Origin of the sequence: uncultured Draconibacterium sp., from assembly GCF_913063105.1 — a bacterium.
Taxonomy (GTDB): domain Bacteria; phylum Bacteroidota; class Bacteroidia; order Bacteroidales; family Prolixibacteraceae; genus Draconibacterium.
In genome coordinates, this window is record NZ_CAJXYQ010000004.1 from 173,015 (window position 1) to 288,357 (window position 115,343).

90 protein-coding genes (2 of these 90 running past the window's edge) are annotated in these 115,343 nt (G+C 40.8%); 31 read left to right on the top strand and 59 right to left on the bottom strand.

Going from position 1 to position 115,343, the window contains the following annotated elements:
* The 27 genes from QZ574_RS05470 to QZ574_RS05600 all read right to left on the bottom strand — a co-directional run.
* Positions 1–344: the 5' portion of an ACT domain-containing protein gene (locus QZ574_RS05470; RefSeq protein WP_297087606.1), read on the bottom strand. 85 nt of this gene lie to the left of the window's left edge; the window shows 344 of its 429 coding nt (coding positions 1–344); it begins with the start codon at positions 342–344; its stop codon lies beyond the left edge, outside the window.
* 5 nt (positions 345–349) lie between these two features.
* Positions 350–1,648, bottom strand: coding sequence for a phenylacetate--CoA ligase (locus QZ574_RS05475; protein ID WP_297087608.1), 1,299 nt, complete (start codon positions 1,646–1,648; stop codon positions 350–352).
* 64 nt (positions 1,649–1,712) lie between these two features.
* On the bottom strand, positions 1,713–2,144 hold the full coding sequence (locus QZ574_RS05480; protein WP_297087611.1) for a hypothetical protein: 432 nt from the start codon (positions 2,142–2,144) through the stop codon (positions 1,713–1,715).
* A gap of 53 nt (positions 2,145–2,197) precedes the next feature.
* Positions 2,198–3,751 carry a sodium:solute symporter family protein gene (locus QZ574_RS05485; RefSeq protein WP_297087613.1) on the bottom strand — a complete coding sequence of 518 codons (1,554 nt, stop codon included), beginning with the start codon at positions 3,749–3,751 and terminating at the stop codon, positions 2,198–2,200.
* Positions 3,752–3,830: 79 nt separating this feature from the next.
* Positions 3,831–5,417, bottom strand: coding sequence for a sodium:solute symporter family protein (locus QZ574_RS05490; RefSeq protein WP_297087615.1), 1,587 nt, complete (start codon positions 5,415–5,417; stop codon positions 3,831–3,833).
* Positions 5,418–5,428: 11 nt separating this feature from the next.
* Complete coding sequence (locus QZ574_RS05495) at positions 5,429–5,608, bottom strand: symporter small accessory protein (protein WP_297087617.1); 180 nt, start codon at positions 5,606–5,608, stop codon at positions 5,429–5,431.
* A 28-nt stretch (positions 5,609–5,636) separates the two neighbouring features.
* Entirely contained in the window at positions 5,637–6,071 is a 435-nt protein-coding gene (locus QZ574_RS05500) for a hypothetical protein (RefSeq protein WP_297087619.1), read from the bottom strand.
* A 39-nt stretch (positions 6,072–6,110) separates the two neighbouring features.
* Positions 6,111–7,427, bottom strand: a complete 1,317-nt coding sequence (locus QZ574_RS05505; protein ID WP_297087621.1) for a phenylacetate--CoA ligase — start codon at positions 7,425–7,427, stop codon at positions 6,111–6,113.
* Between the two features lie 3 nt (positions 7,428–7,430).
* Positions 7,431–8,720: a hypothetical protein gene (locus tag QZ574_RS05510; RefSeq protein WP_297087623.1), complete on the bottom strand. Its 1,290-nt coding sequence runs from the start codon at positions 8,718–8,720 to the stop codon at positions 7,431–7,433.
* A 368-nt stretch (positions 8,721–9,088) separates the two neighbouring features.
* Complete coding sequence (locus QZ574_RS05515; RefSeq protein WP_297087625.1) at positions 9,089–9,241, bottom strand: hypothetical protein; 153 nt, start codon at positions 9,239–9,241, stop codon at positions 9,089–9,091.
* Between the two features lie 10 nt (positions 9,242–9,251).
* Positions 9,252–9,746 (bottom strand): hypothetical protein, encoded by a 495-nt coding sequence (locus QZ574_RS05520; RefSeq protein ID WP_297087627.1) that lies wholly within the window; start codon positions 9,744–9,746, stop codon positions 9,252–9,254.
* A gap of 302 nt (positions 9,747–10,048) precedes the next feature.
* Entirely contained in the window at positions 10,049–13,084 is a 3,036-nt protein-coding gene (locus tag QZ574_RS05525; protein ID WP_297087629.1) for a DUF5060 domain-containing protein, read from the bottom strand.
* A 15-nt stretch (positions 13,085–13,099) separates the two neighbouring features.
* A complete protein-coding gene (locus tag QZ574_RS05530; protein WP_297087631.1) occupies positions 13,100–14,920 on the bottom strand; it encodes a DUF5060 domain-containing protein in 1,821 nt (606 codons plus the stop codon).
* Between the two features lie 37 nt (positions 14,921–14,957).
* Positions 14,958–15,926 (bottom strand): sugar phosphate isomerase/epimerase family protein, encoded by a 969-nt coding sequence (locus tag QZ574_RS05535; protein WP_297087633.1) that lies wholly within the window; start codon positions 15,924–15,926, stop codon positions 14,958–14,960.
* 69 nt (positions 15,927–15,995) lie between these two features.
* Positions 15,996–16,637 (bottom strand): dihydroxyacetone kinase subunit DhaL, encoded by a 642-nt coding sequence (gene dhaL, locus QZ574_RS05540; RefSeq protein WP_297087635.1) that lies wholly within the window; start codon positions 16,635–16,637, stop codon positions 15,996–15,998.
* 12 nt (positions 16,638–16,649) lie between these two features.
* Positions 16,650–17,654, bottom strand: coding sequence for a dihydroxyacetone kinase subunit DhaK (locus QZ574_RS05545; protein ID WP_297087637.1), 1,005 nt, complete (start codon positions 17,652–17,654; stop codon positions 16,650–16,652).
* 12 nt (positions 17,655–17,666) lie between these two features.
* Positions 17,667–18,131, bottom strand: a complete 465-nt coding sequence (locus QZ574_RS05550; RefSeq protein WP_297087639.1) for an RpiB/LacA/LacB family sugar-phosphate isomerase — start codon at positions 18,129–18,131, stop codon at positions 17,667–17,669.
* A 170-nt stretch (positions 18,132–18,301) separates the two neighbouring features.
* On the bottom strand, positions 18,302–19,165 hold the full coding sequence (locus QZ574_RS05555) for a sugar phosphate isomerase/epimerase (RefSeq protein ID WP_297087641.1): 864 nt from the start codon (positions 19,163–19,165) through the stop codon (positions 18,302–18,304).
* Between the two features lie 44 nt (positions 19,166–19,209).
* Positions 19,210–20,505 (bottom strand): MFS transporter, encoded by a 1,296-nt coding sequence (locus QZ574_RS05560; RefSeq protein WP_297087642.1) that lies wholly within the window; start codon positions 20,503–20,505, stop codon positions 19,210–19,212.
* 19 nt (positions 20,506–20,524) lie between these two features.
* Positions 20,525–21,163 carry a GntR family transcriptional regulator gene (locus tag QZ574_RS05565; RefSeq protein ID WP_297087644.1) on the bottom strand — a complete coding sequence of 213 codons (639 nt, stop codon included), beginning with the start codon at positions 21,161–21,163 and terminating at the stop codon, positions 20,525–20,527.
* Positions 21,164–21,477: 314 nt separating this feature from the next.
* Entirely contained in the window at positions 21,478–22,770 is a 1,293-nt protein-coding gene (locus QZ574_RS05570; protein WP_297087647.1) for a mandelate racemase/muconate lactonizing enzyme family protein, read from the bottom strand.
* Between the two features lie 8 nt (positions 22,771–22,778).
* Positions 22,779–24,281, bottom strand: a complete 1,503-nt coding sequence (locus QZ574_RS05575) for a nucleoside hydrolase-like domain-containing protein (RefSeq protein ID WP_297087649.1) — start codon at positions 24,279–24,281, stop codon at positions 22,779–22,781.
* Between the two features lie 88 nt (positions 24,282–24,369).
* Positions 24,370–25,839, bottom strand: a complete 1,470-nt coding sequence (locus QZ574_RS05580) for an FAD-dependent oxidoreductase (protein ID WP_297087651.1) — start codon at positions 25,837–25,839, stop codon at positions 24,370–24,372.
* A 98-nt stretch (positions 25,840–25,937) separates the two neighbouring features.
* Complete coding sequence (locus tag QZ574_RS05585; RefSeq protein ID WP_297087653.1) at positions 25,938–26,087, bottom strand: hypothetical protein; 150 nt, start codon at positions 26,085–26,087, stop codon at positions 25,938–25,940.
* Positions 26,088–27,085: 998 nt separating this feature from the next.
* The gene (locus QZ574_RS05590) at positions 27,086–28,642 is read right to left on the bottom strand and encodes an arylsulfatase (protein WP_297087655.1); all 1,557 of its coding nucleotides are present in this window, start codon (positions 28,640–28,642) and stop codon (positions 27,086–27,088) included.
* A 531-nt stretch (positions 28,643–29,173) separates the two neighbouring features.
* Positions 29,174–30,058 carry an NAD(P)-dependent oxidoreductase gene (locus tag QZ574_RS05595; protein WP_297087657.1) on the bottom strand — a complete coding sequence of 295 codons (885 nt, stop codon included), beginning with the start codon at positions 30,056–30,058 and terminating at the stop codon, positions 29,174–29,176.
* Between the two features lie 525 nt (positions 30,059–30,583).
* Positions 30,584–32,188 carry a fumarate hydratase gene (locus QZ574_RS05600; protein ID WP_297087659.1) on the bottom strand — a complete coding sequence of 535 codons (1,605 nt, stop codon included), beginning with the start codon at positions 32,186–32,188 and terminating at the stop codon, positions 30,584–30,586.
* Positions 32,189–32,527: 339 nt separating this feature from the next.
* Here QZ574_RS05600 and QZ574_RS05605 point away from each other — a divergent pair, with 339 nt between their 5' ends.
* The 11 genes from QZ574_RS05605 (at position 32,528) to QZ574_RS05655 (ending at position 45,336) form a co-directional block, all read left to right on the top strand.
* Positions 32,528–33,637, top strand: a complete 1,110-nt coding sequence (locus tag QZ574_RS05605) for a T9SS type A sorting domain-containing protein (RefSeq protein WP_297087661.1) — start codon at positions 32,528–32,530, stop codon at positions 33,635–33,637.
* 92 nt (positions 33,638–33,729) lie between these two features.
* A complete protein-coding gene (locus QZ574_RS05610) occupies positions 33,730–34,350 on the top strand; it encodes a hypothetical protein (RefSeq protein ID WP_297087663.1) in 621 nt (206 codons plus the stop codon).
* The gene (locus QZ574_RS05615; RefSeq protein WP_297087665.1) at positions 34,343–34,639 is read left to right on the top strand and encodes a transcriptional regulator; all 297 of its coding nucleotides are present in this window, start codon (positions 34,343–34,345) and stop codon (positions 34,637–34,639) included. Before QZ574_RS05610 ends, QZ574_RS05615 begins: the two co-directional genes overlap by 8 nt.
* A gap of 161 nt (positions 34,640–34,800) precedes the next feature.
* Positions 34,801–36,810, top strand: a complete 2,010-nt coding sequence (locus QZ574_RS05620) for a sialate O-acetylesterase (protein ID WP_297087667.1) — start codon at positions 34,801–34,803, stop codon at positions 36,808–36,810.
* 87 nt (positions 36,811–36,897) lie between these two features.
* Complete coding sequence (locus QZ574_RS05625; RefSeq protein ID WP_297087669.1) at positions 36,898–39,306, top strand: TonB-dependent receptor; 2,409 nt, start codon at positions 36,898–36,900, stop codon at positions 39,304–39,306.
* Between the two features lie 125 nt (positions 39,307–39,431).
* Positions 39,432–40,217 (top strand): PhzF family phenazine biosynthesis protein, encoded by a 786-nt coding sequence (locus QZ574_RS05630; protein ID WP_297087672.1) that lies wholly within the window; start codon positions 39,432–39,434, stop codon positions 40,215–40,217.
* A gap of 162 nt (positions 40,218–40,379) precedes the next feature.
* Positions 40,380–41,084, top strand: a complete 705-nt coding sequence (locus QZ574_RS05635; protein WP_297087673.1) for a class I SAM-dependent methyltransferase — start codon at positions 40,380–40,382, stop codon at positions 41,082–41,084.
* Positions 41,085–41,296: 212 nt separating this feature from the next.
* Positions 41,297–41,515, top strand: a complete 219-nt coding sequence (locus QZ574_RS05640) for a hypothetical protein (RefSeq protein WP_297087675.1) — start codon at positions 41,297–41,299, stop codon at positions 41,513–41,515.
* A 126-nt stretch (positions 41,516–41,641) separates the two neighbouring features.
* On the top strand, positions 41,642–42,448 hold the full coding sequence (locus tag QZ574_RS05645; RefSeq protein ID WP_297087678.1) for an FRG domain-containing protein: 807 nt from the start codon (positions 41,642–41,644) through the stop codon (positions 42,446–42,448).
* A 119-nt stretch (positions 42,449–42,567) separates the two neighbouring features.
* Positions 42,568–43,482, top strand: a complete 915-nt coding sequence (locus QZ574_RS05650; RefSeq protein ID WP_297087680.1) for an aldo/keto reductase — start codon at positions 42,568–42,570, stop codon at positions 43,480–43,482.
* A gap of 213 nt (positions 43,483–43,695) precedes the next feature.
* The gene (locus QZ574_RS05655; protein ID WP_297087681.1) at positions 43,696–45,336 is read left to right on the top strand and encodes a SulP family inorganic anion transporter; all 1,641 of its coding nucleotides are present in this window, start codon (positions 43,696–43,698) and stop codon (positions 45,334–45,336) included.
* Here QZ574_RS05655 and QZ574_RS05660 read toward each other — a convergent pair.
* Complete coding sequence (locus QZ574_RS05660; protein WP_297087683.1) at positions 45,333–46,379, bottom strand: Gfo/Idh/MocA family oxidoreductase; 1,047 nt, start codon at positions 46,377–46,379, stop codon at positions 45,333–45,335. The two genes, QZ574_RS05655 and QZ574_RS05660, sit on opposite strands and share 4 nt — an antisense overlap.
* A 364-nt stretch (positions 46,380–46,743) precedes the next feature.
* Between QZ574_RS05660 and QZ574_RS05665 the strand changes: the two genes are divergently transcribed.
* Both QZ574_RS05665 and QZ574_RS05670 read left to right on the top strand, forming a co-directional pair.
* On the top strand, positions 46,744–47,466 hold the full coding sequence (locus QZ574_RS05665) for a cytidylate kinase-like family protein (RefSeq protein WP_297087685.1): 723 nt from the start codon (positions 46,744–46,746) through the stop codon (positions 47,464–47,466).
* Positions 47,467–47,796: 330 nt separating this feature from the next.
* Positions 47,797–48,228, top strand: a complete 432-nt coding sequence (locus tag QZ574_RS05670; protein ID WP_297087688.1) for a hypothetical protein — start codon at positions 47,797–47,799, stop codon at positions 48,226–48,228.
* 53 nt (positions 48,229–48,281) lie between these two features.
* Here QZ574_RS05670 and QZ574_RS05675 read toward each other — a convergent pair whose 3' ends face one another.
* From QZ574_RS05675 to QZ574_RS05685, 3 genes are all read right to left on the bottom strand, one after another.
* The gene (locus tag QZ574_RS05675; protein WP_297087690.1) at positions 48,282–49,277 is read right to left on the bottom strand and encodes a N(4)-(beta-N-acetylglucosaminyl)-L-asparaginase; all 996 of its coding nucleotides are present in this window, start codon (positions 49,275–49,277) and stop codon (positions 48,282–48,284) included.
* Positions 49,278–49,370: 93 nt separating this feature from the next.
* Complete coding sequence (locus QZ574_RS05680) at positions 49,371–51,158, bottom strand: chloride channel protein (RefSeq protein WP_297087692.1); 1,788 nt, start codon at positions 51,156–51,158, stop codon at positions 49,371–49,373.
* Positions 51,151–52,932 carry a chloride channel protein gene (locus tag QZ574_RS05685; protein ID WP_297087694.1) on the bottom strand — a complete coding sequence of 594 codons (1,782 nt, stop codon included), beginning with the start codon at positions 52,930–52,932 and terminating at the stop codon, positions 51,151–51,153. The genes QZ574_RS05680 and QZ574_RS05685 overlap by 8 nt, the downstream gene beginning before the upstream one ends.
* A 94-nt stretch (positions 52,933–53,026) precedes the next feature.
* Here QZ574_RS05685 and QZ574_RS05690 point away from each other — a divergent pair, with 94 nt between their 5' ends.
* Together QZ574_RS05690 and QZ574_RS05695 are read left to right on the top strand one after the other, a co-directional pair.
* The gene (locus QZ574_RS05690) at positions 53,027–53,893 is read left to right on the top strand and encodes a TIGR01777 family oxidoreductase (RefSeq protein ID WP_297087696.1); all 867 of its coding nucleotides are present in this window, start codon (positions 53,027–53,029) and stop codon (positions 53,891–53,893) included.
* Between the two features lie 63 nt (positions 53,894–53,956).
* Positions 53,957–56,092: an FUSC family membrane protein gene (locus tag QZ574_RS05695; RefSeq protein ID WP_297087698.1), complete on the top strand. Its 2,136-nt coding sequence runs from the start codon at positions 53,957–53,959 to the stop codon at positions 56,090–56,092.
* 38 nt (positions 56,093–56,130) lie between these two features.
* Here the strand turns inward: QZ574_RS05695 and pckA are convergent, their stop codons facing one another.
* On the bottom strand, positions 56,131–57,750 hold the full coding sequence (pckA, locus tag QZ574_RS05700; protein WP_297087700.1) for a phosphoenolpyruvate carboxykinase (ATP): 1,620 nt from the start codon (positions 57,748–57,750) through the stop codon (positions 56,131–56,133).
* A 238-nt stretch (positions 57,751–57,988) separates the two neighbouring features.
* The gene (xerD, locus tag QZ574_RS05705) at positions 57,989–58,888 is read right to left on the bottom strand and encodes a site-specific tyrosine recombinase XerD (protein WP_297087702.1); all 900 of its coding nucleotides are present in this window, start codon (positions 58,886–58,888) and stop codon (positions 57,989–57,991) included.
* Between the two features lie 140 nt (positions 58,889–59,028).
* On the opposite strand from xerD, the gene aroQ reads away from it, so the two are divergent.
* Both aroQ and pyk read left to right on the top strand, forming a co-directional pair.
* The gene (gene aroQ / locus QZ574_RS05710) at positions 59,029–59,448 is read left to right on the top strand and encodes a type II 3-dehydroquinate dehydratase (protein WP_297087703.1); all 420 of its coding nucleotides are present in this window, start codon (positions 59,029–59,031) and stop codon (positions 59,446–59,448) included.
* A gap of 97 nt (positions 59,449–59,545) precedes the next feature.
* Positions 59,546–60,964, top strand: a complete 1,419-nt coding sequence (pyk, locus tag QZ574_RS05715) for a pyruvate kinase (RefSeq protein WP_297087705.1) — start codon at positions 59,546–59,548, stop codon at positions 60,962–60,964.
* Positions 60,965–61,030: 66 nt separating this feature from the next.
* Here pyk and QZ574_RS05720 read toward each other — a convergent pair whose 3' ends face one another.
* Both QZ574_RS05720 and QZ574_RS05725 read right to left on the bottom strand, forming a co-directional pair.
* Positions 61,031–61,684, bottom strand: coding sequence for an outer membrane lipoprotein carrier protein LolA (locus QZ574_RS05720; protein WP_297087707.1), 654 nt, complete (start codon positions 61,682–61,684; stop codon positions 61,031–61,033).
* 16 nt (positions 61,685–61,700) lie between these two features.
* Positions 61,701–64,148 carry a DNA translocase FtsK gene (locus QZ574_RS05725; protein WP_297087709.1) on the bottom strand — a complete coding sequence of 816 codons (2,448 nt, stop codon included), beginning with the start codon at positions 64,146–64,148 and terminating at the stop codon, positions 61,701–61,703.
* 474 nt (positions 64,149–64,622) lie between these two features.
* Between QZ574_RS05725 and QZ574_RS05730 the strand changes: the two genes are divergently transcribed.
* A complete protein-coding gene (locus tag QZ574_RS05730) occupies positions 64,623–65,579 on the top strand; it encodes a carbamate kinase (RefSeq protein WP_297087711.1) in 957 nt (318 codons plus the stop codon).
* A 16-nt stretch (positions 65,580–65,595) separates the two neighbouring features.
* Positions 65,596–66,594, top strand: a complete 999-nt coding sequence (gene argF / locus QZ574_RS05735) for an ornithine carbamoyltransferase (RefSeq protein WP_297087712.1) — start codon at positions 65,596–65,598, stop codon at positions 66,592–66,594.
* 170 nt (positions 66,595–66,764) lie between these two features.
* Here argF and QZ574_RS05740 read toward each other — a convergent pair whose 3' ends face one another.
* From QZ574_RS05740 to proS, 7 genes are all read right to left on the bottom strand, one after another.
* Positions 66,765–67,220, bottom strand: coding sequence for an ion channel (locus QZ574_RS05740; protein WP_297087713.1), 456 nt, complete (start codon positions 67,218–67,220; stop codon positions 66,765–66,767).
* A gap of 527 nt (positions 67,221–67,747) precedes the next feature.
* Complete coding sequence (locus QZ574_RS05745) at positions 67,748–69,052, bottom strand: Gfo/Idh/MocA family oxidoreductase (protein ID WP_297087715.1); 1,305 nt, start codon at positions 69,050–69,052, stop codon at positions 67,748–67,750.
* 129 nt (positions 69,053–69,181) lie between these two features.
* A complete protein-coding gene (locus QZ574_RS05750) occupies positions 69,182–69,841 on the bottom strand; it encodes a hypothetical protein (protein ID WP_297087717.1) in 660 nt (219 codons plus the stop codon).
* A gap of 33 nt (positions 69,842–69,874) precedes the next feature.
* Entirely contained in the window at positions 69,875–71,197 is a 1,323-nt protein-coding gene (tilS, locus tag QZ574_RS05755) for a tRNA lysidine(34) synthetase TilS (protein WP_297087719.1), read from the bottom strand.
* Between the two features lie 74 nt (positions 71,198–71,271).
* Positions 71,272–72,510 carry a peptidase T gene (gene pepT / locus QZ574_RS05760; protein WP_297087721.1) on the bottom strand — a complete coding sequence of 413 codons (1,239 nt, stop codon included), beginning with the start codon at positions 72,508–72,510 and terminating at the stop codon, positions 71,272–71,274.
* A gap of 142 nt (positions 72,511–72,652) precedes the next feature.
* Entirely contained in the window at positions 72,653–73,339 is a 687-nt protein-coding gene (locus QZ574_RS05765; protein WP_297087723.1) for a hypothetical protein, read from the bottom strand.
* Positions 73,340–73,514: 175 nt separating this feature from the next.
* On the bottom strand, positions 73,515–74,990 hold the full coding sequence (proS, locus tag QZ574_RS05770) for a proline--tRNA ligase (protein WP_297087725.1): 1,476 nt from the start codon (positions 74,988–74,990) through the stop codon (positions 73,515–73,517).
* A 98-nt stretch (positions 74,991–75,088) separates the two neighbouring features.
* Between proS and QZ574_RS05775 the strand changes: the two genes are divergently transcribed.
* Positions 75,089–76,507 (top strand): hypothetical protein, encoded by a 1,419-nt coding sequence (locus QZ574_RS05775; protein ID WP_297087727.1) that lies wholly within the window; start codon positions 75,089–75,091, stop codon positions 76,505–76,507.
* 46 nt (positions 76,508–76,553) lie between these two features.
* Entirely contained in the window at positions 76,554–78,086 is a 1,533-nt protein-coding gene (locus QZ574_RS05780) for an outer membrane protein transport protein (protein ID WP_297087729.1), read from the top strand.
* Between the two features lie 55 nt (positions 78,087–78,141).
* On the opposite strand, the gene QZ574_RS05785 is transcribed toward QZ574_RS05780, so the two are convergent.
* The 4 genes from QZ574_RS05785 to QZ574_RS05800 all read right to left on the bottom strand — a co-directional run bounded on the left by QZ574_RS05785 (position 78,142) and on the right by QZ574_RS05800 (position 81,990).
* Positions 78,142–78,825, bottom strand: coding sequence for a LytTR family DNA-binding domain-containing protein (locus tag QZ574_RS05785; protein WP_297087730.1), 684 nt, complete (start codon positions 78,823–78,825; stop codon positions 78,142–78,144).
* Positions 78,826–78,851: 26 nt separating this feature from the next.
* Positions 78,852–79,886 carry a histidine kinase gene (locus QZ574_RS05790; RefSeq protein ID WP_297087732.1) on the bottom strand — a complete coding sequence of 345 codons (1,035 nt, stop codon included), beginning with the start codon at positions 79,884–79,886 and terminating at the stop codon, positions 78,852–78,854.
* Positions 79,883–80,518 carry a hypothetical protein gene (locus QZ574_RS05795; RefSeq protein WP_297087734.1) on the bottom strand — a complete coding sequence of 212 codons (636 nt, stop codon included), beginning with the start codon at positions 80,516–80,518 and terminating at the stop codon, positions 79,883–79,885. Before QZ574_RS05795 ends, QZ574_RS05790 begins: the two co-directional genes overlap by 4 nt.
* 128 nt (positions 80,519–80,646) lie before the next feature.
* On the bottom strand, positions 80,647–81,990 hold the full coding sequence (locus QZ574_RS05800) for a BamA/TamA family outer membrane protein (RefSeq protein WP_297087736.1): 1,344 nt from the start codon (positions 81,988–81,990) through the stop codon (positions 80,647–80,649).
* A gap of 214 nt (positions 81,991–82,204) precedes the next feature.
* On the opposite strand from QZ574_RS05800, the gene QZ574_RS05805 reads away from it, so the two are divergent.
* A complete protein-coding gene (locus QZ574_RS05805; RefSeq protein WP_297087737.1) occupies positions 82,205–83,692 on the top strand; it encodes a Gfo/Idh/MocA family oxidoreductase in 1,488 nt (495 codons plus the stop codon).
* Between the two features lie 315 nt (positions 83,693–84,007).
* Here QZ574_RS05805 and QZ574_RS19425 read toward each other — a convergent pair whose 3' ends face one another.
* The 4 genes from QZ574_RS19425 to QZ574_RS05820 all read right to left on the bottom strand — a co-directional run bounded on the left by QZ574_RS19425 (position 84,008) and on the right by QZ574_RS05820 (position 91,000).
* Entirely contained in the window at positions 84,008–84,433 is a 426-nt protein-coding gene (locus QZ574_RS19425) for a SusD/RagB family nutrient-binding outer membrane lipoprotein (RefSeq protein WP_363313616.1), read from the bottom strand.
* Between the two features lie 231 nt (positions 84,434–84,664).
* Complete coding sequence (locus QZ574_RS05810) at positions 84,665–86,398, bottom strand: SusD/RagB family nutrient-binding outer membrane lipoprotein (RefSeq protein WP_297087739.1); 1,734 nt, start codon at positions 86,396–86,398, stop codon at positions 84,665–84,667.
* Positions 86,399–86,410: 12 nt separating this feature from the next.
* Complete coding sequence (locus tag QZ574_RS05815) at positions 86,411–89,734, bottom strand: SusC/RagA family TonB-linked outer membrane protein (protein WP_297087741.1); 3,324 nt, start codon at positions 89,732–89,734, stop codon at positions 86,411–86,413.
* A gap of 39 nt (positions 89,735–89,773) precedes the next feature.
* A complete protein-coding gene (locus QZ574_RS05820) occupies positions 89,774–91,000 on the bottom strand; it encodes an ROK family transcriptional regulator (protein ID WP_297087743.1) in 1,227 nt (408 codons plus the stop codon).
* Between the two features lie 303 nt (positions 91,001–91,303).
* Between QZ574_RS05820 and QZ574_RS05825 the strand changes: the two genes are divergently transcribed.
* Together QZ574_RS05825 and QZ574_RS05830 are read left to right on the top strand one after the other, a co-directional pair.
* Positions 91,304–92,914: a sulfatase gene (locus QZ574_RS05825; protein WP_297087746.1), complete on the top strand. Its 1,611-nt coding sequence runs from the start codon at positions 91,304–91,306 to the stop codon at positions 92,912–92,914.
* Positions 92,915–93,103: 189 nt separating this feature from the next.
* Positions 93,104–94,951, top strand: a complete 1,848-nt coding sequence (locus QZ574_RS05830; RefSeq protein WP_297087748.1) for a hypothetical protein — start codon at positions 93,104–93,106, stop codon at positions 94,949–94,951.
* Positions 94,952–94,979: 28 nt separating this feature from the next.
* On the opposite strand, the gene QZ574_RS05835 is transcribed toward QZ574_RS05830, so the two are convergent.
* From QZ574_RS05835 to QZ574_RS05860, 6 genes are all read right to left on the bottom strand, one after another.
* Entirely contained in the window at positions 94,980–96,668 is a 1,689-nt protein-coding gene (locus tag QZ574_RS05835; RefSeq protein WP_297087750.1) for an MBOAT family O-acyltransferase, read from the bottom strand.
* Positions 96,669–96,685: 17 nt separating this feature from the next.
* Positions 96,686–98,074 carry a GDSL-type esterase/lipase family protein gene (locus QZ574_RS05840; RefSeq protein WP_297087752.1) on the bottom strand — a complete coding sequence of 463 codons (1,389 nt, stop codon included), beginning with the start codon at positions 98,072–98,074 and terminating at the stop codon, positions 96,686–96,688.
* Entirely contained in the window at positions 98,074–99,540 is a 1,467-nt protein-coding gene (locus QZ574_RS05845; RefSeq protein WP_297087754.1) for a GDSL-type esterase/lipase family protein, read from the bottom strand. The genes QZ574_RS05840 and QZ574_RS05845 overlap by 1 nt, the downstream gene beginning before the upstream one ends.
* On the bottom strand, positions 99,537–101,045 hold the full coding sequence (locus QZ574_RS05850; protein ID WP_297087756.1) for a LysM peptidoglycan-binding domain-containing protein: 1,509 nt from the start codon (positions 101,043–101,045) through the stop codon (positions 99,537–99,539). The genes QZ574_RS05845 and QZ574_RS05850 overlap by 4 nt, the downstream gene beginning before the upstream one ends.
* Before the next feature lie 174 nt (positions 101,046–101,219).
* Positions 101,220–103,340: a S9 family peptidase gene (locus QZ574_RS05855; RefSeq protein ID WP_297087757.1), complete on the bottom strand. Its 2,121-nt coding sequence runs from the start codon at positions 103,338–103,340 to the stop codon at positions 101,220–101,222.
* Positions 103,341–103,457: 117 nt separating this feature from the next.
* The gene (locus tag QZ574_RS05860; protein WP_297087759.1) at positions 103,458–105,311 is read right to left on the bottom strand and encodes a von Willebrand factor type A domain-containing protein; all 1,854 of its coding nucleotides are present in this window, start codon (positions 105,309–105,311) and stop codon (positions 103,458–103,460) included.
* Between the two features lie 114 nt (positions 105,312–105,425).
* On the opposite strand from QZ574_RS05860, the gene QZ574_RS05865 reads away from it, so the two are divergent.
* From QZ574_RS05865 to QZ574_RS05890, 6 genes are all read left to right on the top strand, one after another.
* A complete protein-coding gene (locus QZ574_RS05865) occupies positions 105,426–106,016 on the top strand; it encodes a sigma-70 family RNA polymerase sigma factor (protein ID WP_297087760.1) in 591 nt (196 codons plus the stop codon).
* Entirely contained in the window at positions 106,013–107,323 is a 1,311-nt protein-coding gene (locus tag QZ574_RS05870; RefSeq protein ID WP_297087762.1) for a carboxypeptidase-like regulatory domain-containing protein, read from the top strand. Before QZ574_RS05865 ends, QZ574_RS05870 begins: the two co-directional genes overlap by 4 nt.
* Before the next feature lie 5 nt (positions 107,324–107,328).
* Positions 107,329–109,053, top strand: a complete 1,725-nt coding sequence (locus QZ574_RS05875; protein WP_297087764.1) for a cellulase family glycosylhydrolase — start codon at positions 107,329–107,331, stop codon at positions 109,051–109,053.
* Positions 109,054–109,057: 4 nt separating this feature from the next.
* Positions 109,058–109,789, top strand: a complete 732-nt coding sequence (locus QZ574_RS05880) for an SIMPL domain-containing protein (RefSeq protein WP_297087766.1) — start codon at positions 109,058–109,060, stop codon at positions 109,787–109,789.
* 107 nt (positions 109,790–109,896) lie between these two features.
* Positions 109,897–110,499: a beta-phosphoglucomutase family hydrolase gene (locus QZ574_RS05885; RefSeq protein ID WP_297087768.1), complete on the top strand. Its 603-nt coding sequence runs from the start codon at positions 109,897–109,899 to the stop codon at positions 110,497–110,499.
* Positions 110,487–111,419 carry an AEC family transporter gene (locus tag QZ574_RS05890; RefSeq protein WP_297087770.1) on the top strand — a complete coding sequence of 311 codons (933 nt, stop codon included), beginning with the start codon at positions 110,487–110,489 and terminating at the stop codon, positions 111,417–111,419. Before QZ574_RS05885 ends, QZ574_RS05890 begins: the two co-directional genes overlap by 13 nt.
* Here the strand turns inward: QZ574_RS05890 and QZ574_RS05895 are convergent.
* Together QZ574_RS05895 and QZ574_RS05900 are read right to left on the bottom strand one after the other, a co-directional pair.
* Complete coding sequence (locus QZ574_RS05895) at positions 111,416–112,336, bottom strand: GTP-binding protein (RefSeq protein WP_297087772.1); 921 nt, start codon at positions 112,334–112,336, stop codon at positions 111,416–111,418. The two genes, QZ574_RS05890 and QZ574_RS05895, sit on opposite strands and share 4 nt — an antisense overlap.
* 120 nt (positions 112,337–112,456) lie before the next feature.
* Positions 112,457–113,218, bottom strand: a complete 762-nt coding sequence (locus QZ574_RS05900) for a sulfite exporter TauE/SafE family protein (protein WP_297087774.1) — start codon at positions 113,216–113,218, stop codon at positions 112,457–112,459.
* Between the two features lie 135 nt (positions 113,219–113,353).
* On the opposite strand from QZ574_RS05900, the gene QZ574_RS05905 reads away from it, so the two are divergent.
* Positions 113,354–114,520 (top strand): serine hydrolase, encoded by a 1,167-nt coding sequence (locus tag QZ574_RS05905; RefSeq protein WP_297087776.1) that lies wholly within the window; start codon positions 113,354–113,356, stop codon positions 114,518–114,520.
* A gap of 130 nt (positions 114,521–114,650) precedes the next feature.
* On the opposite strand, the gene glyA is transcribed toward QZ574_RS05905, so the two are convergent.
* On the bottom strand, positions 114,651–115,343 hold the 3' portion of the coding sequence (glyA, locus tag QZ574_RS05910) for a serine hydroxymethyltransferase (RefSeq protein WP_297087778.1). The gene runs 588 nt beyond the window's last position; the window shows 693 of its 1,281 coding nt (coding positions 589–1,281); the start codon falls outside the window, past its right edge; it ends in the stop codon at positions 114,651–114,653.

Consider the following 115,343-nt stretch of genomic DNA (forward strand, 5'->3'; position numbering starts at 1 on the left):
CGAATAACTGTTACGGCTCCTTCATCTTGCATTGAGAAAGCATACATGTATTCAATAAATACTTCTTCCTGCTGCAAAATATCGAGCAACTTGCTTAAGCTTCCCGGCTTGTTGGGTGTTTTAGCCAAAACAACTTCGGTTGTTTGCACTGAAAAGTCGTTGTCTTTTAAAACCAGGCAAGCCTTATCCGGATCGGAAACAATCATGCGTAGAATTCCAAAATCAGAGGTATCAGCAATGGTAAATGCTGATATATTTATACCGGCCTCGCCCATAATTTTTGTTACATCGTTCAATCTTCCCGATTTATTTTCTAAAAAAACAGAAACTTGTTTTATGATCATGGTTCTCAGATTTTTCGGTTATCAATTACTCGTTTTGCTTTACCTGCTGTGCGCTCAATAGTTTTTGGTTCAACCAATTTAACATCAACAGAAATACCCAGCGTACTTTGAATATTATGCATAATTTTCTTTTTCAGTTTTTCGAGTTCGCGTATCTCATCCGAGAAGAATTGCTCCTGCACCTCCACCATCAGTTTTAGTACATCAAGCGTGCCTTCGCGCTCAACAATTAGCAGGTAGTGCGGTTCTGTTTCGCTCATTTCAAGCAGCACACTCTCAATTTGCGATGGGAAAACATTTACGCCCCTAATAATTAGCATGTCGTCGGATCTGCCGGTGCATTTTTCCATTCGCACCAGCGTACGGCCGCATTCGCACTTGTCGTATATTAAGCGGGTTAAATCGCGAGTACGGTAGCGGATAATAGGGATACCCTCTTTTGTTACTGTTGTAAATACCAACTCCCCTATTTCACCGGGCTCAACAGGCTGCAGTGTTTCCGGATGAATAATCTCCGGAATAAAATGATCTTCATTTACATGCATCCCAACCTGGTGTTCGCACTCGCACGATACGCCGGGTCCAATTACCTCGCTCAAACCGTAAATATCTATTGCCTTAAGTTTTAGTTTGGTCTCAATTTCTTTGCGCATGCTTTCGCTCCAGGGTTCGGCGCCAAAAATACCCACGCGCAGTTTCAATTCTTCAGGTGCGATGCCCATATCGGCCATCACTTCGGCTAAAAACAAGGCGTACGATGGCGTACAGGCAATTACCGATGAGCCGAAGTCTTGCATTAACTGAATTTGTTTTTGCGTGTTTCCTCCGGAAATTGGAATTACTGTTGCCCCCAGGTTTTCGGTACCGTAATGCATGCCCAAACCTCCGGTAAACAAGCCGTAACCGTAGGCTACCTGCACGATATCGTTTCGCGTAACTCCGGCCATACATAGCGTGCGGGTTACCACTTCGGCCCACATATTTAAATCGTTGCGGGTATAGCCCACCACGGTTGGTTTTCCGGTTGTTCCCGAACTGGCGTGTACTCTAACAATTTCGCTCATGGGTACAGTAAACATCCCGAAGGGGTAGTTATCGCGCAAATCGGTTTTATTGGTAAAAGGTAGGTTTTTCAGGTCTTCAATCGAACGTACATCACCGGGCAGCATTCCTATTTCCTGCATTTTGGCCCGGTAACTGGGTATGTTATGGTAAATACGCTGAACTGTTTGTTTTAAGCGCTCTCCCTGCAGGGCTGCCATTTCGTCTCGGGAGGCACATTCTATCTTTTCATTCCAAATCATAAATTTGTTGATCTTTGGTTTTTGTTTGTATTATCCGGGTTTTTCAATAAACTATTTTATGAGCTTATTTCCCGTAAACAATTTTATCATCTAATATTTTAACATGATTGATTTCCAATCTGCGCACTGCTTCAAGAATATCGGGAACTTCAAGCAGCAGAATTGCCTGGTTGCTTTGTGCAATCAAGCGGGTGTAAGCACTTTCAATATGTATTCCGGCCCGGGCAATTTTTATCAGCAACTCGTCCAGTCCCCCGGCTTCGTCTTTCATCTCCAGGGCAATTACTTCTTTCATTGCAACAGCATTGCCTTTATCCGACAATACTTTGTATGCCTTATCCGGCTGATCAACAAGAAGGCTTAATACTCCCCACCCATGCGACATATTATTTAATGTTAGCGAGCGGATATCAATTGCTTCTTTTTTCAGCAGTGCAGTTATTGCTTCAAAATGTGTGATTTTATTTTCAAGAAATACCGAAATCTCAAATGCCATAATTTTCGTTTTTTGGTTTATTTAAGCTATCGTGTAAATTTATAAGTATTCTTTTAAACATTCTCATTTTTTGTCAGCAATGTAACGGCCACCAAAACAATTATCGACACGGGCAATGCAAATACCAGAGGGTCTACAATCATCCATGGAAATTTGGCTATTAAAAAATCCTTTCCGAAGATGGCATTGCATATTCCCAGTGGCTCTGCCTCTTTTTGGTGCAAAAATGCCAGGGCAAAAGCGCTGCTTAAAAAACCTGCAAGCATGCTCCATTTCGCAGCGGTGCGTGTAACACTTTTCCAGTAAAGGGCGGCAATGTAAACCGGCAAAAAGGTGGCCGCACAAATTCCAAAGAAAATGGCCGTGCCACGCGCTACAATGCTACCGGGCAGCTGGTAACCAATAATTATGCTGATTAAGATGGCCACCACAATGCCGAGGCGGGTAATCAGCATTGTATTCCATTTTTTTGATGGACTGAGCTGTTCGACAAAATCGCGGCCAATGGAAGTTCCCATGGCATGAAATTGCGAACTCAGGGTTGACATTCCGGCCGATAACAAGGCCAGCATAAACAAGTAAACAAACCACTCGGGCATTGCAGAGTTAATAAATTCGGGAATAATTAAATCTATATTTCCTTTGGCAACTTCAATGGATAGCTGTCCTTTTTCGTTAAAAAAATACAGGTTCGAAAGTGCCCCTACCGTGTAGATAAAACCGGTAACCACAAAAATAAAAAGTCCTCCGGGAAGAATGGCCCGGTTTAACTCGCGATTGCTTTTAACGGTCATAAAACGCACAATTAGCTGTGGCTGCGCCAATACACCAATTCCTACACCCAAAATAATATTGGTAACCAACACCCACCACCAGGCCGAGTTCATTTTGGGGAAAGCCGTCCAACCCTCGTGTCCTTTGGCCTGTAAACTTTCCGGAACCAGGTTGGCCATATTGGTTAGCGCTTCGTGTGCCGACCCTACACCTCCCAGTTTCGAATAAGTTACTATCAGCAAGAAGAACATACTCATAAACATGATGGTTCCCTGAAGGGCATCAGTATACATAACTCCCTTTAGGCCACCGGCAATTACATAGGCTGCAATTATTACTGAGAAAAAGGTAAGGGCCACCGAAAAATCAATTTCAAAAATATTTTCGATAAAACGGGCGCCACCTATTAAAACCACAGCGGCATAAAGTGGCATGGCTACAAAAATCATTAATCCGCTAACCATTTGAATGGTTTTCGAATTAAATCGTTTACCCAGAAACTCTGGAAAAGTATGCGCATCGAGTTGGCGTCCCATCGACCGGGTTTTTCGGCCAAAGAAGATAAAGGCAATAAATACCCCTATCAGAATATTCAGAAAGGTAAGCCAAATAAGTCCCATACCATAAACAGCCGAAATCCCGCCAAAACCAATTATTGCCGAAGTTGAGATAAAAGTTGCTCCATACGACATGGCCATAACAAAGGGATGAATTTCGCGCCCTCCGAGCAAATAATCTTTTGCAGTTTTTGTTCCTTTGTAGCCCCGATAACCCAGGTATGCAATTACCAAAAGATAGGCTACCAGCACTATTCCGAGCGTAAAAGTATTCATAATAATAGCTTTATTGATAAAAAATGAAGACCTGAAAAATAACCATCGTCCAACGCTTCATTTTTACTTATGAGTTGATTTAATTGATTCCCTTGAAACACTTTGCCAGGTGCTCGTCGGATGTTTTTGGCGTGGCCAGCGATACTGCCACAAGCACAATTATAGAAATCGGCATGGCAATAATAATGGGGTCCATAATCATCCACGGAAATTTTGTGGCCAAGGTTGGCTGACCAAAAATAGCCTGACAAATACCAAGTGGTTCCGATTCTTTTACGTGCATAAAAGCCAGGGCAAAAACACTGGCCAGCAAACCCGACAGAATACTCCACATGGCAGCAGTTTTGCTTACTCGTTTCCAATACAACGATGCAAAATATACCGGTAAGAACGCCGCCGCACAAACACCAAAAAAGATGGCTGTTCCGCGTGCTACAATACTTCCGGGAAGCTGATATCCGATAAGAATACTTATTGCAATTCCTACAATTATACCGATACGCGTTACAAACATGGTATCGAATTTTTTATTCGGAAAGACATTTTCAAAGAAATCGCGTCCGAGCGAGGTACCCATGGCATGAAACTGCGAACTAAGCGTTGACATACCAGCCGAAAGTAGCGCCAGCATAAACAAATATACAAACCACTCGGGCATAGCAGCATTTATGTATTCCGGAATAATTAAATCCACATTTCCTTTAGCCACCTGAATAGCCAGCTGCCCCGATTCGTTGTAAAAAAACAGGTTGGTTAGTCCGCCTACGGTAAAAATAAATCCGGTAGCTACAAAAATAAATACGCCGCCAATCAGCACTGCGCGGTTTAACTCACGATTACTTTTTACGGTCATAAACCGAACCACCAGTTGGGGCTGTGCCAAAACACCAATTCCAACGCCCAGAATTATATTGGTTACCAGCACCCACCACCAGGCTGAATTCATTTTCGGAAAAGCCGTCCAGCCCTCGTGCCCCTTGGCTTGCAAACTCTCGGGAACCAGGTTGGCCATATTGGTTAAGGCCTCGTGGGCGGCCGATACTCCTCCAAGTTTTATATAGCTCACAATCAGCAAAAAGAAGAGGCTTAAAAACATAATTGTTCCCTGCAAGGCATCGGTATACATTACCCCCTTTAACCCGCCGGCAATTACATATGCTGCAATTATTAACGAGAAAAAGGTAAGCGCAATAGAGAAGTCGATTTCAAAAATACTTTCGATAAAGCGGGCGCCGCCAATTAAAACAACGGCAGCATAAAGTGGCATGGCTATAAAAATTACCGCACCACTGATAATTTGTATTTTTTTAGATTGAAAACGATTGCCCAAAAACTCGGGAAAGGTATGTGCATCGAGGTTGTGCCCCATTTTTCGGGTTATTCGGCCAAAAAAGATAAAGGCAATAAATACTCCCACAAAAATATTTAATACGGTAAGCCAAATAAGCCCCATACCATACACGCCTGCCACCCCGCCAAAACCAATAATTGCCGAGGTAGAAATAAAGGTTGCGCCGTACGACATGGCCATCACAAAAGGATGTATTTCGCGTCCGGCCAAAAGATAATCTTTTGCTGATTTGGTGGTTTTATACCCTTTGTAGCCGAGGTAACCAATAACCAACAAATAAATAACAACTACAAATCCAAGAGTAAAAGTATTCATATCGTAGGTTTTTAAATCTCACTTTGCATTTGTTCGTCTTTCTCCTCCCAATCCAAATCTTTTTGAATTTCTTCGGTATTGGTTTCCATTCCTTTGTTCCAGTTTTTTATGCCATAAACTATACAGGCAACTAAACTTAAAACAGCCAGCAAATAGCCGATATAAATTACAGGGTCATTAATTCCAAGCATAAGTTTTATTTTTATTGGTTTTTATTTTTTAGCTCTTTCCGTATACCGTTTGGTCGTCCAGTATTTTCACTCCTTGCTTGCTGAGTTTATCTATCGATTCCTGGTAGTCTTCTATATTCAGAATTAAAATTGCGGTTTGGGTTTCCTGAATAATCCGGCCAACGGCATTGTTAAAATTTACGCCTGCCTGCGCTACCTGCATGAGAAGGTCATCAAGTCCTCCGGCTTCATCGCGCATTTCGAGTGCAATTACCGGGCGCAAGGCAACTGAAATGCCTTTTGCTGATAATTTCTCGAATGCTTTTTGCGGTTCGTTAACAATCAGGTTTAAAATACCCCAGCCATTAGCGGTATCATTTATCGCCATCGATCGGATGTTAATTTGGGCTTCTTTCAGCACATGCGTAATCCGTTCGAAATGACCGATTTTATTCTCCAGAAATATTGATACTTCGTAAGCCATAGTTTTTAGTTTAAGTTTTAATTTCCTGCAGTAGCACAATTAGTTAAGCCCGTTTTTTCGGTTGTCTGTAACCCGAATGGCTTTCCCTTCTGATTTTGGAATAGAGCCCGCCTCAACAAGCTTAACAATAGGCTTCGCCAACACTTCGTCGCGTATCTGGTGCGTTATGGTTTTGCTCAGCTTATCAAGCCGCCTGATGTCTCCCTGAAACCAATCATTTCGCACCTCCACTTCAACAACCATTTCATCAACACCATTCATGGTTTCCAGTGTAATCATGTAATCCGAACCCACTTCCGGGATTTTCATCAACACCCCTTCAATTTGCATAGGAAATACATTACATCCTTTAATAATAAACATGTCATCGGTACGGCCAGTAATCCGGTCTATTCGGCGGTGAGTTCTGCCACATTCGCATTGGCCCGGCAGAATTCGGGTAATGTCGCGGGTACGGTAGCGGATAAGCGGCATGGCCTGACGGTCGAGCGTTGTCATTACCAACTCTCCGTATTCGCCATCGGGCACTGCCTGCAGTGTATCGGGATTTACAATTTCAACTACATAGGCATCTTCCCAGATGTGCAGACCATTCTGGTAGGTACACTCAAAGGCTACACCCGGGCCATTCATTTCCGACAAACCAAATGAGTTATAGGCTTTTACCCCAAACATCTCTTCAATTCGTTTGCGTTGTCCATCGGTATGTGGTTCGGCGCCAATTACCAGGGTTTTAAGCTGGGTATCTTTTTTCGGATCCAGTCCTTCAGCCTCAAAAACTTCGTACAAACGCCCCAGGTAACTGGGTATGGCATGAGCCGCCGTAGTACCATAATCGCGCATAAGTTTTATCTGGCGCAAACTGTTACCAGCACCTGCCGGAATACTTAAAGCCCCCAGGGTTTCAATTCCGTACTGAAATCCCAGGCCTCCGGTAAACAGGCCATAGCCACAAATATTCTGAAAAACATCGGTATCGCGCACTCCGGCGCAAAACAGCGAGCGAGCCATTAGGTTTGCCCACGAATTTAGATCGTGCCGGTTATGAAAAATTACAGTTGGATTTCCGGTGGTACCGCTTGAACTGTGCAGGCGGATAATATCCTTTTTCGGTAGGGTTAAAAAACCATACGGAAAATGATTGCGTAAATCCTGTTTGGTTGTAAATGGCAATTCTGCAATCTGGGCAATATCTGTGATTGCCCCGGGCTGAATATTTTTTTTACCAAAAAGCTTGCTGTAAAAGGATGAACGGCTTGCATTTGTAATTGTGGCATTTAACCGTTCAACCTGTAGTTTTTGCAGGTCTTTCTTCCCCAGCGTCTCAAACTCCTCCTGCCAGAAATGTTTCGTCATTGCCTAAAAGTTATAGGTCAGCATTAACAAAATACGATGATTGGTTGCTGTTACCGTATCATCATAAAGACCATCGGAGAAATCAAAAGTGCCTGTACCGTAATCCGCCGAATCGATTTCATATTCGGCTACAAAACGCAGGTTTTTATAGTTGTAGGCAAAGTACGGAGCCACACGATATACTTGTTTCATGGTAGGCATAAGTCCTTTTGTTTGGGCAGCTCCATCAAAATTATGAAGTGCATCTTTTGTTCCGAAATTGTTGGTCATTCCGGCAAAAAAGCCAAGCTGGTGTTTAGTTCCGTACACTACATTTACCAGGGTTGATGAAGTGGTATAATTGGTGTAGGTCATGGCTCCGGTGGCTGCATCGTATGATTTTACGCCATAGCCACCAATCATAAGCATATTGGTAAGGTTCTGCCCCACTAACTCTTTCAATAAAAAGAACCATTTGTCTTTTCGGTAACCAATGTACGACATCACCGCATAACTTGTATTCAGCTCATCGCTTTTATATTTACCGGCTGTTCCTTCGGTAACATCAATAGGCTTAATGGCATTAAACTGCCCGGCAAGTCCAAGGCTCATTCCATCGTTATTGTAGTATAATCCGGCAACCAGTTCAGGTATTCCGGCATTACGTTTTGCCAGGTTTTTATCGTTGGTGTCATCCACTTTATAAAATCCGGGCGATGTATATTGCTGCTCGTAAAGGGCCGTAAGCGAAAGTGTGGTTTTCGCTCCTAATTTGTAATCAAAATCAATTTGTGGCGAACGGTTAAAAGGATTGTACGGGCTACCGGTATTTAAACCACCCACCTGTGGAAAAAATGCGCCACTGCCATTCCACAGCGGGTGCCAGGTTTGCCCCACAAGCAGCGATGATTTTTCCCAATCGAATTTTACATAGGCTTTTCTTAAACGAAGTACTTCTGGGTATTCAGCAACAATACCGGCAAAGTCGGTTTCGAAATTGGCAGAGGTTTTTGCCCCCAGAATTTCAGGACCCGAAATATTAAAACCAAAACGCGTGGCCATGGCCGTGTAACCATGAATACCCTGTTTGTTAAGGTGTTCACCATCGGCATCAAGGCCTTTGTACAAGGGGAACAGGTAAAAATTATCCTGGGCGGCATTTAGTCCTTTGTACGTATCGTAGTAATACTCGCTGCGGATAAAACCGTAGAGCTGAATTGACGATTTTTTAGCTGATACTTTGTTGTTTTCCTGCGCTTTTCCGAAGATGGAAAGCAAACACAGTACAAAAATTAATGATAAATATTTTTTCATTGCGGAAATGATTAGTTGTTTTTTGTTGATTGAATATAATGATTAACCCGAAGCTCCGTATCAGGCCTTCGGGTACAAACAGAAGTAATCTAATAAGAAATAATATGTTGCTGTCTTAAACACGAGCATCAAAAATAACAATTTTGCAGGTGCACCCAAGAATGCAGTTACAATTTGCCCGAAAAACAAGCTTATTTATTTTGATTTCAAACTATACATAAATCCGGTTTCGCGATTCATCAAATTATTGAATAAACAATTCACCGAATTTTATGCAGTTGAGTAGGAGTGCTATGGCAGTAAAATACAACAAGTACATTGTTTGTGCGCCTGTCAATCTATTGCTTTTCAATTACTAACTTTCGAGGTTAAGGCAGGTACTCCGGATTTAATTGTTCAGGCACAGCAGCCCCGGTGAGTTTGCGCCACTTATCGAGCATGATTGTTAACTCCTGCACTTTGTCCGAATTATGGCTGGCAAGGTTATTTTTTTCGCCAACATCGTTTTTCAGGTTATACAATTCAATATCATTATTCTCGAAATATTGAATGAGTTTCCATTCGCCCAAACGAATTGCCGAGCCCGGCCGGGTTCTGAAAAGAGAATCTTGTGTGGTGGTGTCGTTTTTTACAAAAGCTTCCAGGCAGATAGGAAACGGACAGAAACAGGTCGTCGCACCAGGTTCCCAATCGGTGCTGTTCATCGCTGGCAACCAAGCAGTATTTACCATCGAGTTTTATAATGTGCGCACCGGAAGTGCCCACTTTATCCAGAACCGGGTACTCGCCCCATCCCTTTGGGGAGTAAATTTCAGGAATAACCTGGCGCGGACTTTCAGCCAATTCTTTTAAATCTTCTGATAACCGGGCAATTATGCCTCCGTTCCAACTCAGGAATACTTTGCCCAGCTCCTGCCAATCTTTTAAATCTTTCGATTTCCACAGGTAAATACCATCGTTTTCGAAATGGTTATTTTGTTCGCAATGGTTCCTGCTAAAAAGTACCAACCATTTGGAGCCACACAAACATGTGGATGCGTTAATCCTTCAACTAAAGGTGAAATTGTTTTTCATCGTAATCGGGATGTATTAAAAACTGGGCAGTAGACGTACAAATTAACCCCAAACCAAGAATGAAGATAATGAGCAGTTTTTGCTTCATCGTTATTAGTTCGAATAGTTATTTGTTTAGAAGCAAAACTATGGTATTTGCTGATTTTGTACTTTTCCTGGGGGACGCAAGTTTAACACATCTGTACAGGACGGCAAAAAAAAGAGGAGCAGTTATTAAACTACCCCTCAACTATTTACTAATTAAAAATATACCATTAATGCCTACGCAGAAGTATTACCCAGTCTTTATTTTCATCCGAAGGAGCACCCGCTAATTCGTGTTTGCTTCCGGCCGTAATTTTTTTGATTTTACCATATTGAAGTTTCCCTCCGTTCCGGGGATCAAACCATTGCAGCGTAAACTCTCCACTTATGTTTTCAAGGTTTAATGTTCCCTTTCCATTCCGAAGAAAAACAATGTACAATTCGCCTTCGCTGGCCAGGCAGTAATCACCCTCCGCAACCAGTTCGTCGTGGTTTTTGGTTGTTTCAACCGGTATGTTATTTCCCTCGAAGAAATCGCGAAGGTATTTGCACTGATTCCAGAATAAATCGCGGGAACGGTAATCCTGACATGTTAAGTCGGAATGGGCATGTTTGTAACCAAAGTACCATTCGGTTCCCCATCCTCCGGCCATAAAAGTGCCCCACAATCCGTTAATGCGTGCATTGTCGTGGCTTGGGTCTTCAGCATCAGGCACCAACGAATGTTGTGCATCTCCGGGCTCGTCGCAGGCAACCGCCCACTGTTTCCCTGCCTTTTCCGACTCGTTTAACCAATGCAGCACCTGGGCGTGCACACGGCTAAAATCGGCCTTGTTGGTTTGTAAGGAAATTCCTGAATAATGACTTTCGCTGCCTAAAATATCGTAAAACGGAACACCGTTATGAATAACCACATGATGATGATAAGGATCGTGCTCGTAAAAATATTCTGCAGCCGCCACGCGCTGCGCAGTTTCCATTGGTGGCGTTGGAGGATTTGCCCAGTCACCAATTTCCTCACCGATGTTCCAGTTAAGTGCCAAATGATGCCCAAAACGTGCCATTAGCTCTCGGTAGTATAATTTGGTTTTGGCGCCAATTGCCCCATTGTCCAACAGTCCCTGGTTTTCAAACTCAAGCGTTTTGAAATGCAAAAACATACCCAGTTTATCAGCATGTTCAAAAACCAGTTCCCACTGGTCGAGCTTCGAGCAATCAAAACGGTCGTAGGTATCATAATCAACATAAGGATATACATTTTGATCGTCGCCTGCAATGTTGTTGGTTAAAAACGAAAATACATTTAATCCTTTTGATGCCAGGTAGTTTACCGCCCCAACTATTGCTTTTCCTTTGTTGCCTTGCCAAACTGGATCGCCCTCTTTCCAATCTTTTTCGTGCGCGTCCCACGTTTTCATGAGGTTATCTTTATGGCCATCGCTTGCAGCATCGCCATCAAAATCAACATAAGCCAGAAAGTTTTCCGGGGCATCAGGCCCCACTTTAAACATTGGTTTGCCTGTTTCTGCATATTTCAGGTAGCGGGTTCCGTCGTACTGCAACCTGCCTTTTGCACGGTTATCGTTCCCGGTTTTATCCGACTCTGCAATGGTGAACTCTCCTTCCGAAGTATCCATAAATCCTCCGCTTTGGCCTTTGTCCTTTTTGTAGGCAATAGCGGCAAAGTTTCCTTTTCTGAAATCAACTTTATAGCTCCATTTTCCGGTTTTGGGAGGTGCAAAATGCACCCGCCATTTGTTACCTGCTTTTGCCGAAGTTTCAGCAGCATTACCGTCGGCGGCAAAATACCCCGGCACCTTGTATTCATCTCCTGATTCGGCATGTGTAAAAAGCACATTAAACCGATAGTTCACAAAAGGATTAAATTGGGCATCCTCCGCCGTTTCAGGGCCATCAAAAGTAAGCGTTACTTTGTGCCATTTTTTCAACTCGCCTGTAATTTCAGGAGTTACATTGGGCAGTTTACTATTTTTGTTTGCCATAGGCCCGGCATTACCAATTGATCCGGCATCGCCAATGGCAACCATTGCAGCCGCGCCCTGACCTACCGGAGCAAAAGCCACACCACTCCAACGGCCACGACTAAATTCCTGGCCATCGTTACTGCCAACTTCTGCAACAACGGTTATTTTATCTTCTTTTTTTAAGGCTATATTTCCAAACAGGCCCATGTACCGTGCTCCTTCTTCAAACGAGTTTTTACTTGGCGGAGCAGTAAAATTTCCTACTTCTTTATCGTTAACAAGAATGGTATAGGTAGAGTTACCATCGTTCTCGCCCACGGCTAAAAACAATATGTCTCTATTTCCTTCGGGGCCGTTGTACCTTACAGTTGACGTTGCTTTCTTGTGTTCTTCGGGGTTTACAGCCAGCCATTGTCCGTTTTTGTCGGAATAAAAATCAGTTCCTTCAAGTGGAAATGCTGATGCACGAATAAGTTTTACTCCTTTAACAGCTGTTTCAACCGCGTATAAAAATGATTTTTTTGAAACCGGGTTTTCGCTTACCTCCGGATAGGGTTCCGGTAGTTTTCCGGCAGCAATTTTAACAGCAGGGCCAATACCCTGAGGTATGTATTCTTTTTCATTGGTAAGCAAGAAGCGATCAAATTCAAAACCATCCTCACGCATGCTAAACATTATTTCGTGCTCACCAGCTTCGTCAATATCAAGGTAAATTTTGTAGGCCTCGCCGCAATGATTTTTTTCAGTTCGTTGTTTACTTTCCCAACGCCAGTTGTTTTTCCCCTCGCACCATTGCATCCTTTGGCCTGTTTCGGGCCATGTGCCGTTTATTCCTACATGAATCCCATTGTCTTCGCTACCCGAGCTATAGGCACGTACCCACACGTAATAACGCCCGGGGTTATTAATTTTTACTTTATAATGCAAAATTGCCATTTCGCCGGCTGTGTTACTAAAATTCTCGCCGGCAGTTAATTTGTCGCCGTGGGTAACACGGGTATCGGGCAAAATCTCAACATAGGCATTATTACCTGCATCTTTACAGTGCGAAGCATCCTCGTCGCGGCCAACTTTTGCCTGTTCGTTTTTCGAAGTCCGGTACCATTGTCTGACATCAGTTTTTGATTGCTTAAAATAATATTCAGCTTCAACGGCCATCATGCCCTTTTCTTCTTCGAAAACAACATTGTTTTCTACAATTGGATTTGAGAAGTTTTGAGCAAAACCTGAAAAAACCTGCCAACAAATACATGTCAGCAGTATTGTTAATTTTACTTTCATCTGTTTTTGTTTAGCTTATTTTTGAAGGTAAAGCAGCCAATCCTGTTCTGATGGGCATTGGAGCTTAATTTCTTCGTTTGCTGTACTTTCGGTTATTTGCAAGCTTGTTCCATTTCTTGGATTAAACCAGGTAGCAGTGTAACCTACATCGGGTAAGTTAATTTCGATATCCTCGCCGGTTTTACTGTAAACAAGGTACACCTGTCCGGTTTTTGCAAACACATAATCATTCTCGGTGGCGGTAAGTTCGTTGGCATTTACCATGGTTTCAACCGGAATTTCGTTATCGTTAAAGAAATCGAGCGCAATTTTACACTGGTCCCAAAACAGGTCGCGCGAACGCCACGATTCGCAGGTAAGGTCGGAATGCGGGTGTTTGTATCCGAAATACCATTCGGTGCCACAACCGCCTGCCATAAAAGTTCCCCACACCCCGTTAATTCGGGCGTCGTTATGTTCAGGGTCTTCTTCGTCGGTAATTAAGGCATGCGAGGCATCGCCCGGCTCGTCAACTGCAACTACCCATTTTTTTCCGGTTTCAGCTGATGCTTTCACCCATTTATTAACGGCACTGTGTACCAGTGAAAAGTCGGCTTTATTGGTTTGAACCGACAAGCCGGTAAGCGCTGAATTCTCACCAATTAGTGGCGCATAATATTTGTCGTGTTGATCGGGATAAGTATGCAAAACAACCAGACTTTTATAGGGATCATTGGCTTCAAAATAGCTGGCCATATCCTTCACCTGTTCAACGGTTTGTGTCATTTCTTCCCCCAGATTCCAGTTTAAAGCCAGGTGATGACCGTATCTTGCAATTAATTCGCGGTAGTACAATTTTCGCTCGGGTCCAACATCGCCACCATCCATTTTCTGGTCGTTTTCGTTTTCCTGTGTTTTAAAATGCAGAAACATCCCTTTCATTTCGCCATAGGCAAAAATTTGTTCCCACTGGTCCATTTTCGACACATCAAAACGATCGTGGATGGTAAGTTCTTCCCACTGTTTCGGATTCTTTTTAACGTTGGCAGCCTTCTCGTATTCTTCGTTGCTTACTTTCAGCAAATAAGGGTAAACATTGCGGTCGTCGCCATCGGTATTAAAAGTTAAAAACGAAAATGCGTTCATTCCTTTTCCGGACAGATAATTTATGGCACCCAAAATATTTTTTCCTTTTTGTTTTTCGGGTCCCCATAAAAATGCATCGGCATCGCTGTCGTAGTCAACGCCGTGCGCTTCCCATTTCTTCAATCGATCGCCAACATTGGGAGTGTTATCAATTTCGTAGTAAGCCAGAAAGTTTTCAGGAGCATCGGCTCCACATTTTAAAAAATACTGTCCGGTTTCAGCAAACTGCTGGTAATGCTCTCCCACATATTGTAATCGGCCATGTGCGCGCAAATCTCTTCCTGACTTGTCTGTTTTTTCAACGGTAAACGAACCTTTAGCGCCATCCATAAATCTGGCGCTTTCACCTTCGTCTTCGCTAACAGCAATTCCGGCACCTTTTTTAAACGAAACCTCGTAATTCCACTGCCCGGTTTTGTTGGGCGAAAAATGTACACGCCATTTGTTTCCTGCATCGGCCGAGGTAAAGGCCGCCTCACCATCGGCGGCAAAATAACCCGGAACCACAAACTGCTGTTCGTTTTGCGAGAAGGTAACTTCAAGGCGGTAGTCGGTAAACGGGTTTGGCGTTGCCGTTTCAGACGACTCAGGACCGTCAAAAGTTAAAGTAATTTTATGCCAGGTTTTTAATTCGCCTGTAATTTCTGGTTGAGTAGGCGAACACGAAAAAAGCACCAGCCCTGTCAATAAAATGATTAGAATTTGTTTCATGATTTATTAATTTTTACGATTTAGTTGTGGTCTTATTTTATATGCGGTAAATTTCCTTGTTTACCATTTTCATTAAACCGTTGTAATCTTCTGCTTTCATCATTTCGCTAATTTGTTCACGGTTTAGTTTTTTTGCCAACTGGTAAACACCTTGCGTTACTTCTGAATGACGATTGAAGAATTCGAGCACATCAAAGATACGTGGCGAGGCATCGGTGGTAAAATACTTGTTATAACCGTATTCCTGCGCCCAATACATTAGTTCAACGTAATGCAAAAAATGACGGCTTGCACCAATTAAATCCCAATCGGCTTTGGTGTCGTTATCGTTGGTGTGGATGTATGCATCAAAACCATTTTCGTAGATAAGCGACAGGGCCTGGGCAGGATTTTCCTGGCTTTGCAGCGAGTGTCCCATATCAAGCGTTATGCCTGTATTTTTGCATTGTACATCTTTTAACAACAGTACGCCTTTTGCAGTTGAGTCGATTTGACAATGCACACGTGTTTCGGAGAATTTGGGTTCGAGAAAAAGGGGCACTTCCGGCAAATAATCGGCAGCTTCGGCAAAGGTTTCCACCATAAAGTTCCAGGCTGTTTTATAGTTGATCTGGAAAAGCACATCGTATCCGTCGCTTAATGGGCAACAAGTTACATGTGGCGCACCCACAGCTTTCGCAAAGTCTTTGGCTTTTTTTATCATGGCCACCGCGCGGTCGCGTATTCCTTTATCGGGGCGCGAAAGGGCTCCGGGCACCCACTCGGCTTCTTTTTTAATGTTTACGTTAATGGCGGCAAATTCCAGTTTGTATTTATCCATTAATGCCTTGGTTGCCTCTGGTCCTTCATTTTCGTACGGAAAAACCATTTCAACTCCTGAAAAGCCTTCAATTTTCGATACAAATTCTAATTTTTGTTCGGTTGTAACCGGTGCCTGATATTCTGAGAAACGGTCCTGGGTTTTTCCCAAAAAACCGATTATAACTCCTTGTTTTATTTCTGACATATTTTTTAAATTGGTAGTTGGAGCCATGAGATGTTTTTCCTCATCTGTCTCCAATCCTTGATTAATACTTTATTTTAACAATTGTGTTGATGTATCTGCCAATGTTTCCAGAAGCAGGCAGCATGAGGTTGCTCCGGCATCCAGTACTCCGCGCGAACGTTCGCCTAAACGGCTTGCCCTCCCCAATTGCGCCACCATATTTTTTGTTGAATCGCGACCTACCTTTGCAGCCGATTTCATGGCTTGCAAAGCTGTAACGAAGTCGTTGTTTTCGGCAGTCGATTTCTGATAGGCTTCAATGGCTGGCACAAGCGTATCGAGCAGGGTTTTGTCGCCAGGTTTTGCCGGCGAAATGGTTTGAATTTGAGAAAGCATTGCTTCCAGTGCTGCACCCATCTCCTTGATACCAATTTCTTCAATTCCGCTTAATTCTTTGGCAAAACCGCGGTATAACTTTCCGTACAAAGGCCCCATGGAGCCGCCAATTTTCATCATTAGTATTTTTGACAGCGTTTTGGCTGAATGGGCAAGATCGCCCGGATTTTTTTCCAGCTCCGTTTTGCATAGCTGAAAACCCTTGTTCATGTTAATTCCATGATCGCCGTCGCCAATTAAACCGTCGATATCGCTTAAATACTGCTTGTTCTCGTAAATAGCCTGAATCATATTCTCAATGATCAGCGCCCCATCTTTATTTGAAAATGTCTTCATTTTTTTCTGAGTTTACCGTTGAAACTGACGCATACCTACTGAGTCACATTCGTAATCCATGCAAGCCTTTAACTCATCATCTAATTTCATTAATGTACAGGTTACTCCGGCCATTTCCAGCGATGTAAAGTAGTTACCCACATACGAAATGTAAACTTTAATTCCTTTTTCTTCCAGAATTTTGGCCACATCGTTGTAAACAATGTATTGCTCCATTACGGGAGTTGATCCAAGACCAGAGATCAATACAACCACTTCGTCGCCATTGGCAAAAGGCAAATCGGGTAAAATTACATCGCAAAACCGCTGAGCCACTTTAGCAGAAGGTTCCAGATCGCACACCTCAATGCCTGGTTCGCCGTGGTGACCAATTCCAACTTCCATTTTGCCCTCTTCAATGGTAAAGTTGGGGTGACCAACCTCTGGAATGGCGCAAGGTGCCAGGCCAATTCCCATGCTTCGGGTATTGTTAATGGCTTTTTGTGCTACGGCAATAACTTCGTCAAGCGATCCACCCATGGCGGCTTTGGCTCCACCCACTTTCCACATTAAAATTTCGCCGGCTACGCCTCTGCGTTTTTCTTCCTGCCCTTTGGGTGCCGATGGAACATCGTCGTTGGCCACAACTTTTTTTACCAGGATGTCATCGTCTTCGGCTTCATCCATCGCCATGGTAACGTTCATATTATCGCCGGCATAATTTCCATACAAAATGGCCACACCCTTGCCACCATCGGCGGCCTTTATGGCATCGTAAAACATTTGCGCCGGTGGCGACGAGAAAATCTCGCCACAGGCAACTGCATCAACCATATTTCGGCCAACATAACCCACAAAGGCAGGTTTATGCCCCGAGCCTCCGCCGGTTACTATTCCTACCTTGCCCTCAATTGGGGCATCTTTATATTTTATTACACGTTCGTTATCGGTTGTGGCAACCAGGTCGGAATGCACTTTCACATAGGCTTCCAGCATTTCGTCAACCACTTTCGACGGGTCGTTTACAAATTTTTGCATGATTATATAATGTTATTGATTTTTTGGATGAAATGATTCTTTTTCCAGTTCGCGCATTTGCTTCACTTTAGGTACTGAACCACCGCCTGCAAATTCAGATACCAGCCATGCATCGATAATGGTTTTTGCCAGCTCCGGACCGATTACACGTTCGCCCATGGTTATTACCTGTGCGTCGTTACTTTTACGCAGTCGTTCGGCAGAAAACACATCGTGACAAACGCCGGCATAAACACCTTCTACCTTGTTGGCAATCATTGCCATTCCCAGTCCGGTTCCGCAAATGCTAATTCCGCGGTCGTAGTTTCCAACCTGAATTTCTTTGGCAAGATTGAAGCCAATTTCAGGATACATTGGATTTTCTTTTCCTTCTGAATAATTCAGGTCGGTAATATCAATTCCTTTACTTTTCAAGTGGTCGAAAAGTACTTTCTTCAGGTTTACTGCTGCGTCGTCGCAATCAATACAAATTTTCATCTGTTTAAAATTTTTTGTTTTAATGGTCATTTACGAAACGGATACCATACTTATCTGCTCTTTTTCTATTACAATGTTTTGTGCCCGTTTCGTATCCAAATTTTTTTCAACTCGTCACATCCAACAAGCATACTTCATACTGTATACATTTTGTGACAAAAAAATTTTTCCTAGCGCGTAACGTGAGGCAGTTCTTTTTCCAAAAACTTCAGGCTTTCTTCAACCCAGAAATCCGGATTCTCAACAAAGCCCCCACTGGCTTCACTTCCCATTTCAATACCGGCTACACATGGTTCGCCAAGTTTTGCGCAGTTTTCTTCAATACCCAGTTCAATACATTTATCAACATATTGTCTGAAAGGCACTGCCCCTGTTCCGAGTATGCTGTTGGTATGTGCAAAGCTTTCCGTCTCGCTAAGGTGAACGTGAATCATACGACTCTTTAACTTTTCAAGCTGTTCCGGTTCTTCACGGGTAATTACCAGGTGGCCCACATCAATATTCGGATACACATTAGGCAAGCCAATGTCTTCAACTGCTTTGGCCAGTTTGTACGTATTGTTGCAAATAAAATAAACGTGCGGATCGAGTTCAATACCTACGAACAGGTTTTTATCGAGGCACCAGTCGGCAAATCGGCCTACATTCTCGAGCATGTACAACCATGATTGCTCGGGAGTTACTCCCAGCTCGTACAAACCTCCTCCCCAGCAAACTAAAAGCTGACGACCACCCAATTCCATCTGAAATTCGGCGCAGGTTTTCATGTAGTCAAAAACCGCATCACGTTTTTTCTTGTCGGGATGAGCAGTATCCTTGGTAGCTACCAGCAACATTTGTGTACTGTGGATATCGTTATCTTTAACAATTCTGATGGCTTCGCGTTTTTGCGCTGCTGTCATCGTTTGCGGGTTTCCTTTTCGTATGCCCGCATATTCAATGTACTTAAAGCCATACTTTGCCGCCGAACGCAGCGACTCTTCCGGTCCCTTGTTTCCCACTTCGTAAACCAGGGTGTTTAATGCTAACTTCATCTATTTCTTTTTATGCTTTGTTACTGTTAAAATCCGGCGAGAACCTACTTTGCTTCAATACTTTTATTAGGGTTCATTAAAAACCAGGCTACAATCGACACCATACTTAATCCGGCGCAGATATAGAAAAACATATCGTTTCCGGCCAGGGCCAGTTTGGCATCTACGCCCGATTTTATAAGGCCATCGGCTAAGTATCCAAAAGCTAAAATAGAGGTAAAAGCGCCGAGGTTACCAGCCATATTCATGGTTCCGGATACTGCACCGGCATTTTCCTTACCAATGTCGATGCAGAAGGCCCACGATGGACTCAAGGTCATATCGGCACCAAAAATTGCCAGTGTTAAAAACAACACTTTATTGATATCGGTGCTTGCGTTGGTCATTAAAACTACACCAAGCGCAGCAAGTGAAAACCCAACAATTGCAGGCAGTCGTCTTGACAAACTTAGATTACCTGACTTGTAAATCTTATCAACTAAAATACCTGAAACCCAATTACCAACAGCACCTCCGAGCAATGGTGCCATGGCCCAAAAACTTGCTGCTGTACCCGAACTTTGCAAGGCTTCTTTCAAATATGGGAACATCCAGGTTAGGGTAAAATAAAAGGTAAAGTTACTGCCAATATATTGTACCATGGCCAGTAACATATTTTTCGATTTCAGTGTTTGAAAAAAAGTAAGATTACCTTTTTTTACACCATCGTCCTGCTGACGTGTTTCTAAAATGTATTGCTTTTCTTCTGCACTTACCAGTTTCGACTCCTCAGGCGTATTGCGGAAATACAACCACCACACTAAAGCAAAAACAAGCCCAACTGCTCCGAAAATGAAAAAACTTCCACGCCAACCCAATGCTAAAATCAAAGCAACCACAATTGGATAAGCCACAGCTCCGCCTATTCGCGAACCGGAAAAGTTGATTCCCTGAATAATACCGCGTTCTTTAACCGGGTACCATTTGTACACCACTTTGGCCAGGGTAGGAAAAGCTCCTGCTTCGCCGCCTCCAAATAAGAAACGGATTACCACCATGGATACAAAATTCCAGGCAGCACCGGTAAGCGCAGTAAGTATCGACCAAACCGTAATTATGGTTGTCATTGCCAGGCGTGGCCCTTTTTTATCGGCAAAGCGCCCTCCCGGATTTTGCATTAAAGCATAACCAAGCGTAAAAGCCGCCATAACCCATGCCCATTGGATATTACTTAGCCCGAATTCGTCGCTAACACTCCCCTTTGCTGCTCCTATACATGCACGATCGACGTACATCAAAACAGAAATTAAAAAGGTAAAAGTTACAAGGATAAATCGTTGAGGAATGATAGTTCGTTTCATTGGTTTCTAATTAATTTGGTTATTCATTCTTTATTTTTTCACGAATGAGTTCCTGAGTTTTTACGGAGTGTTGGCGCATTAATTTTTCGGCCAGCGCTGCATCTTTGCTCGCAATAGCCGCTATAATAGCCAGGTGTTCGGGTAAGGTTTCTTCCGGTTCGCGAATTAAACCTCCGCGATAGGTTTGCGAAGTAATGTTTTTAACCACTTCAAATTTCTGCAGAATCTGGTTTCCGCTAATCTGCAATACTGCATTGTGAAATGCCTGGTCTGCTTCAATGTATTTTTTGAAATCTATTCTTTTCTTCCCCACAAAAGGCTTAAACAATGCATTTAAATCTTCGAGTTCGCGCGCTGAAATAATTTGTGCTGTGCGCCGTGCTGCAATACCCTCAAGAGCTTCTCTGCACTCAAAAGCATCAAGCAATTTTGCATTGTCTATTTCGGTAACATAAAATCCTCTGCGGGGCAAATTTTCCACGAGCATCTCATTTTCAAGCATTTGAAATGCTTTATGCAAGGGCATGCGACTTACCCCAAACATGGCAGCAATTTGTTCCTGAACCAGTTTTTCTCCCGGCTCAAATTCATTCGCCAATATCATGGTTTTTAGCCTTTTGTAAACTTCAAAGCTTAAATCAGTATGCTTAATTTTCATCGTTATGTTGTTTTTTGTATACAAAAGCTAAAAGTACTATTAATTACCAACTTTAATGATAGTTCATTGTTTTTCTACGGTTTTTCAAAGATATATATTTTTGTATACAATATTCATTATACCACTCACTTTTTATTTAATTGAAAATACGGAGTCGGAATCTACTATACCAAAACACTGATAAACAAACTGATAGAAAGTCAAAAAAAATACTTAAAAAAAAGGAAACACAAAAGTTGTGCGATACGATTAATGCATACCGCTAATTTTTAAGAAAGTGTTTTAACACAAAAAAACATTTGTTAGCCCAGATTTTATCCTTTAAAAACTTTATGAGTTTTAATATAATCCGGATCAATACGAATACCCAAACCGGCACCCAATGGTGCTTTAATTATTCCATTTTCGCACTTAAACGCTCCGTTCTTACTTTCTATTGGAATAATATTTCCATTAGCATCGGGGGTTTGGAACATTTTAAATTCGTGGTATTTGTATATTGAAGGACAAACCGAAACCATATGAAGCATGTATAAAAACCCAAAACCTCCGCGTGAAATATGTGGCGTTATTTTTAAACCTGCTGCTTTCACCATATTGGCTACCTGCATGGTTCGAATCATGCCGCCGTAGTAAAATAAATCGGGCTGCAGAATTTGAAACACCTGGTTACCAATCAGATATCTAAATGCATGCACTCCTATTTCCTCCTCGCCTCCAGCCATTTTTATATCAAGCGCACGTTCTACCTGTTTTTGCTCTTCGTACCAGTCCCAGGGCACCGGTTCTTCCCAGAAATCGTAATTATATTCCTCCAGAATTTTTCCAAGCCGGATGGCCTCTTTTACTCCATATGAGCCGTTTCCGTCAATGGCCAATACCATTTCGTCGCCCCAGAATTCGCGAGCCATACGAATGAGTTTCTCTGTTCTTCCGGGCGCATTATCCCTGTCTAAGCCAAGATTATCGCCGGTTCCGGCTCTGAGCTTAATAGCTTTTGCCTGAGTTTCCACTACATCTTTATGCATGAGTTCGATTGAAACTTCAGGTTCTTTTTGCCTGAAATCGGCCAAATGATGGCCGAGGTAAATATGAATCTCAGGATTTATTACATCTCCTATTAATTGCCCGGCCGGTTTATCAGCAATATTCCCTAACATATCGAGAATAGCAAACTCAATACCAGCTACATGAACATTTAATGGAATACCTTGTCGCTTTACATTTTTTTCAACGGCGTTAAAAATCAGCTGGTCGAGATGGCGTGCATCCTGGCCTACAAAATGTCGGGCAAGTACTTTGGGTACCATCGGATAACTTACCTGTGCGATAAACGGATGACCTGCGGAAAGGCCTTCAGCACCATCGGTTGACCTTACCCGATACAAACAATTGTCTTTTAACAACAAAAGCTCAACAGATTCGATAATAACCGGATGCGAAAAAAGTTCGCGTTTTAATACGGGTAGTTTTAATGCTTCATCCAGCAAAGAATAATCGGTGATTTTGCCTGCCCAACTGTTCTGTGTTTTGCAAGACGATGGTAATATGGAAGCTGCACCTGCCAGGGCAGCGCCTGCAATAAAATTTCTTCTGTTGGTTTTCATAGTTTCGCTTACTCAACGTTAATTACAATTCTGCGGTAATCAAACAAGGAAGCAATTTCATTTTTATCCTGCACTTCCAGAATAATATGAATCTCTTTTTCCTTGGCATCTTTCGGCACAACGAAATTAAAGGTCTGATTCTCTGCATTTTTTAGTTCCAGCTTCTCGGGATAGGTACCAGCTTCAGCATAACACCACCACAAAAACTCCAGCTCATCGCCATCGGGATCAGAAGAAGCAGAGCCATCCAATAAAATTTGCTCGCCCGGTTTCGCATTCAAAAACACAATCCGATTAGACCTGTCGCCATTTACTGCTGCATTCGGATTATGATTTGCCTTTTCAAAAGGTTGTAAACACCAGTCCATGCGGCACTGAAAGTCGTTAAAAAAGGCCCTTCTGAATCGCCAAACAGGTGTAAACCAGTCGTTAAATTCCTTACCGGTTTCAGGATTCACCCATTGGTCTTCAGCTTCGATAAACATATAAAAATCGCCATATTCTTTCTCATCAACATTTACACTGGTATGTTTCGACCAGAAATTCTTCACTTTCTCTTTGGTGAATCTACCACTCCAGCCTCCCCAATGCGGATGTTCAATATCATATAATCCTTTGTTGCACAAGCCTAACCAGGGAATGGTTCCTCCACCTTCAAGAAATGTAACGTGTCCGTTATCGAACTGCCGAAGCGGAAAATACCTGCCAAAAGCACCATGGTTGGCAATAATGTGTTGTAAGGCCCACTGGTGCTGTCCAATAGAACTGTATTCGTATTCGCCCCAGGTGTGCGGACCTAAACGACTTCGGTCACCTTTATTATCGGCAATGCCATCGTTAGCTGGCCCACCGTAGCAATAGGTTTGATAGTTGCTTCTAATCCAATTAATTTCAGGGTATTGAGCACATATCCAGGCTCCGGCATTATCTTGTGCACCATTTTCATAAACCCGTAGTTTTGAAATAAACCGAGCGAGCTCGGCGGCAGAATGCGCCTTTTCGTAGTCTTTTATGGCCTGTGCCAAGGTATTTGACCCTGCATTTACCACAATATAGACCGGGCGCGGGTCGTCTTTTTCAACAACTCTGATAATTAAATCGGAACCCGGAGAAGACAATCCTTCGCCGGTACTTTCAATACCATAACCGGGTTGCCCGGTGCGCACCAGATTTGTCAGAAATTCGGGTTCGGGATAACCATCGGCATGTTTTTGCAGATTCTTATAAACTTTTGAATACCCTTGTATCAGGTGATGAAATAACTCGGGATGCAGCACCTGCCTGTACGGATTTTTTGATGCCGGTTGCAGGTATTTTCCGGAAACCGCCACCAGTCCCTCCAAATCAAACTCGTTGCAATACATTAGCATGTGCATCATTTGCTGTTCTTCGTCGGGTTCGTTACCCATATCAGCAAGAATAAGCAAGCGAGTTTTTTCAGAAGAATTCTGTTGGGCATGTGCAATAACTGTAAATAAGAACAAGAAAATTAGTATGGTTTTGATTTTCATTGGAATTAGAATTTTAGTTGAAAAACATAAGCACCCAGTCCGTGTCTCTCCACCAATGAAGCAGGAACGTGGGTGCCGCAAGGATGATTTATTTTTCGAAATAAACGCCGCCTTTTTCAAGGGCTTTTCGGAGAGTTTTATAAGGTAAAGTCCGCGAGTTAAAGCCATTTAAAGCACACAGCGCGGCAGCTGTACCACTGGCTTGCCCTTGCCCCATACAGCTAACCGTATTGCGTGTAGACATGTGTGCCCGGTGGTCTGAAGTAATCATCATTCCCGATACATACAAATTATCAAGACCTTTTACACAAAGTGCACGGTAAGGAATTCCGTAGCTGCCACCATTGGCCACCTGCAAGCGCGGTGCCATATCGTGAAAACCATAAACAAACACATCATCATCAAAATGAACGCCATTAATTACATCTTCGTGTGAAATATCGTAATCGCAACTTATTAATCGGCCGCGCCGGATAACAAGTGAGGGAGCGGTGCGGGTCATAAATGTTTTTTCGAATCCGGGAATATGCTCGCGGAAAAGCTCTACCCCTTTTTTCATTCGTTTGCGCAACTCCAACTCTGCTTTAGCTACGGTATCGCGGTCGGTAGGACTTTTATCAAGCTTCATGTTCATTTTAATAAACATGAGGTAGTTGTCTTGAGTGGTAGTGGAAATTGCTGACAGTCCGATTTTACGCGCCCCTTTAATAAACTCCTCAGGATAGCCCTGCGAGCCTTCAGCTCCTATCCGGATAATTCTTCCCGGCTCTCCGCTGCGCACACCATAAGCCAGTTGATGCACAGCATCCCTATCGGCCAGAAATTTATAGTATTTTTCAATGTCAACATTACCAAGGCCCATGCTATTTACCACAGCATAATCGTTGGGTTCGGTAAAATCGGCTCCGGCGTGGGCTGCTAAATCAGCATATCCGGTACAATCCACAAACGATTTTGCAAAAATTACTTCGCGGCCCGAGCGACTTTCCAGAATAGCTCCTTTTACCACGCTTCCTTCAACAACTGCAGCGGCCAACAAGGTATTTACACAAACATAAACACCCGCTTCGTCGAGCATTTCATGGGCATTTAGTTTATACAGTTCCGTATCAATTGCGGTACATACCGAGTCGTATTCAAAATGTTTTTCCATTTCTGCATAACCCGTTGCGCCGCCCATTGCCGTTAAACGGTCGACCATTTCAGCCGGGATACCGCGCACCAGCTGGCGTTTCTCAACACCCGGAAAAGCTTTCCACAGGTTGTAAAAGCTGTGTAAAGCAGTTCCGCCTTCAACGGCAATACCTCCAACATAGCCTTTGTTTTCTACCAGAATTGTTTTGGCGCCCTGGCGTGCAGCAGCAATGGCACAAATTACTCCGGCCGTACCACCACCGGCCACCAGCACATCAAACTCACGTGCCGGAAGTTTTTTAGCTTCTTCGTTAAAAAATCCGGGTTCAGGAATTGCTCCCTGGTTATTCGACCATGCTGGTTTCCCTGCTAGAAGGCCCAAACCAAGGGCTCCGGTAGTTTTGTAAAAGTCTCTTCGTTTCATTTTAGTTTAGATTGATTTTTTGAATATTGTATACAATGACAAGATACAAAACTTAAACGAAAATAAATTGAGACAAACAAATTTGAAATGATTTTAGATTACCACTCAACCACTTGCGGGGTATAAGTTGGCCCAGAGGAATGGATGTTTCCCGCTTCGTCAAACCAAATGGGGTCGATTACCAATTTAGGCACACCATCTTCCTGAATACCGTGACACGAAAGCCAGCAACGCACAAATTTTGCCATCGTCGTCTTCAAAAAATGTAAGGTCATTGCCGTTACAAAGTGGCTTATTTTCCGTAACAACCGTATTAGGGCCTTAAATATTATCAGCGACTACATAGCCTGTATGCTGACCATACAAAACACAAACTATCGTTTCTGCAATTAAACAGAGCATAGTATTTTACTCCTATTTTTTGTATTTCAGGTGCCCATAAAAGGCGATGTTATCATTTATCTATCGCAGAACGTTTAAGCATATAGTCCATAAACACCCAATTCAGTAAGTCTTTTTATTTATACAAAACCATGCCCGGGTTCAGGTTTCCGTCAGTTTCCTGCCGTGGTCAATGCGGATGTGATGTTCCGGTTAAATACCACCAATCGCCATCGCGCAGTACCTGGCAATCGTGCAGCCCGTTTGGGTCGATACCGTTTGAAATTGGATTTTGGTATTCGAAAGTTTGTTTTTTTTTTGATTGCAGGCAAAAAGCACAACCACCATTGTTCTATCAGTATTACGTTCCGTTTAAAATTTTCAAGTTAACAATAGTTTACTTTAAAATTTGAGAATGGATGGAATCGCTCCGCTCTTATGTCTACTTTTTTAATCAAACTTGTTTTTTAATCTATGATTTAAAAAGTTCATGTTCATTTCATCTGTTTAAAATTTTTTGATTTCTGAATGTTCAAAATCCCGATACATCGGGACAGGAACTCACATAAATTTTAATCATTCTCTTTTGTGAATTTAGAATGAGGAAAGTTCATGTTCGCTTCATCTGATTATTGTTAATAGTTTTTAAAGGTATCTGATGTAACTCGCGATGAATTAAACTTTGTTTCAGATATAGATTCACAAAATAAAATCCATGCTTGTTTTAGCAGTAACAGTTTTAATCTGCACCAAAAATAACCTGACACGTTGCCGAGCTTTTGTTTTGGGGTGTTTTTGTTTTGTTTAAATGCACATCAGCGACAAACAGAAAAATTTTGTTTGTCGCTGATATAAGTACAAGTTGCTATTTCAACTTCAGGTTTTGTACATTGGAGTATTCTTTTCCGCGAATGCGCTCAAATTCAGCAATAAGTTCTTCCAATATTTCAGGGTTTTCGTCTGCTACGTTTTTTTGCTGGCTAATGTCGCTGCTTAAATCGTACAATTGCCATTCCATTTCGTTGCCCAATTCAATATTAACCTGGGTATTTATTTTGGCACCTTTGTAGGGAGGAATCAGGGCCCAGTTTCCGCTGCGCATGGCGGTGCGGCTTGTGGCTTCCAATATCAACGATTGACGACCTTCGTCGCTGTTACCCATCATTACATCAAGCAAAGGCTCGCTGTCCATTGATTGTGCATCGCTACCTACCAATTCTGCTAAGGAGGCTAAAATATCCACCTGACAAACCAAGGCATCTGATACTTTTGGTTGTATTTTACCTTTCCAGTAAGTTATAAACGGTACACGGGTTCCGGCTTGAAACAAGCTGTATTTACCTCCGCGCAATGCACCGGCAGGTTTATGATCGCCTAATTTCTCAACAGCATCATCATAGTAACCGTCATTAAGTACAGGGCCGTTGTCGCTCGAAAAAATAATCAAAGTATTCTCCAACACTCCTTCTTCTTCCAATGTTTTCATAAATTCACCCAAACACCAGTCGGCTTCAACAATTACATCGCCTCGCGGACCCATTCCGGATGTTCCTTCAAATCGTGGATGTGGCGTACGCGGAACATGAGGCTGTTGCATAGTGTAAACCAAGAAGAATGGCTCATTTTTATGTGCTTTTACATACGCCTGAGCTTTAGCAAGAAAATGATCGGCCATATCAACATCTTTCCAACGTGCCGCTTCGCCGCCTTTCATGTAACCAATGCGCGGAATACCGTTAATAATGGTATTGTTATGGCCATGATGCCACATCTGGTATGTACACAATTCGGGATTTTCTTTACCTGTCGGCTGTCCCTCAAAGTTATTTTGATAATCAATTTCAATCGGATCATTTTTATCCAGGCCATCAACATATCCGTTATCGATGTACACTGTTGGTACGCGGTCTTGGGTAGCTGCCATAATGTAGGCATCATCAAAACCAACTTCGTTTGGCCCGGGTTTTACATGTTCATTCCAGTCGACCACGCCTGAACCTAAACCAAGGTGCCATTTCCCTACAATACCGGTATGGTAGCCTTTTTCTTTAAATATTTTTGGAATGGTTACCTGCGCGGTATCGATAATTAGAGGTGCTGTTCCGGGTAAAATTTTAGCCTGGTCGTTTCTCCACGGATAAACACCGGTTAGCAGGCCATATCGACTGGGCGTGCAGGTAGCCGACGTGGCATGTCCATCGGTAAAACGTACTCCGCCTTCTGCCAATTTATCGAAATTTGGTGTTTTTAATTCGGTTGCTCCGTATGCGCCCATGTCTCCGTACCCCAAATCATCCATATAAATAATCACCACATTTGGTTTTTCGTCTGACTGCGCATCGGTTTTCTGCGTTTTGCTCTGGCATCCTACCAACAGGCCAATTCCCACAAGTAATGATGCAATAATACCGGTTCTTTTCATTCGTATAAATTTTATTAAGTTGATTTTGATTTTACGCTGCCAAAATTACCGCTTTTTTGAAAAGTTTAAGTGGTAAAATTATTCATAAAAAGGGTGCTATTTAATTAAAATCGGTATTATTTGCAGTAAAACTACCTATTTTGTTTAAAACGTAAATAAGCTGGCATGTCTATTTCAAGCTTCAAATTCATCCAATTTATTAGATGAATTAAAGCAATGGGAACATGGATTTCACAGGCGCTATCGTCCCTGTAAACTTCTATTCCTTTCAATCCCCATCTAAGTCTGACTTATTTAACCAACCGGCATCCATTTTTTCGCCACTCCTATATCCGTTATAGAAATCGTGGTTGCCTTCTTTGTATTTATGGCTGAAGGTATTTGGTATTTGCTCTTAGTAAATGGATAATGTTCCCGTGGCGAGAAACCAACATCGATCGCTTGATTTATTATCGTCCTCAGATTTCGAAGATAAATTCCTGATGTTGCAATAGACTTTTTATTTGCCACCATCCAGGCCACAACCAAGTACTAAACGCCTGATATTCGTTCTAAAGCCAACATTAAAGCGTGAGTACCCAGCTTTCCATGGCCCTGCGCCTGAACAGCAAGATACAGTTGTTTTACCAATGCAAGCCCCGGCAAGGAAAGTCCCATTTGCTCGGCTTCCTTTAACGCAATACCCATATCTTTAATAAAATGTTCTACAAAAAATCCGGGGTCGAAATTTCGATTTACCATACGTGGAGCGAGATTATCCAGGGTCCAACATCCGGCTGCCCCGCCACTTATAGATGATAACATCGTTGGCAAATCAAGACCGGCTTTATGGCCATATAACAACGATTCGCAAACGCCAATCATTGTTCCGGCAATAGTTATCTGATTGCACATTTTTGTGTGCTGTCCCGATCCGGCTTTTCCCTGGAAAACAATTTGTTTCCCCATTAGTTCAAGTAAAGGCAGCACTTTATCAAAAGTTGCTTTATCGCCTCCTGCCATTATTGAAAGGGTTGCATTTTTTGCCCCCACATCGCCTCCCGAAACCGGAGCATCAAGGGCATTGGCTCCACGGGCTTTTGCTGCTTTGTATATTTCAACGGCCAAACTCGGTTCTGTTGTTGTCATATCAACAAGTATGGCAGCAGGTTTTGCCTGTTCCAGTATTCCTTTTTCGCCGAAATATACTTCGTGTACATCTTTCGGAAAGCCAACAATTGTAAATACCACATCTGAAACTGCCGCAACATCAGCCGGGCTATCAGCCCAATTCACACCACTTTTTAGCAGTTTTTCAGCCTTGCTTTTTGTACGGGAAAAAACTGTGCACTTATAACCGGCACTATTTAAGTGGCCCAACATTGAGGTACCCATAACCCCGGTACCAATCCAACCAATCGACAGATTCTGTTTCATAACGATGCTTTAAGTGCAGCCAAAACTACAGCTTTACAAACATTTGACAAAATTCAAAAAGCCAAAATTACGATGTTCTAACCTTCTATGAACTATGTAAAACGGTAACAGACTCCAGCACCAGAAGACCATCTTATGTTAACTATTGATTAATTTTTCTGAATGTGAAATACCTTATTCAAAACCAGACCTCACCATTTTTATTCTTATAAACTGGTTCTATAAAAGCTTGTTTGCCGATAAACAGAGCCCTGATAACTTTTTAAAATACATAAACAACTGCTACTCAAAACACTCAATTACAACACTTAGCAAACAATTAGTTTTTAAACAATTCAGATAATTAGTTATATTTAGCCCGAATCTTTCGCATAGATTTATTATTAAAAACGGGGAACAGATGCTGACTGGACTCCGTTTTTTTTGCCTAAACAATCACAATTTTTCAAAATCTCAGGTATTGGGAAGGAAAAAAAAACCTTCAGATTAACTCCGAAGGTTCCTTTTTTTAAACGTACAAATAGTTTATAATTCTTTAAAGAAATCGTTGCCTTTATCATCAACTATAATAAATGCGGGGAAATTCTCGACTCGAATTTTGCGAACGGCTTCCATTCCCAAATCTTCAAAATCAACTACTTCAACCGATTTGATGCTGTTTTTTGCCAAAATAGCTGCTGGTCCGCCAATCGATCCTAAATAGAACCCGCCATGTTTTTTACACGCATCGGTTACGGCCTGCGAGCGGTTTCCTTTTGCCAGCATAATCATCGAGCCACCATGGCTTTGGAACTCGTCAACATAAGGATCCATACGCCCGGCAGTGGTTGGACCAAAACTACCTGATGCCATTCCTTTTGGTGTTTTTGCAGGGCCGGCATAATAAACCGGGTGATTTTTAAAATACTCGGGCATTGGCTTGCCCTCATCGAGCATTTGCTTTATTTGAGCATGTGCAATATCGCGTGCAACAATTAATGTTCCACTTAAGTTAAGCCGGGTTTTTGTTGGATATTTCGTTAATTCGGCCAATACCTTATCCATTCCCTGGTCCAGATCAATATCAATTGCCGGACTCATTGATGGCGCCTTCGCTGGTAGGAAGCGGGCCGGATTTTTTTCCAGTTGCTCAAGGAAAATACCTTCTTTTGTAATTTTGGCTTTAATGTTACGGTCGGCACTGCAGCTAACACCCAAACCTACCGGGCACGACGCTGCGTGACGTGGTAAGCGAATAACACGCACATCGTGAACAAAGTATTTACCACCAAACTGAGCTCCAACACCACTCTCCTGGCAAATTTTTGTAACTTTTTCTTCCCATTCCAAATCACGGAAAGCCTGGCCGCCTTCGTTACCTTCGGTTGGTAGGTTATCGTAATAACCTGCCGATGCTTTTTTTACTGTTGCCAGAGTTGCCTCGGCTGAAGTTCCGCCAATTACCAAAGCCAGGTGATAAGGAGGACATGCTGATGTTCCTAAATCCATAATCTTTTCCTGAACAAATTTGGTAAGGTTTTCTTCGGTTAAAAGCGACTTCGTTTGTTGATATAAAAATGTTTTATTTCCGGAGCCACCACCTTTGGTAATAAACAAGAATTCGTACTTATTTCCCTGCTCAGCATAAATATCAATTTGCGCAGGTAGGTTTGTTCCGGTATTCTTTTCTTTGGTCATGGTAAACGGAACCACTTGCGAGTAGCGCAAATTCTTATCGGCGTAGGTTGAAAAAATCCCTTTTGACAGCATTTCGGCATCGTTTGCTCCGGTATACACATCTTCACCTTTTTTACCAATAACTATTGCTGTACCGGTATCCTGGCAAGTGGGCAGTTCTCCTTCGGCCGAAACTGCCTGGTTCATCAACATGGTATGAGCCACAAACTTATCGTTATCTGTTGCTTCCGGGTCTTCCAGAATTTTAGCCAGTTTTTCGAGGTGAGCAGCCCTAAGGTAAAACGACACATCGTTAAAAGCTTCTTTTGCCAGCTCTTCAAGTCCCTGTGGATCTACTTTCAGCAATTCGCGCCCATCAACCTCTACTGTCGACACATAATCTTTGGTTATACAACGATATTCGGTATCGTCTTTTAAAATTGGAAATGGTTTTTGATATTTAAATTCTGCCATTGTAAAATCGGTTAAATTAATTTTCGATCAAAGATAAAACTATTCGCTGGTTTCTATTTTTTTTTACCTGCAATCCTTAAAAATTTTAAATTCAATACAGATTGGTTTATTAAAAAATCGTTGTTAATATCATTCACTAATTTAAAATCATTCTATCATTTTTGAATACGACAAACCATTACATTTGCCGCCAGATATAAAAACAAGATGAAGGTTATGGGTTTTGGGGTTTTGTGCACATTGGCACATGGCCTCCTGTGGGTATTAACTTTAATGCCTGTCAATTTACAAGCTTCTTGTTATCCCTTCGTCTCCCAGTCATTTCAGAATGAAGCAGCTATGCCTGCCGCAGCAAACGATACTTTTTTGCTGGCCGCAGGTTGTGGCAACAACCAGGTTTCGGGCAACTTGCTTATCAACGATAGTTTTTTACCCGATTCGGCATGGATAAGTCACATCGAATATCCTGAAACAGGTAATTTCTCGTGTGGCCCCCTGGGTGATTTTATCTATAAAAATACAATTAATTTTCGGGGAGAAATTACCTTAAACTACCGCCTAAGCTGCATCAGTAACCCGGAATATTACGCTGAGGCACAATTAACCATTTTTGTTGAAGACGATAACGATTGCGACAATGTTGTAAACAGTATTGACGTGGATGACGACAATGATGGAATTCTGGATGTTCATGAAGGTGACCAATCAGTAGATTCGGACAACGACGGTATTCCGGATTGTTATGATATAGATTCGGACAACGATGGTATTACCGATTTTACTGAATGGCAGACCGAAGGGCAATGCGCAAGTTTATTACTATGCGATAACAATTGCGATGGCTGGGACGACGCATTTGACCCTGCCGAAGGAGGAATGTACTACGAACAGGTTGATACCGACAGGGATGGAATCCCTGATTTTTTAGATACAGACTCGGATAACGACGGCATTTCAGATTTTATTGAAGCTTTTGATGTGCTAAACAATGGCGAGCCGGAGCTAAAAATGCAAAACCTCGATTACGACGGTGATGGCCTTGATAACAGCTGCGACACGTTAAACCGCGAACTATCGATGCGCAATCCAATGGGAAGCTGTAGCCCCTTACCCGACCATAACCAGAACAATATTAGAGATTGGCGCGACCCCATAAACTACCGGGCCGAAACTGACCCCCAGGATGCTAAAACCGCAGAAAACGGATTGCTCATTTTCCCCAACCCTGTATTAGATTACTGTACAATAAAAATACCAGCAGAAGCACACCATTCCGAAGTGCCTTATTCCTTAAAAATATTTGACTCGAAAGGCACGCTTATTCAACTTGAATTGCTATACCAGGAAGAACACCACTTGCCACTATCGCACTTAAAAGGAGGCATTTATATTATTCGAGTAAAAGCAGGTGCCACAAGCTGGACTACACGCATCAGCAAAATCAATTAGTTAATGCCAAACCTCTCGAAGCCACAATTATTTTGCACAAGTATTTGGTTTGTATTACATACTTGTTTAATTTTACAACCAAATTAAACCACATGAAATCAAGTACTTTAAACCAGGAAATGAGTGACAGCGAACTACTAAAAACACTAAAAACTGCTGTCACTACCTCAAAACGTTCGTTGTACCAGGATGGAATTCTGCTCATTCTCTGGGGAGCAAATTTTACCATTGGTTTTTTACTGAATTATTACAAATCAGCTCACCTGCTTGTTTGGTGGGAAAGAAATATTATTGACACCTTAAACATTTTGGCTGGCATTGGTTTAATAGGGTTTACCGCTTATTATTTATTTTTGCGCAAACCTAAATACCGCACCTATACAGCTATTTCAACACGTTTTGTTTGGCTGGGCATAATTATCGCCCATAACTTAAATGTTATTGTTACCAAAAGCTATTTACAAGAAGTTAGTTTTGCACTAATTCATCCGCTTCAGATGGTGTTAATTGGTTTTGCCCTATTTGTTACCGGCGGAATTTACAGATACACTTTACTTTCCATAAGTGGCGCTGCAATGTGGATTGCCGCCGTGTTGTGTGCCCATGTAGAACTGACCGACCAATACCTGATTCGAGCTATCGCAAACTTCATTTGTTTTGTGATTCCGGGGATTTTAATGTATATGCAAAGTAAAAAAACGGTTCATGTTTAAAGCGCTCGACCCTTTACTTCATTCGCAAGTTAGGCTGGCCATAACCACTATCCTCATTAATGTTAAATCGGCCGAATTTTCGTATTTACTCGAAAACATCGAAACCTCTAAAGGAAATCTCAGTTTCCAGATTACAAAGCTAAAAGAGGAGGGCTACATCAGGGTTAAAAAATCCTTCAGAAAAAATTACCCGCTTACAACCGTAAGTATTACTCCCAAAGGAATTGAAGCCTATGAAAACTACATTGATGCCATTTCTGAATATTTCAAAAAATCAGGAAAAATATAACCACCTGTCCTTTTGCCAATTCGTAAATACCTGAACAAACTTTGTGGTTTTTCATTAGAATCAGAGTAGGTAAAAAGGTCAATTTAGAGAAATGCAGCCGCTAATGCCGGAATTTGGTCAGGATTAACTATTTTGGCTTATTCGCTAAATAGTCAAAAAAAATGAAAACAAAACAATTCCTCGTTTCTCTGCTACTTTTTGCGTATATTTTTCCAACGCAGGCTGAAGTTAAGCTTCCCAAAATTTTCAGTTCTAACATGGTTTTGCAACAGGGTATGGAAGTTCCGGTTTGGGGCTGGGCAACCGCAGGCGAAACGGTTACAATTCAACTAACTACATCAGCATCATCTGACAATGAGAATTCCGGAGAGGCCGTGAAACAAACCATACTGATTGCCCATAACAACGCCATTGCCGACAGTAACGGAAAATGGACAACCAAACTGCCGGCACAAGCATACGGTGGGCCTTACACGCTAAGTATAAAAGGCGAAAACACGATTAATTTTACAAATGTAATGATTGGTGAAGTTTGGGTATGCTCGGGCCAGTCGAACATGGAATGGCCACTGGCACAGGCCAAAAATGCTGAAAAAGAAATAGCTGCAGCCAAAAACTCTAACATTCGCTTGTTTTCGGTACCCAAGCGTGTGGCACAGTTTCCGGAAGAGGATTTGGAAGCCGGAGAATGGATGGAATGCACACCTCAAACGGCACATAATTTTTCGGCCGTCGGGTATTTCTTTGGCCGTTCGTTAGCTGAACAGCTTAACGTGCCTATTGGTTTAATTCACACCTCGTGGGGCGGCACGGTTGCCGAAACCTGGACCAGCGCAAAAACCATTGCCAACGATCCGGATTTTAAAGCTCCGCTTACCGAGTTGCAGCAACTAAACGTGGAAGAATACAAAAAAAACAAGGAGGCTGAAATTCGAAAAATTCTGGGTGGAGAAATTCCTTTGGAAGACGAAGGAATGGTGAATGGACAACCTATTTACTCAGCACCGGAGTTAAACGACGAAACCTGGAGCTCGATAAAATCACCCGGATTATGGGAAGAACAAGGATATGTAAATATTGATGGAATTGGCTGGTACCGTAAGGAATTAAACCTCAACCAGGAACAAACACAGGTGAACCTCAATCTGCATTTAGGTAAAATTGACGATTCGGATATTACTTTCCTTAACGGAATAGAAGTTGGAAAAACAGAAAACCAATACAACAAAGACCGGGTGTATACCATTGATAAAAAATATTTAAAGCCCGGAAAAAACATGATTGTGGTGCGGGTAAACGATACCGGTGGCGGTGGCGGTATGTGGGGAGCACCTGAAGATCAGTACGTGGCAATTGGGAAAGAAAAAATAGATCTTTCGGGTAACTGGAAATTTAAAATTTCAAAAGCAGTTATGCAAGGTTTTGATTTAGGCCCCAACGCCTATCCTACTCTGCTGTTTAACGGCATGATACACCCCATAATTCCGTATGGTATAAAAGGAGCAATCTGGTACCAGGGTGAGTCAAATGCCAGCCGGGCCCTACAATACCGGCGTGTTTTTCCGAACCTTATAAACGATTGGCGAACGCAGTGGAATCAGGGCCAATTTCCTTTTCTTTTTGTGCAACTGGCCAACTACATGAAAGCCACACAACAGCCCGAAGAAAGTGAATGGGCCGAGTTACGCGAAGCCCAGAGTTTGACCTTAGAACTACCCAATACAGGAATGGCATCGGCCATTGATATTGGTGAAGCCGACGACATCCACCCCCGCAACAAACAAGACGTAGGCAATAGGCTGGCCTTAAACGCCTTAAAAACGGCTTATAATAAAGAACTGGTGCACACGGGCCCTACCTATCAATCGGTTGAATTTAAAGATGGAAAAGCCTATATTTCTTTTAAAGATACCGGCGATGGGCTTGCTGTAAAAGACAAATACGGCTATGTAAAAGCTTTCACAATTGCAGGGGATGATCGGAAGTTTTACTGGGCCAAAGCAGAAATTATAAATAAAAATACGGTGGTTGTTTATTCTTATGCCGTAAAAAATCCGGTTGCAGTGCGGTTTGGCTGGGCCAATAATCCTGATGATATTAACCTGTATAACCTCAACGAATTACCGGCGAATCCTTTCAGAACAGATAGCTGGCCAGGAATTACAAAGTAAATTGAGAATTAAATTGTTTTGAGCACACAATTAATTTATCAATATAAAGTTGATTATAAAACGTGTTTGCCTAGCTTTGTGCCAATTATGAGAAACTTTACCATTCTATTTTTTTTACTGCTTACCGAGCTAATAACTTTTGCTCAAAGCAACAATGCAACCTTAAAGGGTATTATTAAAGACCAAAATGGAATACCGGTTGATATGGTAAATGTGGTACTGAAAGAATACCCAACCCTTGGAACCACAACAAATGCAAAAGGTGAATTCTTATTGCGAATTCCGGCCCGTAAAAACCTAACTGTTATCTTCACCTCACTGGGGTACCAAACATTTCAAGATTCGGTTTTTGCCCAGCGCGAAGAAACAATTATAAAAAACATCGAACTTCCGGAGAAGAACCTTGAATTGGCAGAAATAATTGTACGCGAACAACGCCGCAATGGAGGTAGCATTGTTAGTCTCGATCCTAAAATTATTAATTCTATTTCAAGCGCATCAGGTGGTATCGAGGCGGGATTAAAAACACTGCCCGGTGTTTCGTCCAATAACGAATTAAGCTCGCAATACACCGTTCGAGGTGGTAATTTCGACGAAAACCTGGTTTACGTAAACGATGTGGAGGTATACCGCCCTTTTCTTATTCGGTCGGGGCAACAAGAAGGCCTGAGCTTTGTAAACAGCGATATGGTTTCAACCATCGATTTTTCAGCCGGCGGTTTTAACGCAAAATATGGCGATAAAATGTCGTCGGTTCTTGATATTAAATACCGGAAACCCAGCGATTTTCAGGGCTCCGCATCCGTAAGTATGCTCGGGGCAACTGCCCATTTCGAAGATGTAGCATTAAACGGCAAACTCTCGCACATTTCAGGCATCCGTTATAAAACCAACCGATACATCCTGGGCAGCCTCGACGAACAAGGGGAGTACGATCCGCGTTTTCTCGATTTCCAAACTTATATTACCTATCAATTCAACGAGAAACTCGACTTGTCGTTTTTGGGTAACGTGGCACAAAACGAATATAATTTTATACCACAAACACGCGAAACAACATTTGGCACCTGGCAAAATCCGTTAAACACCAAAATTTATTTCGACGGACAGGAACAAGACGATTTTCAGACCTATTTAGGAGCAATTACGGCCAACTACCACCCCAATCCAAACTTGAACTTAAAATTTATCGTTTCGGCCTACCACGCCAAAGAAAACGAAACTTACGATATTCAGGGGCAATATTACCTCAACCAATTGGAAAGAAATATGGGTTCTGAAGAATTTGGCGACAGTTCGTTAAACCTGGGTGTAGGCACTTTTATCAACCACACCAGAAACACGCTGGATGCCACCGTTTACAGTATTTCGCACAAAGGTGCCTGGAATTCCGAAAATCACCTGATGAACTGGGGGCTTAAATTTCAACACGAAAAAATAAACGACGAACTGAACGAATGGATCTACCGCGATTCGGCCGGTTATTCCATTCCTTATTCTGATGAGCAAGTTCTGCTGTATTACACATTGAACGCCAAAAATAAAATAAGTTCGAACCGGGTAACAGCATTTTTGCAGGACAGCTGGAGTGTGCCGGTAAACAGTGGCGATTTGTATTTAACTGGTGGTGTTCGTTTTAATTTCTGGGATTTCAACAACGAGTTGCTGATAAGCCCTCGCGCCACCTTAAGTTATTTTCCACAGTGGGAAAAGAAAATGTCCTTTCGCTTGTCGGCAGGAATGTACCACCAGTCGCCATTTTTCAAAGAATTAAAAAAGAGCGACGGCTATATTAATTACGATTCAAAAGCCCAACGATCATTTCAATTGGTTGGAGGTACTGATCTGCTTTTTACGGCCTGGGACCGCCCATTCCGATTTACCACCGAAGCTTATTACAAACACATGAGCCGACTTGTACCCTACCAGGTTGACAATGTTAGAATACGCTACCTTGCCGAACAGGAAGCAACCGGTTATGCAACCGGCATTGATTTGAAAATAAACGGCGAATTTGTAAGTGGCTTGCAATCGTGGGCAAGTTTATCGTTTCTTCAAACTGAAGAAGATATTAAGGGAGACGGACATGGGATGATTCCGCGCCCAACCGACCAGTGGATGAATTTCAGCTTGTTTTTTCAGGATTACCTGCCCGGCAACCCCACCTATAAAATGCAGCTATCAGGCTTTTACGGCGCACGACTGCCTACCGGCCCACCAAATGGAGAACGCTACCAGGATGTTTTTCGCATGCCCTCGTACCGTCGTATCGACCTTGGCTTTTCAAAAGTTTTTATTAGCCCTGCAAATCGCTCCAACTCGGCGCTATTCAAGCACATTACCGATATGTGGCTGAGTTTGGAGGTTTTCAATATTCTCAACATTAACAACACCATTTCGTACTTTTGGGTGTCGAGTATTTATGGCGACCAATATGCCGTACCTAATTACCTCACTTCCAGAAAATTCAACTTAAAACTTACAATTAAATTTTAAGCTATAATTTTCTAAAATAATGTTTTGAATGTTTAAACATTATTAAAACTGCCGCCTTGCACAAGTTGCTTTCCAGATGTTGATTGGTAAACAATTACCTTTGCGATACAATTTAATTGCTATTTATGATGCTAACAATTTACCAGGTTGACGCTTTTGCTGAAAAAGTTTTTGAAGGAAACCCGGCGGCCGTTATTCCCTTAAGCGAATGGTTACCCGATGCTACCATGCAAAAAATTGCGATGGAACACAACCTTTCTGAAACGGCCTTTTTTGTTCAGCAAAACGAATGCTTCCATATCCGCTGGTTTACGCCGGAGTCGGAAGTAGATTTGTGCGGCCACGCTACCCTGGCTGCTGCACATGTTTTGTTCGAGCATTTGCAGCATACTTCATCAAGCATTTGTTTTCAATCAAGAAGCGGAAACTTAAGCGTAAAAAAAGAAGGAGACTTATTGGTTTTAAATTTCCCTGTATCGGAAGTAGAGGCAAAATACATTCCAACAGGTTTGAAAACAGCCTTTAATATTCATCCTATCGAGTGTTTTAAAGGCCGCGAAGACCTGATGCTGGTGTTTAAAAATGAAAATGACATAAGACAACTGCAAGCCGATTTTCAGAAAATACTTGAAGCCAGCAAACGGGGAATAATCTGCACCGCAAAATCTGATGACGTTGATTTTGTTTCGCGCTTTTTTGCTCCGGCAGTTGGCATAAATGAAGATCCGGTTACTGGCTCGGCACACACCATGCTTATTCCGTACTGGGCCAAACAACTTAATAAAACTACCCTTGTGGCCAAACAATTATCAAAAAGGGGTGGCATTTTATATTGCAAACACCTCGACAACCGCGTTGAAATTGGCGGAAAAGCGGTTACTTACCTTGTAGGCAAAATCAATATTCAGTAAACGCTTCATTCGAAACAAATCAATTTTTCAACCGATAATAATAATTTGATCAATATCAGGTTTTATAAAGAATTACCGTTGATTATTGAGATTTTGATTTATTATAGTCGTATATTTTAAAAAAGAAAACAGTAACCCACATTATTAATAACTTCATTTTATATGAACGATCCTTTTGGTTTAGCCATTAAAGAATTTTATGAACGGGGAAAAGCTCCTCAAATAAATGTTGATTCGAACTACACCGAAGGCGAAGAAATTGCGCCATCCTATTTTTTCAGAAATGAAAAAGAACTGCCACGAATTGAAAAAACAGCATTAAAAAATTGCAAAGGAAAAATTTTGGATGTAGGCGCTGCAGCTGGATGCCACTCGCTTATTCTGCAAAAAAAAGGATACAATGTAACTGCGCTGGAAAAATCGGAACTGGCAGCTGAGGTGATGAAAAAACAAGGCATTGTTAAAGTTGTTCATGCCGATATTTTCGATTACCATGAAAAACAGTTTAATACCATTCTTTTGCTGATGAACGGAACGGGTATTGGTGGAAACATTAGTGGATTAAAAAAGCTGCTGGCTCATTTAAAAAGTCTTTTGCTCGATGGTGGTCAGATTTTAATCGATTCGTCGGATATAAAATACCTTTTTGAAGAAGAAGACGGCTCGAAATGGGTTGATCTGGGATCTACCAGCTATTACGGCGAGATGCAATACGAAGTTAGCTTCCGGAAATCATCGGTAAAATTCGACTGGTTGTTTGTTGACTTCAACACCCTGCAATTAGTTGCCAATGAAACAGGATTAAGTTGCAAACTAGTTGAAAAAGGCGACCACTTTGATTATTTAGCTCAGCTAAAACTGCAATAGGCGGCTGTTTAAACAAAAAAATGACCAAAGCTGTAGCCTGTAATCCAATCTCTGAATGTTAGTGAAATCACAAAAGACCATTCGCAAATCGAGCGAGTAATTTCGCAGAGTATTTTATGCCGTTTGCAGAATAATTCCGATGGTTTACAGATATAATTTCGGTATTTTCTGTCGTTTACATAATTTGGGGAAAGATTTAAACAGAAAACAACATGAAAGCTCTTATCCTCATCTCTTCCATTTTTTACATTCTTGGTTTAAAAATCAGTAACAAAATCGACATCGTAAAAAAAAGTAATCCGGTTGATAAAATCATCTCGCACAAAGTTCAGTCTTCAGAGCCCGACAAAACTGCAAAGTTTGAGCAGGAAGAAAAAGAAGCGGATGAAAACGAAGAAAAACAACCGGCAGTTAACAACACGATGGAATAGCAGTACAACCATCGCTACTGGTTAAGCGTATAAAATTATTAAGCAGAAAAACAGGAAATCATTTTTATGGTTTCCTGTTTTTGTTTTTTGTACATTCGGTGAAAAGTTGCTAAAGATTGCTTTTAAATGAATTGCCAAATTACATCCAACGATATTCGTGTAAAAAGCTGGGAAGAATTAACTCAGGAAGTATACCATGACTCGTGGAAACCCAGCCTCGGCCGTTTCAGGTCGGATTTTGCCTTTCGGGGATTGTCAGATTGCAACTACCGATTAGAGAATAGTTTCCTTCGCAATTGCGGCAATCGCCCGGAGCTGGAATACCATATGCTTCGGAATTTTAGAAAATATGCCCGAATCGATGATTTTTCGTTAGCCAACACGCAGCTGCGAGCCTTGGTACTGGCGCAACATCATGGCCTGGCAACCCGCCTGCTCGACTGGACTTACTCGCCATTTATTGCCATGCACTTTGCCACATCAAACACCGAAAAATACCACATTGACGGTGTGATTTGGAAAGTAGACTTTGTGCAGGTAAACCGCCTGATACCGGAACCCTTAAACGCTTTGCTTACGCTCGAAAAATGCAATGCTTTTACCGTTGAAATGCTTGAGTCGGTTTTTCCATCGCTGCAAAAACTCGATGAAACCATTGGAAGCGGCCACGCTTTGTTTTTTGAGCCACCTTCAATCGATGACCGTATTGTAAACCAGTTTGCACTGTTCTCGGTAATGACCAGTGCCACCGCTGTTCTCGACAAATGGCTAAACAAACACCCTGAAGTGTACCGTCGGATTATTATTCCGGCCAGTTTAAAATGGGAAATTCGCGATAAGCTGGATCAGGCAAACATCACCGAACGAGTACTTTTCCCCGGACTTGATGGGCTGGCCAGCTGGCTAAAAAGACACTATCGCCCGAAAATCTGATTTTTCGTTTTCAATCTCCGCATATATTTTGTATACATTTTTATATCTTTAGAACTGAATTTCAACAATTCTTTCTGTTTGCTGTTTTTAACTTGAACCAATCCATAAGATCTGATATCATGTCGAAATTTCAATTAAATCGTCGAAAATTTTTAGCTGCTCTCGGAATGGGAACAGCACATGTAATGTTCTCAAATCCTTTATATGCCAGAACTTATCCATCACGAAGTTTAAATCCTTTTCAACTGGTTAATCTTGGTAAATCGGGCATTAAAACTACGCTGTTAGGCATGGGCACCGGTGTACATGCCACCAACCGCACAAGTTTTCTTACACGACAAGATAAAACAAGCAGTATAGACTTGCTTTTGCATGCTTATGAAAAAGGCATCCGGTATTTTGATTTAGCCGACACCTACGGAACACACGGTTTATTTGCCGAGGCCATGTCAAAAATGAAGCGCGAAGAACTCACCATTACAACTAAAATATGGACGCGATCAGGTGGCATTCCCGAAAAAGAACGCCCCAACGCTGACCTCGTTGTTGACCGTTTCAGAAAGGAATTAAAAACCGATTATATCGATCTTGTTCAAATTCATTGTATGGTTGATGAAGACTGGACAGAAACCCTGAAACCCCAAATGGAAATCCTGTCGAAACTAAAAGACCAGGGAATAATAAAAGCTCATGGTGTTTCAGTACATTCACTCGATGCCATGAAAGCGGTGGTAAAAAGCCCCTGGGTTGATGTATTGCATGCCCGAATAAATCCTTACGGAATTGCCATGGACAAACCTGATCCGCAGGAAGTAGTTGAAGTAATACAGCAGCTACACCAGGCAGGAAAAGGTGTTATTGGCATGAAACTGGTTGGCAATGGAAAATTACGCGACGATAGCGAAAAAATTGATAACACCCTGCGCTTTGTTTTGGGGCTGGGATGTGTTGACAATATGATAATTGGCTTTGAAAACAAAGAACAGATTGACAATTACATTTTGCGCGTTGAAAAGGCACTAAAGGAATTGTAAGGCGAACTTAAAAACACCTCTTTAGCTATAACTTGATGAGCTTTTTACCGATGAAACGATATTACTTGCCCCTAAAACAAACCAATGTTAAGAAATTAAAAACTGACAATACCTTTAATTTCAACAACTTACACCCCAAGGCTTTTAAATAACCAATGTTCAGAACAATTGGAAGAGATTCGGCTTACTTTTGCACGACATTTCTTTAATACAATGAATTCAGTTTTTAAGCCCAAACTATTTACATTGCTGCGTGCCGGTGTAAGTAGTAAACAAATTAGTTCAGATGTTTTGGCCGGAATTGTGGTTGGAATTGTTGCCCTACCGCTGGCCATTGCATTTGCCGTTGCCTCAGGTGTTTCGCCCGACAAAGGCCTTATTACAGCCGTAGTGGCCGGGTTCCTTATTTCGTTTTTTGGAGGCAGTAGGGTTCAGATTGGCGGACCAACAGGCGCTTTTATTATAATTGTGTACGGCATTGTTGAACATTACGGTATTAATGGTTTAATAATTTCTACCATTATGGCCGGCATTTTACTAGTTCTTTTTGGTTTATTAAAACTGGGTACACTTCTGAAATTTATTCCTCATCCGCTTATTGTTGGATTTACCAGTGGCATTGCTCTTGTTATTTTTTCTACACAAATAAAAGATGCATTGGGTTTGACAATTTCAGAACTACCGTCTGACTTTATTGGCAAGTGGAACGTTTATTTCAACCAGTTAAGCACAATAAATCTGACGGCATTTTTTGTTACTGCTGTCACCATATTCATTACACTTTTTACGGGTAAAATAACCAAAAAAGTACCTGGCTCATTTGTTGCAATTATCCTTGTTACCGTTGTTGTTCAGCTCTTTCACCTACCTGTAGCAACAATTGAAACCTATTTTGGAGAAATCAGTAACTCCTTTCAGTTTTGCATCCCAACAGTAAAGCTCTCCGAACTACAAAATTACCTTGAACCTGCCCTTACTATAGCCTTGCTCGGAGGCATCGAGTCTTTACTCTCTGCAGTTGTTGCCGATGGTATGATAAGTGGAAAACACCGTTCGAACACCGAATTAATAGCGCAGGGCATTGCTAATATTGTTACTCCATTTTTTGGAGGCATTCCTGCAACCGGAGCCATTGCCCGTACAGCCACCAATATTAAAAACGGGGGGCGCACTCCCATTGCCGGCATAACCCACGCAATTACCTTGTTGCTTATTATGCTATTTCTGGGAAAATGGGCCAAATTAATTCCAATGTCGTGCCTCGCCGGAATATTAATAATTGTAGCTTATAACATGAGTGAATGGCGTTCGTTTGTTGCCATACTTAAAGGTTCTGTTTTTGATATTATTGTACTGGTAACCACTTTCCTTCTTACAGTTTTGGTTGACCTTACTGTTGCCATTGAAATTGGGGTAGTTTTGTCGGCCGTTTTATTTATGAAACGTATGTCGGACATTAGCGAAAAACGCATCAACAATGTAGTTGATACCGATGTAATTGAAGATTACTCGCTGTTGCCCAAAGGGGTTTCGGTATACGAAATTAGTGGCCCAATGTTTTTTGCCTCTGCACGTCGTTATTCCGAAGTTATCCTGGAAATTGGACAAAGTTGCTCGATATTAATTTTACGAATGCGCCATGTTTCCTTTATTGATGAAACCGGAATGCAAAACCTGCAAAGTTCGCTACGCATCCTGCAGGACCGTGGGGTAAGAATTATTCTATCGGGTGTTAACAAAGAGTTACAGTCAAATCTCGAGAAACGAATAAAAGCAAAAATACTATCTAAAACAGAAATTGAAGATTCCTTCGAAAATGCACTAAAAAGGGCTACTCCAACTAAAAAAAGTTAAAGAAAAACAGTTCGCTTTTCAGCATTACTTTTTACACATGCCTCCATTATTTTCAGTACCTCCAATGCTTCTTCAGGTTTAACAAGCAGCTCCTTATTTTTGCGTAGCGCATCAAAAATATTGGTGTAAAAAATGCGGTAATCGCCCGGAAGAGTCTCAACTAATTCTTCAACCTGTTCATCATTTTCATTGTACACCAGGGTACCCCACCAATCGGCATCTTCTTTGCCCCAATCCTCTCCTTCAGGCAAATTTCCGGCTTTAAGCAAATCTTCCTGCCCGTCTAATCCCGATTTATAAAAGGTACCGTATTCTCCGTGAATGGTGTATCGTGGACCAGGATCCAAAACGAGGTAAGAGCATTTTAAAAGTGCAGAAAAATTATCGTAATCGAGACGAATATCATAATAATCAGTTACTTTACCGGCGGTACGTACAACTTTAAGATGTGCCGTCACAGCTTTGGGGATACCAAACAAAACAAAAGCCTGATCGATCATATGCGAGCCCAGGTTATACAAAACCCCACTAAACTCATCTGGCTCTTCCTTCCAGGTATCAGCTGTTATCTCCGTTCGGTAACGATCGTAATGCGACTCAAACTCTACCAAGCGGCCAAAACGGGCTTCTTTAATTACTTTTTGTACGGTTCTGAAATCGCCGTCCCACCTTCGGTTCTGATAAACTGTAAACAGTAAATTTTGTGATTTTGCCAGGTTAATTAATTCTTGCAGCTGACTGCTTTTCTGAGCTGCAGGTTTTTCCACAACCACATGTTTTCCTGCATTAAAAGCCTGTTTTACCATTTCATAATGAAACTCATCGGGTGTATTTACCACAACAAGTTCAACCTCCTCGTCAGCTAATAATTCTTCATAAGTACGCACAATTCGGGCATTGGGAAACATACTCTGCGACAAAGTCTTGCTGCGTTCCAGTATTAATTTTACCCTAAAATTGCTATCTACTTTTAACGTTGGCCCATGAAACACCTGCCCCGACATGCCGAACGATGCTATTGCTACTACTACCTGCTTTTCCACTTCGTTATTTTATTAATTATTCGATAAAACCGGTTTTTACGTGTACCTATAAAATAAAAACCTAACACTATTTAAAGATACATATGTATTTATGAATTCAACAATTTCTCCTGTGTATCTTTAAAATTTTTCATTTAAAAATAAACAAATAGGCCTCATTCTCAAAAGTTGCTGAAAAACATCTGAGAATCATTGTATTGTATAACACATTAACTTCTATTCCACAAAATTTGATTGTAAATTGCTAAAGCAAAAAGGCATCAAGAGCGGCTGAACTGAACCAGTTGACAAAACAAATCCACCATAATGGAGAACAGTATACATCATTTCAAAATATGGCATTTAAACTTACAATCCTAATCGTATGAAAAATTTCCTGCAAAGCTATTTACTAAACAACAAATGTGTAAACCTGGAAACCGGGGATTATCCGGGGCCGTTTTTAACCATATCTCGTCAGGCGGGCTGCTCGGCCAAGCGCATTGCCATTAAGCTTTCAAAAATTTTAACCGGTTACAGTTACATGGCAGAAACAAAAACCGACGTAGAATGGAGATGGGTTGACAAAGATTTATTCTCAGCAGTTGTAAACGAAATGATTCAGGAAATAAATGCAGATGAGTTTGAAGACGCGGAAGAAGCCATACTTTTTTTAAAAGAAGTAGGAAGAGCCTTTTCTGATGAAACTATTTATGATATTTCTGATCAGAAACTAATTGAAACTCTGAAAGGTATTATTTGCAGACTCGCCTACCAGGGACGAACAATAATTGTTGGTCGCTCATCGGGTGCCATTTTAAAAGATGTCCCGAACAAACTGAATATTAGACTTGAAGCCCCAACCGACTGGCGAATAAACCGGATGATGCAAATAAAAGAAATGACCCGGTTAGAGGCAACAAATTACATTAACGAGGCCGATAAAAAACGTGATGCTTTTATTGAAAAAATTATTGGAAGAAAAGCTGAAAACAATGATTTTGATGTAATTTTCAACTATGCCTCGCTGGAAGACGACCAGATTGTGGATGCAGTGATAAATATTTTAAGAAATAAAAAAATAATAGCCCAGCACCACGAAATTTAATTTATTAACTATTTTTGATACCATTAGAATGATTAAAAACGTCTTCTGAAATACAGAAAGACATAAATTAAATCTCACCTTACCAAGGCCTTTCAATTGAAGGGTCTTGTTTTTTTTCGGTTTTTAATAAAAAAACAACATCTTTTTAGTGATAATCTAATAATTAGTACGTTACTTTGAACAAAGATTTTAATTCGTATGCAAACATATTTTGTGATTTTCCGTTTTAAACTCTGAAGCGTTCTTTATTTTAAACAAAAATTATTGGATAAAACAAGCGGCTAATGCCGCCAATTTTACATTTATACATTTATTTTTTTCTATTTTTTTATGAATTTATTTGTTGCAAGGTTAGATTCATCGATTACCGGTGACGACCTAAATGAACTCTTCTCTGCTCATGGAGAAGTTGCATCTGCCAAAGTTATTTTTGACAGAGAAACGGGAAACTCAAAATGTTTTGGTTTTGTTGAAATGCCAAACGACGAAGAAGCTAATGCTGCTATTGCTGCGTTAAACGAAAGCGAATTAGAAGGTAAAGAGATTGTAGTAAAGGAAGCCAATCCTCCACAGGAACGTCCACGTCGTGATTTTAATCGTGGCGGCGGCGGTGGCTACAACCGCGGTGGCGGTGGTGGTTACAACCGTGGCGGCGGTGGTGGTGGCGACCGCAGAGGCGGCGGTGGTTACGACCGTCGGGGCGGCGGCGACCGCAGAGGCGGTGGCGGTGGTTACAACCGCGACCGTAACGATCGCTGGTAAGCTTCCGGAAAGATATTCAAAAGAGGGTGTTCGTTTTTTACGAACACCTTTTTTTATAATTTCTTAAACCAGGCCTCGGCCTCTACCAATTCTGTTTTTTCGGCGGTTTTTACAGCATAATTAAATCCCGGCTGCATACAAAACGATCCGTATTCTCCTTTGGTGTTTAAGGCAATGTAACCAATCTGATGTTTCTCGTAATCAGGTATTTTTCGGGCAATACGCCGAACTGATTCTTCACAGGCTTTTTTAGGTGATTTTCCCTGACGCATAAATTCCACCACTAAAAACGAACCCAGCGTTTTCATTACCAGTTCGCCCGATCCGGTTGCTGTAGCACCTCCTACTTCTCCATCAACAAACAAACCGGCTCCAATAATCGGAGAGTCTCCTACCCTGCCAGGCATTTTATACCCCATGCCGCTGGTAGTGCAAGCACCTGAAATTCGTCCTTCTTCGTCAATAGCCAGCATACCAATGGTGTCGTGGTTATCTTCTGTTACATTTTCAATATTAATTCTATTACTGAATTCGCTTTGTTCTTTTTTCCACTTTTTCCACTCTGCTTTACGTGCTTTGGTTAAGAGTTTTTCTTTTTCAAAACCATTATCAAGGGCAAATTTAAGTGCTCCTTTTCCGCTTAACATTACATGTGGTGTTTTCTCCATTACCAAGCGCGCCACCGATACTGGATGTTTAATATGCTGCAGATAAGTAACACTTCCGGCACGTCCTTTTTCATCCATAATACAGGCATCCAGGGTAACTTTACCGCTTGCGTCAGGAATTCCGCCCTTGCCAACGGTAATTACATTCGGATCCGCTTCAGGAACACGAACGCCAGCTTCAACTGCATCAAGCGAGTGGCCTCCCTTTTTTAATATGTTCCAGGCAGCTTCGTTAGCCGCCATCCCATGGTTCCAGGTTGATATTACAAGTGGAAATTTATTGGCATTACTAAAAACAGTGGTTGCAGACACACGCGAACAGAGACCTGCTCCGCACAACAACACCGAACCTTTTGCCAAAAACGAGCGTCGAGAAATCATAGCTACACAACTTTTATATTTTTTTCAAAAGTAAAAAAATATAAGCGGAAGCCCACGATCGATGGTATTAGGATTTAAAAGATATGAACACAACTAATCGTTGGAAAAATACTCCAATGTTTTTCTGTAGTTTGAAAAAACAACGGCTCGTGAAATAAATCCAAGATATTTACCATCGTCAATAACTGCCAGGTTATAACGGTTGGATGTTTCAAATTTTTCAGCCACCCTTTCCATATTATCGTTTGATGAGATATAAAACTCTGGCATAAACATCAGGTCTTTAACCATCACTTTGTCGTATAGTTCATGCTCGAAAATAAGGTTCTTAACTTTTGATAATTTCACCATGCCTTTTAAATAACCTTCGTTATCTACAATTGGGAAAAGATTACGGTTTGAACGGGAAATGGCCTTAACCAGATCGCGCAAACTGGCATCAGGAGAAAGAACCTCAAAATCGTTTTCAATCAGCTTCTTCACTTCCATCGAACGTAATACAGCTTTGTCTTTATGATGGGTAATCAGTTCTCCGGCTTGTGCCAAACGTTTGGTGTAAATCGAATGCGGTTCAAAACGCATAATGGTAACATAGGCCACCGTTGAGGTTATGAGTAAGGGAATAAACATACCATACCCACCGGTAAGTTCTGCAGTTAAAAATATTCCGGTTAATGGCGCATGCATTACCGCTGCCATCATTCCGGCCATTCCGGCCAATGCAAAGTTATTCTCCGGAACTCCCAATTCAAAAAATGTATTTAACAATTTTACCAAAAAATAGCCGCCAATGGCACCAGTAAACAAAGTTGGAGCAAAAATTCCTCCGTTACCTCCGGACCCCGTTGTGGCCGACATGGCAAACACCTTAAAAATAAGTATGCCGGCTAATACCAACAATACAACATAAGGATTATCTTTCCATTGAAAGAAAATTGAATTATTGAGTAAATCCGCTCCCTGATTATTAAAAACCGAGTTTATACTGCTGTAGCCTTCTCCCCATAAAGGAGGAAAAACAAATATTAATACCCCAAGAGTAAACGCTCCCACCAACAAACGAACAAACCAGTTTTTTAAGGCCGAAAACCGACTTTCAAGCAGCATAGTTCCCCAGGTAAAATAAATGCCCAGCAAGCCGGTAAAAATGCCAACCAGAATATAAATCCAAATGGTATTAATTTCGAAAGGTGCCATTTGGGTAAAGCGCAACATTACCCCTTCGCCCATAAAAAAATACGACAAAACTGCTGCCGACACCGATGAGATTAACAAGGGAATTAGAAAGGCCATGGTAAGGTCAAGCATAAGCACTTCGAGCGTAAAAACAATCCCTGCCATAGGCGCATTAAAAATCCCTGCAATGGCTCCGGCTGCTCCGCATCCAACCATTAATGTAATGTATTTGTAGCGCAGTTTAAAAATCCGGGCTAAATTCGACCCGATTGAAGCACCGGTAAGAACAATGGGTGCCTCTGCACCTACCGATCCGCCAAAACCAATGGTTAAGGAACTGGCAATCATCGAGGAATAGGTTTTATGAGGTTTTAGCTTACTTCCTTTTTTTGAAATTGAATAAAGTATTTTTGAAACCCCATGACCGATATCGTCGCGTATTATGTAACGCACAAACAAAACCGTTAACAAAATTCCAATAAACGGATACAACAAATACAGGTAGCTGAAACTATCAACATGAATCATTTGTGTTAATTCTTCAGCCACAAAATGAATGAGGTTTTTTAACAAAAGTGCCGCTAAACCACTCAATAGCCCAACAACCAAACTTAGCAAATACAAAAAGTTCTTTTCAGAAATAGTGGCAATACGCCAGGCAACAAGTTTGTTAATAAACTTATCTATTCGAAAAAATTTAAACATGCGAAACATCAATTATCTGTTTACGATAACGGGTAAAAACACGGGCCCGGGAAATAAAACCAATATATTTTCCATCTTCGATGACAGCCAGATTATAGCGCCCCGACGATTCAAATTTACTGGTTACCACCTCCATACTGTCATCCGGATCAATATGGTACTCAGGCATATACATCAGCTCTCTTATTTTTACCGTATCATACAATTCATGGTTAAAAATCATTTCTCTCACATCATCCATCTTCACCATTCCAACCATTGTTCCATCCGCCTCAACCACCGGAAATAAGTTTCGGTGATTACGCGAAATGGCCATAGTAAGATCACGCAATGTTGCATCGGGCGCCAATACCTCAAAATCAGTTTCAATTAATTTTTTTACTTCCATCAATTGCAACACATTGGCATCTTTATCGTGCGTAAGCAGTTCTTTTCGTTTTGCCAGCTGAATATGATAAACAGAGTTGGGGGTAAAGGTTCTTACAATCAGATAAGCAAAAGTTGCGGTAATCATTAAGGGAACAAAAAGTTGATACCCGCCCGAGATATCGGCAATTAAAAATATACCGGTTAGCGGTGCATGCAAAACACCTGCAATTAAACCAGCCATACCAATTAAGGCAAAGTTATTCTCGTTAATATCCTTTATTCCCATACGTTTTACCAGCAAGGCAAAGAGCATACCCGTATTTACCCCCATAAACAAAGTTGGCGCAAAAATGCCGCCTACTCCACCAGCACCAAAAGTTAGTGAGGTTGCAACAATTTTAAGCAATATTACGGCTACAATCAGAGCCAAAGCGGCCCACATTTCCTCTCGTAACGAATAGAATAAACTATTATCAAAAAGGTAATTTAAATCGCCCGACAAACATTCGTTAATCGACTCATATCCTTCGCCATAGAGAGCAGGAAAAAAGAAAATAAGGGCACCAAGCCCAGTTCCTCCAATCAATAATCGTATTCGATTGTTTTTAAGTTTTTCAAAAATATCGCCAACAAATAAATATACTTTGGTAAAATAAACCGACACAAAACCGGATACGATCCCCAGTAGAATATAAAAAGGTAGATCTACCAGGGTAAAAGTTTCGATGACCTTGAATGGATAAAGTACATTCTGTCCTAAAAACAAATACGAAGTTACCACTGCTGTTGATGATGCAAGCAAAAGTGGCACCAATGAAAATACAGTAAGATCAATCATGATAACTTCTACGGCAAAAACAATTGCAGCAATGGGGGCTTTAAAAATAGCGGCCATAGCGCCCGCACAGGCACAGGCCAGCATTAATATGGTGTTTTTATAATTAAGTCGGAATACTTTGGCCATCCACGAGCCCCAGGCCGTACCCGTGGCAACAGTAGGCCCTTCTAATCCAACCGAACCACCAAAGCCAACAGTAAGTGAGGCGGTTACAACCGACGAAAATAGATTATGGGTACTAACTTTTCCTTTTCGTTTGGAGATGCTGTGTAGTACATTGGGTATTCCGTGGCGTACTTGCGAACGAACAACAAATTTTATGAATAAAATAGCCAGCAGGATGCCAACTACAGGTAATGCAAAATAAATATAGTTTTGTACTTCGTTGGAAATAAGGTGGTGCACCAATTGTTCGGTAATACGAACAGTGTTTTTTATAATTACGGCTGCTATACCGGCCAACAAACCAACAACAATGCTGAGTACCGTTATAAATCCCCGTTCTCCGAGGTGTTTAAGTCTCCACCGGTGCATTCGAACCAAAATATGTTGCCTTACCTTACTCATTTAACGGAGTAAAAGTAACAATAAGCTTTAGCTATTAACTATTTTTAAGGAACTAAAAAGCCAAACTTTTTGTTTAACTAACAAAATCAATTTAATGGATATAAAACTAACAGGTAGCAATGGTTACGTAGGTCGACTCATTACATCGGAATTAGCGAAAAAAGGGCACTCTGCCTCAGGTATACAACGACCATTATTGTACGGGCCAGCAGATGCTTTAAGCGAAGAACTGCGCAAAACAGATGTAGTTATTAATTTGGCAGGTGCATCAATTTTACAGCGCTGGACCGAAAAGAACCGGGAAATTATATACAATAGCCGGGTGCACACAACGCAAAACCTGGTAAAAGCAATTAAGGCCTTACCTGCAACCGAGCGCCCCAAAAAGCTTATATCGGCATCGGCCATCGGAATTTATTCGGCCAATCAAATGCATACAGAAGAAAGCCAAAACTTTGATGATGGTTTTCTTGGGCAGGTGGTGAAAGACTGGGAGAATGCACTCAGCGATTTACCCACAGAGGTGCGGCAAGTAATTTTTCGTTTGGGAGTGGTAATAGGCAGCAATGCTAAAACCATTAAAAATATGTTACTACCATTTCGCCTGGGTTTGGGAGCTAAAGTTGCTTCCGGAAAGCAGGCATTTCCTTTTATTCACGAACAAGATGTTGTAAATGCATTTACCTGTGCGACAGAGCAAAATTCAATCAACGGAATATACAATCTTACTGCTCCAGCTACTATTACAAATAAAGAATTTACGCAAAGCCTGGCAGAAGTGCTAAAGCGACCGGCATTTTTTACCCTACCTGCTTTTGTGTTAAAAGCTGCTTTAGGAGAGGCTGCCCTGCTTCTTTTGGAATCACCATCCGTATCATCGGAAAAACTGTTGCAGGCAGGATTTAAATTCACCTACCCCTCGATTGACAAAGCCCTGCAAGCTATTATTTCTGAAGGCTAAGAATTTGGTAACGTTTGATACATTCACAATCATTAGCTTTGTACTAAATTCGAGTTATTATCTATGACAAATCAGAACAAAGGGCATCTTCGCTCCGGGAATAAACTTTTTAGGGAAACATTTTTGCTTCACCCCTATCGTTTATTTTCTTTACGGGCAACTGTTTCAATGGCAATTCTGGCAATTCCATTTATTGTTGCCGGAATGCCTTTCTATGGCGTTACCCTGGCATTGGGTGCAGTTGCCGGAGCACTCTCCGAAACTGACGACCACCCCAAAGGGCGAATTAAATCTCTTTCTATTACAATTGTAAGTTTTTTTATTTCAAGCTTTTGCGTAGGCTTGTTGCAAAACTACCCCTGGCTTTTGGGGGCAGGATTTGTTCTTTCCACCATTCTTTTTATCCTTGTTGGAGGAATTGGAGAGCGCTATCGAGCCATAACTTTTGGTTCAATACTGGTTGGTATTTATGCCATGTTAGGGCTTGAGATAAGTTCTAATTGGTATTACCAGGCGCTGTTATTACCTGCCGGCGCCCTTTTTCATGGAGTTCTTTCCTTAGTATTAATAGTTAAACATCCGTGGCGATTACTTGATGAACAAATGGCAAACGGTTTCAAAGAACTATCGAAATACCTGGAAAAAAAGGCGATGCTATTCCCAAGTAATTTGCAGGAACAGGCCGGAATAAATAAAGATCTGGCTTTGCTGAATATTAATGTAGTAAATGCATTGGAACGAATCAAAAACGTTCTAAACAATTACGAGAGAGAAGTACGCGACCCGCAGATGCTAAACACCTACCTTCAGCGCTTTATGTTACTCCAGAGCTTACACGAAAGGGCAGCTTCAACACACGACCGACACGATAAACTTGGCAACAGCACTGAACAGCTCGAAGTTATGACAGGCTTTGGTGAAATGTTGCGCCAACTGGCTGCTGCCTTGCACCGTGTTGAAGAAAATATGCTTACCGGTAAGCCTTATCATCATCCTCAAACTCTGGAATGGATATCGTCGGCAATTGAAACCAAATTGCAGCAAATGCCGGCCAAAGAGGCACAAGACCTTATTTTGCTTCATCACAATCTTCATCGATCGCATATTTCCTTAAAATTTCTCGATAATTTAAAAACAGGTACCGCTATTCCCCGCTTGCGAAGAGATGAAAGAACACTTTTTCAGCGTTTTAAAACACAACTTTCGCTGCGCCACCCTCGAATGCGGTATGCGATTCGTTTAAGTCTCACCTTTGCCCTGGGTTTTATTTTAGAACGTTCAATGCAGCTCGACAAAGGAGAATGGGTAATGCTAACCAGTTTATTTGTAAGTCAAATTACCTACAGCGATACCCGCCGTCGTCTTTTTGAACGCGTTTTGGGAACAACAACCGGAATTATCATTGGAGCCGTTCTATTGCAGATATTTACAACAACGGCAGCACAGGTTTTATTAATGCTGGGGTCCTCAATGGCATTTTTTTATTGGTTACGGCGGAAATATTCTATTGCCGTAATTTTTGTAACCACTTTTGTTCTTAGTGCCTTAAACCTTATTTCAAACGATGGAGGCATAAACATACTACTCCCCCGCTTAATCGATACTGTTTTGGGGGCGGTCTTATCTTTTCTTACCATACGTTTTATTTGGCCCGGCTGGCAATACCGACGTTTCCCTGGTCTGGTTGAAAAAGCATTAGAAAAAAACAAAAGCTACATACAAGCTATTGCTAAAGAATATCAGAAACTTAGCGCCGATGATTTAAACTACCGCATTGCCAGAAGAGAGGCACACCTTGCCGATAATGATTTGGCACAAGCCTGGAACAGCATGCGTCAGGAACCTAAAAGCAAACAGCAAAAGATTAGTAATGCACTGGAAATAACCTACCTAAACCATGCTTTGCTGTCCCACATTTCGGCCTTGGGAGCACATCGTGAAACAAACATCCTCGACTACGAAGAGAACTATGTATTTTTCGAACAAATAACAAAAAAACTGGCTGAGGCTGGAAATAGCAAACAGGAGAATACCACTGACTTGTCGGCATTGTTAATGATGTTGCAACATCAAATAAAACAAAGCGAAACAGGTTTAAAAAGACAACAGCTACGCTTATTCTACAACATTGCAGCCACCTCCTCTAAAATTATTGAAGAGTTGAATTACAGCACTAATCAACTTCATGAACGGGCATAAAAAAACCTTCTACCAAAAGGCAGAAGGTTTATTATCTATTATTCAACAACTATTTCGTCAAGTTGAGGACCTGCAGCAACCAATGCTTTTCCTTCGTCATTATCAGTGTACTTAACGAAGTTATTAATAAAGCGGCTACCCAAATCTTTTGCTTTTTCATCCCACTCAGCTGCATCAGCATAAGTATCACGAGGATCAAGAATGTTAGTATCAACGCCTTTTAATTCAGTAGGAATTTCAAGGTTGAAGATAGGAAGGTTTTTAGTTGGTGCACCTTCGATAGAACCATCAAGAATAGCAGTAATAATGCCCCGGGTATCTTGAATAGAGATACGTTTTCCTGTTCCGTTCCAACCTGTGTTTACAAGGTAAGCTTCAGCACCATGCTCTTCCATTTTTTTCACTAACTCTTCACCGTATTTAGTGGGGTGCAATGATAGGAAAGCAGCACCAAAACAAGCTGAGAAAGTAGGCTGAGGAGTAGTTACTCCACGCTCAGTTCCGGCCAATTTTGCAGTAAATCCTGAAAGGAAATGATATTTGGTTTGTTCCGGAGTAAGTTTGGCAACCGGAGGCAATACACCAAATGCATCAGCAGTTAAGAAAATAACTTTTTTTGCATGACCAGCTTTTGATACTGGCTTAACAATATTATCGATGTGATAAATTGGGTAAGAAACACGTGTATTTGCAGTTACCGAACCATCGTTAAAATCGATTTTACCATTCTCGTCAACCGTTACATTTTCAAGCAAGGCATTACGCTTGATAGCTCCGTAAATTTCCGGCTCAGCTTCTTTGTCAAGGTTAATTGTTTTTGCATAACATCCACCTTCGAAATTGAAGATACCATCATCATCCCATCCGTGCTCATCGTCGCCAATTAACTGGCGATTTGGATCGGTTGAAAGCGTTGTTTTTCCAGTACCTGAAAGACCAAAAAAGATAGCAACATCACCTTCTTTACCAACGTTAGCAGAACAGTGCATTGAAGCCATTCCTGCTTTTGGCAAATAGTAGTTCATCATTGCGAACATTCCTTTTTTCATCTCGCCACCATACCAGCTACCACCAATAACCTGCATTTTTTCTTTTAAGTTGAATACAGTGTACACTTCTGAATTCATACCAAACTCTTCCCAGCGGCTGTTGGTTGTTTTTGAAGCATTCATGGCAACAAAATCAGGTTCGCCATAATTTTCCAATTCCTCTTTAGAAGGACGGATGAACATGTTAGTTACAAAATGCGCCTGCCATGCTACTTCCATTATGAAACGAATTTTCAAACGTGAATTTTCATTGGCACCAAGGAAGGTATCAACTACAAATAAGCGTTTACCTGAAAGCTGCTTTGTTGTAATATCTTTTAAGTGTGCCCAGGCTTCTTCTGAAACTTTTTTGTTATCGTTAGGAGACTCAGGAGATGTCCACCAAATATCTTGTGAAGCTTCGTTGTCTACTAAAAATTTATCCTTAGGAGAACGTCCTGTAAATTCGCCAGTCATTACGTTAACTGCGTCAAGCTCTGTTAACTGGCCTTTTTCGAATCCTTCCAAGGCAGGATTCATTTCTTCTTCAAAAAGTTGTTCATAAGAAGGGTTGTGTACGACCTCTTGTATGTCCACAATGCCGTACTTAGTTAAATCTAATTTTGTCATAACTACCTAATAATTAACTTAATAATACAATTTTTCGTCTACTTAATCGGTTCACAAAAATATCATTTTTTTCCAATCAGAGGGGGTATCACCAGTCTTTTAGTTTTTTTTGGGTACCAATTAAACATTTGCTTAACAAAAGATTTCGCACCAATTCTTTTGAATTTCATCGTAATGTTATGATAAAAAAAGCGCTACAAAAAAATGTAACGCTTTGATTTATTTTAAATCGATAAAACTACGACCTTGGATGAAACTGATGTATAGTCGACTTCAAATAATCTCTGTCGAGATGTGTATAAATTTCCGTAGTTAAAATCGATTCGTGTCCCAGCATTTCCTGAACTGCGCGCAAATCGGCTCCACCGTTAATTAGGTGAGTGGCAAATGAATGCCTGAATGTATGGGGACTGATTTTTTTATCGAGTTTTACTTTTGCTGCCAGATTTTTAATTATGGTAAATATCATGACACGGCTCAATTTTCTTCCTCTGCGGTTTAAGAACAGAATATTTTCACTGTCTTTATTAACCCGCAAATTTTTTCGATAGTTGCTTAAGTACTTGTTTATTTCTTCTATTGCCCGCCCGCTTACAGGCACTAGTCGTTCCTTATCTGCTTTTCCTTCAATTTTTATAAACCCCTGCTCAAAGAATAAGTTGGTAATTTTAAGATTAACTAATTCCGAAACCCGCAAGCCGCAGCTGTAAAGGGTTTCCAACATCGCTTTATTTCGCTGTCCCTCAGATTTTTTTAGGTCGATAGCGTTGATAAGGGTATCAATCTCTTCCATCGATAAAATATCCGGCAGCTTACGTCCTATTTTTGGCGATTCAAGCAAGGCTGTAGGATCGCTTGTTATTTTTTCTTCGATTAACAGGTACTTATAAAAGGATTTTATCCCGGAAATGGTTCTGGCTTGTGTTCTCGGACTTACCCCTCTATCGTTTAACCATTCCACAAAACTTTTTAGCTGCTTTAAAACAACTTTATCCGGATTAACACCTTTAAAATTATTATTAAAGAAATCTTCCAGCTTGTTTATGTCGTTGATGTAGGCCGCAATTGAGTTCTGCGATAATGATTTCTCCAACTTTAAATAATTCTCGTATCCTTGTTTACATTCCTCCCATTTCATAATCTTCCAAATTAAGGTTAATTTTATGACTGTTTAAACCGCTTGTTATGTTCTCAATACTAGATTTGAACTATTTTAACAAAAAAATATTACGTTGCATCTCGAATAAAGTTACTATAAAATAAATTAAAATTGAAATAATGAAGCTCTTGATTATCAATGGACCAAATTTAAACCTGCTGGGTGTTCGGGAAAAGTCGATTTATGGAACAGAAAGTTTTAAAAGTTACTATGAACAACTAAAAAAAAGTTTCCCTGAGGCAGACTTAGGCTATTTTCAATCGAATGTTGAAGGAGAGATTATTAACACCCTACACGAGCATGGATTTTCAAGCGACGGCATAATAATCAATGCCGGTGCTTACACCCACACTTCTGTGGCTATACGCGATGCTATTGCCGGCATTAAAACACCGGTTATAGAGGTACATATATCCAACACCCTAACACGCGAAGATTTCAGGCATAAATCATTAATAGGCCCGGTATGTCAAGGATGTATTATGGGTTTTGGTCTGGAATCATATCGATTGGCAATTCAAAGTTTTGTAAATTGCTGAAATCTGAGTTCTCTATTAAATTTAATTTGAGTTTAAATTTTATTTAACCATAGAATCGTGTTTTATTATACTTTTGCCGCCTTAAAATTTTAAAGGAATGAGACAGACCAAAATTGTTGCAACAATATCCGATCAGCGATGTGATGTTGATTTTATTCAATCGCTATTTGATGCGGGAATGAACGTAGCCCGCATAAACACCGCTCATGTTACTACTGAAAGCGGTAAAATGATGGTTGATAATGTGCGTGCAGTATCAGATAAAATTGCCATTCTTGTTGACACCAAAGGCCCCGAAATCAGAACATGCCAAACCTTGTCTGATACAGTAGTTGAACAAGGAGAATATGTAACCTTGTCCTACTCAACCGGAGTGCTGGATAATGTGAAAAACATTTGTGTAAACTACAAAGGCTTTGTTAACGATTTAAAAGTTGGAAATAAAATTCTGGTAGACGATGGAGACATTGAATTTGTTGTTGAAGAAAAACATATTCAGTATTTACTATGCAAAGTAGGCAACTCTGGTGTGGTAAAAAAACGCAAGAGTATAAATGTTCCGGGAGTAGAAATTAAATTGCCATCGTTAACTGAACGCGATATTGAGTTTATCCGCTTTGCTGTTGAAAACAAACTTGATTTTATTGCCCATTCATTTGTTCGAAATAAAGAAGATGTTAGTGAGGTTCAAAAAATTCTGGATGATTTGAACAGTCCAATAAAAATTATCGCCAAAATTGAGAACCTGGAAGGAGTGAACAAAATTGATGAGATATTAGAACACGCCTATGGAATAATGGTAGCTCGTGGAGACCTTGGAATTGAGTTACCGGAAGAAAAAATTCCGGCTGTTCAGCGTAACCTTGTTCGTCGCGCCATACTTCATCAGAAGCCGGTAATTATTGCCACACAAATGCTTCATACGATGATTGAACACCCACGACCAACCCGTGCGGAGGTAAGCGATGTTGCCAGTGCAATTTATATGGGTACCGACGCGGTGATGCTTAGTGGAGAAACAGCTTACGGGAAGTATCCTGTAGAAGCCATTAAAGCGATGGCCAAAATTGCCCAGGAGGTTGAACCAGATCGCGACCGACGCGAACTCACTGTTCCCTTAAAAGCTGATATTCCGGCGTACCTGGCTCAATCAGCCATTAGGGCAGCCCGCGAATTAAAACCCGATGCCATTATCACATCAACTACAACAGGCAAAACCGGACGATATCTGTCTTCGCACCGTTCTATCTTTCCGGTATTTGTAAAATGCCATTCGCAGCGTGTTGTGCGAGAACTGGCGCTTTCTTTTGGCGTACACCCGTCATACCTGGAAACCAAAAAGAATAAAATGAAAATCCAGAAAGCGGCTGTTCAGGAACTTGTGAACGAAGGAACAATTAATCTTGACGACCTGGTTATATATGTGGGCGGACGATTTGGTGAGGATGCCGGAGCTTCATTCATCGAAATCTCAACTGCCGATAAACTATTTTTAAAACCGCAGGAACTGCGTTAGATTAACAATACTAAAAAAAGCCTTGTTTTAGAATTTAAAACAAGGCTTTTTTTTAAATACTTTTGTTTAACGAAAATCAATCACCTCAACATCATCGTATTTTGATGCATCAAAAATAAAATCAGTATCCGCCAAATCAATGTTGGTATCCATTTGCTTCACCTGTATGCCATATAAATTTCCATCGGTGCTATACAAAGTTGCGGCATAAATCATCATTGTGGCTTTATCAATGGTAACTTCTATTTTTGTTACATCATATTCATCAGTATCAGGAAACAGGTTTAGCTGATATAAACTTTTTCCTTCGGCTGTTTTTTCTGCGACAAATTCAGAGCGAAAACCCCGTTCATAAATGCTAAACAACGACGAGGGATCCATAAGCTCGCTGCCTTCATCATCAATATTCGAAATTGTTACCTGATTTCCGTCTTCCATATAATTCCATATGGTTTTGCCATCAGAAAATACTTTTACGCCTAAATCGGGCAGCTGAACGGTGTATTTCTGTCCTTTAATTTTTATGGTACCGGCATTTGTTTCGTCAATTTCCATTTCTTCGTTTACCATTGAAAAAATAAAACTTGCCGACATGGCAGTTATGTTTTTTGTTTTTGCGCTAACCTCATCCAGAATTTTTTTTGCTTTTGCATCTTGTTGCGCCCACCCCATGGTTGCTGCCAAAAACAATGCAACCATTAACAATACTCTTTTATTCATCTGCTTTTTGTTTTACCTATAAGTTATTCAATAACTGTTCCAAACTGTATTCATCCTGTAGTAATACTTGCCGTGCTTTGCTTCCTTCGCTTGGGCCAACAATACCGGCTGCTTCCAGCTGATCCATCAATCGTCCGGCCCGGTTATAGCCTATCGAGAATTTACGTTGTATCATCGAGGTTGATCCCATTTGATTTAAAACCACAACACGTGCGGCATCATCAAACAATTCGTCTCTGTTTTTTAAATCTACATCTCCAGGTGCTACTTCTTCTTCGCCCACGTACTCTGGCAGCAAAAATGCGGTTGGGTATCCTCTTTGTTCAGAAATAAAATCACAAATATTTTCCACTTCAGGTGTGTCAACAAATGCACATTGTACACGCGTCATTTCGCTTCCCTGTGCTATTAACATATCTCCCCGGCCAATTAACTGGTTTGCTCCCGGGCTATCCAAAATGGTACGCGAATCGATCATTGAAGCAACTTTAAAAGCAATTCGTGCCGGAAAGTTAGCCTTAATAACCCCGGTAATAATATTTGTTGATGGCCGTTGTGTAGCAATTACCATGTGAATTCCAACCGCCCTGGCCAACTGGGCAATTCGCGCAATTGGCAATTCTATTTCTTTACCGGCTGTCATTATTAAATCGGCAAACTCATCAATAATAACAACAATATACGGCATATAACGGTGTCCTTTATCCGGATTCAAGCGTCGTGAAATAAACTTTTTGTTGTACTCTTTTATATTTCGCGCCTGTGCTGCCTTAAGCAAATCGTAACGTGCATCCATTTCCACGTTTATAGAATTCAGCGTATTCTTTACTTTCTGAATATCAGTAATTACCGGCTCTTCCGCATCGGGCAGTTTGGCCAGATAATGTTTTTCAAGCACCGAATAAATATTGAGTTCAACTTTTTTCGGATCGATAAAAACAAACTTCAATTGCGAAGGATGCTTTTTGTAGAGCAACGAAGTAATAATAACATTTATACCCACCGACTTACCTTGACCTGTTGCACCGGCCACCAGGATGTGCGGCATTTTAACCAGGTCGAACATAAAGGTTTCGTTTGATATGGTTTTACCCAAGGCTACCGGTAATTCGGCCGAACTTTCCTGAAATCTTTTTGACCGGATTATCGAGTGCATTGATACAGTCTCCGGGTTCTGATTGGGCACTTCAATACCAATGGTTCCGCGCCCCGGTATTGGCGCAATAATACGTATTCCGAGTGCCGCGAGGCTTAAAGCAATATCATCTTCCAGGTTTTTAATTTTAGATATGCGTACCCCGGGTGCCGGAACTATTTCGTACAAAGTAATTGTTGGACCTATGGTTGCCCTGATTTTTGTAATTTCAATTTTATAGTGTCGCAGCGTTTCAACAATTTTATTTTTATTGGCCACTAACTCTTCATTTTTTACTTCGGCATTTCCAAACTTATGGTCCTCGAGTAAATCGAGTGTTGGAAATTTAAAACTTGCCAAATCAAGTGTTGGGTCGTAATCTTCCAGCTCATCGGGTTTAATTTCATCCGATTCTTCTTCCTGGTGCTTGGGTTCTACCGTAAGTGCCAGGTCTTCCTTCTCTTTTTCCGCGAGTACCTCCACATTTCCAGCTACTTCTTCTTCCGGCTCAGGGTCGTCAATTTCAAGAATATCCTCTACAGGCTCATCCAATGGCAGGTCATCTTCTTCATCCGATTCAAAAATGGCTTTTACCACATCGTCATCGTCTTCAATAATTTTTGTTATGGCTTCTTCTCCGGCCAACTGTTCGTCAGTTTCCTGTTCAACTTCTGAATCACCAGAATCTATTGTCCCGGTTGTTTCCTGTTTACGTTTTATAAGTTGCGACAAACGAGCATACACACCATCAAAACGCACAACCACAATGGCTAATCCTGAAATAAACAACAGGAAAACAAGCCCTACAACACCAATAAGCGAACGTAGCCAGTTACTTAAAACAAAGCCATAATGCCCCCCCCAATAAATGGCCGATCCGGCATCGGTTTTATTAAAAAATAAGCCTAATGCCACCGAAAACCAAACTATGCATACCAGGCTGTATAAAATACTTTTAAAGAAATTGCCGGTTTTACGGCCAAGAATACGTAAGCCCGTGATGGCCAATAAATAAACAAATGCAAACGACGCCAATCCGAAACCGCCGTTCATAAGAACCTCTGAAAGATAAGCTCCCAGTTTCATTCCCTTGTTTTGTGCCTTTACCCCGGTATTAAATAAAAACTCGGACCAGCTGGAATCCATCAGGCTTTGATCGGCAGCACCATAAAATAAAAACGACACAAAGGAAATAAGCAAATAAGCAGCCAATAACAACACAAACAAACCAAACAGAAAATACAATTTTTCATTCCTGATTAGTGAAAAACGTTTTTTTGTACGTTTCTTTTTTGCTTTAGCAGGCTTTTTCTTTGTTCTAAATGCCATGGAGATATTTTTTGATCCGGATTTTTATTTAAAATGTATTTTTCGTTACCAATAAACTTGTAGTATCTGAGCAAATTTTCGCTAAAATCAGATTATGGCAAGTTAAATTGAACGCAAATCTAACTAAAAAAAATCAGGTAGATGTTATGCCTTCACGCTTAATACTGCAATACTTTCAAGAATAAACTGTTAACAAACCAACATATTTTTCTTGCAAATCGAAAGAAAATTAAAAAACTGTTTTTCGATTTAATAATTCAATGCAAAAAGCCTGTTTTATAATAGCTTAAACAACAGCAAATCAGCACTGAACACATTTCTTTTTTTAAGTTGTTTTTCTAAGTTTGTTAACTGACATAAGAACTACATTTTACCAGTAAAACGTACACGAACCAAAACTTAGTGTGTTGTTTAAACATTACCAAAGTACCACAAGTTGCGTGCACGCATTGTTTAACTATTAATTCTGAACCGATGAAAAAAAGAGCCGTTGTTGCTTTAGGCGGAAACGCCATCCTTCGTGGTGACGAAGAGGGCACTATTGTGCAACAGGAAAAAAATGTTACCGAAACCCTTGAAAACCTCATACATTTAATAAAAGATGGCTACGAGCTGGTACTAACACATGGCAACGGACCGCAGGTTGGCAATATTTTAATGCGCAACGATGCCGGCGAGCAAATGTATGGCATAGCCCCCATGCCACTAAATATTTGTGTGGCCGACTCGCAAGGAGGAATTGGTTTTATGATTGAACGTATGATGCGTAATGTGTTAAACAAACATGGCATCAACAAAAACGTAATTTCGATGGTTACCCTGGTTGAAATACAGGAAAACGACCCAGCCTTTGAGGCTCCATCAAAACGTGTTGGAAAAGTATACAGCCAAGAAGAAGCCGATAAATTAAATGCTCAGAAAGGCTGGCTTTTTAAATCAACTACAAAAGGCAAAGGAGGCTTCCGCAGGGTTGTACCTTCGCCCACACCGGTTGATATTGTGAACAAAGAAATTATCAGGCAGTTGCTGGAAAACGGTAATATTGTAATTGCAGCCGGCGGTGGTGGCATCCCGGTTTACTTTGATGAAAACAAAGATGTAAGAACACTGGATGCGGTAATTGACAAGGATATGGCCTCGAGCCTGCTGGCCACAAATATTGAGGCTGATGAGCTTTACATTTTAACTGACGTAGCCTTTATTTACAAAGATTACGGACTTGAAACGCAAGAAAAACTGGAGTTTTTAAATTATGCCGATACGCAAAAACACCTTGAAAATGGTACATTTGCTGAAGGCACAATGGAACCCAAAATAAGGGCTTGCCTGAATTTTATAAAAAACGGGGGCACTAAGAGTATTATTACTGAAGCAAAAAAGCTTGAAGACAAAAGTTACGGATCAAAAATTACCATGCATTACGAAGATTAACAAAATAAATACAACTATGGCTTACAACGTAAAAAACAGGAACTTTTTAAAATTACTGGATTTTTCTACTCAAGAAATCAATCACCTGCTTGAGCTTTCAGAAAGTTTAAAAAAAGCAAAATACGCCGGTACAGAACAAGCATTGCTTTGTGGTAAAAATATTGCCCTTATTTTCGAAAAAGCGTCTACCCGAACTCGCTGTGCGTTTGAGGTAGCCGCCTACGACCAGGGTGCAAAAGTTACTTACCTGGGACCGTCGGGCTCGCAAATCGGACAAAAAGAATCGATGAAAGATACTGCTCGTGTTTTAGGACGGATGTACGACGGCATTGAATACCGCGGTTTTGGACAGGATATTGTTGAAGAATTAGGAAAATATGCCGGAGTACCGGTATGGAACGGCCTGACCAATGAGTTTCACCCAACACAAATTCTGGCCGATTTTTTAACCATGAAGGAACACAGCAACAAACCGCTATCGGAAGTTAAATTCTGTTACCTTGGCGATGCCCGTAACAATATGGGAAACTCGTTAATGGTGGGAGCTGCCAAATTAGGAATGGACTTTAGGGCAGCAGCGCCAAAAGCCTGCCAACCAACCGAAGAACTACAGGCTCAATGCCGTAAAATTGCGGCCCAAACCGGTGGTAAAATTACAATTACTGCAGACGTAGCTACTGCGGTAAAAGATTGTGATTTTTTGTATACCGACGTGTGGGTTTCAATGGGCGAACCAGACGAAGTATGGGAAGAACGAATTAATCTGCTACTGCCCTACCAGGTAAATAAAAAGGTCGTGGAACTTACCGGAAATCCTCAGGTAAAGTTTCTGCACTGCCTGCCTGCATTTCATAACCGCGAAACAAAAATTGGCGAGCAGATCTATCAAAAATTTGGGCTTGAAGCAATGGAAGTTACCGATGAAGTTTTTGAAAGCGAAGCCTCCCTGGTTTTTGATGAAGCCGAAAATCGGATGCATACCATTAAAGCTGTTATGGTAGCTACCCTTGCTTAAACTGAGAAGATTTATAACCGAGGCTGTTAAAACGAATGCTTTTATTGTTTATAATAAAACCCTGATCTTTCGTTTTTACAGCCTTTTTTAGCTCTTCTTTTAAAACACATTTGCAATAATCCACCACAAAAAGAAAGGTAATGAAACCATACCTCAAGTCATACAGGCTCTTACTTACGAGCCAAATATTTCCCAATAATAACACCAATTACCACTACCCCATAAAAATATCCTAACAGACCAAACAGCAAGGCTGTTTTTTGGGCTATTTGGGTTGCTGGTGTTATATCGCCGTAGCCAATTGATAAAATTGTTATAAAACTAAAATATATAAGGTCTGAAACATAGGCCACCCCCACTGCAATATTATTAAACGAATGGGGCTGCAGGTATTCTATCATTGAAAAAATGAACCCACCGGTTAATCCTAAAATAATAAAACCACAAAGTACGGCAGCTATCATTCCAATATTCACTTCTTTCGAAAAAAGTACCTGTCGGTACACGTTTACCGAAAGAAATGTAAAGTACACAATATAAGTAAGAAAGAATGCCAGTTTAGTATTGGGTATGTTCACAACCGAACTACATAATTCGAGTGCAACAAGTAAAATAATTACCAACAAAAAGAACAGTTTTTTCCTTAGGCGGTTATGAAAAATTAGCAAACTGGCAACAACATTTTGTGCTACCAAAAACGGAAATAAATCTAACTTGTTAACTATAAACAGATCGCCGAACAGCAAAATAAAAAAACTAAACAGTAATATTTCGAACCTGCGCAAATGTACGAGATCATAAAAGTTGTTGTGATTAGATTTAAGCATAAAATACTGCTGCCTTGGTTTTAAATGTAATTATAGCAAGATACAAAATTGATTATGAACCCAATAAATACGATCGGAAAAAGCGGCAACAAAATGACTATTCCTTCTGAATTTTTATCTTTTAGGAAAACAGGACCATTTTTTTTTGGGGGGGATGCTGGTAAAAAAAATCAGTCTGAAAATTACATTGAATCTTCAGACTGACTTAATTATTTCGGACAATAAAACAATCTACAAACAATTATTTTATGCCGGAATTCCTCTGCTATTATTCACACAATATCAAGTGTTTGTACTCCTGCATCATATGAAAAATTGTTTACGCATTACAATCCTTTAAGGCTCCATGGCGAACGGTAATCTCTGGCCAGCATAGCATTTGCCTCGCTGGATGCGCCAATAAGTTTTTCCGCTTTTGGATCCCATTTTAGTTTCTCATCGGCAAGGTATGCTATTTCGCCAAGCAAGGCTACTGAAACAGCACGGTGCGCTGCCTCAACATTTGCAATAGGTTGTTGGCGAGTACGCACTCCGTTGATGAAATCGGCCCAATGGGTGCCATTGCCCGATCTGAATTTAGTTACACTTTCAGGAATTGTTACAGAAAGCAGTTTCTCGTCGCTGGCTGCCAACTTGTTGCCGCGGTTCACATGTATCCAACCTTTTTCGCCATACCAGCACACACCCATTCCGTGTTTTAATTTGTCAGCATTGGCAATATTCATATAAAGGCCATTTTCAAATTTGGCATCAATATCAAACTCATGCGGCACATCAAAATAATCGCCTTTAGCAAACTTGGCATCAGCTTTTATTTCTGTTGGCCCGGTATGGCTCAAATCCATCGACCACATTGCAATATCGCAATGGTGACCAATCCAGTCGGTAAGTTGTCCTCCCGAATAATCCATAATCCACCGCCAGTTCCAATGACTTACGCCACGATATGGCTTTTTAGGTGCAGGCCCCAGCCATAAGTCCCAGTTCAGGCCATCGGGGACATCAATTTTTGGTGGCATACCTACTTTTTTATCAAAATTAGGTAGTCCAACTTCAATTTTTTCAATCTCTCCAAGTACCCCACTCTGAACCAATTCGCAAGCTTTTGCAAAGTTTTCCGTACTCCGCTGCCAGCTACCGGTTTGCCAAATAATATTGTTCTCTTTAACAGCATCGGCAACAATGCGGCCTTCGCGCAACTTGCGTACCAACGGTTTTTCGCCATAAACATCTTTTTTATGATTGGCAAAGGTGCTGTACAAAATCGCATGCCAGTGGTCGGGTACAGCAATAACTGCTGCATCAAAAGCATTCCAGGCCAACAATTCGCGATAATCTTCAAATTCTTTTTGCGAGCTTGCATGCCCCTTTTCAGTTAATTTTGCTTTTTGCTTCGCAATACGAGTAGAATCCACATCGCAAAGTGCCACACATTCAACACCTTTATCTTTCAATAAATTTAAAAGATTAGCACTTCCCATTCCGGCACATCCCACCAAAACAAGTTCAATTCTGTCGTTTGCAGCAACCGAGCCATTTCTGCCAAGGGCAGAGGCTTTAACTATAGTTGGTACCATAATAGCACCGGAAGCACTTAACGAAAGATTTCGAATAAAATTTCTTCTTTTCATTTGAAGCTTTATTAGATTAATAATGATTTAGGTAATATCTGGCTTCAAATATAACAAGGTTTTTTCGAATGTCCTATTCTTGTCTGTTCTGCATTAGCATAAACCAAAAAATTTCGTTTAGGGCCGATTTTAGAATAGAATCTGAGGTAGTGTTTTTATAAAGAATTTTGAATCGTTAAGTTCGTATAGCTCGGATTTCTTTTTCCAGTCAATTTCCATTTTTAACACCGGATTTACCGTTAGTATTTGAACTTGCTCTGCACTTAAAAGAGTAGCCACACCAAACATTTTTGTTAAGTTATATTGGTCCATGCCTTCAATTTCTACATCAACACTGGTATAAAACTCGAGTTGCTGTCCTTCAAGTAAGTGCAGAGTTATTTTTGTTCCTTTTTTTAGATAACCAAAATAGCGCTCACCATCAGCAACTCTTATATCAAAATGGTAAAGTATTTTAAGTTCGCCCAAGTGGTTTACACATTTTACTTTACAACGAATACGGCCTTGTTCTTCGCCAAAATAGCGCGAGAGCCTTTTACTCTCGGCATAAAACAGCTCCGTTTCTTCTGTTGATAATTCTTTGAGCGAATCGATTTTTAAGACTGGCTGAATTTCCGGAGAAACAGCAGCAATTTCAGTTACCGAAGATGTTAGCTTCTTTTCTTCATACTTCCAGGTACCATCATCAAATAACAACACTTTATTACCTGATTCTGTTGTAGCCCGAACTTGCGATTTGGCAACATTTGTAAAGAAGAGTAGGAGAATGATTAAGTGTAAACGATTCATGAGTTTTCGACTTTGTTTTTAATATTGGCAGAACTAACTAATTATAACTATTTTTAATACCTTTTTAGAATCGGGAGTTAATTTAAACCGATTATCGAGACGATACCCCATTATCCAGACAATTTTTTTCCCACTACATAAAAGCCATGTGTTTTCCTTTTTGTGCAGGGGCATTTTCTGATCAATAAAAAAGTCGCTAACTTTTTTAAATCCCGTCATCCCCAAAGGCTGAAAATAATCTCCCTGCTCCCATTTTCGGATTAACAAGGGAAACTCTACCTTATCAAAATCGATGCAAGCAACGTTATTGTCTTTCACAATAGAAAACGCCTCATAATCCATTTGTTCAACCGAAATACTCAGAGGAGCGAATAATTCGATATCGTTCTCTTCAATGTAATAAACATGCTTGTTCTCGTTTTGAATTTCAGAAACAAATAAAGCATCGCGATCTTTTACCAAACGATGCGTTTTAGAAAAAAACTGTTTCCCCGATAAGGTTCCCAGGCTTTGATATACATCATCAACAACGCTTGCATTAAACCCAAAAACGGTTAGTATTTCCAACAAAACAGTTTTTGCGTGTCCCGATTTCTGTAGAGCTGGTATTGAAATTACTGATTGTTCGTTTTCTTTCCTCAGAATATTATCGATTTCAGAGTTAATGGTGGCCTCATATACTTCGTAAGCAGCTTTCAAATTCTCGACGCTGGCAATAAAATTCTTATTAAAAGCCGGATTTAGCTCCGAAAATAATGGTAGAATTTTATGTCGGAGGAAATTACGCTGATAAACCACCTCGCTATTTGATGAATCTTCGCGATAATCAATATAATTTTCGGCAGCGTATTTTTCAATGTCTTCGCGACTTGCAAACAACAGCGGACGTATGAGTTTCCCTTTTTTCTCTTTAATTCCGGTAAGTCCTTTAATTCCGGTTTTTCGTGTCAGGTTTAAAAAAAAAGTTTCAATCAAATCGTCTTGATGATGAGCAGTGGCAACCAAATCGTACTCATATTCTTTTCGAATTTGTTCAAAGAAATTATACCGCAGTTCACGTGCGGCCATTTCTATTGAAATACCTTTTAGGGCGGCATATTCCCTGGTGTCAAAAGATTTAAAATGAGCACTTATGCCATACTTTTCAATTTCGCTGCGCACAAAGGTTTCATCTCCGTCCGATTCTGCATCCCGCAGTTTAAAATTACAATGAGCAATACCATAATTAATTCCCGAACGCTCGAACAGATGCAGTAAAACCATGCTATCAATTCCACCACTAACTGCCAGCAGCACTTTTTGCCCTTGCTTAACCAGCTTCTTATCGTTTATATTTTGGGTGAATAAATTGAACATGAAATTGCTCTTTCTTCAATTGTTAATAGTCTATGTTTTGTTTCCAGTAATATTTGGCAAACCTCACCACAACTTTAATTTGCATTTTGTTTTTTCAGTTTTCCCACAGCTTTTGCAATATTCAGGATAACCTCTACTGATTTTAGCATAGATGGAATAGGCACAAATTCAAATGGCCCGTGAAAATTATGGCCGCCTGCAAAAATATTTGGGCAAGGCAGTCCGTCGTACGAAAGACGAGCACCATCCGTTCCTCCACGAATGGCTTTTATTTTAGGTTTAACTCCTGCATCAATCATGGCCTGTCGCGCAATATCAACAATATGCATTACCGGCTTAATTTTTTCGTGCATGTTGTAATACTGGTCTTTAAGTTCAATCTCCACAATATTTTCTTCGTATTCCGAATTCACCAGCTTAACTACTTCCAACAAGAGTCTTTTCTTTTCCTCAAACTTTTTGGCACAATGGTCGCGAATAAGGTAGTACAACTCGGCCGACTCCACCCCTCCATTTAATGATAACAGGTGAAAAAATCCTTCATATTTTTCGGTATGTTCCGGACGCTGCGTTGGAGGTAACATTCCAACAAGCTTGTGCGCCACCAACAAGGCATTTATCATTTTATTTTTGGCAGCTCCGGGATGCACACTTCGCCCCTTAATTTTAATGGTAGCCCCTGCTGCATTGAAATTTTCGAATTCCAACTCTCCAATCTCTCCGCCATCAAGCGTATAGGCAAAATCGGCTCCAAATTTTTTCACATCAAAATGGTCGGTCCCCTTTCCTATTTCCTCATCAGGCGTAAATGCCAGACGTATTTTGCCATGTTCAAATTCATTACTATTCAGAAGAATTTCTGCAGCAGTAACAATTTCGGCTACACCAGCTTTATCATCCGCGCCTAAAAGGGTTGTACCATCTGCGGTTATAAGGTCTTGTCCTTTATAATTAAGCAATTCCGGAAACTGTTTTGGATCTATGCAAACCTTGTTTTTTAAAAATACGGTTGAACCATCATATTTTTCAATTATTTGCGGTTCAACATTTTCTCCTGAAAAATCAGGACTGGTATCCACATGGGCAATAAAGCCTACAACAGGACAATGCTTTTTACCTTTGGCCGGAATGGTTGCAGTTACGTAACCATATTCGTCCATTTCCACTTCTTTTAATCCAATTTGCGTCAACTCGTCAACTAATTTTCGCATAAAAACCAACTGACGGTCGGTGCTTGGGTATGTTTTACTTTTTGGATCAGAGGTGGTGTATTGTTTGGCGTAATTTATAAATCGTTCTACTACTTTTTCCATTGTTTATTTTTTGTGCTTTACCAGGCAGCAACAAAGAATTGGGTTCTTTGTTTGCCGCTTTATTCATTCATTATTGTATCTCCTCCATACTTTGGAGCTACAAAATTAATTTTTTTGTATGCGAAAAAAACCTTGCTCTCTATTAAATATCATCAGAATTAAAGGCAAAGCCTAAACGTTTGCCGGTAACCATTTTCGAGTGGCTTATTTTTTGCCTCATTTGATCAACAGTTGCCATTTTTACCTGGTCGTAAACCGGCATCAGCAGGTCAAATTCGATACTGTACTGAATTGCAGTTTCAACAATTTGGCGAATAAATCCAGGTGAAATGGTGTCGTTGGCAAAATCCTTAACCACTTCGGCTGATTGCCTTTTACCTTCAACAAAAAAATGTTTGTCTTTATTTACAAATATCCGGGCTACCAGGTAACCCAGGTCGTTCACACGGTTGTACTTAAATGAATCGGCCAAAAAGTTATAAATATTGATGACGCCACAATATGACCGCATAGAGTCTTCTTCGATGTATTTTGTTTTCCACACGGGGTGCTTGTCATCAAATTCAAACACATTGGAGTGCATACTAAAAATAAGCAAATCGCCACCTACTTTAAACTCTACCTCAAACGGTCCCCTGTCGCGGTATTCGGGTAAAGCAGCAACCGGCAGCTTCCCTTTCACCTTGGCCAGGTAATCTTTTTCAAGCCGATTAAGAACCTTTTTTAAAATAGTAAACGTTTGACGTGTATTATCGTAAACCGTTTGCTTTACTGTTGATTTTATTACCAGTGCCTCAAGAAACGAGGCTCTAACTTCTTTTTCTGTCATTGTGTACAATTATAAACATTTAAATGTACACAAATACTCAAAAAAAAGAAAGCAGCCCTGTTGGGCTGCTTTTATATTTTTTTTGTCATTTCGACGAGCTTGCAAGGAGAAATCATTTTCAAGGCAGCAGATTAAGCTCCGTTAATTTTTAATTCTCATTGCATTCGAAATGACATTAGTAGGCTAATGCAAACAATACTCTGCGCTTTGAAGGTTTACCGGAGTAAATACAAACACCTTCCTCCGCTTCGTATTCCAGCGGCAAACATCTAATGGTTGCCTTGGTTTCGTTTTTAATGGCTTCCTCTGTTTCTGAAGTTCCATCCCAGTGCGCCGATATGAAACCACCTTTTGTGGTAAGAATTTCTTTAAACTCTTCCCAGGTATCAGCTTTTCGTGTATTTTCAGCCCTGTAGTCCCATGCCTTCTGGAAAATATTTTTTTGAATAGTTTCAAGCAAGTCTTCCACATATTGGTCAATATTTTCAATTGGGGTCACCTCTTTCTCCAGCGTATCACGGCGAGCCACTTCAACAGTACCATTTTCCAGGTCGCGAGGTCCCAAGGCCAAACGTACAGGTACACCTTTTAATTCGTACTCTGCAAATTTCCATCCGGGTTTACGGGTATCCCTGTCGTCGTATTTTACCGAAATACCACGGCTTTTTAGTTTGGCAATAATTTCGTCCACTTTTTCGGTAATGGCAGCCAATTGTTCTTCCTTACGGTAAATTGGTACAATAACCACCTGGTAAGGTGCCAATTTTGGAGGCAAAACTAATCCATTGTCATCAGAGTGCGCCATAATTAACGCTCCCATTAAACGGGTTGAAACACCCCACGATGTTGCCCAAACGTAATCTTCTTTCCCCTCTTTATTAGCAAAAGTTACATCAAAAGCCTTTGCAAAATTTTGTCCTAAAAAGTGAGAAGTTCCCGATTGCAATGCTTTTCCGTCTTGCATTAAAGCTTCAATTGAATAGGTTTCGAGGGCGCCAGCGAAACGTTCGTTCGGCGACTTTAAACCTTTAACAACAGGAACAGCCATAAAATTCTCGGCGAAATTGGCATAAACATTACACATCTTCTCTGTTTCTTCAATGGCCTCTTCTTTTGTTGCGTGTGCGGTGTGTCCTTCCTGCCACAAAAACTCAGCTGTACGAAGGAATAGACGTGTACGCATTTCCCAACGCACAACGTTTGCCCACTGGTTACAAAGAATTGGTAGATCGCGGTACGACTGAATCCAATTTTTATAGGTGTTCCAGATTATAGTTTCAGAAGTTGGTCGTACAATTAATTCTTCCTCAAGTTTTGCGTCGGGATCAACCACAACACCGCCATTTTCCTCATCGTTTTTTAAACGATAATGCGTTACAACTGCACATTCTTTTGCAAATCCTTCAACATGGTCGGCTTCTTTACTAAAAAAGGATTTTGGAATAAAAAGCGGAAAGTAGGCATTTACGTGTCCGGTTTCTTTAAACATGCGGTCAAGCTCGGCTTGCATTTTTTCCCAAATTGCGTAGCCATAAGGCTTAATAACCATACATCCTCTAACAGCTGAATTCTCTGCAAGGTCTGCTTTAATTACCAAATCCTGGTACCATTGTGAATAATTCTCGCTGCGCGAAGTCAATTCTTTAGCCATAATCTAATATTTGGTATAGATTTTGTTTTAATAATTTTAAATTTTGAGCTTACAAAGAAAGTAATTATTATTGACATTAAATAAACGGAGGATACCTTATGAAATCAAGATTAACATTATTAGGATTACTGGCCATTTTGCTGGGAGCCTGTACGACGGGAGGATATGTGTCAGGTACTTATTCCGACGACATCTATTTCAATCCGGGTGAAGTTCCTCCTCCAATTGCAGTTGAGCAAGTTGTTGAACAGGAACCGGTTGAAAAATCGGCTAACACCATGATCATTAGCAACATTGAGAAAAATGATGATGGCAGCAACACCATGAACAACTACATTTTTGAAGGCACGGAAGAAGACGCTGATGTATTGCGCTACAACATGGACCAGATGGAAATGGAAGCCAGCGATACAACAGTTTATTACAACGACGATGAGATGAAATATGTAATTAACAATTACTACGATGGCGACGAGCTGGATTACGCTTATCGTATTCGACGTTTTCATCGTCCGTATTTTTACGACCCGTTTTATTGGGATAGCTGGTCGTATTACGATCCGTTTTACTACGACCCGTACTACTATTCATCCTGGTACTCTCCAGGTTGGAGTTTTAGCATGAGCTGGGGATGGGGATGGCCTTATTACAATTGGGGTTATCGTTATCCGTATTACAGCTGGGGATGGGGATATTACCCACCATATTACGGAGGTGGCTGGTGGGGCTACCCGGGCTACCCAAGTCATCCCATTTATCCGGGCTACCCTAATTATGGCAGAGATTATACCTACGGACAACGACGCTCTACCGGAACCAATGTATACAGGGGAGATTCCAACCGCAGATCGGGTTCAGCAGCAGCAGCTTCTGCAAGTAACTCCCGTAGAAGTTCAGGTGTTTCAACCAAATCGGGTAATGTATCCGACAGAAGTGCCAACAGCTCAACCCGCAGATCTACCGGAACGGCTACTACAACACGTTCTGCTACAAATAATGCCAAAGTATTAACCGAAAGACGAAGAACAACGAGCACTACCGGTACACGTCAGGCCAGTTCTGCAAAATCGGCCACAACGCGTACACAAAGTTATACACGCCCGGGTTCGGTAAGTAGCAACAGAAGTTACACGCGTCCGAGCACCAGTACAAGTTCAAGCTATACAAAACCACGTGTGGTAAGTTCAGGAAGCAGTAGTCGCTCGTCAGGTTCGAGTTATTCTGCCCCAAAATCAACTTCCAATTATAACAGGTCATACCGTTCGAGCTCTACCTACAATCGCAGCTCGAGTTCGGGAAGCTCATCAAGATCTTACCGTGCTCCGTCGTCGACCAAATCGGGCAGTACTTACAAAAGTAGTTCTCCATCAAGAAGCAGTAGTAGCTACAGAAGCAGCGGCAGCAGCAGTAGTTACCGCAGCAGTGGTTCGTCAAGTGTTTCTCGCAGTTCCGGCTCTTCGTCGTCCGGTTCACGAAGCTCGGGCAGTTCTTCAAGAAGCTCAGGCGGAAGAAGATAAAAACAGAAACAGTTACAAAGATCATTAACGACAAAAACTATTTGCCATGAAGAAAAATATTAGCATTGTTTTACTGGTCCTTTTTATGCCTTTTTTTATGCAAGCTCAGGACCTGCTTGATGCACTTCGTTATTCTAATATCCAGGTCTCGGGAACAGCACGTGCAGGCGCAATGGGAAATGCATTTGGCGCATTGGGTGGCGATTTTACATCAATAAGCATAAATCCGGCAGGACTGGGTGTTTACCGCTCATCAGAATTAACAGTAACTCCGAAATTTACCTACGGTAACATTGAAGGGAATTACATGAACACCATGATGGAAGACACCAAGTACAATTTCGCCTTAAATAATTTAAGCTATGTTACAACCATACCAACTGCTTCACGCAGCGAAGTTGGATTGATTAGCATAAACCTGGGCATAGGTTACAATCGGCTGAAAGATTTTAACAGCAATTCGCTTTTGGGGGCATCGGGTGTAACAAGTTCTATTTTAGATTCATGGATTGAAAACTCTAATGGAGAAAATCCATATGTTGATCCAGGTACATATCCGTTTTATGATGACTTGGCAATTGCCGAGTTTGGAGGTGTTGATTTAATATACCAAGAAGAAAATTCAGAAACTTGGAGAAGCGATATACAAATTAATCCCTACGATGACAATATTCAGAATCACCCGGTGGCACAACGCAAAAGTATTTCACGTGAAGGATCGATTGATGAATACAGTTTTGCTGTTGGCTTAAATTTTAATCACAAAGTTTATATGGGAGCCACACTGGGTGTAACAGATATTTATTACCGTGAATCGAGCACTTACGAAGAATGGGATGATCAAAATATAATTCCGAATTTTGAAAGTTTGCAATTTGACGAATACCTGAGAACAACAGGAACGGGATATAATTTCAAATTTGGGATAATCTACAAACCAATAAACGAGATACGTTTGGGAGCATCAATCCACACACCAACATTCTACGACTTGCACGATTTTTATCATACTGAAATGTATGCAACAATTAATTATACTGATGGGACACAAGATCAAGAAGCATTATCACCTTTAAGCAATTTCGACTACCGATTAAATACGCCCTTTCGCGCAACACTTAGTGGAGCCTTTGTTATTGCAAAAAAAGGTTTAATTAGTATTGATTATGAATACGTAGATTATACTTCTGCAAAACTAAGAGATGGTAATTTTATTGATGCCAACCAGGAAATTAAGGATGTATTCAAATCAGTTGGCAACATTCGGGTTGGAGGTGAATTACGCGCTACCAACAATTTAAGTTTACGGGCCGGCTACGAATACTACCCCAGTGCCTATAATAGCAATGCTTTGGGTAACGACCAATTTAAAGCAGATGACAAACTAAGCGTTTACTCAACAGGTTTAGGCTATCGTTTTGGAAGTTTTACTTTTGACCTGGCTTATCGTATAACCGATATGTTACAATACGAGCTTCCATACGCAGCACCGGCATCAGGTATTTATCCTGTTCCGGAACCGGCTGAATACAGCGGACTTACGCACGATGTAATGTTTACTTTAGGATTTAAGTTCTAAGGTAAACTATATAATATTTTTGCAGAGACACATTCCCTTAGGTTTGTGTCTTTTCTTATGTATGCAATTTTGCCAGAAATTCATCTTTAAAACTAAGGCTTACCGGCAGTTTAATTTCGCCCAAACTAACCTGATTTCCCTCGAGGTACACCACTTTTGATAACGACACCACATATGATTTATGAATACGGCCAAATTGTTTCTCGGGAAGAGCTGCAAGAAAATCTTTTAAACGACCGTGTACCATAAGCGATTGACTTTCTGTAATAAAACGAACATAATCGCCCTGCGCTTCAAGGTAAATAATTTCGTTAAAATTTAGGCGATAGTCTTTTTTATTGGCTCTAACCATCAGGTGTTGCGGATTATTCTCTTTGCGCATTGAAAATCGCTCGATGGCCCTGTTTAATGCCGTTCGGAAACGTTCAAACGATACCGGCTTAAGCAGGTAATCTACTGCATCTACCTCGAAGCCTTCTAAGGCAAACTCGGGATAAGCCGTAACCAATATAAACAAAGGTGGTTCTTTTAAACTTTTTATAAAACCAATGCCACTTAATTTGGGCATGTTAATATCCAGAAAAAGCAAATCTACTTTCTCGTCCTTCAATATTTGTCCGGCCTCAAGCGCATCGCTGCAAACCGCAACCAATTGCAGTTCGGGGCAAGCGTTTACATAATCGCCCAATACATCCTGCGATAAAGGTTCATCGTCGACAATAATACAGTTTAAAACCATGCTTAATAATTTTACTTCATTCAATACTAATTTAACTGTACCTGCAAAAGCACTTTAAAGGTTTCTTTATGGTTGCTTATTTTTAACAAATGCTGGTTCGGATAAATCAAATCAAGTCTCTTTTTTACATTCTCAATTCCGATTCCTCGGTATTTTAAATCGAAAGTACTACTGGCCTGGCCCTTACTATTTTCAATCTCAAAATACAGAACCTCACCCGACACTTCCAGTTTAAGTTTTACAAAGGCATTTTTACTACCTCCTTTTAACCCGTGTTTAAAGCTATTTTCAACAAAAGGCAGAAACAAAAGCGGGGCAATTTTTTTGCCGTCAATTTGTCCAATCGTTTCAAAAACAATTTGCTGATTTTTATTAACACGTAAGTTTTGCAACTCGATGTAGTTCTTTATCATTTCCACCTCTTTGTTTAACGATACAAGTTCGGCATCCGAATCGTAAATAATATGTCGCATTAAATCGCTTAATTGAATTATTTTTGCGGGCACGTCTTTCGATTCTTTTCGGGCCATACTGTAAATACTGTTCAACGAGTTAAACAAAAAATGTGGATTAATTTGTGATTTTAAGGCTTTCAGCTCGGCCTGCGACTTTTCCTTTTCAAGCTCTTCGGCTCTAAACCAGCTCCGGGCCAGATGAAGCAAACTTGAAATAAAAAGATAAATGGCAAAAAACAAGGAGATATCCCAAAAACTGTAATAAGCTATAAAATAATACCCCCTAAAAATATAATCGATAAGTTGATCGAACAATAGCAAATAAAAACCCGAACCGAGAGCAGCTATTGCGAGTACAGCAAAAGCGTAGGCAAAATACCTGGTACGTTCCCACAGCACCGGAAAAAGCACATTCAGGTTAAGATATACCACAGGAACTATTGGCAAATGAAAAACGGCCGTATAAATTAAATCAATCTGCTTTATTTCAGCCGAAACTTTTAACACGTTCATTAAAATTAAAAACGACAGACACCAAAACAGGATATGTTGCAATACCCTGTCTTTTATTAAACGAACCAGAATTATTTTAATATACCTGTTCATCGTTTTCTTAGCAATTCAACTTCCAGGCCATCCTCAAATGCATCTTCAGAGTTAACGTATTTACTCACAAACTTTTGTAACTCTTTAGGCTTGGCAGTAAGTAAAATAAAATCGCCGTTATCTTCATGATGGATTCTAATCTTGTTTTCCTTTATCAGGTCCTCCAGCCATTCCGGGTCAAACCAATGAATGGCCAGTTTGTCATCTTTAACGGTTAACCGGGCAAAAGTATGCACCGGAATTAAATGCAAAGTTGCAAGGGATATGTCATCTTCTCCGCCATAATCTTCAATATAAAAATCCAGAAAATATTCGTTGGCAAGTTTTATCACATGAACTTCAAATTTTGATTCGCGAACCTCTCCATCTTCATTCGAGCTTATTGTGAGTGTATACCTGGTTTTGTCCCTGACTCCGTTCTTTTTATCGCCAATAAAAGGATGCGTAAATTTCCATAAGTCTTCGGAATTGCTAAATGATATATTATTGTCATCATCCTCAAACCAATCGCCCAACAAAATATCGTTTTCAAACAAGTCCTTTTCGGTATATAAAGGATAAAACGAATATACAACGCAGCCCGACAATAAAATTGTGATGGTAGTTACAAAAAGAATATTACGTGTTTTCATTTTTTGATTGTTTTTGATTTTATATACCAAAACTAAGTGACACGTATGAGCTAAACCAATTTTTTCGCTAAGATGTTGGTTTTTATCGTTGTGCTTGAAGCGTGCGTAAAATAATTATTCGGCACCAATTAAAACAAATAATTTAAACCAATGTAAATTCCCGACTCACCATCCCGCTCGTCAGCTGCCATACCATAATCACAACGAATGATAAAATTTTCATTCATCGCTACGCGCAAGCCCAATCCAAACGAATAATGTATGGCTTCTGCATCATTATCAAAATAATCATCATGATTATACACTCCAGGTGAATCTAATTCCACATAATAGTCAGGTTTTTCAAAATCAATTTTATCAGTTACCCTACCAAAATCGGCAAAAGCGTTCAGGCCTAAATAAAAGTTGTTATTGATAAACTGAAAACGGGCAAATTTCCAACGGGCTTCAACGTTACCTAAAAAATAAGAATCGCCAACCACCCTGTTTCTTCGTATCCCACGTAAGGAGCTGGCTCCTCCAAGTCCCTCTGAGGTAGCTCCTTTCATTACCGTTGTAATCATTTGTGTTTGGTAATAAAAGGGGGCATTACCGGTAAGTGTAGCCTGGTAGGCGAGCCGGTAAACAAACGACAGGTTGTTTGGTACCAAAGTAAAATACTGACGATGAATGACACTTAATTTGGTAAAACTATTTTCGCCACCTAAAAATTCGGGAGACCCCATTAAAACAGCTTCTGTCCATATTCCTTTCATCGGGTTGGGATGATTATCGCGCGTATCGTACACTATCCCTGCCTTTAACGTAGGAACAAAACCTCCATCGGCATCCTCATCTGAAATAATACCCCACTCCTGGTATTTTTGGTAAAGTCCGGGTTGTTCGTCGTGCCCCGGTAAAAGGTCGTCTTGGTCCTTATTTTTATTCAATTTATCAACATCCACTAAATCCAGTTTAAAGTTCAATAGGTTTACGCCGCCAACCCATTTTACACTTTCGCCGGCCAAATCGCCTTGCAAATCAACTTTAAAACGAAACAATTTACGATCGTACTTGTAAAACATTCGTGTGCGGTAATCGGCTGTTTCATCATCAAACCAATCTTTATTCACCACAGCATCATACCCGTTAAAGCCATAAAAATCGTAGGCCCTGTCGCTCAAGTAACTAATATCAACCGAGGTTTGAAGTCCTTCAATCAGCTTATCCGAGTCATAATAAAACCGGTTTATACCACTGCCCTTTGTAAACCTCGATACTTCAAGATAAATGGAATGGTCGTATTTTGGATACCGGCTTCCATCGCCATAATGATAAAGATTTATTAAACCTCCATACTGAAAGCCCAAATCGGTATCGAAAGTAATGGTTGGAAGCGCACCAAAGTTCCACCCCTGTTTGGTTAAATCATCTTGTGCTATTAATCCAAAACTCAGGATTAAAAACATACAAATAAGCCAAATACGTTTCATGTTGTTTGATTTTAGTTAGACGAAGAAAGTATTTCCAAAAGAAATGTCATTGAATGTTTTAGTATAAGAATACATAACGAATATAATTATTTTTATACGGAAATTTACAATCCTGTTTGTAATCTGGTGACAGCACCAAACTTTTCATATTTTTTTATTTTGTTTTAGCAATCTATATTAATATTTTTAAAACAAATGAATTAATCAAATCAACATGAAATCAAACCGCAGAGATTTTTTTAAAATAGGTGGACTCACGGGAGCCGGCATTTTGGCCGGTGGCTTAACATCATGTAAGCAATCGCCAAGTGCCCAGTCGGCCATGCAACACATAAAAGATGCAGCTATAAATAACAATCCTCAACAATTTAATATGTGCGGGTATGCTGCTCCAAAACTTAACAAAATTAGGGTTGGTTTTGTAGGAATTGGTGATCGAGGCGCAGGAGCGGTAAAACGTATGACCTATATTGAAGGCGTAGAAATAACGGCGTTATGCGATATTCGTCAGGCAGCAGTTGATGGTGCCCAAAAAATACTTGATGAAGCAGGTTTGCCAAAGGCAAAAGAATTTGTTGGCGACGAACAGGAATTTAAAAATCTTTGCGCGAGTGGACTTTGCGATCTGGTTTACACTGCAACCCCCTGGCAATGGCATGTGCCGGTTGGTTTGGCTGCTATGGAAGGCGGAGCACACACTGCACTCGAGGTATCGGCTGCAAAAACAATGGATGAATGCTGGCAAATGGTGGAAACATCAGAACGCACCAAAAAACATTGTGTTATCCTTGAAAACTGTTGTTACGATTTTTTTGAACTGCTGACTTTAAATATGGTTCGTCAGGGTATTTTTGGCGATCTTATTCATGGCGAAGGTGCCTACATTCACGATCTCGACTACTGGCATTTTAACAAGCCTCAAGACGAAAAAATGACCGATGGAGCGTATACCAAAATGTGGCGTTTGCACGAAAATCAGCGTAAAGCAAATGTATATCCAACACATGGACTTGGACCCATTTGTCAGGCAATGAACATCAATCGTGGCGACAAAATGGACTACCTGACAGCCATGATGTCTGAAGATTTTACTTTAAAACATCGCATTAAAGAAAAAGCAAAAGAAGACCCGTTTTTTGAACAGTTTGTAGGAATGAACTTGCGCGGCAACATGGACATGCAAATGATTCGTACCAACAAAGGCCGCACAATTTTAATTCAGCACGATGTATCTTCGCCACGCCCTTATTCACGTATACATATGCTTAGCGGCACCAAATGTTTTGCACAAAAATGGCCACTAAAACACATTGCTTTTGGGCACGACATTGTTGACGAGGCCGGCATGAACGAGCTAAAAGAAAAATATGAACCGGAAATTATAAAACGTGTGGGAGAAATGGCCAAACAGGTTGGCGGACACGGCGGAATGGATTTTATGATGGACTGGCGACTGATTGATTGTTTGCGAAACGGATTACCTGTTGATATGGATGTGTACGATGCAGCCACCTGGAGCTGCATTACTCCACTTAGCGAATGGTCGATTGCTAACGGATCGCAACCTATTGAAGTGCCTGATTTTACGCGGGGAGCCTGGCGAACCAACAATCCGGTTGATTTATCGCTTATTGAGGGTGGAACAACAGGGGTTAGAAATGTAAAAAATGCAAATTCATCAGTACAGCTAAACGTTGAATAACTATAAATGAGAAAGGGCTGAATATTCTGCCCTTTCTTTTTACTCACTCCACTACTTCGTGTAAGAAAATAAAGTAGTTTTCTTTTTATTGTTTAATTGTTGGTAGTTTTCTTTTACTCTGAAATGTCAAAAACCGCCGACTCGGATACCGACGGTTTCGCTCTAATCAAACTAAATAAAGTATGAAAAAAAATACAAACTTTACTTAACGACAAGCGAGGAATAATTTACCCCTAATCAAAAACAAAAAAAAACCGCCACCCATTAAAATGAGCGACGGTTGATCTAACCAAACTAATTATGGTTTAAACAGTTTTACTGTTTTGCCCACCATAAAGGAGTAGTTACTAAATCTTCTCTACCCAAAAATTGTAATGCCTGATCATAGCTGTCAGGATTAGTGTTCTGTAATGAAATTGGACCACGTAATCGATGTGGAAAAAACTCTCGTTTGCTAATGAGTAAACCAGTCGGCGTTGCTCCAGGCAAATTTGGCAGAATATTTTCTACAGCAGGATTAACAAAGAAAGGTAACCCCAGCCTTCTATGATCATTCCATGCCTCAAGCGGTTGCCTTGGGCTGTTAGCAATATACTTTTGAGTAATTATCTTTGATAAAACATCGTTATTGGTTGCTGCTCCAAAATTCTCCGAAAATACGTTAGTAACGTTTCCTGTGGTTTTATCATAAATATGGTAATTATTAATTGAATAGCTTAAAGCTTGGTCTGTATGATCAATTTACGAATATTGCTCTTTAAAGATGTATGAAACGAACATGAATTTTCCTCATTCTAAATTCACAAAAAAGAATGATTAAAATTTATGTGAGTTCCTGTCCCGATGTATCGGGATTTTGAACATTCAGAAATCGAAAAATTTTAAACAGATGAAATGACAGAAACAAAAAAAACCGTTGATTATAAAAATCAACGGTTTTAATCTAACCAAATTTATCTATGAAAAAGATCACTATTTTGTACGACCTGTCCACCAAACAGGTGTATCGTGATTATTCTTATGAGCCACTTCCTGGAAATTATCAGGGTTAGTAGTTTCTTCGCTCGATGGGTAATAGAATCTTTCCATCCACACCCATTTTTGCGAAACCGGGGCCAATATGCCATATTCTTTTTGCAGGCGCCTGGTTTCACTCCAAATTTCCCAGTAGTTAAGTACATTCAGGTGAGCGAATTTCTGGTAAAAAATCTCTTTAATTTTTTCATCATTGCTCATTCCTGTAAAGCTTGCGGCTTTTCCGTCTAAAAATGCGTCGGCAACTGGTTGAGCTGCATACGATCCATCCATAATATTTGCGGGGATAGCCGGGTTTGTTGTTACATCAAACGTATTTGATTTGTTCACCTGGTAATACCAGTTGATTGACTCTTCAATTGCTTTACGGTATGCTTCAACCGGATTAATACCCGTTGCAGATTCAGGAAAGCGAACGGCAGCTTCAGCAAGCAGCAAATGTGTTTCTGATGGTGTGAAGGCCGGATATTCCATATCAAAATTATAGTAGGTAATCTTGTTATAGAATGAGAAGTAAGGCTCCAGATGGTCGTCATAAACCCAATCTTTTGCTCCGTTAATTCGGTCTTGTTCGTATCCCAATGCTCCCATATCGGCCTCAATATTTGGAAACTGATCTGCTCCCCAAATGTCAACACCAACATAATCGCCCCATTGATTCGGCTGAAATACGGTATATAACCTTGGGTCGATTTGGTCTTCAGGCGTTGTTGGTCCTTCGTATCCAAAAATATCGCGAACCATAAAACGTGGAGCATGGAAATTATACCACATCTCTTTCATTGCACGTGGCCAGTACCACTCCATAACGTGCGCATAATCTTTTTCGGCCATACCAATAAAGTCATCGGCTTCTGACACTACCGGCAGGTTATTTTTAACAATGTCGGCTATTACTTCCCTGGCTTTATCAGGGGCTACAACCGAGATGCGCATGGCCATTCTTAAACGCATTGAGTTGGCAAACTTACGCCATTTAAGCACATCGCCATTGTTTAAGATATCATGTACCCTAAATTTTTCGTGCGCCAACGAGTTGTTTAACTCAAAACCATTCAACGCATTATCAATTTCTTTTAGCTCATCTAAAAGCGACATATAAATTGACTCCTGAGTATCGTACTTGGCCCAGAATTTTTTCTCGTAAGCGCCGTTCGCTTCGGTGTAAGGCACATCGTCGTAAATATCAGTTAACCGTTGAAACATATATGCTTTCACCACATTAATGCAGTGTACATATATTTCGTAATTCGGCTTTTCTTCTTCTGATAAGCCATTCAACATCAGGTTTAGTACCGGGATGTTTTTGTTAAAATCAACGTAAGTTTTATTAAACTGAGTATTACGCAAGGTAGCACCCGACCAGCCGGTCCAGGCTGTTACACTGTTATCCGGAACATTGTTGTAATAAGCATACGGGAAAGTTCCCAGGCCTAAAACACGGTTGAACGCACGTGCCTGATGATAGCCAGGTCCATACTCCAGACGAAACAGTTCGGTTGGTTGCAATGCCCCGGTAAATAGCATTTCAAAACTAGGTTCGGTTTGCCTTTCCGGATCGTAGAACTGGTCTTCCAACTCGCTCTGACATGATGAAAAGGTCAGTAACAGTGAGACAAAAACAATTACTCCTGTCTTTATATTTAATATGTTTTTATATGGAATCTTCATGATTGATAAGTATTAAAATCCAAGTTTAATTTCACATCCAAAGCTTCTCACACCGGGCATACCTGAATACTCGGTAAATTCATTTGTTCCTGCATATGATTCAGGAGTTACGTTTGGCGCATCTTTATAAATGTAAGCAATGTTGTTACCAAATACAGAAATACGGGCACGGTTAAAGAAAGTATTGTTAATCCAACGTTTTGGAAGTTCGTAACCGAGTGTAATTCTACGTAATGCTACGTAATCACTTTTATAAATGGCGTCTTCGGTAATATCCATATAACCCTGCCAGTACGTTCTTTCGTAGTACTCCTGCGCGGCAATTAGCGTATTGTTCTCCGATCCATCTTCTTTAACACCCGGAAGAATTACACCATCATGCAGAATGAAATCGTATTTTGAATCGGAAGGTGCTGCTGCGGAATGCGACTCAAGCAGTATTTTTTGATTATCAGTATTTACATAATATGGCAAACCACCACGGGCTTCATCGCGATACTTTAACGATTCTTTACCTGTTCCGTTTCCTTTCAGGTACATATTGGTTTGCGAAATAAGAGTTCCACCAAACTGAAAATCGAAATCAAAATCGAGGTAAATACTTTTGTACGAAAGACTGTTGTTTAATCCACCGGTTAGATCAGGAATTTGTTTTCCAACCTTCACCTGCTGCTCGGTATCGAACTGGTAAACACCATTTGAACCTACAACAAGATTACCATTCTCATCGCGTTTCCAGGGATTAATGAAAAACTCGCCATACTCGCCACCAACGCGGGCTTCCATGCTGGCTCCGGTAACACCCCACAAAGGCAATACATCAACACCGTCAGAAAGTTCTTTAATTTCGGTATTGTATTTTGCCAGGTTTAAAGTGGTGTTCCAGTTAAAATTACGCCCCATTACCGGCTTTCCGGTAAGCTGCAACTCTACACCGCTGTTTTGAACATCGCCGGCATTTACTTTAATTTTATTTACACCCGATGATTTTGGCACATCCAATGCAATAATTTGGTCGTAAATATTGGCTTGAAACCACGAGAAATCAACTCCCAATCGGTTTCCCTGGAAGAAATTCATTTCAAAACCAAATTCAAATTCACGCTTACGTTCCGGCTTCAGGTTTTCCGGTGGCAATTTTCCTTCTGCAATTCCCGTTTCAAAATCGGCAGGAGGCATATCGCTTGATGCAGTAGCATAAGCTATACCACCATAACTGTTTACATTAAATGCCAGGTTACCAAAATAAATTGGGCCCGGACGACCAACATCGGCAAACGATGCACGTGCTTTGGCGTACTGAATTACCTCGGGTAAATCGAGCGTTTCACTTGCAATCCACGACAAACTTGCACCGGGATAGAAATAACTGTTATTTTGCGGCGGCAATATCGACGACCAGTCGTTACGCCCTTGTATTTCAAGGAATAACTGATCTTTGTAGGCCAATTGTGCCGATGCAAGCACACCGTATAGAACACTTGATCTGCGTGATCCTGAACCTTCTGATTTTACATCTTTACTACTATTTGATAGCGAGAACCAGTTTTCCACAAGGAAATCCTGAGTTAAAGACTTCACGTAACGATCACTAAAATCTTCGTATACAAAGCCAATTAAACCACTGATATTTAAATCGTCGTTGATTTTTTTATCGAAATTCAAATAAGCATTGTTATAAAAGTTAAAGATGTTACGCTCTTCAACCGAGTAATACCCTTGCTGCGAGTTTTCGCTAAGCGGACGTGTAACTTTTTTCTTTACTTCGTTTAGTTTTCTGGTCATATCAAAACCAGAACGCAAGGTAAGCGACAGCCAGTCGGTAAAATCAATATTCAGGTTAACCGACTGAATTAAGTGATGACGGGTTTCATCAAAATCGTTTTGTGTTTGATTCCAGAAATAACTGCTTCCCAACTTACCTACCAGGCTTCCGGCAGCCTCGCTTCTTTCTTTATCTCTGAAATACCAGTATACACCTGTATCATCAACAATATTATCTTTCCATAGCTGGGTTTTCATATCGCGGTTTACACCATAGGTAACCAAACCGTCTTGCATTCTGAAAGGAGCATTGTGGTTAAACGTGTAATAATAGTTACTGATGTAATTTACCGAAATATTTTTCGAGATATCCAGGCTTCCGTTAAAACTAAATATGTGGTTATCCTGATCGGCACCAATTACCGTGCTGGTAAATTTTTTGTTGGTGTATCCAAAACGTACATTTCCCATGTCGCCGGCATTCGACAGGGCAAAACCATTGGTTCTTAAGTGTCCAGTTTGAAATAATTCTTTAAAGTTGTCTTCCTGAGGACTGTATTCTCTCATTTGTCCATCCCACCAAAGAATTTCGCGTCCGTCCATGCGCGGGCCAAAACCTGCTGCACCACCCGATCCGTAGTAAACCGGAGTTTTAACGCCGTTAACATCTTTATACCTGAATCCGTTAGCATCGGTATCTTCAGCATTTGGCAATGCGGCACCAATACTCGAACCGGTACCAAACTCATCTTGCAACTCGGGGTAGTAGGCCACCTTATCCCAGGTAAAGCTTGAATTCACTTCAACACCTAAACCCTTTTTCTTGGTACCTGATTTAGTTGTGATTAATACCACACCGTTTGCACCTGCATAACCATATAAAACCGAAGCTTTTGCACCTTTCAGAATCTCTATAGATTCGATGTCTTCAGCATTTATATCGTTAATACCTGTACCCTTGTCACGACCATCTCTGTCGTTGCGGTTCATTCCGGTGTTTTCGTCGAAAATAGGAATACCATCAACCACAAACAAAGGCCTGGTTGATGATGATGAAGTTAACGATACCGAGTTACGGATGTTAATAATCATACCACCAGTAGGGCCGTTTGCCGTGCTCGAGATACGAACACCTGCTGCCTTTCCGTAGAGCGATGTTAAGGGGTTAACCGGCACACCACTTTTTACCAGGTCGTCAGCCTTAATCGAACTCATTGAATAACCAAGCGCTTTTTTTTCGCGCTTGATACCCAACGCTGTTACAACTACCTCGTCGATTCCTACTGCGTCGGTAAGCAGTGTTATATCAACTGAAGGTCGGTTATTCACTTCTTCTTCCAATGTTTTCATTCCAACAAAAGAAAAAACCAAAACCGCGTCTCCCGGAACCTTAATAGTGTAATTACCATCAACATCGGTAATTGTACCATTATTTGTTCCTTTCTGAACTATTGAGACACCGGGTATTCCAATGCCTTCCTCATCGATAACCGTCCCGGTTACCGATTGTTGTGCTATTGCACTACCAAGTAACGCAAAGCACATACCTAAAACCAGAAAAATCTTTCGCATAGATTTTAATTTAAATGATTTTTAATAGATTGTACTAGATTAATTATTCATCTCACTAAATAATTTTTGAAATAATTTTGCTGTAATCCCCAATAATCCTGAATGCCGCCAGTTATTGGAAATTACTATTTTAGTATTACCAGAAATTTGCTCCAGACAGTACTGATTTATCGATTGCTGAATGGGCGTTAAAACATATTGATTGGCCTCTGAAACCAATCCTCCCAAAACGATAATGTCCGGATTTAATAACTGGATAGTATTTGACAATGCTTTTCCGAGTGCCTGACCAACACTATTAAGCAATGAAATGGAAAATTCGTCACCCATCTTTGCTGCTGATATGATATCCTGCACCCGAATATCATCGGTGCAGTGTTTAAACTTATGAGTAAGTTGCGAGATGCGGTTAGTATTTACAGCCTCGATGGCTTTTTTTATTATTACATAAGCTGAAATTTCGGTTTCCAGGCAGCCTCTTTTTCCGCAGATACACAAATCGCCATCATCAACAAATTTGATATGCGATAATTCGCCGGCAAAACCACTTCCCCCGTTATAAAGTTTGCCGTTTAAAACCATACCTAAACCTACACCCCAGTTCCAGTTTATAATCATGGCATTTTGGTAACCTTTGGCTTCACCAAAAACAAATTCACCGTAGGCTTCCATTCGGGCGTCATTATTTATATAAACTAATTTCCCGAATTTTTCCTTTAATCGTTCGCCAATATTCTGGTAGGCTTCTTCTTTAATGGTAAAATTTATTCCGGCAGCACTGTCTACCAAACCCGGCATAGCCATACCCACACCATATACGCTGCTGTATCGGATATAATTTTCTGATAGAATTTGGCGGGCCGTATTGTAAACCTTATCAACCAGTTCCTTGTCGTCAATTGAAGTAGTAATAAGCTCAACCGGAGCAACTAACTGATTATGTGAATCGTAAACAGCTACCTTGCCTTTAAATCTGCCCAGCTCAATTGAAATTACAAAAATGCTGCTGTTATTTAATCCAAACAAAGTAGGCCGACGTCCACCTTTTGATTCTCCACTTCCTTTAACCTCTACAAGTTTCAGTTGCGTTAAATCCTTTAACAAAGCAAGTGCTGTAGGCAAACTTACACCAATACTTTTGGCAATAAATGTGGCTGATAAGGTATCGTGCCGGTACAAAAGATCTAAAATCCTTTTTCGTCTTCGATACTTCTTAAGCTCATTTCCGGAAAGTGTAGTATTCTCGATATCCTCTAAAAGAACCATATAAGACAGTTTGGCTAATAAATTCGATGCAATTTAAATATTATTTTATAAATAATTAAACTATTAGTTAATTTTTTTAATAAGTATTTTTTATTAATCAATTTTATTTTGCTAAACCCATACTAAATAAAGTATTAATGTAAAACATACAATAACTCCATACATTTTTGAAGTAAAAACTTTTAAGAAAGAAGAAACACCAAAACGAAAGTCAGAAGTAGTTATGATCAGCGGTTAAATAGCCTCAGATTTTTTCACTAATATTGTAAACACCTATTATTAACTATAATCTAAAAATTCAAGATGATCAAAAAAATTCAACTTCTTTGCAAACTTATTATCCTTTGCATTTTCTTTTCTTCATGTGGAAATTTATCGAAAACAGATTCGGACAAGCCCAACATTTTATTTATTATGAGCGACGACCATGCGTACCAGGCGATTAGTGCGTATGGCTGCGGGCTTAACGAAACTCCAAACATCGACCGAATTGCTGATGAAGGTGCATTATTTACAAGGGCTTGTGTAACGAACTCAATTTGCGCACCAAGCCGTGCAGTACTTTTAACCGGAAAGCACAGTTTTATTAATGGAAAAGTGGACAACGTGCAACCTTTTGACTGGAACCAACCAAATTTCCCGAAACTAATGCAGGCCAATGGCTACCAAACAGCCATGATTGGAAAAATTCACCTTGATGGAGAACCTCAGGGTTTTGATTTTTCGATGGTACTGCGCGGACAAGGACATTATTACAACCCTGAATTTATGGTAAATGGCAGTGGCAAATGGGAGCAGATTGAAGGTTATTGTACCGATATTATTACCGACAGCATGCTTGATTGGTTAAAAAACAAACGCGACCCCAATAAACCATTTTGCGCACTTTACCATCAAAAAGCCCCACACCGCAACTGGAAACCGGCACAAGAGTACTTGAATCTGTATGACAATAAGACCTTCGATCCACCGGCAAATTATTTTGATGATTACGAAGGCAGAGGAAGCGCCGCCAAAGAACAGGAAATGCAAATTGACGGGCATGCCCGATGGGGGCACGACTTTAAACTATTAATCGATCCGGATGGGAATCCTACCGGTTTTGAAAATGAATTAAAGCGTTTTAACGAACAGCAACGAAAGGACTGGCTGGCAGCTTATACGCCAAAGAATGACGCCATGAAAGCTCAGCAGCTGGAAGGCAAAGAACTTGGAAAATGGAAGTTTAACCGTTACATTAAAGACTACTTGCGTACCATAAAATCGGTTGACGATGGCGTTGGTGAAGTACTCGATTACCTGAAAGAAGCGGGTTTGGAAGAAAATACGATAGTTGTTTATACTTCTGACCAGGGATTTTACCTTGGTGAGCATGGCTGGTTTGATAAACGTTTTATGTACGAGGAATCATTTCGAACGCCTTTATTGGTGCGCTTTCCAAAAGAGATTCAGCCGGGAACAAAAATCAACAAATTGGTTCAGAATCTGGATTTTGCCCCTACTTTTCTTGATTATGCCGGAATTACAGCACCTGAGGAAATGCAGGGAGAATCGTTTAGAGACCTGGTTAGCGGCAAAAACTCAGAGTGGCGCGATGCAGTCTATTATACCTACTACGAATACCCATCGGTGCACATGGTAAAAAGGCATTATGGCGTAGCCACCGAACGCTACAAACTGATGCATTTTTATTACGATATTGACGAATGGGAAATGTACGATTTGGAAACCGATCCCAGCGAGATGAAGAACATTTATAATGATCCGGCTTATGCCCAGGTGCAAAAAGATCTTCACACAAAACTTCAGGAATTAAGAAGTTATTACGGCGACAGCGATGAAAACGACCAACGGTTTTTAAAAGCTTATCTCGACCACCAGGAAAAATTAAGAAAAAAAAGAGCAGCTCAATAGTAAACAAACTCATATAAAATAGAAATCAACAGGAAAACCACCTGCCCACCTGGCAAGTGGTTTTTTATTTACGGCCAGTACTGTTTAACGTAAATTAACAGAAAGAATTAAAAATTATGAATAATAAAATTGTTACATTCAAAACACCTAATTATAAAGAGGGTTCAATTTTTTATCGAAAGCGAAAAAATGGTACAAAATCAAATACAGATATACCTTACTTTCCTGTTAGTTATAGCAGCAGGCCTGGCAGGATATGCACAAGTACCAAATACCGACACCATTCAAATTGAGAAACAACGTATACTAAAACAGGAACATTTTTACGACAGCTTAGAAAACAGGGCCAACCAACGTAAGCTTACCGGATGGCTTTACGATGCATTAATCTCTCCCCCACGCCCTTATGTGGATAAAAAGGCATTGGCGCTTGACTATTTTAACAAATACGAAGGAAAAATAATTGCCAGTATTAACATTAACGCACTCGATGTTTTTGGCCCCTCGTGTACTGATACCACAAAAAAAGCCGATAACTGGGCCGAAAAAGCGGCCAACGCCATTCATACCAAATCCAACCTGAAAACCATCCGCAAGCTTTTGCTTTTTAAAATTGGCGACATGCTCGATCCCGAAGTAATGTACGAAAACGAACGGATTATCAGAGACTTGCCCTACATTCGCGATGTAAGAATTTATGTAGAGCAAGATAGCGTGTATGTGGGATTGGTTAACGTTACCGTATTAACCAAAGACAGATTTTCTTTTGGGGTATCAGGCGGAGTAAACGGTACCAGCTCGGGAGATATTGAATTATACAACCGAAATATCTTTGGTGTGGGACACGAGGTTTCGGTGAAATTTGTTGGACACATTGAACGCGAACCCTACCTGGGTGTGGAAACTTACTATAACATAAAAAACATTGGCGGTCGTTTTCTCGATATCAAATTGGGCTACCTGAATACCTACAAGCGAGAAGGGTATGTTTTTGATCTCAGGAAACCTTTTCTTACACAAAATGTGAAATGGGGATACGGTGGATTTTCGGCTCGAATGTACCGCACCGACAGAATTAGAAACACCGACCCGGTTAAAGTGGAAGAACCGCTTGACTTGTGGGTAAACAGTTTTTGGGGTGGACGAAGCTTTAATATCAGTCCGCGACACGAGAATATTACTGAACTAACCCTGTTAAGCGGAATAAATAACTGGAACTATTTTGAAGAGCCGGTGGTGGATCCGGAAAACAGCCATTTCTTTGCTAATCGCACCTTGTATATGCTTGGGTTAACCGTTTCACAACGAAGATACATTCAGGACCAGTTAATTTACAGCTACGGAATTACCGAAAATATTCCTGAAGGGTTTAAAAACGAGTTGATTTATGGCTACGATGCCAATGAGCACGGCGACAGGCATTACCTCCATTTTTTTACTTCAAACGGGAATCTCTTATTAAGCAGGCGAGGCTATTTGTTTACATCGGCCGGTGTGGGTGGCTACCTAAAAAATAGTAAGTTTGAGGAGGGCATCATTCATGGCGAAGTGAATTTTATTTCGAAACTTGCAACTGCCGGTAGAAAAAGGGTGAGAACATTTGCCAATTTAAATTACACGCTTGGTGTCAGGCGTTTTGAAATAGAAAATCTCACACTTGGCGAGAACGACCATATTCGCGGTTTCGACAGCGATATTGCCATTGGCAAACAACGTTTAAACGTAAAGCTGGAACATGTAGTTTTCCTTCCACACGAATTTTATAAGTTTAACATAGCCGTATTTGGTTTTGTTGATGTGGGCGCAATTGGCTCAAACAAACAATTAATTTTTAAGCAAGACTACTACAGTGGCATTGGCCTCGGCATACGTTTTCACAACGAAAACCTGGTTTTTGAAACCTTCCGGCTTCGCCTGGCCTTTTATCCGTTTCCGCCGGCTGACATGAGTTTTGTTGGATTTTCTCTCGACGAACAATCAAAACAACGCTTTATTTCGTTTGAACCTATTGGTCCGGCTCCGATGAACTTTGAATAAAAAAAGCAAGCGAACCTTTTCCTCTACCTTAGAACTGGAAATATATAAAAGGCTGCATATCAGCTGATATAGATTGATAAACAAATACTACAACAATAGCTGCAATTATTGCTTTAACCCAAATCGGCGAACTAATAAACCAGTTTTTAACCCGCTCTTTTAAAGCATAGCTCAACCAGTGGGTAATAAAGCCAAACAACATTACCAAAAACACCCATTTGTAAGCCACAAGAATTTCAGGGATAATTGCAAGTTGCATATCAGTACCAATTTGGCGTAACATTCCATTTACCACCTCCATCGATTCGGAGCGAAAAAACACACGGGTAAAAGTTATAAAAGTGAAAGTAAAAGCAATTCTCCAGATCGTAACAAAACGGTTGTTCAGGTTTTCCCACGGACTAATTTTTCGCCAGAATTTGTAAACCACCAGTCCAACACCATTTAAACCACCCCAAATAATAAACTGCCACGATGCACCATGCCACAAACCACCCAAAAGCATAGTTAGCATTAAGTTTATATTGGTATTAATGCTGCGTTTTACCTTTGGCGAAAACTTTGCCAGCAACGCAAAAACCAATACCAAAGCTGCAAAAATGGGAACCAGAATTAACTTGCCGGCCAGCAAAACCACAATAGCCAAAATAATACCCAAACTAATGTAACTAAATACCGAGCCCTCGCGGTTACCTCCAATAGGAATATACAGGTAATCTTTTAACCACGATGAAAGCGACATGTGCCAGCGTTTCCAGAACTCGGCAACACTTTTGGCCTTATACGGCGAATTAAAGTTTTGTGGCAAACGGTAGCCCATTAACAAAGCCACGCCAATGGCAATATCGGTATACCCCGAAAAATCGACATATACCTGCAAAGAGTAACCAAACAATGCCATCAGGTTTTCGAACCCGGAGTGTGTTATTGGATCGGCAAAAACCCGATCGACAAAGTTTACTGCGATGTAATCGCCAATAAATATCTTTTTTATTAATCCTTTCAGTATGATAAAAACGGCCCATCCAAACTCCTCTTTCGACAGGCGGTAATCTTCGTAAATTTGCTTTACAAAACCCGATGCACGAACAATTGGCCCTGCCACCAGCTGCGGAAAAAACGAAACATAAAAGCCAAAATCAACCAGGTTATTTACCGGCTTAGTTTCTCCCCTGTACACATCAACCGAATAACTTATGGTTTGAAATGTAAAAAAGGAAATACCCACCGGAAGTAATATTTGGTTTACCTCGAAATGCGTGCCGGTTGCTTCGTTGGCCCACAATGCAAGGTGGTTAATTACCTGCAAATCGGTACTAAACATGATGTTTATACTATCGATAAAAAAGTAGGCATATTTAAAATAAGCCAGTAGCCCCAGGTTGATAACTACGCTGGCTGCGATAAGAAATTTACGAAACAGTTCATTTTTTGATTTATAAATGCTTTTGCCTATAAAAAAATCGGTTAGGGTGCTAAATAGCAGAATAAAAAAGAAGAACCCGCTTGATTTGTAATAGAAAAACAAACTAACCAGGAAAAGATACCCTGCCCGAACACTTCGGTTTTTATTTTTGTACACCAAAGAATATCCGGCCAAAACAAAAGCAAAAAAGGCCCAAAAGAAAAAGCGTGTAAAAATAAGAGGTGCCGTTTTATCGTACAGAAAAATATTCCGTAAAAGTTCGTTTAATTCTATTTGTTGTAATAAATCCAAGTATTGTAGTTTTCGTTTTAGTTTATCGTATTTTCCGTAGCGGCCGGTTGTACAATACCACCCTCGCCGGTTGAATTATTGCCCGGCTTACTTGTAGCTGTCATTTTATTCCGCCTGATAACAAAGGCCTCAAAATCTTTTATCAGCGCCCCAAAAAACAAATCAGCAACCATCAGGTAACCTTCGCGTGTAAAATGAATTTTATCGGCCTGAGCCAGGCCATTATTCTGCCAAAGCACCACGGAATTAAGCCCACCCATAACTGAATACATATCCCAAACTCCGGCATTGTATTTTTTTGCCATTTTAAACATGCTATCCTTAACCTTTTCGCCATTTTTATTTACATACCTTCGGTACAGGTAACTGTCGTTATTTGTGGTAAATACAATGAGGGCATTGGGTGCAGCTGCCTTAATTTTATCAATAAGCTGTCCGTAATTATCTTCAAACCGGCTGCTTGAAAAGCGGCGGCCATAGGCGTCGTTTATACCTAACCCAAGAATTACCAAATCAGGGTGAAGCCCGGACAACTGTTCCTGAAAAAGCTGGCAACGCAAAAAGGCCGGAACATGCGCTCCATTCACTCCAATGCTGTGGTAAAGTACTCCATTTGGATTCGATTCTGTTGACAATCCCAACAAGGTAAAAGTTCCGTCTGCACCAGCTTGCTTCACTAAAGTTATTTTTAGGCTGTCAACCCATTGGTTTAATTCAAAATCGATATAACCGTTGTACTCTGATTTTTTTGTCACAACAGCAGAGTCGATAACAAGCGAATAATTCTGCTCTGCATTTTCGTAATAAATGCGCAACTTGTTAAAACTGTAATCCAGCTCGTTTTCTTCTTCCAGTAAAATAGTAAGTTCGGCTTTTGGCGACTGTGTTGATGCCGACATACCACCTACCCCAAGCATACCGCTTTTTTTACGTTCAACATTTCTGAAACTTTTCCAGTAGCCGTTATAACGGATGTAGTAACCAAATGGAGAGTTTGTGCGCGAAATTCGGTAAGGAAACATATAACCCCAACCGGCATTTATTTCGCCGTTAAGTTGCTGAAAACGGTTGCGCATTTGCCCCGAAAACGATCCGGCCTGAATATGTGAACCGCCGATATGAACCACATTCACTCGTCCTTCACCGGTGGTGATTAATTTTTCGAGTTTCGAATAAAAACGTTCTGCATTTTCGGTGGTTCCCGGGTAATGCATTTCATTTAAATCGTAACGAATAAAATTATATTGGTTAACATGGTAAAAGTAGTTTCCCTGCTGCGCAAAAGTCGAAAGGCCAAGCAGAAAAAATCCGATAAAAAAAGGTATTGAAAAAACCCGGCTAGCAAGTATCAGTCTTTTAGTTTTTTCGTGTTCTTTGCTGAATGTTATTTTCCGGTACACCTTCATTAAATCTCCTCCTCCAGGTAATTGTTGTACTCCAAAATCAGTGCGTTATAAAACATGTTTGCCACCAAACGTGCGCCTCGTGGCGAAAAGTGTACGTAATCGGGCCGAGCCAGTTCGGGTTGAGCATTTACCCACGAAGGCATGCTATTGTGCCCGCCCATTGCCTGGTACATATCCCAATACGCGCAATTATTAGCCAGCGAAACCTCTTTAAGCTTATCTACCACACGCGGCAAATGTTTATAAGTAAGGTATTTATCCTTCTTTTTTGTCGACATATCGCTTGGCCCAATTACCAGAATAGCCGCATCGGGGCACAGTGCATTAATGCGTTTAATCTGGCTCGAAAACCAGCGGCCATAGCGGTCAATCGCTTTCTGGTCTTTTATGTACGGAATTACATTTCCGCCAAACTGTAGTATAAAGAATTTCGGGTTCAAGTCCTTGTACATTTTCAGGCTATGCTGAAAATCGGCTTTTGTAAAAATGGTTCCTGAACTACCGCGTAAGGCAATGTTGTCAACAATAATTCCTTTGGTCGAAGCCAGTTCAATACCGTACACATCAGGGCCATCGTATCCCGAGAACCGCAATGTAACACTCGAAGTTGAATCGGGTAAGCTGCACTCGAGCACAGCATAATCAATATCGGGTGCCAACGTATCGGCGAGCACGGTATCTCCCTTTGCCAAAACCTGCACCGCTACCGGGCGTTTGGCATGCCCGTAAAACAGTCGCATCTGTTCATATTCGCGAGTGCGTTTATACGAAATGGCCGATTTCGACACATTCATTTCAGCTTCAAACAATACCGAATCTACAAATGATAAAGTATCGGTTGCCAATGGTGCATAACGCGAAAAAGCCCCCATAACTCCGTAACGACTGTGTTCGACAGTTGAATCGACTTTCCCGTAAATCGGATAACGTTTCCAATTGTCGGAGTTTTGCTGATGCGCACTAAAAACATAATCGTAAGGTTGTAAAGCCGGACGCAAGCCAACACCTGTACCTCCGAATTTAACCTGCAGTTTATTTCGTATAAAAGCCGTTATCCGGTCGCCTTCAATCTGGCTGTCGCCGTAATGCATTATCCGAACCAGCGTATCATTTTTCAGATGTTCAAAAAAACGGTAGAGGTTTTCTCTCCCCTGCTGATTCATTTCAACCCGATGCACGGTTTGCACAAGCGAATCGTAGCTGGCCCGATGCACAACTTCAATCACTGTATCGCCGGCTACAGTATCCAGCTCAATGTCTACCAGCGAGTCTATTTCGAATTGCTGCGCAATTATTGTCGACACATCGGTGTATTCCACATCATCAGCCACCAGCATTTCAGCAAAAGTTGGCATATGAAATGTAAAATCACCAACTTCAATACCGTCATCTGGTATTAACCACATTACCCCGGCTAACAAAGTAATAACGCTAAGTGTATAAATAAGAGTTTGAACCGGTTTCATTGCACGTAGATTATTAATTTCTGACCAATCTGAATTTTGCGGGCGTCTGAAATGTTATTCCATTCCAATATCTTCTCAGGAGTTACTCCCTGGTATTTTTTTGCAATAACATAAGGCGATTCTCCACTTTTTACAACATGCTCTACCTTGTTTGCTGTTTGGAGAATGGCCGTGCCCGGCAATGTACCTGCTGAAAAATCGGGGATTGCAGTTATCGGTTTATCCTTTTTCTCCTTTTTTTGTTGTAGCGCTAAATAATAAGCTGCCTTATCATTGTCAACAAAAATATCGAGCGTTTTCCCGGCCTGAATTTTTCGCTCGTTGTAAATATTATTCCAATACTTTAAATCGGCAACCCTAACATCATAATCTTCGGCAATAAATCCGAGCACATCGCCCGATTTTATGCTGTACTTTATTTTTGTTTTCCCCGCTATTTCAAGGTCTTTCACCGGTTCGCCAATAAACTGACGATTGGGTGCCGGCGGATATTCTATTTTTTGCGCAACTACCTCAAACATAGCCGAGTCCACCGTATTGTATATCGAATCCTGCTGTACCAGAAAATCATTTTTAAACTTTGCAGGCAGGCAAAGCGAAGCATTTTCAGGTAATATGGAATACGGATATTGTGGATTATAAAACTGTACTTCAGCAAGCGTTACAGGAAGCACCAAACAAATTTGCGAAAAATGCATTTGAGTCCTAACCGGTATTATCACCGTTTCTATTTTCGATTCATCAGGAACAAAAGCCACTGAACTCAAAAAAGCAACACAAGCCTGGTAGGCTGCCATAAATTCCACAATATCATTTGATGCCACAGCCATAAAATCCTGAAAACTTGCATTCTGGCCGGTACGATGCTGCAGGTTTTTCACTTTTGTTTTTCCGAAAACATAGGCCAACATGGCCAGCCTGGTATCTTCAAATAGCTTTTTATTGTTTTTCAGCTCATTAACAGCAGCCACTGTTGCTTTTTCGTACTGTAAACGTTCATCATACAACTTTTCAAGCCTCAAACCATTCATCACCGACTGAAAATGGGTCAACTGCCAGATTCCTGCTCGTTTAAAAGAGCTGGAATAAAGTGCATTGCCAGCCGACAGAACTGCGGGTAGATACTGCAATTCCAAACTTAATCCGGCTGTATTTAATGCGTTTTTCACCTCCTGGTTGTAATAAGCGAATGCTTTTACAAAAGCGGTCTTTTGCTTTTCGTCGAGCGAATTTAGAATTGAATAGTAGACCTCGAATTTTTGAGGATGGTACACCGATGAATTCGGCAAATAAGTCCCATTTTCTTTGTTTAATGTGCTTAACTGCCCGGAATAAAAACTTTCGTCGTTCCAGGGGTATTGCCCCGACAAACTACTCACCATTTGCTGAAAACGATAAGCATAACTTTTGGTATCGATACTATCCTGCCCAAACGTAAATTGCGTGGCCAATAAAAGAGCAGCAATAACAATCCCAAAAACAATCCCCTGCTTATTTTGCAACAATGGTTTCAAATACAATTCGAATAAAAAATGATACGCAAAAATAGGATTTCATTTAAAACAGGATGCCTGCCAATACAATTAAATGCAAAAAGTTGTTAGGCCTTAAAACAATTCGCGGGGTAACTTTATAATTGCAAACATCGTCACCCCGCGAATCATGGACTGTAGGCATTTTTATAAATTCTCGAAAAAGTACAAACTAACCTTTTCCATTAAATGAACACGGTCTTTTCCGCGAACATTATGCGGGTGAACCGGATAGGCAAAAAAATCGACCTGTTTGTTTTGTTTTACACACTCGCGTAAAAATTTCATGCTATGTTGCATTACAACTGTTGCATCTTGCACCCCATGAATTAGCATCAGTTTCCCATCCAGATTCTCCACATAATTTGACATGTCCGAATTTTTATAGCCTTCCGGATTTTCATAGGGTCTGTCCATATAGCGTTCGCCATACATAATTTCATACATACTCCAGTCCACCACAGGTCCACCGGCAACGGCCACTTTAAATACATCCGGATGTTTAAGTTTAAGGTTTAAGGTCATAAAGCCTCCGTAGCTCCAGCCGTGTACTCCAATTCTTTCAGTATCAACGTAAGGTAACGTTTTAAGATACTCAATACCCTGCATTTGGTCTTCGGTTTCCAACACGCCCAACTGACGGTGAATGGCAGTTTCAAAATCGCGTCCGCGGTTGTTTGTTCCGCGGTTGTCAAGTGTAAAAGCGATGTAACCTTTTGATGCCATGTAGTATTGCCACCAGCGCGCCTGGTTGTGCCAGCCTTTATTAACCAACTGGCTGTGTGGCCCTCCATAAACGTACACCACCACCGGGTATTTCTTAGCCGGATCAAAATCAACGGGAAGAATAATCCTGCCGTGCAAATCGTGTTTCCCGTTTTTTGTTTTTATCGACACCAGGCGGTTTTCGCCCAACTCATAGTCTTTTAGAGGATCATCTGCTTCAAAAACTGTTCGCAGCACATCGCCTTTTACCGATAGCAAATCAACCTTACCCGGCACGTTGGTTCCCGACCACCGATCTAAAATGTAATTAGCACCGGGACTTAAAACACCTGCATGCATGCCACTTTCGCTGGTCAGCTTTTCAACAGCTCCGGTTTTTACATTTACTTTGCACACTTTCTTTTGCAACGGATCGTCGATTGTTGCTTCAATAAAAAGGGTATTTTCTTTGCTATCGAAGCCAAGTATATTTGTTACCTCCCACTCTCCTTTTGTGAGCTGCTTCAGCAAAGTGCCATCAGTGTTGTATTTGTATACATGAAACCAACCATCGCGTCGGCTCAGGTAGTAAAACTCGTTTGTATTTACTGATGAAAAGCGTATTGGATGCAACGGTTCAACGTAAGTTTCTGCCTGCTCTTCAAACAAGGTCTTAACCTTTTCGCCGGTAAAGGCATCGTAACAATTAAGTTGCATATGGTTTTGGGCACGGTTTAATTCTGCCAGGTAAATATATTTTTCGTCGGGCGACCAGGCTACATTAGTCAAATAATGATCGAACGGTTCGCCTGTTTTTAAAAACACAGTACTTTGAGTTGCAATGTTGTAAACCCCCAATGTAACATGGTGACTGTTCATACCTGCCATGGGATATTTAACCGGTTTGTGTTCAGCCTGGCGGGCCATATAATCCACCAATGGATAGTCTTTTACCATGCTTTCATCTTTGCGGTAAAATGCCACAAAACTACCTTTGGGCGAATTAAAGAGGCCACCGGAAATGCCAAACTCGTTGCGGTGAACCGACTGCCCGTTCACAATGCCACTGCCGCCATCGGTAGTAATTTGTTTATAGTTGCCATTTTCGAAAGCTATCCATACATCATTTTCGCGGGTAAAGCTGGCAAACTTACCTTCGGCATTAAAAACAGCATTTTCGGCATTTTCAATTAAATCAACCGAATAGGCTGTTTTTTCAACAGGATTAACCACATAAAAATTCATGGCTGTAGTTAGCAGCAACTCCGACGGATTTAACCAGCGATAAGCAGGAATCCTACTCATTTCGTCACCTGTTATGGCATTCAACTCATCTAAAGAAATAAGCGTGCTTTTGTCTCCTGTTTTCACCTGTTCTGCCAGCAATTCGCGGTTTTCAATGTAAGTAAACTGTTTATCGTTTTGCCATTGCAAGCCCGATAAACCTGCAGGTCGTAAATAGGTATAACGGCCATACACCGCATCCTCGAGGCTCATTTGTTTGGTTTGGGCAAAAACAACTGTGCTTATAAAAAGAAAAATTAAAACAATTAGGTGACGCATTTTTTCGTGATTAAAATTAAACGACGAAAGTAGCAAAACTTCTTTTTATCCGAACATGAGAAATAACAGGGATTCCATTCTCGAAAAGCGAAATCCCTGTTAATTATTGCAATCCACCTAATCCGTTTCGTTTATTGAAAGCAGTTGCAAATCGCCTACTGTTTTAATTAAACGAATCATTTCGCTCCGGTAACCTTCGTGGTCGGCACCTTTTGCTCCTTCAGCCAGTTCAATTACCGAATGAATGTTTGATGTTCCCACAAATTCAGACTTGCGGAGCAACATCCCAAAAGATGCAACAGCTGCCGAAAAGCGAAAATCATCAGATGTTTTTTCGGTTAACTGACTGATTACGGGAACTTCCAACAAATTGCTTTTTTTCTCGTCAGGCATTTTGTAGCGCAATTTTACGGTTAACAAATCATTGCTCAAAGCACCTTCTGCCGGCATTCTGTTTTTCTGATATTTTAATGCATCAACCGGAGGTGCATCGGTTTCAGCTCCAACCGGAACAATTTCGTAAAGCGCGGTAACGGTGTGTCCTGCTCCTATCTCGCCGGCATCCTTTTTATCGTCATTAAAATCTTCATCGTTTAACAAACGGTTTTCGTAACCCACCAGCCGATAGGCTTTTACCTGTTCAGGATTAAATTCCAACTGAAATTTTACATCACTGGCAATAGTAAAAAGCGTTCCGCCAAACTCGCTCACAAATACTTTGCGTGCTTCCTGAATATTATCGATATAAGCATAGTTTCCATTTCCTTTATCGGCGATGGTTTCCATTTTATCGTCTTTAATATTTCCGGTTCCAAAACCGAGTACCGACATAAAAATGCCACTTTCGCGTTGATCTTCCACCAGGCGTTCCATTTCTGAAGTGCTTGAAACACCAACATTAAAATCACCGTCAGTAGCCAGAATTATTCGGTTATTACCACCTTCCATAAAATTTTGAGCAGCTATTTTATAGGCCAGCTTCAAACCTGCTCCACCGGCAGTTGAGCCACCTGCACTAAGTTTTTCAAGGGCAGTAAGTATTTTCGTTTTTTCGTTTCCGGGTGTAGAATCGAGCACCTTACCAGCTGCTCCCGCATAAACAACAATGGCTACCCTGTCGTTTGGGCGTAACTCGTTTACCAACATTTTAAAAGCCCGTTTCAGCAAGGGTAACTTATTGGGTGCATTCATCGAGCCGGAAACATCAAATAAAAACACCAGGTTTGATGGTGGCAATTCACTTTTGTCAATGCTTTTTCCTTTTAATCCAATTTGCATCAGGTAATGTTCATTGTTCCACGGGCATAGCGCCACTTCTGTATTTACACTAAAAGGATGCTCTCCTTTTGGCTCGGCATAATCATAACTGAAATAATTAATCATTTCCTCGATACGTACTGCATCAATGGGTGGTAAGGTTCCCGAATTAAGGTAACGCCGCACATTGGCATACGAAGCATTATCAACATCTACCGAAAAGGTTGATAGTGGATTTATCTGCACATTTTTAAAACCATTTTCACTTATGCCTGCGTAATTTTCGGTATTCCATTCGGGCTCTATCATTGAAAATGCAGGAGAAATAAAACTTTTTTTAAGCCTTGTTACTGCCCCCATTGTTTCGCGATGTTTGCTTTTACCAAAACCTACTACCACAACCTCGTCGCATGAAACAGCAGAGTTAAGCATTTGCACATTTACAATGGCCTCATTGCTTATCCGAACTTTTTGGGTTTCCATGCCCACAAACGAAAACACCAGTTTTCTATCTCCGGGATTCACCAAAATACTGTAATAACCGTTAATATCGCTAACTGTTCCGCGTTGGGTGTTTTCAACTGTTACCGTAACACCGGGTAAAGGACTTCCCATCTGGTCGCTAATTGTTCCTGATATTGTTCGTTGTTCTGTTGCCAGTGCTATTCCCGAGAAGGCAAAAAGCAAGGCCAGTGTTAAAATAATTTGTCTCATGATTTTGAGTTTTAAATTTTGAATTCATTTACAGGATGCTCAACGCAGATGAATTCCATAAAAAATTTTTAATAAAACTGAATTATCTTACTTTTAGGTGATTTTTAAACCAACATGCGGCTTACCTTTTTTTACCGAAATATACAGAAGCTGAGCGACGAAGAATTGCTTATACTGTTTCAGAAAAAACAGGAAACAGACTACCTTGGCGAGTTGTACAAAAGGTACATGCACCTGGTTCACGGGGTTTGTTTAAAATACCTAAAAACACCCGACATGGCAGAAGATGCCGTAATTTCGATTTATGAAAAGCTGCAGACAGAAATTAGCAATCACAACATAAAAAACTTTAAAAGCTGGCTATACGTAGTTACCAAAAATTACTGTTTAATGCAGCTGCGCAAAACAAAGCCGGGCCAAATTATTTTAAGCGACAGCGAGGCTGAACTTTCGGCTTTTATGGAAAATGAAACAGAATTGCATCCTATAGATAGCGATGACAACAGCGGAGAGACAGAAAAAGCACTGGCCGCCTGCATAGAGCGACTAAAAGCGGAGCAAAAAAAATGTATTCGTTTGTTTTATTTTGAGCAGAAAAGCTACCGTGAAATTGCTGAGGAATTAAAAACAGAAATCAAAAAAATTAAAAGCCTGATACAAAACGGAAAACGCAACCTGAAGATTTGTTTGGAAGCTAAAAAATGAGCAACAGAAAAACACATATCGACAAAAAAATAATCAACCGCTATCTGCAAGATAAGATGAGCGACAAAGAGCGCAATGCATTTGAAAAAGAAATGCAAAAAGATGCGTTTTTAGCTGATGCTGTTGATGGTTTTATGGCACATGCCGCAACTACTTCCGACACCGGTTTAATTGAAGACAGAATTAAACAAAAACCAAAAAAAACCATGCCTTATTTTGCAGCTGCGGCCTCGGTGCTCCTACTGCTGACTTCGGGTATAATTTGGATGCAGCTTAAGCAAGAGGAACCTGCTCCAAAGTTAAGCGAAACGCGTATTGAGGAAAATTTTGAAAACAAGCCAGGCCCTGCCGAACAACCCACCGAACCTGAAATAATGGTTCGAAAGAAAGCCACTGAAGCTGAACAACCAAAAGGCAAAGCTGCAAAACCTATCCAAACTGAAAAAGCTACTTTGCCTGTAGCAGCTGAGCGTAAAGATGCCGATGATGCTGGTAAACCAACGCCCCCAATTACCGAAGCAAAAGCTTTAAAAAGCACTCCTGAAAAAGAGGTACCCAAGGCTAAAATTACTGCAGCTCCCAAGCTCCCGGAGTCAAACGAAATCACACTGGAGATGAGCGACAAAGAAGAAAACCCGGAGCTTATTGCAAAGCCAGGTGCAGCAGCTCAAAAAACCAAAGAAGCAACACAAGTGCATGGTACGGTGGTTTCGGCTGACGATAGAATGCCACTGCCCGGGGTTACGCTTGTTGAGAAGGGCACCGATAACGGAACAATCAGCGATATAGAAGGTCGTTTCAACTTAAAGCTAAAAAACGACAGCAACCCGGTAATTGCCAGTTTTATTGGAATGGAAACACAGGAGTTTAACCTGACCACAGATTCCGCACATATTGTTGCACTGCAGGCCAACGAAGTAGCACTTAACGAAGTAGTAGTGGTGGGCTTTGGCAAGCAAGAGAAAAAAGCAGCAAACATAACTGGAAGCCAGGTGGCAGACTCCCGGGAAACAATAGAAGCAACACCGGTTTGCGGCATGAAAGAATACAATACCTACCTTAAAACAAAAGCAATTTTATCCGCCAATAGCGATGCTAAAAAAGTAATTGTTAAACTGAGTTTCAGGGTTGAAAAAGATGGACAAATAACTTCGTTTGAAAATCTGAACAAAGCCGAAGCGCACTACTTCAACCTGGCAAAAAATATGGTTAAAAACGGCCCCAAATGGACACCTCGCTATCAGAATAATAAAAAAACTGCATCAACTGTTACACTGCGAATTGTTTTTAAAAACCAGTCAAATTAATGCACATGCGAAAAAGCTTGCTTTTTTTAGGTCTCCTTCTCACTATTTTTAGCTCGGCGCAAAACCGCGAGAAAGCATATTTAATTAACGAACAACTGGGGAAAGGCATTAATTTTGGCAATATGTTTGAAGCTCCCGGCGAAACCGACTGGGGCAATCCCTGGCGTCCACATTATCCGCAATTGGTAGCCGAACTCGGATTCAACCATGTGCGTATTCCCATTCGCTGGGAGCCCGAAAGCCGAAGTTCAGCCACAGCTCCCTACACCATCAATGAGGCCTTTTTGGAGCGAATAAAACAGGTGGTTGACTCAACACTAAATAATGGTTTGTTCGCCATTATAAACATGCATCATCACGAGGCCTTGTATGAAAACCCTGAAGCCCAAAAGGCACGATTCCTGGCCCAGTGGAAACAGATTTCGGAATATTTTTCTCATTATCCGGATTCGCTGCTTTTTGAAGTGTTAAATGAGCCACACGGCAACCTTACTGCTGAAAAGTGGAATACTTTTCTGACCGATGCTTTAAGAACCATCAGAACAAGCAATCCCGAACGCGTTGTTCTTATTGGCACTGCCGAATACGGCGGATTGGGAGGCTTGCAAAAATTGCAACTCCCCGATGATGAAAATATTATTCTTACCGCCCATTACTACAATCCTTTTACGTTTACCCACCAGGGGGCAGAATGGAGTGAAGGAGCAGAAGCATGGCTCGGAACTGAATGGAACGACACGGAAACCGAACGTCGGGTGGTACAAAATGATTTTGCCCCTTTAAAAGCAATTGAATTGCAAAAAAGTATTCCGGTGCACATTGGCGAATTTGGCGCGTACAACAAAGCTGATTTGGCCTCGCGTGTTCGCTGGACCACCTACCTTGCACGCTTTATTGAGTCGCAGGGATGGAGCTGGGCCTACTGGGAATTTAGTGCCGGTTTTGGCATTTACAACCCTGCAAGCTCAAGCTTTAACCCGGAACTTATTGATGCTTTGCTTACCCGGCAACTGCCCAACCCCACCAGCTATGTAGGCACGCCGGTTTATTCTTCAGAATTTATAAAAACCATAAGCGACTGGCAGCTACATGCCAACAACGGAGCGCTTGCTGAAGCCTCCCTGAGCGCTGGTGCGCTGGAAATTAACATTAGCGAAAAAGGCACCGAAGGCTGGCACATTCAACTCGCCAAAAACAATTTAGCCTTACAGGCCGGAGAAAAATACCGCTTAACCTTTAAGGCAAAAGCCAAACAAAACAGAAACGCCACTTCGTATGTGGGTATGAGTGTATCGCCGTGGAACTCGTATAGTGGCTATAACAACATAAGCCTTAGCGATACCTTTAAAGTGTATTCATTTATTTTTGATATGACAACCACCGACAATACAGCCCGTATAGTTTTTGATCTTGGAACTGACATACCTGATGTAAGCATTGAATACGTTCTACTTGAAAAGGTAGCGTTGCAGTATCCTACAGCGGTTGATAACGAACAGCTTTCATCAAGCCTGGTTTTTCCTAATCCGCTTAACGAAAAGCTAAATATTATGAACCTTAATAATTTTGAACAGCTTACTATTCTGAATACAAACGGCCAAACGCTACTCCAAACACGGCTTGCTCCGCAACTCAATACAATTCAATTGAATAAGATTCCATCTGGCATGTACTTTGTTATTCTGAGCAGTCAGAATAAACGAGAAAGCATAAAAATCATAAAAAAATAACGAGATGAAAAAAACAATTTTAAGCATTGTACTACTTGCATTTGTTGCACTTGGGTTTGCACAAAACAGTCACACCGGAGTTATTACTGTTGAAGGAAAATCATCAGTAAAACTTTTTCCCGAAGAACTTTCGTTTACCGTAAATTTCAGTGTTAAAGATGAGAACTATACCAGATGTGCCGAACTATCGGTAGAAAAAATGGATAAAATAAAAAAACTATTTGCAAAAAATGGCATTGACAATGACCTTATTACAGCCGGCAGCTATTCCATCCGGGAGGTGCAGAAATACAGTCAGGAGTTGCGAAAATCGGTTTTCGACGGCTACGAGGCAAACATTCCGATTACCATTCGTACCAAAAAAGATTATAAAAAGAACGATAAGATATTCGAACTGATTAAGGATAACCTGCAATCGAATTTCAATCTGAGCTTCGAACTATCGGAAGAACAAATGGAGGCGGTAAAAGAAAAACTAATTGCCCTGGCGGTTAAGGATGCCCGACAAAAAGCGGATGTTATTGCAGCAACTACACAGGTTGAATTGGGCAAAATAAAAGCAATAGAATATGGCGAACCACGCATGATTGGCCCTTACAATAAAAACATGGAACTGATGAGTGGCGGTATGATGCCAATGGCGCGCGAAGCCGATGCCGGAATTACCTCGGTGCTCTCGCCCGACGAAAAAGAAATGCGCACCAACATTGTTATTTCGTGGTATATTAATGAATAAATAGTTGGGAAGCTTTTTTATCAGTTAATTAAATTTTGCAAGATGAGGTGTTGAACTTTCCGCCTGTTTTTTGGTTGTGTTACTTTTATCGGCAAATAAATTAAACAATGGCAATTACAGTACATCCTGAAGCAAAAGCGCTTATTTTCGACCTGGACGGAACACTTTCCGATTCTCTTCCGGTACACATTAAAACCTGGAAAATGATAGGTGATAAATTTGGTTTTGATTTCGATCCACAGATTATTCATGATATGACAGGTCGTCCAACCATTGAATTTGCAAAACACGTTATTGAGCGTTATGGCGTAAGTGAAACTCCTGAAAATTTGGTAAAAATGAAACAGGAGTCGTTTTGGGAACTCGACCATTTGCTTGAACCCGTTGAGGAGGTAATGGCTATTGTAAAAAACTACCACGGCAAATTACCGATGGCGGTTGGAACAGGTGCCAGCAGGCGCAGTGCCGAAGTACAACTGGGCGCCCATAAAATCACCCATCTTTTTGATGCCATTGTATCGGCCGACGATGTAACAAAACACAAACCTGAGCCTGAAACCTTTTTGGAGTGTGCCCGCTTAATGGGTGTTGAACCAAAATACTGCCAGGTTTTTGAAGATGGCGACCTGGGAATTGAAGCAGCTAAAAAAGCCGGCATGTTTGTTACCGATGTTCGCGAACATATTGCTTACGGCGAATGGGCACATTAATAGTTGCACTTAAAACGGTTGCACCCTTGTTCCTGGTTATTGCTATGGGAACCGTTTTTTCACGATCGAAAGTTTGCACTCCTGCCTGGATTGAAGTTTTAAACAAATATGCACTTTACATTGGCTTTCCGGCACTTGTTATTGCCTCGTTAATGACACTTGAAACGGGTGAGAATTCGTTTATCCAGCTTATTATTCACACTTCGGTTTACAACATTTGTTGCATGCTTCTGGCGTTTCCGGTGGCAAAGTTGCTAAAGTTAAAACAATCGATGCTACGCACCTTGTTTCTTATTTTGCCCTTTGGCAATATAGCTTACCTCGGTATTCCGGTGTTGCAAAATGCCTTTGGCGATGCTATTCTGCCGGTTGCAGCTATTATTTCGGCTATTTATCTGTTTTGGCTGCTTACGCTCGGAATTATTTTAGTGGAAGCCTATGGCGAAGAACAAACCAGCATAAAAAAACTAACACTAAGCCTGGCAAAAAACCCGTTGCTTTTATCCGTCTTTATTGGCATTGCCATTGTTATTTTTGGGATAAGACTCCCCCAAGTAGTGGAACAAACCATAACTATTTTCTCCAACTCGGTTACAGCAGTGGTGTTGTTTGCTCTTGGTATTTTCCTTGGGAAACAGGAAATCGGGAAACTACGCGATTGGTACACAGTAGCTCTTTTGGTATGTACAACAATGATCTTTTTCCCGTTCCTATTTTACATTTACCTGAAAGCAGTTGGGATGGATGGGGAACTGACAAAAGCCTCGATTATTGATGCCGCCATGCCACTTGGCCTAACACCATACGTGCTTACGGTTCAATATAAACTGGAGTCGAAATTAGCTGCGCGAATAGTCGTTTTAGGCACCATCCTTTCTGTATTTATTATTCCGCTGTGGATGGTTTGGATGAATAATTAAGGCTCAAATTCAAGCGGCAGGTTATCGAGTTTCCCAATAAAAACTACCTGGCTTTCAGCTGCATTCAGCAACAATTCTCCTTCTTCCAGCTGAAAACGCCCACCCACTCCCTGTAAAATGTATTCAAAAGGTTCATTCTCAAAACACAAATAACCTTTACATCGGTATATTTTATTTTTATAAATATCAAGCGTGTATTCCAGCCAATAAACAAAATCGGCCTTATTTATGGCTTGTTTAAATGTTAAAGTTTTTGTTTGAATTGTATTGTGGCTGTTTGCGTAAGTTAGCAAGGTATACTCGTTTAATATGCGCTGTTGTATATTGTCGAGATTTAACGGGCCGGCATTCCCAAAGCATGCTGCCTGAATTACAGATAAAGGAGCTAAACGATGAAGCTTTTTCATTATTTCATCCACATTGATGCGGTCTACTCCATCAGTTTTATTTAAAAGAATAAGATCGGCAACATTTAATTGTTTTATGCTTATTTCCTCCTCCGGGTGATTTGTAAAATTCAGGGCATCAACTAAACAAACAGTACCGTTATAACGATATATTTCCCGAAGCATTTTATCGGCAAAAAAGGGTTGAATTACCGGTGCCGGATCGGCTATTCCCGTAGTCTCAATCAACAGGTGTTCTACATTTGGGAATCGTTCTGCCAGTTCTTTTAAAACCAATTCATATTCATCCGTAATGGTACAACATATGCAGCCCTGTTTTAATTCAAACATCTGGCTGGCGTCTACTCCCTTTATCAGTCTGGTATCAATAGGTACGTCGCCAAATTCGTTTTCAACCAATGCAAACTGCAGCTCCTGATTCTGTTTCAGCAAATAATTAATAAAAGTAGTTTTTCCGGCTCCCAGGAAGCCTGTTATTATGGTTACCGGTATTTTGGTTTCTCTACTCAAAATAATTTAATGTAGTTTATTAATCAGCCTGCTTCCGGTTGAATTCTTTAAAGATTGAAAATTATTCTTTAGCATTATACAAATTTGCGATCTTTGCTACTACTCTATGCCCGGGGTCAGCTAGCCAAACACTCCCAAAAGGTTAAGAATAACAATTACCATGGCACCAATAAGTACATAACGTACATATTTTGCACCGCCTTTTACCTGGAAATGAACACCCAGCCAGGCACCAATCATATTTCCTACGGCAAGAATAAGCCCGGCTACCACATCAACCTGTTTATGGTAAAAGAATATCGCGAGCGCACAAATGGTATATAAAAGAGCGATAAATACTTTTATAGCGTTGGCTTTAACCAAATCAAAACCAGCCCCTAAAACCAATGCTGCCAGCATAAAAAAACCTATTCCCATTTGAATAAAACCACCATAAACACCTACAAAAAAGAAAATTACATACTGCAGCAGGCTTGGTTTTGCATGAACCTTACCGGCTTTTTCTTTTACCCAGGCTTCGGGTTTTAGCACTACCACAAAAAGCATGACTACCATTAATCCGGCAATTACATTTTTAAGCAGATCAACATTTATTTCTACAGCTATAAAAGCACCGGCTATAGCTCCAACTATTGCAGGCAAGGCTAGTCGGTAGTCGGTTTTCAAATCTATAATTTTCTTTTTTCTAAATGTGCTTACCGCAACTATATTCTGCAACACAATGGCAATACGGTTGGTTCCGTTTGCCACATTTGCCGGAAGCCCGATAAACATTAACAACGGAATGCTTAACATCGATCCGCCCCCTGCCGTAGTATTAATAAAACCGGCGGCTACGCCTGTTCCTACCAGCGCCAAAATAATATACCACTCTAATTCCAATTCTCTTGTATTTTAGTTAAGCGGCAAAGAAAACAAAATTCGATGAAAGAAAGTGCCATTGATTGGTCGGAACCTTTTTTGTTAAACAATGTTTTAATTAAAGACATTTATATCTTCTAATTTAAGTCTTCTCAAATGAAAAATAGTATTGAGTATTTGTTAATTGTAATAGCCCTTTTCTTTATGGCGTCGTGTAATGAATCGAACAACCAGTTACAAACAAATTTACCGGTTTTTCAGCTCGATAAATTTGAAGCCAACCTTGTTGATTATATCACAGCATCTGGCAAAGAACCTGTTGCCTGGGCTTATACCATCAGCCACAATGGTCAGTTAGAACGTTCATTCGCTTCAGGCAAAGCGCAAACAGCTGATGATAACAATATAAATTTCACTTTAAACAAAGAAATAAATATTGCAAGTGTTACCAAGTTTTATACAGCAATTGCTGTTATGCAATTACTAAAGATGAATGATTTAGACGAAAATGCGATTATTGATGACTGGCTTCCGGACTCATGGAATCCCGGACCTGCAATTAACAATCTGAGTTTTTCCGACCTTTTAAAACAACAATCAGGACTTCAAAGTGTAAATACCGATTTCGACAATACATTAAGCTACAATGGAATTAAAAACTGCATTGAAACCGGTGTGGTTAAACTAAAAACCTACGAGTATCTGAATGTTAATTTTGCCCTCTTCCGAATACTTATTCCTTCCTTGTTAAAAGGAGCGATACCTGCTTTAAATATAGATATTGAGAGTGATGCAGATACGCAGTACTGGTATCGTTTTTATATGCAAGAGTACATTTTTAATGTTACCGGATCTTCCAATGTTACATGCACGCCAGAAGACAGAAGTACTGCCACATTGTACTATCATGTTGATGATCCGGCTTTAAACAGACAAGGTGTTTATTATGCCGATTGGAATAAATGGTGTGGAGGTGGTGGTTATTTTATGACTGCCATTGAAATGGCAAAAGTTAATGCCTATTTCGAACATACAGAACTATTGGTAACCAAGGAGCAACGCGATATTATGAAAGCAAATCGTTTTGGTATGGATCGCGAAGATCCATCAAGAGAGATTAATGGCTCCTATTATGGGAAAAACGGATCTATTGGAAACAGCGACGATCCCAGTGAAACGCAAGGTGTACGAACACAAGTGGTAATTTTCCCGTCGACCGGTATTGATTGTGTTGTGGTTATGAATTGCCAGGGAGTTCAACTTAAAGATGGCGCATCCTTACGACAAACCATTTACAATGCCTATAATGATGCATGGGAATAAGCTAGCAGAAACTTAGATTAAAAAAAATGAAGCCGAAAAATCAAACAGTTTTTTCGGCTTCGTTTTTACTAATTTATTCAATACAACCAGATAAAAATACTGGCCCCATCAATAATTTATTTTCTATTATCTAATAGGCAAAAAGAGGGAAATCCTTCATCATGGCATGAACTTTTTCACCAACAGCTTTAATGTAAGCATCATTATCGATGTTGGCAATACAGTCGTCAATTAACTGAACAATTTCAGGCATAAGATCTTCTTTTACGCCACGGGTTGTAATGGCCGGTGTACCAACGCGTAATCCCGACGTTTGGAATGGTGAACGGCTATCAAACGGAACCATGTTTTTATTAATGGTTATTTCAGCATTCACGATCGTATTTTCAACAATTTTACCCGTAATTTCAGGATACTTGGTACGTAAGTCAATCAACATCGAGTGGTTGTCGGTTCCGCCCGAAATAACCTTGTACCCAAGGTCAACAAAAGCCTGCGCCATTACTGCCGCATTTTTTTTCACCTGCGCCTGATATTCCTTATACGATGGATCCAGCGCTTCGCCAAATGCAACTGCTTTTGCTGCTATTACATGCTCGAGTGGTCCGCCTTGCTGCCCCGGAAAAACTGCCGAATCAAGCAACGACGACATTTTTCGCACCACGCCTTTTGGGGTTGTAATTCCCCATGGGTTATCAAAATCTTCGCCCATAAGAATAATACCACCGCGCGGCCCACGCAAGGTTTTATGTGTAGTTGATGTTACAACGTGCGCGTATTTAACCGGATTATCTAACAAACCGGCAGCAATTAAACCAGCCGG

What these genes read in the sequence shown, in the direction of transcription:
- QZ574_RS05475 (WP_297087608.1), bottom strand. Translation starts at nt 1,648, where the DNA reads ATGATTTGGAATGAAAAGATAGAATGTGCCTCCCGAGACGAAATGGCA.
- QZ574_RS05480 (WP_297087611.1), bottom strand. Translation starts at nt 2,144, where the DNA reads ATGGCATTTGAGATTTCGGTATTTCTTGAAAATAAAATCACACATTTT.
- QZ574_RS05485 (WP_297087613.1), bottom strand. Translation starts at nt 3,751, where the DNA reads ATGAATACTTTTACGCTCGGAATAGTGCTGGTAGCCTATCTTTTGGTA.
- QZ574_RS05490 (WP_297087615.1), bottom strand. Translation starts at nt 5,417, where the DNA reads ATGAATACTTTTACTCTTGGATTTGTAGTTGTTATTTATTTGTTGGTT.
- QZ574_RS05495 (WP_297087617.1), bottom strand. Translation starts at nt 5,608, where the DNA reads ATGCTTGGAATTAATGACCCTGTAATTTATATCGGCTATTTGCTGGCT.
- QZ574_RS05500 (WP_297087619.1), bottom strand. Translation starts at nt 6,071, where the DNA reads ATGGCTTACGAAGTATCAATATTTCTGGAGAATAAAATCGGTCATTTC.
- QZ574_RS05505 (WP_297087621.1), bottom strand. Translation starts at nt 7,427, where the DNA reads ATGACGAAACATTTCTGGCAGGAGGAGTTTGAGACGCTGGGGAAGAAA.
- QZ574_RS05510 (WP_297087623.1), bottom strand. Translation starts at nt 8,720, where the DNA reads ATGAAAAAATATTTATCATTAATTTTTGTACTGTGTTTGCTTTCCATC.
- QZ574_RS05525 (WP_297087629.1), bottom strand. Translation starts at nt 13,084, where the DNA reads ATGAAAGTAAAATTAACAATACTGCTGACATGTATTTGTTGGCAGGTT.
- QZ574_RS05530 (WP_297087631.1), bottom strand. Translation starts at nt 14,920, where the DNA reads ATGAAACAAATTCTAATCATTTTATTGACAGGGCTGGTGCTTTTTTCG.
- QZ574_RS05535 (WP_297087633.1), bottom strand. Translation starts at nt 15,926, where the DNA reads ATGTCAGAAATAAAACAAGGAGTTATAATCGGTTTTTTGGGAAAAACC.
- dhaL (WP_297087635.1), bottom strand. Translation starts at nt 16,637, where the DNA reads ATGAAGACATTTTCAAATAAAGATGGGGCGCTGATCATTGAGAATATG.
- QZ574_RS05545 (WP_297087637.1), bottom strand. Translation starts at nt 17,654, where the DNA reads ATGCAAAAATTTGTAAACGACCCGTCGAAAGTGGTTGACGAAATGCTG.
- QZ574_RS05550 (WP_297087639.1), bottom strand. Translation starts at nt 18,131, where the DNA reads ATGAAAATTTGTATTGATTGCGACGACGCAGCAGTAAACCTGAAGAAA.
- QZ574_RS05555 (WP_297087641.1), bottom strand. Translation starts at nt 19,165, where the DNA reads ATGAAGTTAGCATTAAACACCCTGGTTTACGAAGTGGGAAACAAGGGA.
- QZ574_RS05560 (WP_297087642.1), bottom strand. Translation starts at nt 20,505, where the DNA reads ATGAAACGAACTATCATTCCTCAACGATTTATCCTTGTAACTTTTACC.
- QZ574_RS05565 (WP_297087644.1), bottom strand. Translation starts at nt 21,163, where the DNA reads ATGAAAATTAAGCATACTGATTTAAGCTTTGAAGTTTACAAAAGGCTA.
- QZ574_RS05570 (WP_297087647.1), bottom strand. Translation starts at nt 22,770, where the DNA reads ATGAAAACCAACAGAAGAAATTTTATTGCAGGCGCTGCCCTGGCAGGT.
- QZ574_RS05575 (WP_297087649.1), bottom strand. Translation starts at nt 24,281, where the DNA reads ATGAAAATCAAAACCATACTAATTTTCTTGTTCTTATTTACAGTTATT.
- QZ574_RS05580 (WP_297087651.1), bottom strand. Translation starts at nt 25,839, where the DNA reads ATGAAACGAAGAGACTTTTACAAAACTACCGGAGCCCTTGGTTTGGGC.
- QZ574_RS05585 (WP_297087653.1), bottom strand. Translation starts at nt 26,087, where the DNA reads ATGGCAAAATTTGTGCGTTGCTGGCTTTCGTGTCACGGTATTCAGGAA.
- QZ574_RS05590 (WP_297087655.1), bottom strand. Translation starts at nt 28,642, where the DNA reads ATGAAAAGAACCGGTATTATTGCATCATTACTTGTGGGAATTGGCCTG.
- QZ574_RS05595 (WP_297087657.1), bottom strand. Translation starts at nt 30,058, where the DNA reads ATGAAACAGAATCTGTCGATTGGTTGGATTGGTACCGGGGTTATGGGT.
- QZ574_RS05600 (WP_297087659.1), bottom strand. Translation starts at nt 32,188, where the DNA reads ATGGCAGAATTTAAATATCAAAAACCATTTCCAATTTTAAAAGACGAT.
- QZ574_RS05605 (WP_297087661.1), top strand. Translation starts at nt 32,528, where the DNA reads ATGCCTGCCGCAGCAAACGATACTTTTTTGCTGGCCGCAGGTTGTGGC.
- QZ574_RS05610 (WP_297087663.1), top strand. Translation starts at nt 33,730, where the DNA reads ATGAAATCAAGTACTTTAAACCAGGAAATGAGTGACAGCGAACTACTA.
- QZ574_RS05615 (WP_297087665.1), top strand. Translation starts at nt 34,343, where the DNA reads ATGTTTAAAGCGCTCGACCCTTTACTTCATTCGCAAGTTAGGCTGGCC.
- QZ574_RS05620 (WP_297087667.1), top strand. Translation starts at nt 34,801, where the DNA reads ATGAAAACAAAACAATTCCTCGTTTCTCTGCTACTTTTTGCGTATATT.
- QZ574_RS05625 (WP_297087669.1), top strand. Translation starts at nt 36,898, where the DNA reads ATGAGAAACTTTACCATTCTATTTTTTTTACTGCTTACCGAGCTAATA.
- QZ574_RS05630 (WP_297087672.1), top strand. Translation starts at nt 39,432, where the DNA reads ATGATGCTAACAATTTACCAGGTTGACGCTTTTGCTGAAAAAGTTTTT.
- QZ574_RS05635 (WP_297087673.1), top strand. Translation starts at nt 40,380, where the DNA reads ATGAACGATCCTTTTGGTTTAGCCATTAAAGAATTTTATGAACGGGGA.
- QZ574_RS05640 (WP_297087675.1), top strand. Translation starts at nt 41,297, where the DNA reads ATGAAAGCTCTTATCCTCATCTCTTCCATTTTTTACATTCTTGGTTTA.
- QZ574_RS05645 (WP_297087678.1), top strand. Translation starts at nt 41,642, where the DNA reads ATGAATTGCCAAATTACATCCAACGATATTCGTGTAAAAAGCTGGGAA.
- QZ574_RS05650 (WP_297087680.1), top strand. Translation starts at nt 42,568, where the DNA reads ATGTCGAAATTTCAATTAAATCGTCGAAAATTTTTAGCTGCTCTCGGA.
- QZ574_RS05655 (WP_297087681.1), top strand. Translation starts at nt 43,696, where the DNA reads ATGAATTCAGTTTTTAAGCCCAAACTATTTACATTGCTGCGTGCCGGT.
- QZ574_RS05665 (WP_297087685.1), top strand. Translation starts at nt 46,744, where the DNA reads ATGAAAAATTTCCTGCAAAGCTATTTACTAAACAACAAATGTGTAAAC.
- QZ574_RS05670 (WP_297087688.1), top strand. Translation starts at nt 47,797, where the DNA reads ATGAATTTATTTGTTGCAAGGTTAGATTCATCGATTACCGGTGACGAC.
- QZ574_RS05675 (WP_297087690.1), bottom strand. Translation starts at nt 49,277, where the DNA reads ATGATTTCTCGACGCTCGTTTTTGGCAAAAGGTTCGGTGTTGTTGTGC.
- QZ574_RS05680 (WP_297087692.1), bottom strand. Translation starts at nt 51,158, where the DNA reads ATGTTTAAATTTTTTCGAATAGATAAGTTTATTAACAAACTTGTTGCC.
- QZ574_RS05685 (WP_297087694.1), bottom strand. Translation starts at nt 52,932, where the DNA reads ATGAGTAAGGTAAGGCAACATATTTTGGTTCGAATGCACCGGTGGAGA.
- QZ574_RS05690 (WP_297087696.1), top strand. Translation starts at nt 53,027, where the DNA reads ATGGATATAAAACTAACAGGTAGCAATGGTTACGTAGGTCGACTCATT.
- QZ574_RS05695 (WP_297087698.1), top strand. Translation starts at nt 53,957, where the DNA reads ATGACAAATCAGAACAAAGGGCATCTTCGCTCCGGGAATAAACTTTTT.
- pckA (WP_297087700.1), bottom strand. Translation starts at nt 57,750, where the DNA reads ATGACAAAATTAGATTTAACTAAGTACGGCATTGTGGACATACAAGAG.
- xerD (WP_297087702.1), bottom strand. Translation starts at nt 58,888, where the DNA reads ATGAAATGGGAGGAATGTAAACAAGGATACGAGAATTATTTAAAGTTG.
- aroQ (WP_297087703.1), top strand. Translation starts at nt 59,029, where the DNA reads ATGAAGCTCTTGATTATCAATGGACCAAATTTAAACCTGCTGGGTGTT.
- pyk (WP_297087705.1), top strand. Translation starts at nt 59,546, where the DNA reads ATGAGACAGACCAAAATTGTTGCAACAATATCCGATCAGCGATGTGAT.
- QZ574_RS05720 (WP_297087707.1), bottom strand. Translation starts at nt 61,684, where the DNA reads ATGAATAAAAGAGTATTGTTAATGGTTGCATTGTTTTTGGCAGCAACC.
- QZ574_RS05725 (WP_297087709.1), bottom strand. Translation starts at nt 64,148, where the DNA reads ATGGCATTTAGAACAAAGAAAAAGCCTGCTAAAGCAAAAAAGAAACGT.
- QZ574_RS05730 (WP_297087711.1), top strand. Translation starts at nt 64,623, where the DNA reads ATGAAAAAAAGAGCCGTTGTTGCTTTAGGCGGAAACGCCATCCTTCGT.
- argF (WP_297087712.1), top strand. Translation starts at nt 65,596, where the DNA reads ATGGCTTACAACGTAAAAAACAGGAACTTTTTAAAATTACTGGATTTT.
- QZ574_RS05745 (WP_297087715.1), bottom strand. Translation starts at nt 69,052, where the DNA reads ATGAAAAGAAGAAATTTTATTCGAAATCTTTCGTTAAGTGCTTCCGGT.
- QZ574_RS05750 (WP_297087717.1), bottom strand. Translation starts at nt 69,841, where the DNA reads ATGAATCGTTTACACTTAATCATTCTCCTACTCTTCTTTACAAATGTT.
- tilS (WP_297087719.1), bottom strand. Translation starts at nt 71,197, where the DNA reads ATGTTCAATTTATTCACCCAAAATATAAACGATAAGAAGCTGGTTAAG.
- pepT (WP_297087721.1), bottom strand. Translation starts at nt 72,510, where the DNA reads ATGGAAAAAGTAGTAGAACGATTTATAAATTACGCCAAACAATACACC.
- QZ574_RS05765 (WP_297087723.1), bottom strand. Translation starts at nt 73,339, where the DNA reads ATGACAGAAAAAGAAGTTAGAGCCTCGTTTCTTGAGGCACTGGTAATA.
- proS (WP_297087725.1), bottom strand. Translation starts at nt 74,990, where the DNA reads ATGGCTAAAGAATTGACTTCGCGCAGCGAGAATTATTCACAATGGTAC.
- QZ574_RS05775 (WP_297087727.1), top strand. Translation starts at nt 75,089, where the DNA reads ATGAAATCAAGATTAACATTATTAGGATTACTGGCCATTTTGCTGGGA.
- QZ574_RS05780 (WP_297087729.1), top strand. Translation starts at nt 76,554, where the DNA reads ATGAAGAAAAATATTAGCATTGTTTTACTGGTCCTTTTTATGCCTTTT.
- QZ574_RS05785 (WP_297087730.1), bottom strand. Translation starts at nt 78,825, where the DNA reads ATGGTTTTAAACTGTATTATTGTCGACGATGAACCTTTATCGCAGGAT.
- QZ574_RS05790 (WP_297087732.1), bottom strand. Translation starts at nt 79,886, where the DNA reads ATGAACAGGTATATTAAAATAATTCTGGTTCGTTTAATAAAAGACAGG.
- QZ574_RS05795 (WP_297087734.1), bottom strand. Translation starts at nt 80,518, where the DNA reads ATGAAAACACGTAATATTCTTTTTGTAACTACCATCACAATTTTATTG.
- QZ574_RS05800 (WP_297087736.1), bottom strand. Translation starts at nt 81,990, where the DNA reads ATGAAACGTATTTGGCTTATTTGTATGTTTTTAATCCTGAGTTTTGGA.
- QZ574_RS05805 (WP_297087737.1), top strand. Translation starts at nt 82,205, where the DNA reads ATGAAATCAAACCGCAGAGATTTTTTTAAAATAGGTGGACTCACGGGA.
- QZ574_RS05810 (WP_297087739.1), bottom strand. Translation starts at nt 86,398, where the DNA reads ATGAAGATTCCATATAAAAACATATTAAATATAAAGACAGGAGTAATT.
- QZ574_RS05815 (WP_297087741.1), bottom strand. Translation starts at nt 89,734, where the DNA reads ATGCGAAAGATTTTTCTGGTTTTAGGTATGTGCTTTGCGTTACTTGGT.
- QZ574_RS05820 (WP_297087743.1), bottom strand. Translation starts at nt 91,000, where the DNA reads ATGGTTCTTTTAGAGGATATCGAGAATACTACACTTTCCGGAAATGAG.
- QZ574_RS05825 (WP_297087746.1), top strand. Translation starts at nt 91,304, where the DNA reads ATGATCAAAAAAATTCAACTTCTTTGCAAACTTATTATCCTTTGCATT.
- QZ574_RS05830 (WP_297087748.1), top strand. Translation starts at nt 93,104, where the DNA reads ATGGTACAAAATCAAATACAGATATACCTTACTTTCCTGTTAGTTATA.
- QZ574_RS05840 (WP_297087752.1), bottom strand. Translation starts at nt 98,074, where the DNA reads ATGAAGGTGTACCGGAAAATAACATTCAGCAAAGAACACGAAAAAACT.
- QZ574_RS05845 (WP_297087754.1), bottom strand. Translation starts at nt 99,540, where the DNA reads ATGAAACCGGTTCAAACTCTTATTTATACACTTAGCGTTATTACTTTG.
- QZ574_RS05855 (WP_297087757.1), bottom strand. Translation starts at nt 103,340, where the DNA reads ATGCGTCACCTAATTGTTTTAATTTTTCTTTTTATAAGCACAGTTGTT.
- QZ574_RS05860 (WP_297087759.1), bottom strand. Translation starts at nt 105,311, where the DNA reads ATGAGACAAATTATTTTAACACTGGCCTTGCTTTTTGCCTTCTCGGGA.
- QZ574_RS05865 (WP_297087760.1), top strand. Translation starts at nt 105,426, where the DNA reads ATGCGGCTTACCTTTTTTTACCGAAATATACAGAAGCTGAGCGACGAA.
- QZ574_RS05870 (WP_297087762.1), top strand. Translation starts at nt 106,013, where the DNA reads ATGAGCAACAGAAAAACACATATCGACAAAAAAATAATCAACCGCTAT.
- QZ574_RS05875 (WP_297087764.1), top strand. Translation starts at nt 107,329, where the DNA reads ATGCGAAAAAGCTTGCTTTTTTTAGGTCTCCTTCTCACTATTTTTAGC.
- QZ574_RS05880 (WP_297087766.1), top strand. Translation starts at nt 109,058, where the DNA reads ATGAAAAAAACAATTTTAAGCATTGTACTACTTGCATTTGTTGCACTT.
- QZ574_RS05885 (WP_297087768.1), top strand. Translation starts at nt 109,897, where the DNA reads ATGGCAATTACAGTACATCCTGAAGCAAAAGCGCTTATTTTCGACCTG.
- QZ574_RS05890 (WP_297087770.1), top strand. Translation starts at nt 110,487, where the DNA reads ATGGGCACATTAATAGTTGCACTTAAAACGGTTGCACCCTTGTTCCTG.
- QZ574_RS05905 (WP_297087776.1), top strand. Translation starts at nt 113,354, where the DNA reads ATGAAAAATAGTATTGAGTATTTGTTAATTGTAATAGCCCTTTTCTTT.